At 30.8% G+C, this 115343-nt stretch carries 64 protein-coding genes, 3 tRNA genes, 3 rRNA genes and 1 pseudogene (1 of these 71 running past the window's edge); 42 read left to right on the forward strand and 29 right to left on the reverse strand.

Annotated features, from left to right (window positions below; translation table 11 throughout):
- The first annotated feature begins 307 nt into the window (after window positions 1-307).
- The 5 genes from rpmE (at window position 308) to ubiB (ending at window position 7267) form a co-directional block, all read left to right on the forward strand.
- Window positions 308-523 carry a 50S ribosomal protein L31 gene (rpmE, locus tag ERCIPSPA2889_RS02915; RefSeq protein WP_157989335.1) on the forward strand — a complete coding sequence of 72 codons (216 nt, stop codon included), beginning with the start codon at window positions 308-310 and terminating at the stop codon, window positions 521-523.
- 791 nt (window positions 524-1314) lie between these two features.
- Window positions 1315-2721: a DNA recombination protein RmuC gene (rmuC, locus tag ERCIPSPA2889_RS02920; protein WP_232037620.1), complete on the forward strand. Its 1407-nt coding sequence runs from the start codon at window positions 1315-1317 to the stop codon at window positions 2719-2721.
- 1534 nt (window positions 2722-4255) lie between these two features.
- On the forward strand, window positions 4256-5011 hold the full coding sequence (gene ubiE, locus ERCIPSPA2889_RS02925; protein WP_157989336.1) for a bifunctional demethylmenaquinone methyltransferase/2-methoxy-6-polyprenyl-1,4-benzoquinol methylase UbiE: 756 nt from the start codon (window positions 4256-4258) through the stop codon (window positions 5009-5011).
- A 16-nt stretch (window positions 5012-5027) separates the two neighbouring features.
- Window positions 5028-5639 carry a ubiquinone biosynthesis accessory factor UbiJ gene (locus ERCIPSPA2889_RS02930; RefSeq protein WP_157989337.1) on the forward strand — a complete coding sequence of 204 codons (612 nt, stop codon included), beginning with the start codon at window positions 5028-5030 and terminating at the stop codon, window positions 5637-5639.
- Window positions 5636-7267, forward strand: coding sequence for a ubiquinone biosynthesis regulatory protein kinase UbiB (gene ubiB, locus ERCIPSPA2889_RS02935; protein ID WP_157989338.1), 1632 nt, complete (start codon window positions 5636-5638; stop codon window positions 7265-7267). Before ERCIPSPA2889_RS02930 ends, ubiB begins: the two co-directional genes overlap by 4 nt.
- A 2036-nt stretch (window positions 7268-9303) precedes the next feature.
- Here the strand turns inward: ubiB and bioD are convergent.
- Both bioD and ERCIPSPA2889_RS02945 read right to left on the reverse strand, forming a co-directional pair.
- Entirely contained in the window at window positions 9304-9990 is a 687-nt protein-coding gene (bioD, locus tag ERCIPSPA2889_RS02940; protein WP_157989339.1) for a dethiobiotin synthase, read from the reverse strand.
- A 2201-nt stretch (window positions 9991-12191) separates the two neighbouring features.
- A complete protein-coding gene (locus ERCIPSPA2889_RS02945; RefSeq protein WP_157989340.1) occupies window positions 12192-14309 on the reverse strand; it encodes a hypothetical protein in 2118 nt (705 codons plus the stop codon).
- A 1500-nt stretch (window positions 14310-15809) separates the two neighbouring features.
- Here ERCIPSPA2889_RS02945 and metK point away from each other — a divergent pair.
- The 4 genes from metK to queE all read left to right on the forward strand — a co-directional run bounded on the left by metK (window position 15810) and on the right by queE (window position 20413).
- Window positions 15810-16982, forward strand: a complete 1173-nt coding sequence (gene metK / locus ERCIPSPA2889_RS02950) for a methionine adenosyltransferase (RefSeq protein WP_157989341.1) — start codon at window positions 15810-15812, stop codon at window positions 16980-16982.
- A gap of 362 nt (window positions 16983-17344) precedes the next feature.
- The gene (locus tag ERCIPSPA2889_RS02955) at window positions 17345-18865 is read left to right on the forward strand and encodes a leucyl aminopeptidase (protein WP_157989342.1); all 1521 of its coding nucleotides are present in this window, start codon (window positions 17345-17347) and stop codon (window positions 18863-18865) included.
- A gap of 183 nt (window positions 18866-19048) precedes the next feature.
- On the forward strand, window positions 19049-19507 hold the full coding sequence (locus tag ERCIPSPA2889_RS02960) for a DNA polymerase III subunit chi (protein ID WP_157989343.1): 459 nt from the start codon (window positions 19049-19051) through the stop codon (window positions 19505-19507).
- Between the two features lie 234 nt (window positions 19508-19741).
- Window positions 19742-20413, forward strand: coding sequence for a 7-carboxy-7-deazaguanine synthase QueE (queE, locus tag ERCIPSPA2889_RS02965; protein ID WP_157989344.1), 672 nt, complete (start codon window positions 19742-19744; stop codon window positions 20411-20413).
- A 453-nt stretch (window positions 20414-20866) separates the two neighbouring features.
- Here the strand turns inward: queE and queD are convergent, their stop codons facing one another.
- Window positions 20867-21226: a 6-carboxytetrahydropterin synthase QueD gene (queD, locus tag ERCIPSPA2889_RS02970; RefSeq protein ID WP_157989443.1), complete on the reverse strand. Its 360-nt coding sequence runs from the start codon at window positions 21224-21226 to the stop codon at window positions 20867-20869.
- Between the two features lie 625 nt (window positions 21227-21851).
- On the opposite strand from queD, the gene cysJ reads away from it, so the two are divergent.
- The 9 genes from cysJ to ispD all read left to right on the forward strand — a co-directional run bounded on the left by cysJ (window position 21852) and on the right by ispD (window position 33356).
- Entirely contained in the window at window positions 21852-23657 is a 1806-nt protein-coding gene (gene cysJ / locus ERCIPSPA2889_RS02975; protein ID WP_157989345.1) for an NADPH-dependent assimilatory sulfite reductase flavoprotein subunit, read from the forward strand.
- On the forward strand, window positions 23657-25372 hold the full coding sequence (gene cysI / locus ERCIPSPA2889_RS02980) for an assimilatory sulfite reductase (NADPH) hemoprotein subunit (RefSeq protein ID WP_157989346.1): 1716 nt from the start codon (window positions 23657-23659) through the stop codon (window positions 25370-25372). The genes cysJ and cysI overlap by 1 nt, the downstream gene beginning before the upstream one ends.
- 11 nt (window positions 25373-25383) lie before the next feature.
- Window positions 25384-26118 carry a phosphoadenosine phosphosulfate reductase gene (locus tag ERCIPSPA2889_RS02985; RefSeq protein ID WP_157989347.1) on the forward strand — a complete coding sequence of 245 codons (735 nt, stop codon included), beginning with the start codon at window positions 25384-25386 and terminating at the stop codon, window positions 26116-26118.
- Between the two features lie 1044 nt (window positions 26119-27162).
- Window positions 27163-28551 (forward strand): siroheme synthase CysG, encoded by a 1389-nt coding sequence (cysG, locus tag ERCIPSPA2889_RS02990; protein WP_157989444.1) that lies wholly within the window; start codon window positions 27163-27165, stop codon window positions 28549-28551.
- Window positions 28552-28588: 37 nt separating this feature from the next.
- Window positions 28589-29497, forward strand: coding sequence for a sulfate adenylyltransferase subunit CysD (gene cysD / locus ERCIPSPA2889_RS02995; protein ID WP_157989348.1), 909 nt, complete (start codon window positions 28589-28591; stop codon window positions 29495-29497).
- A 9-nt stretch (window positions 29498-29506) separates the two neighbouring features.
- The gene (cysN, locus tag ERCIPSPA2889_RS03000; RefSeq protein ID WP_157989349.1) at window positions 29507-30907 is read left to right on the forward strand and encodes a sulfate adenylyltransferase subunit CysN; all 1401 of its coding nucleotides are present in this window, start codon (window positions 29507-29509) and stop codon (window positions 30905-30907) included.
- Between the two features lie 31 nt (window positions 30908-30938).
- Window positions 30939-31544 (forward strand): adenylyl-sulfate kinase, encoded by a 606-nt coding sequence (cysC, locus tag ERCIPSPA2889_RS03005; protein WP_157989350.1) that lies wholly within the window; start codon window positions 30939-30941, stop codon window positions 31542-31544.
- 203 nt (window positions 31545-31747) lie between these two features.
- Window positions 31748-31969, forward strand: a complete 222-nt coding sequence (locus ERCIPSPA2889_RS03010) for a septum formation initiator family protein (protein ID WP_157989351.1) — start codon at window positions 31748-31750, stop codon at window positions 31967-31969.
- A gap of 196 nt (window positions 31970-32165) precedes the next feature.
- Window positions 32166-33356, forward strand: coding sequence for a 2-C-methyl-D-erythritol 4-phosphate cytidylyltransferase (gene ispD / locus ERCIPSPA2889_RS03400; protein WP_157989352.1), 1191 nt, complete (start codon window positions 32166-32168; stop codon window positions 33354-33356).
- Window positions 33357-34055: 699 nt separating this feature from the next.
- Here ispD and surA read toward each other — a convergent pair.
- Both surA and lptD read right to left on the reverse strand, forming a co-directional pair.
- Complete coding sequence (gene surA / locus ERCIPSPA2889_RS03020) at window positions 34056-35336, reverse strand: peptidylprolyl isomerase SurA (protein ID WP_157989353.1); 1281 nt, start codon at window positions 35334-35336, stop codon at window positions 34056-34058.
- Window positions 35337-35396: 60 nt separating this feature from the next.
- Window positions 35397-37739 (reverse strand): LPS assembly protein LptD, encoded by a 2343-nt coding sequence (gene lptD, locus ERCIPSPA2889_RS03025; protein ID WP_157989354.1) that lies wholly within the window; start codon window positions 37737-37739, stop codon window positions 35397-35399.
- 1591 nt (window positions 37740-39330) lie between these two features.
- On the opposite strand from lptD, the gene djlA reads away from it, so the two are divergent.
- A complete protein-coding gene (gene djlA / locus ERCIPSPA2889_RS03030) occupies window positions 39331-40158 on the forward strand; it encodes a co-chaperone DjlA (RefSeq protein WP_157989355.1) in 828 nt (275 codons plus the stop codon).
- A gap of 547 nt (window positions 40159-40705) precedes the next feature.
- On the opposite strand, the gene ERCIPSPA2889_RS03035 is transcribed toward djlA, so the two are convergent.
- Together ERCIPSPA2889_RS03035 and pykF are read right to left on the reverse strand one after the other, a co-directional pair.
- Window positions 40706-41455: a Nif3-like dinuclear metal center hexameric protein gene (locus ERCIPSPA2889_RS03035; protein ID WP_157989445.1), complete on the reverse strand. Its 750-nt coding sequence runs from the start codon at window positions 41453-41455 to the stop codon at window positions 40706-40708.
- An 849-nt stretch (window positions 41456-42304) separates the two neighbouring features.
- On the reverse strand, window positions 42305-43717 hold the full coding sequence (pykF, locus tag ERCIPSPA2889_RS03040; protein ID WP_157989356.1) for a pyruvate kinase PykF: 1413 nt from the start codon (window positions 43715-43717) through the stop codon (window positions 42305-42307).
- A gap of 2581 nt (window positions 43718-46298) precedes the next feature.
- Between pykF and rpe the strand changes: the two genes are divergently transcribed.
- Entirely contained in the window at window positions 46299-46985 is a 687-nt protein-coding gene (gene rpe, locus ERCIPSPA2889_RS03045) for a ribulose-phosphate 3-epimerase (protein ID WP_157989357.1), read from the forward strand.
- A 955-nt stretch (window positions 46986-47940) separates the two neighbouring features.
- On the opposite strand, the gene ERCIPSPA2889_RS03050 is transcribed toward rpe, so the two are convergent.
- The gene (locus ERCIPSPA2889_RS03050) at window positions 47941-48771 is read right to left on the reverse strand and encodes a Rossmann-fold NAD(P)-binding domain-containing protein (protein WP_157989358.1); all 831 of its coding nucleotides are present in this window, start codon (window positions 48769-48771) and stop codon (window positions 47941-47943) included.
- Window positions 48772-49884: 1113 nt separating this feature from the next.
- On the opposite strand from ERCIPSPA2889_RS03050, the gene pitA reads away from it, so the two are divergent.
- The 3 genes from pitA (at window position 49885) to cysQ (ending at window position 55615) form a co-directional block, all read left to right on the forward strand.
- Window positions 49885-51387, forward strand: coding sequence for an inorganic phosphate transporter PitA (gene pitA / locus ERCIPSPA2889_RS03055; protein ID WP_157989359.1), 1503 nt, complete (start codon window positions 49885-49887; stop codon window positions 51385-51387).
- A 1546-nt stretch (window positions 51388-52933) separates the two neighbouring features.
- Complete coding sequence (locus tag ERCIPSPA2889_RS03060; RefSeq protein WP_157989360.1) at window positions 52934-53356, forward strand: SoxR reducing system RseC family protein; 423 nt, start codon at window positions 52934-52936, stop codon at window positions 53354-53356.
- A 1512-nt stretch (window positions 53357-54868) separates the two neighbouring features.
- On the forward strand, window positions 54869-55615 hold the full coding sequence (gene cysQ / locus ERCIPSPA2889_RS03065) for a 3'(2'),5'-bisphosphate nucleotidase CysQ (RefSeq protein ID WP_157989361.1): 747 nt from the start codon (window positions 54869-54871) through the stop codon (window positions 55613-55615).
- 358 nt (window positions 55616-55973) lie between these two features.
- Here cysQ and purB read toward each other — a convergent pair whose 3' ends face one another.
- The 4 genes from purB to ERCIPSPA2889_RS03085 form a co-directional block, all read right to left on the reverse strand.
- The gene (gene purB / locus ERCIPSPA2889_RS03070; RefSeq protein ID WP_157989362.1) at window positions 55974-57341 is read right to left on the reverse strand and encodes an adenylosuccinate lyase; all 1368 of its coding nucleotides are present in this window, start codon (window positions 57339-57341) and stop codon (window positions 55974-55976) included.
- A 39-nt stretch (window positions 57342-57380) separates the two neighbouring features.
- Entirely contained in the window at window positions 57381-58019 is a 639-nt protein-coding gene (gene hflD / locus ERCIPSPA2889_RS03075; RefSeq protein WP_157989363.1) for a high frequency lysogenization protein HflD, read from the reverse strand.
- Between the two features lie 21 nt (window positions 58020-58040).
- A complete protein-coding gene (mnmA, locus tag ERCIPSPA2889_RS03080; protein WP_157989364.1) occupies window positions 58041-59153 on the reverse strand; it encodes a tRNA 2-thiouridine(34) synthase MnmA in 1113 nt (370 codons plus the stop codon).
- A 1833-nt stretch (window positions 59154-60986) separates the two neighbouring features.
- Entirely contained in the window at window positions 60987-61595 is a 609-nt protein-coding gene (locus ERCIPSPA2889_RS03085; protein WP_157989365.1) for a riboflavin synthase subunit alpha, read from the reverse strand.
- A 2796-nt stretch (window positions 61596-64391) separates the two neighbouring features.
- Between ERCIPSPA2889_RS03085 and gmk the strand changes: the two genes are divergently transcribed.
- The 3 genes and pseudogenes from gmk (at window position 64392) to ansP (ending at window position 67712) form a co-directional block, all read left to right on the forward strand.
- The gene (gene gmk / locus ERCIPSPA2889_RS03090) at window positions 64392-65015 is read left to right on the forward strand and encodes a guanylate kinase (RefSeq protein ID WP_157989446.1); all 624 of its coding nucleotides are present in this window, start codon (window positions 64392-64394) and stop codon (window positions 65013-65015) included.
- A gap of 95 nt (window positions 65016-65110) precedes the next feature.
- A pseudogene (gene rpoZ, locus ERCIPSPA2889_RS03095) lies at window positions 65111-65308 on the forward strand (DNA-directed RNA polymerase subunit omega); the annotation flags it as partial.
- Window positions 65309-66245: 937 nt separating this feature from the next.
- Window positions 66246-67712, forward strand: coding sequence for an L-asparagine permease (gene ansP / locus ERCIPSPA2889_RS03100; RefSeq protein ID WP_157989367.1), 1467 nt, complete (start codon window positions 66246-66248; stop codon window positions 67710-67712).
- 720 nt (window positions 67713-68432) lie between these two features.
- Here the strand turns inward: ansP and recD are convergent.
- Window positions 68433-70295, reverse strand: coding sequence for an exodeoxyribonuclease V subunit alpha (gene recD, locus ERCIPSPA2889_RS03105; RefSeq protein ID WP_157989368.1), 1863 nt, complete (start codon window positions 70293-70295; stop codon window positions 68433-68435).
- 2005 nt (window positions 70296-72300) lie between these two features.
- Here recD and kdsD point away from each other — a divergent pair.
- The 6 genes from kdsD (at window position 72301) to ptsN (ending at window position 78518) form a co-directional block, all read left to right on the forward strand.
- A complete protein-coding gene (gene kdsD, locus ERCIPSPA2889_RS03110) occupies window positions 72301-73293 on the forward strand; it encodes an arabinose-5-phosphate isomerase KdsD (protein ID WP_157989369.1) in 993 nt (330 codons plus the stop codon).
- A 781-nt stretch (window positions 73294-74074) separates the two neighbouring features.
- The gene (gene kdsC, locus ERCIPSPA2889_RS03115) at window positions 74075-74638 is read left to right on the forward strand and encodes a 3-deoxy-manno-octulosonate-8-phosphatase KdsC (RefSeq protein WP_157989370.1); all 564 of its coding nucleotides are present in this window, start codon (window positions 74075-74077) and stop codon (window positions 74636-74638) included.
- 11 nt (window positions 74639-74649) lie between these two features.
- Window positions 74650-75258, forward strand: a complete 609-nt coding sequence (lptC, locus tag ERCIPSPA2889_RS03120) for an LPS export ABC transporter periplasmic protein LptC (protein WP_157989371.1) — start codon at window positions 74650-74652, stop codon at window positions 75256-75258.
- Between the two features lies 1 nt (window position 75259).
- Complete coding sequence (gene lptA, locus ERCIPSPA2889_RS03125; RefSeq protein WP_414973876.1) at window positions 75260-75748, forward strand: lipopolysaccharide transport periplasmic protein LptA; 489 nt, start codon at window positions 75260-75262, stop codon at window positions 75746-75748.
- A gap of 1 nt (window position 75749) precedes the next feature.
- Window positions 75750-76478 carry an LPS export ABC transporter ATP-binding protein gene (gene lptB, locus ERCIPSPA2889_RS03130; protein WP_157989373.1) on the forward strand — a complete coding sequence of 243 codons (729 nt, stop codon included), beginning with the start codon at window positions 75750-75752 and terminating at the stop codon, window positions 76476-76478.
- Window positions 76479-78032: 1554 nt separating this feature from the next.
- Entirely contained in the window at window positions 78033-78518 is a 486-nt protein-coding gene (ptsN, locus tag ERCIPSPA2889_RS03135) for a PTS IIA-like nitrogen regulatory protein PtsN (protein ID WP_157989374.1), read from the forward strand.
- Between the two features lie 500 nt (window positions 78519-79018).
- Here the strand turns inward: ptsN and zapA are convergent, their stop codons facing one another.
- Entirely contained in the window at window positions 79019-79330 is a 312-nt protein-coding gene (gene zapA / locus ERCIPSPA2889_RS03140) for a cell division protein ZapA (RefSeq protein WP_157989375.1), read from the reverse strand.
- Between the two features lie 1232 nt (window positions 79331-80562).
- On the opposite strand from zapA, the gene pepP reads away from it, so the two are divergent.
- From pepP to ERCIPSPA2889_RS03155, 3 genes are read left to right on the forward strand one after another with little or no spacing between them, the layout of a single operon-like run.
- Window positions 80563-81879: a Xaa-Pro aminopeptidase gene (pepP, locus tag ERCIPSPA2889_RS03145; RefSeq protein WP_157989447.1), complete on the forward strand. Its 1317-nt coding sequence runs from the start codon at window positions 80563-80565 to the stop codon at window positions 81877-81879.
- On the forward strand, window positions 81876-83054 hold the full coding sequence (ubiH, locus tag ERCIPSPA2889_RS03150) for a 2-octaprenyl-6-methoxyphenyl hydroxylase (RefSeq protein WP_157989376.1): 1179 nt from the start codon (window positions 81876-81878) through the stop codon (window positions 83052-83054). Before pepP ends, ubiH begins: the two co-directional genes overlap by 4 nt.
- An 11-nt stretch (window positions 83055-83065) precedes the next feature.
- Window positions 83066-84283: an FAD-dependent monooxygenase gene (locus ERCIPSPA2889_RS03155; protein WP_157989377.1), complete on the forward strand. Its 1218-nt coding sequence runs from the start codon at window positions 83066-83068 to the stop codon at window positions 84281-84283.
- Window positions 84284-84375: 92 nt separating this feature from the next.
- On the opposite strand, the gene rrf is transcribed toward ERCIPSPA2889_RS03155, so the two are convergent.
- The 11 genes from rrf to ERCIPSPA2889_RS03210 all read right to left on the reverse strand — a co-directional run bounded on the left by rrf (window position 84376) and on the right by ERCIPSPA2889_RS03210 (window position 97455).
- A 5S ribosomal RNA gene (rrf, locus tag ERCIPSPA2889_RS03160) occupies window positions 84376-84491 on the reverse strand.
- A gap of 110 nt (window positions 84492-84601) precedes the next feature.
- Window positions 84602-87543: ribosomal RNA gene (locus ERCIPSPA2889_RS03165) — 23S ribosomal RNA — on the reverse strand.
- Between the two features lie 225 nt (window positions 87544-87768).
- Window positions 87769-87844, reverse strand: a tRNA-Ala gene (locus tag ERCIPSPA2889_RS03170).
- A 119-nt stretch (window positions 87845-87963) separates the two neighbouring features.
- A tRNA-Ile gene (locus tag ERCIPSPA2889_RS03175) sits at window positions 87964-88040 on the reverse strand.
- Window positions 88041-88116: 76 nt separating this feature from the next.
- Window positions 88117-89658 (reverse strand): 16S ribosomal RNA (locus ERCIPSPA2889_RS03180).
- Together the 16S, 23S and 5S rRNA genes with 2 tRNA genes alongside form the textbook arrangement of a ribosomal RNA operon.
- 552 nt (window positions 89659-90210) lie before the next feature.
- Window positions 90211-91857 carry a chaperonin GroEL gene (gene groL, locus ERCIPSPA2889_RS03185; protein WP_157989378.1) on the reverse strand — a complete coding sequence of 549 codons (1647 nt, stop codon included), beginning with the start codon at window positions 91855-91857 and terminating at the stop codon, window positions 90211-90213.
- A gap of 70 nt (window positions 91858-91927) precedes the next feature.
- Window positions 91928-92221 (reverse strand): co-chaperone GroES, encoded by a 294-nt coding sequence (locus ERCIPSPA2889_RS03190; protein ID WP_157989379.1) that lies wholly within the window; start codon window positions 92219-92221, stop codon window positions 91928-91930.
- Between the two features lie 313 nt (window positions 92222-92534).
- Window positions 92535-93074 (reverse strand): YggT family protein, encoded by a 540-nt coding sequence (locus ERCIPSPA2889_RS03195; RefSeq protein ID WP_157989380.1) that lies wholly within the window; start codon window positions 93072-93074, stop codon window positions 92535-92537.
- 54 nt (window positions 93075-93128) lie between these two features.
- Window positions 93129-93812: a YggS family pyridoxal phosphate-dependent enzyme gene (locus ERCIPSPA2889_RS03200; protein WP_157989381.1), complete on the reverse strand. Its 684-nt coding sequence runs from the start codon at window positions 93810-93812 to the stop codon at window positions 93129-93131.
- A gap of 311 nt (window positions 93813-94123) precedes the next feature.
- Window positions 94124-94918: a tRNA pseudouridine(38-40) synthase TruA gene (truA, locus tag ERCIPSPA2889_RS03205; protein WP_157989382.1), complete on the reverse strand. Its 795-nt coding sequence runs from the start codon at window positions 94916-94918 to the stop codon at window positions 94124-94126.
- 1253 nt (window positions 94919-96171) lie between these two features.
- Window positions 96172-97455 (reverse strand): citrate synthase, encoded by a 1284-nt coding sequence (locus ERCIPSPA2889_RS03210; protein WP_157989383.1) that lies wholly within the window; start codon window positions 97453-97455, stop codon window positions 96172-96174.
- A gap of 1119 nt (window positions 97456-98574) precedes the next feature.
- On the opposite strand from ERCIPSPA2889_RS03210, the gene sdhC reads away from it, so the two are divergent.
- From sdhC to priA, 7 genes are all read left to right on the forward strand, one after another.
- Complete coding sequence (gene sdhC / locus ERCIPSPA2889_RS03215) at window positions 98575-98952, forward strand: succinate dehydrogenase cytochrome b556 subunit (RefSeq protein ID WP_157989384.1); 378 nt, start codon at window positions 98575-98577, stop codon at window positions 98950-98952.
- Window positions 98946-99293 carry a succinate dehydrogenase, hydrophobic membrane anchor protein gene (gene sdhD / locus ERCIPSPA2889_RS03220; protein WP_157989385.1) on the forward strand — a complete coding sequence of 116 codons (348 nt, stop codon included), beginning with the start codon at window positions 98946-98948 and terminating at the stop codon, window positions 99291-99293. Before sdhC ends, sdhD begins: the two co-directional genes overlap by 7 nt.
- Entirely contained in the window at window positions 99293-101059 is a 1767-nt protein-coding gene (sdhA, locus tag ERCIPSPA2889_RS03225; protein ID WP_157989386.1) for a succinate dehydrogenase flavoprotein subunit, read from the forward strand. Before sdhD ends, sdhA begins: the two co-directional genes overlap by 1 nt.
- Before the next feature lie 26 nt (window positions 101060-101085).
- Window positions 101086-101802, forward strand: a complete 717-nt coding sequence (locus tag ERCIPSPA2889_RS03230) for a succinate dehydrogenase iron-sulfur subunit (protein WP_157989387.1) — start codon at window positions 101086-101088, stop codon at window positions 101800-101802.
- Window positions 101803-102062: 260 nt separating this feature from the next.
- On the forward strand, window positions 102063-104870 hold the full coding sequence (locus ERCIPSPA2889_RS03235) for a 2-oxoglutarate dehydrogenase E1 component (protein WP_157989388.1): 2808 nt from the start codon (window positions 102063-102065) through the stop codon (window positions 104868-104870).
- Window positions 104871-104892: 22 nt separating this feature from the next.
- Complete coding sequence (gene sucB / locus ERCIPSPA2889_RS03240) at window positions 104893-106110, forward strand: dihydrolipoyllysine-residue succinyltransferase (protein WP_157989389.1); 1218 nt, start codon at window positions 104893-104895, stop codon at window positions 106108-106110.
- 306 nt (window positions 106111-106416) lie between these two features.
- Complete coding sequence (gene priA, locus ERCIPSPA2889_RS03245; protein ID WP_157989390.1) at window positions 106417-108618, forward strand: replication restart helicase PriA; 2202 nt, start codon at window positions 106417-106419, stop codon at window positions 108616-108618.
- A 464-nt stretch (window positions 108619-109082) separates the two neighbouring features.
- Here the strand turns inward: priA and ffh are convergent, their stop codons facing one another.
- The 4 genes from ffh to rpsA form a co-directional block, all read right to left on the reverse strand.
- Entirely contained in the window at window positions 109083-110444 is a 1362-nt protein-coding gene (gene ffh / locus ERCIPSPA2889_RS03250) for a signal recognition particle protein (RefSeq protein ID WP_157989391.1), read from the reverse strand.
- A 1145-nt stretch (window positions 110445-111589) separates the two neighbouring features.
- Window positions 111590-111666 (reverse strand) — tRNA-Ile (locus ERCIPSPA2889_RS03255).
- 593 nt (window positions 111667-112259) lie between these two features.
- On the reverse strand, window positions 112260-113612 hold the full coding sequence (gene tilS / locus ERCIPSPA2889_RS03260; RefSeq protein WP_157989392.1) for a tRNA lysidine(34) synthetase TilS: 1353 nt from the start codon (window positions 113610-113612) through the stop codon (window positions 112260-112262).
- 1096 nt (window positions 113613-114708) lie between these two features.
- Window positions 114709-115343 carry the end of a 30S ribosomal protein S1 gene (gene rpsA, locus ERCIPSPA2889_RS03265; protein WP_157989393.1) on the reverse strand. 1039 nt of this gene lie beyond the right edge of the window, so only the last 635 of its 1674 coding nucleotides appear in the window; its start codon lies beyond the right edge, outside the window; its stop codon occupies window positions 114709-114711.

A 115343-nucleotide genomic window follows, 5' to 3' on the forward strand; every position in this document is an offset into this window, starting at 1 on the left:
TATACTATAATATTAATGTTATACTAAGTATTTAATAAATTTGGATTGTCAATCAACATATCGAGCATTTTAAATAATCTAAAATACCTAAATAATTCTTATATTGTATATTCTTTTTATTATATTAATAATATTCATCGTAAATTAATAAGAAATAATCTTATCTATGTTTAATTCTTTTCATCAGAGATGATCTCATCATTAATTATAATTACATGTTGTATCGTATGATGTACATATTTCAATTAACTACATAGTTAAGCATTATTATTTATCAATTTATCATAAACTCAGATAAGGTGTTCTAATGAAAAAAAATATTCACCCAAGCTATGCTCATATTACCGCTAAATGTTCTTGTGGTAATAAGATCCAAACTCGTTCTACTATCTGTCAAAATATGCTTCTAGACGTATGTAATCGATGTCATCCATTTTATACCGGTAAACAACGTGATGTGGCTAGCGGCGGACGCGTAGATCGCTTTAATAAGCGCTTCGGAATACCAAATAAAAATAAGTAACTTAATATAGCAATATATCTATATTAAAAAAGAACATACAAGATACTTAACACCTACTGCTTAATATTATTACATTATATCATTACATTTTTTATACTTAACTTAAAATTAACAAAAACATAAAAATCTATATTATATATTAGTAAATTCGCACTATTTAGTAGTATTAGTGCGATGCTGTTCTATCTAAGTTCTGATGGTTTTTTCTCGATATAATATACAATATATAATAATACGTTTTAAAAATTAAAATACTAAAAATCTACCGATAAGCACGTTAAAAATCTAAAATCTATCGCATCTAAAATAACATTATCTATAATAAGTTTTTCTTTTAGATTTAATTCATTTTTATCTACATTGATTAAAACATATCTACATAAAAACGCATCATTAGTTAATCTCCTCTAATTATAATATGGATTACAATTAATATGTATATTCTTGAATTTATAGGATAACAATACTGAGCATGTTACTATACAAATAATCTATTAACTCAGATAAAACTGTTTTCTTCATAGAAGAATCAAATAACTATTCTATTTTTTAAATTATTGCTTTCATCATGCTTATCACTGGATTTCCTCATATATTTTATCATGCTCTCATAACAATAAAATTATTTATCTATACTAATCCAGAACTATTCAGTTGCATTAGTAAGTATATTTTATAATAAAATTATATTAATATTCTTAATATAAGTCGATCTCTTCTTGCCTGTACACAAGGAAAATAAGGTGAACAATATAATAAAATATTGTATGATTTTTTTCTTTATACTGAGTATGCTAGCAAGTTTTTTTGCAATAATATTTTATTACCTGAATACAAAAACGAATAAACAATCTAAAAAACAAATTATTATACAAGCAGAGCAATTAGCTCAAAATAAAATTCAAGGATTACAAAAACAATTAGAAAGTTTATATTCTATCAATCAAGAACATGAAAAAACAAATCAAAAATTGAATACCGCTATAAGTATTGCTGAAGAACAACTACAAGACCGAGATTCTTGGCGTAGGAAAACTGAGCAATTAATACACGACAACCAAATACAAAGAAATATTAACAATACTCAAAAAATCGAATTACGTGAAATGACAATCCGCCTAGAAGAGGCAAGAATGTCTGCTATAAAACAACAACAGCTAGTAATTAATAATGAGGAGTATCTTAATACTAAATTTGAAAATCTAGCCAGCCGAATATTCGAAAATAGCGGACGTCGTATTGATGAAAACAATCGCCAAAGCCTACAAAGTTTAACAGCCCCCCTGCGTGAACAGCTTGAAAGATTTCATCATCAAGTTCAAGAAAGCTTAGAAAAAGAGGCCCGCGAGCGCTACACTCTTTCGCATGAGATCCGTAATCTGCAACAACTTAATGAGAAAATGGCTCAAGAAACCTCCAAGCTAACGCAAACATTAAAAGGTGATAATAAAACTCAAGGGAACTGGGGAGAAATAGTTCTCAATCGTGTTTTAGAAACTGCCGGTTTAAGAGAGGGGCATGAGTATCACACGCAAATACATGTTCCACTAGAAAATAATGGGTATATGCAACCAGATGTTATAATACGATTACCGCAAGGTAAGGATGTAATTATTGACTCAAAAATGACATTAGTAGCATATGAACGTTACTTTAATGCTGTTAATGATATACAGAGAGAAGCTGCTCTTAAAGAACATATTTCTGCTATTCGCGGACATTTGCGAGAATTAAATAAAAAAGATTACCACAAATTACCTAGCTTACGATCTTTAGATTACATTTTAATGTTTATTCCAATAGAACCAGCCTTTCTTCTTGCGCTAGATAAACAACCGGAACTGATTAATGAAGCTTTTAAGAAAAATATTATGTTGGTCAGCCCCACTACTCTGCTGGTGGCATTGCGTACTATTAATAATCTCTGGCATTTTGAAAATCAAACTCGTTATGCACAGCGCATCGCTTATCGCGCTACTCAATTATATGATAAAATGCGATTATTTATAGACGATATGACTCATATTGGGCTGAGCCTTAATAAAGCTGAACACAGCTATCAGCAAGCCATGAAGAAGCTATCAGAAGGACGGGGTAATTTAATAGCTCAAGCTGAAAGTTTTCGTAAAATGGGCATACAAATAACACGACCAATCAATCCGGAGCTAGCAAAAAAAGCTATACCCGAAGATTCTTAAGCAAGCAAGATTTTCAAGAACTGCTAGAACTGTAATTATAATTAATCGTTTATTCATGCATAACATAAATAATTGTTCTAATGCCTCCTTTTATATTGCATTTATCCTTATTAATATTAATTCATCACTAAAATATATTTTATATCTCAAGGATCTGATAAATAATATATTATTATGCAATAATATAATTATTATTATGCAATAATATAATTATATAAATGTTACTTTTTACAATAAAACATAAAAAATCTACAATAATTTTACCTAGATTAGTTACCTCAAGACACCTATTATAGATATATTACACTTTTAGAAACATTCCAGTCCAAAAGTTTTTCAGCAACAACTATAAAGAATTTTCTATAGAGTTCGCATGTCTTATAGACATACCTACTTATTCTTAGAATATTGCATTACATACATATTATATTCAATGATATTACTTCTAGTATTTTATCAAAATTCTTTCAGAAATATTAAACAAAATACTATATATTTTAACAGACTCATCTAGCTATCTAAATTTACCCTTTATACTGTTCTATAGTGAAAACAAATCTTAATGTTAATTTACGGAAATTATTTAATAATATAAAAAAATCACACTTATTGTATCTATCTCTATGATGTAATCTTTTATACTTCTCTAACATGGACAACATTATATAATATTAGATTATATTAAAAACAATAAATATATGAACTAATGCTAAGTATAGCATGCTGATAAAACATATTACTCAATAACTAGTAAATAATAGATTACTATCTATAGCACAACATATAGAAATATATTTCTATACACAAACATGCATCCTAGTAAAATATCCATCTAGTCATTCTAGTAATTGCATGTAGATATATTCTAAAATTACAAAAAACAATTAGGATACATAAAAACTCTTGTCATTATTCCAAGAAATCTATACGCATTATTTAACTCTATCACGAGCAACAAAAAAATATACAGTTTTAGATTCAACTACATCGTCACCATCTTTAGCACATTAAAAAAACATTATTCTGATATATCTAATGTGATCTATTCTAATTTAATATCTTATGTAAGAATCATTTCTTAACTGAAATAATTCCCCCTATTTTTCAATAAAGATACGTAGACTATTCTCACACCAAGCTCAAAAATTTAATTAATCGCATTAAAAATATAAATGCTATATTGCTAATACTATAAAAACTGTAATACTGGATAAAAATAGATATAATTAATATTAAAGTGATATGATGTAGAGAATGACGAAATATCCCTAAACATAAACTAGACAATTTTAGGCAATATATTCTATGATAAATATTGTATGCTTAAAAAAATTTTGAGCTCTAGAGGTAAATAACCAGAATAATATCACTTAATCTTCTAGAACGCTCATTACTAAACCTAATGTATAATTACTGCAATTACATGATATATTTTAATTAAATATTAGACAAACATAGATATAGTCAATTGATTACGTTTTCTGATTTATCTTTAGACATATAAAAGATTAAATAATTAAAGAAGGCTGAACACATGCTGAATAAATCAAAAAATACTACCCATTTTGGATATCAAACAGTTGATAAAGAAGAAAAAACTAATCTAGTTGGTAATGTTTTTCATTCTGTAGCATCCAAATATGATCTCATGAACGATATAATGTCATTAGGTATTCATAGAATTTGGAAGCGTTTGACTATTCAGTACAGCGGTGTCAAGCCTGGGCATTATGTATTAGACTTAGCAGGTGGTACTGGTGACCTGACAGCACATTTTTCAAATTTAGTAGGAAAGAATGGGTTAGTTATTTTAGCTGATATTAATAATTCAATGTTAGAAGAAGGCCGAAAAAAATTGCGGAACAAAGGAATTCTTAGAAACGTACGATATATACAAGCAAATGCAGAAAATTTACCATTTCCAGATAAAGCATTCGATTGTATAACTATTGCGTTTGGCTTACGTAATGTCACTGCAAGTAATCAAGCGCTTACTTCTATGTTTCGGGTTCTCAAAATAGGTGGACGTCTCATAATTTTAGAGTTCTCTAAACTAGAATCTGCCTTATTAAATAAAATTTATAACATTTACTCTTTTCAGGTCCTACCGTTCCTCGGAAAGCTCATAGCACAAGATTCACACAGTTATCGTTACTTGGCAGAATCCATTCATGTTCACCCTGATCAAGAAACTCTAAAAAGAATCATGATAGATGTTGGATTTCGTGAAACTAGCTATAAAAATCTTACAGGTGGTATTGTTGCATTACACCGAGGGTTTAAGTTTTAAAAAGATAAGGATAGATATGAGCTTTCTTACAATTATGACGATAATATTAGAAAAGATCATTAATTCCATTATTTATCGCGAACAGGCCCTTGAATCTACACAGAGACATCTTTGTGGTCATAGCTTATCACTGATAGTAAAAGAGATAAATTTATCAATGGTATTCATTTTTAGTAAAAATAAAGTAAAAATCTTTAATCGCTACAAGGGTACCGCAGACTGTACGCTGACTACTACCTTACCTACATTACTAAATCTATATAATTATCAAGAATTCATTACGCTACTGCATAGCGAAAAATTAGAAGTAACAGGTGATCTGCGGATTATAGAAATATTCTTAGAAACGCTAGCATTAGATAATATAGAGTTTGATCTAGGAGAGTATCTCTCCCCATGGACTGGAGATATCATTGCAGAGAGTGTTAGTCGACTTTTGTGTAATCATTATACGCTAATGCATTATGCGATAAAACGCAAACAAGAATGTTTATCACAGGCTATCATTGAAGAGTGGCGCTTATCACCAGGATCTATTGAAATATCCTGGTTGATTACAGAAATAGAAGAATATCGAAATACTTTAGATATATTCGACAATCGTATTCGCCTTTTGGAGATATCATGACCTTTGGTGAATTATGTCGCCTGTATCATATTATCCATATTTTTCTTAGTTATAATCTGAATGATCTCATTCCACAAACGCATTTATCAAAACCCATGAAACTATTTTGTAAATGCACATTTTGGATACCAAAAAAAAATACAAGAGAATCTTTAGGTCTTCGTTTACGTTCTGCTTTAGAAAGATTAGGCCCTGTATGGATAAAATTTGGTCAGATGCTATCTACCCGTCGTGATATCCTTCCAATACAAATTATTGATCAATTAGCAATGCTTCAGAATAATGTGACTCCCTTCGATGGGAAAGAAGCATTAAAATTAATTGAATCCTCATTAAATATGCTTATTTCAGATAAATTTGATAACTTTAATATCGTTCCATTAGCTACAGCATCAATTGCGCAAGTACATACTGCGATATTAAAAGAAAATGGACAGAAAGTAATTATCAAAGTTATTCGGCCGAATATATCATCAGTAATAAAAGCAGATTTACAATTGCTATATCGATTAGCTAAATGGTTACTATATTTTTTTCCTGACGCTAAACGCCTAAAACCTTTAGAAATCGTTTCAAACTACGAAAGTACATTACTCAACGAACTTAATCTATTACATGAAGCAGCCAATACGATTCAAATACGTCGTAATTTTGAGACCAGTCCCATATTATATGTACCAAAAATTTATCCACTGTATTGTAGTGAAAATGTTTTAGTAATGGAGCGTATTTATGGAATTCCTGTTTCTAACATTAGACTGTTAAAACGACATGGTGTTAATTTGCCGCTCTTAGCTGAAAGGGGTGTCACAATCTTCTTGAATCAAGTTTTTCGGGATAGTTTTTTTCATGCCGATATGCACCCTGGTAATATCTTTATTAGCTATGAACATCCCGAGAACCCGCAATATATAGGAATCGACTACGGGATCGTTAGTACGTTAAACAAATCAGATAAATACTATTTAGCAGAAAATTTTATTGCATTTTTTAATAGAGACTATCATAAAGTTGCAGAATTACATATAGATTCAGGATGGGTGCCACCTAATACTAACTTAATAGATTTTGAGTTCGCAATTCGTCGTGTCTGTGAACCTATTTTTCAAAAACCTTTGATAGATATTTCTTTTGGAAATATCTTAGTTCAACTTTTTCATACAGCTCGATGCTTTAATATGGAAATACAACCACAGTTAATATTGCTTCAGAAAACATTACTTTATGTCGAGGGGCTAGGTCGACAAATCGATCCGCATCTAGATCTCTGGAAAACAGCTAAACCTTTTCTTGAAGACTGGATTCAAAGTCAAATTGGTCTTTCTTCCGTTTTTCATGAATTAAAAAAATATACACCAATATGGGCTATACGTTTATCTGAATTACCAGATCTATTATATGAAACTCTTCTACAAAATAAAAAAATACAACTACAATATCATAAAGATAATTTAACAAAAAATTTAACAATATCGTCTTTAAATAAATATCCCAGTCATTATTGGCTAACTTTTAATCAAACTATATTGCTAAGTGGAACGGCTGTTCTCGTTTTTCGTCCAGAATGGGATTTTTTTGCTATTATTCTCATCTCTGCTAGTTTTCTAAAATGGTTTATTAACTATTAAGCTCGAGAAACACCTAGTATATTATTACTAATAACAAAATAAAAAAATAAAAGAACAAAAACTATTACTATATTGCATGCGCTATTAAAATATTTTATGCTAATTTTAATTTACATTAAATTCTATTATTCTATGCACTTACTATTTTATAGATATAAAATAAATATTACATAGCATAATAAATATATCTATAAACAGAGTTTATATAATTTATTCCTAAATATAACCACTATTACAGTTATAAAATCTAACGACACCAGTTGAATTTAATAAAAATTATTTTACTTTATCATATGCGCACTATCTAATATATTTTTATATTTTTTATACATAATTTTTATTATATTTAATAGAAGCATTCTATGCTATACCTAAGTTAAATTATACTCATTAAGATTCATTATCTTTAAGATGAGATCTATATCCTGAGTATTTTATGTATTTTAGATAGATAAACAATATTATATTAAGCACTATGTTCTAATATAATTCTTATTACTAAATATTAATCTTAAAAGTGATCTCAATGATTAATATATAAAACAAGATCACATCGTATACATGAAATCAGTAATGAACACTTAAAATATCACTTATAATTGATCATACATATTATAATAAAAAACTCTATAGAGTACCTAATAATTAAGTTATTATTAGGATAATATATAAAAAATTAATGATCTATTATAAAATAGAAATTAAAAATTACATATTCTGATTATAATCTTATTGTACAGTGATCTAAATATTTCAGAATCATATGAAGTCATCTCAAGATCTAATCTCAAAAAAAATAATAACAATATAAATTACATAAATAGTTCTGATCCAAAATGCTGTTAATGATTTATTATAATCTGAAGCATAAATGCAAAATAAATGTATTAAATCCAGTCATTATAATGACAGTATCATTACGCATTATTGAATTAAAACTAATATCGTATTGTTATATTTATCTCTATCTATCTATAAGAAGAATGATAAAAACTGTTGTTGCAAAATAGATTTAAAAACAAAATTTTTCTCTCAAAAAAAACATAAAAGTCATTCTAGTGTACCGAAACTTTATAATCATATTACTATAATCTTATAATATGTTACTTTATAGTATTGTATTAATGTAGTATTGTATTAATGAAAAAAATAAATAATATTTTTATATTTTTATATTATACTTTTATATACTAAGAATCTCCCCAATTTTTAAAAAAAATATAAAACTTAAATACCTTGTTAATAATTACTAATAAGTCTATTAATCAATAACACCTCCATTACATTATGACACTCTTCATAAATAAAAATTAATTATGTTTAATCAAAACATATCGAAATACCCTAAGTATCTAATATACCTATTATGTTATATAATAAATATATATGCACACACAGTCCTTAAGAGATATATTTATTAATATTTTGCCATTGTTTTGTTATGCTATTCTACAAAAAGCATATTCTTATTAGAATAAAGCGCCTCTCTTATAATTAAAATATCGGTAATTTTTAAAAATTATGCGATCTTTTAAAACTCACTATAAAAACATACTAAAATGATTTAACATCTCTTCTTTTATCTAATTGAGATGACCTGAATTTTTTTTGGCATTTTATATATGATAGACACAATCTAATATAAAAATATATAAAAATTCAACACAAACTTGAGATCTCATTAATACTTATTGATGATAATATAAACTTCTATACAAAAAACTTTAATAGAATAATAAATCTCTAAACTTAAAAAATAATTAAACGCATCTAAAAAAAATGAAAAAAATTTATATTTTATGTGATGGTTTTTTATAATTTTATTATTACATTATATCAAATAAATCATATAAAAATAATTTATTCTATTCATAGAAGGACTAAATAAAAAAATATTTCATAAACTATTATTCATATCCAATTAAAGATAATATTATTATATCATCCAGAAATAAAATAATTTTCAATATAATTTTATTATATAATCACCCCTTATTATATTGGCACTGTAAACAACATCACACTCATACTAATACTCAATAAGATTTTTCTAAAACAGACAGATTGAGATAGTTAAAAAGAGGCGCATCCATTGCATTCTTAGTCCACGGAATTACTCCTAGTAAAGGAATATTTAAACGTTTTTCTAGTACTATCAGATAATCCTGAAGATAATAACTATTTTTGATAGGATGGTTAGCAATCCACCCAAGAAAGTTTAGCCCCGTTTGACGAATAACATTGGCTGTAAGTAATGCGTGATTAATGCAACCTAATTTTAGTCCAACAACTAAAATTACTGGAAGGTCTTCCATAATAACCCAGTCAGAATAGCTATATTTTTCCCCCAATGGTGTTAACCAGCCACCTGCTCCTTCCACTACAACCCAGTTGGCGATCGATCCTAATGCTAGTAACCCTGCTGACAGCATACTAAAATCAATTTTTTTACCTTCTTTTTGACTAGCTAAATGTGGCGCAGTTGGAGATCTAAATGGATATGGATTTACTTGATCATAATTAATATGTACATTACTATTATTCATTAGTGCTAATGCATCGCGATTACGAAGTCCATCAGATGTGAGCGTGCACCCTGACGCCACTGGTTTATATCCTGCAGCAAGATAACCGGCACGGATAGCAGCCTGCAATAAAGCACATGTTACTATAGTTTTACCAATGTTAGTATCGGTACCAGTAATAAAAAAATATTGAGTCATGATCAATGTACCCCGAAAAATAAAGCTTTGAACTATTTAAAATAATTATCTTACTTGTAACTAGTTCTATAATTAAGCCCCTTAATCGGTTTTTGAAAACTATCTTTAAAAGTTTTTATTACTAGGTAAATAAAAGTAATTTAGAGACTGTATGTATCTAGTATGAAGTATTAAATAATATTTAATAAATATATTTTATTAATTTTACTTCATAGTAAATGCAATTTAATTGAAAAAATCTCAAAAAATTCATCAATAATGTTTAAAACAAAAAGATTATGTAATATTAATAAATCTTTATAGAAAAATCAATAATATTTCATACGATGTTAGTTAATAATTCACAAAAATTAATATAATTTAAAATATACAATATATTAATATAATTTGAACTAGATTCATTATTTTTTTTAGATATTAACAATGCACCGCTTGATTATCTTTAGCTATATTCATATGTTATATGCTATACTTATTTAATATATTAAAATAATTAATAATTATATATGTCTATTATTATATCGATCTAAATTATCTTTTATCTAAAATTAGATAAACACTTTAATGACTTGATTATTATCAATCTCACTACTTTATCAAGCACTTTCTGATTGCCTAAGATTATATATATATTATTTTATCTTTCAAAATTTTAAGAGAACCGAAATTACTAATATCAATGTAACAAAACATTAATGATATTTAAAGGCATCACAATAAAACCTTATTCTCTTCAGGTCAGAGCTAAAATCAGATCTCTCTCTTAAATTTTACTTAATAACTAAAAATACCTACAAAACCATTTAATTTTAATTTTTATGATCACATGATTGTAAAAAATAAATCCTGAACCTCTAGTAAAAATATAACTTATTCTTGAATTGATTTTATAAATACAAAATTAATATCTATACCATAATGAATATAATTTTATACCACTATAAATATATTGTTTATATTTACATTACCCTATAATAGTTATTCATAACATGTAAAAACATCTCTATAAACAGATGACCTCTGTAAATCATTAAACAAAATATCACTACAATATAAATAAATTTCATTCACCAATCCTAGGTGAATGAGAATATATTAATAACAATCGTAATTTAATTAAAAAATCTAAAAACTATAATAATTATTTTTAGAAAAAACTACATAATAAATAACCTCTAAAAATAAAAAATACCATATATCTTATGCTCTCTCCAAATTTACTCATATAAATAATCAATCATGATTCAATCATGCGCGTCTCTAAAATAATACATATTATATATTTAATCAAAAAAAATAAAACTCATCATTCGTACCGTAAAGAATGATGATGAGCATAATAAATGAAAAACTACTTACATAATACCGAATATCTCTTTAAGAATAACGATAAATATCAATACTATTTGACATATGCCATCCGCTGAAAAAAATCAAAAAGTTATTAGTTTTTACTAAAAAACTATATAAAATATGATATGCCTAGTAAAATACTAATAATATAAAATAACATTAATATATTATAGAGAAGATTATTATATAATCATAACATGGATAGACTATGATATGTAATCATTACATTATGATAAAGTAACTAATGAAAAAATTATATTTTAAAACATTGTTTTTAGCTTAACATCACATGTAAGCACTAAAAATGAACCAGTAAATAATATTTTATGAAAATAATTTAATAACTTCTATATTCTATCTACAACCTCTCATTAATTATTGTTAAATAGTAAAAAATAAATTAACATATATAAATTTTTCTATATCTACAACAGTCGTCTAGAAAATCTCCCACATGATCATTTACAAAAATAAAATTTTAAATGATAACAATAAAAAAACCATAGCATAAAAACAAAGGAAACACCTCATGTACAAACTAATAATAACCAAGCTACACCTAAAATAGCAAAAACTAGATAAACTATCACTTACTCATATATAAAGGGTGCTAATTAACTTGGATACAAATCATTTATCTACCTATATTCATGGGTTGGTATAATACAATGCTACGCAATACTTGAGTATCTTTTAAAGATCTATAAAAAATTTTTATTTGACTCCACTATCAATATATTAGTCATTTTAAATTGACAAAGGAATAATAAAAAAACCATACATACCTGATAATGATGTATATTCATTATGATATCTTATGAGTCTTCTTAATATATAGACAATAAATATCAAAATGTTCCGGTTAAACTACAAGAAAACTTCCAATTCTCATGCCCGGAAGTGCCCGGAATCATTGATTCAAATATAGATATAGAAATATTATTACTTAATGTATACACCATCCCGTTCTTTAAAGTAGTAGAGGTTTTTGGTGAACTATCACGAATACCAAGACGGCTAGTTTCATAAATACTGGAATTTGATATTAAATCATTCTCCTTAAGGATATGCTCTATTTTAATCCCAGAAAGCCATATCAAATGACGCACAATCGAAACTCGAATGTCAGCTCCAAGATCTCCACGTGCATTACTATGATTAATCCTATTATAGGACACAGGAAGAGTAATCATATCATCTTCTTGATATGCATTACGAGAAAAATGGTTATAACGTAAACCTGTATGCCAAAAAAATAAAACAGCTTGACTAATAATAGGGTTTCCACCTCCCCATTCTACAGATGAACTAAATCCATTTAGCGTACTATTACCTCGGCCATGTTCAGTGTGAGGTAATGCAAATCGTTCAATATCAACTTCATACTGACTAACAGATATAGCCGGACGGAAATAGATTTCTCCGAATCTTTTAGGCGCATGCCAGTCAGCATATAACCCAAATCCAAGATTGTTTCCATTCATTTTGTAGCTATCAGGAAAATAACGAGATAATGGATGTGTAATAACACCTCCCAGAGAAAATGTTTCTGTAACTCCATATCCTAAATTGACCACAGGTGTGACATTTTTCATCATAAACGTTGCAGGTTTAGTATAGATTAACCAACATAACCGGTTATCTCCAGCAACGCATCCTTTCTGTAAATTTGTTAAAGTATGCTCTTGTGATTTAATTAGTGTAAAAGTATCAGCAGAAACTTGGCTGATAGCAGAGCGGGTATTAATGGAATCAACCAAAAATGGTTTCATCATATGTATATTTTTATCTTCAATTAATTTTTTCGAACCAACAGAATTGATCGGCAAGGAAGGAGAAACCTCTCGCGGTACTCTAAATAAAAATGGATGCTTTACTCTATCATCTGTATCAGATTCCCCGAAAGCGATTTTTCCGTTAGGAGAAAAAGAAAAGATCTCAGAAGATCCAGAAAGATCATTTTTTAATGTACCTAAATCAATTTTATCTTGCCAATCTTTACCAGACCAAATAATTGCATGACACACAGAACTGTGTGCATTAACACTAGAATATCCACCTGCTATTAGACCATCAGGAGAAAGAGATAAGACTTTAGATTCCCCGGAGGCATTGCTACTTAGTGTACCTAAATTAACTTGTTTTACCCAATTATCACCTAACCACACAGTAGCTTGAGGAACTTGTTTTTCATTAATCCTAAACCCACCTGCTATTTTTCCATCAAAAGATAAAGCTAATACCTCAGATACAGAATTGTTAAACAGTTTATCAAAAACACTATCAGAAGATGATCTATCAACAATAGTCTTTTTTTCCCAATTATCACCAGACCAAATAATCGCATGCGAAGCATGTCTGTTGCGGCTCATATATCCCCCCGCTACTTTTCCATCACCCGATAATACTGACACCCCAGAGTATATAGGATATTCGGCATGTTCTATATCCATTCCAACATTAGTATAAGTCCCCCAATGATCACCAGACCAAATCGCGCCCGTAAGCAAATCTTTATCATTTGCACTCGAGTGGCCTCCTGCTATTTTTCCATCAGCAGACAAAGAAGATACTTCAGAGACTATAGCGTGATTCGATCTCTTACTATCTATATCAGTTGCTGTTTTCCAGTTATCCCCAGACCATATCACTGCATGGCGGGAATCTGTATTAACAGGAGTGGAATAACCTCCCGCTATTTTTCCATCAGCAGATAAAGCTAATATGCTTGCCATTCCTGTATTATCAGATTTTAATGTGCCTAATTTAGTTGGATGTAACCAAGATAAGCCAGACCAAACAGAAGCTTGCCTCTGGTATTCCTGAATAGAAGAATATCCTCCTGCGACTTCTCCATTAGAAGAGATGGCATATACTACATGAGACTCAGGATCAGCAGGAGATGCTAATTGTGTTTTTAATACATCATCGGAAGATTCCTCTTTGGGTAATATTGGTATATCCATGGCAAAAACTAAAGGAATTGCACTAAAAAAAAATAACAAATAGAAAATATAATGAGTGTACTTACAACATTTATTAATTATTGCATTAAAAAATTTCATAAAACATAATGCCCTTCGAGAAAGCCTGATAAAATCTATAATTACGTAAATTTATTAACTACATATAACTATTATTTAATAATTCTTATTTCATATTTGTATAAATAAGATGTATGAAGTTAACATATATATGCTATCTTTATTTATAATGTTTCACACTTGATCTCTAATTGTTCAGAATTAACCAACAGAATCTGTTATAATCTAGTGTCATAATAAATAAATAGTCATTAAAATTAATATAGATATATTGATTGAAATAGGTATTAAATAACCTTATATAACTAAAAAGCATATTTTAAATTTTTAATATAATAATTACTGTGATTGTATTTTTACTAGAAGAAAAAAACTTTTAGTAACTAATACCATTAAATTTGTATCTTATTTGTTAATTAAAAACTGATACAATTTTAAATACTATTTAGCAATGGTATAATATAAGTATATAGGTTTTATAATAACATCTATTCAAGAAATATTACCCCTATATTAGAAACATTAATTCCCTCTTATAAATAAAATTTAATAAATAAATTCATTGAATCTGATAATCACAAGTAATTGTTATCATAAAATATATCATCTCTATCACTAAAAGAACCACAATAACAATTGTGACTGATAAATAGTAATCTTGTAATGTTAATTTTAAAAAAATTTATAGAGGAGATATTAGAATAGTAAATATTCAAATGATTATCAAACACTTAAAAATACCTTCTAAATAGAATTTAGTTGAAGCGATCATTACACTTTACATTATGTTTATAATTTAATTATAAACATAATGTAAATAAATTATGATTATAATATTTATGATATTATAAATAATAGATAAGAATATTAAAAATAATTTTATTACCAGGGCTATATTGTAAACAATATAGCCCTGGTATGTTCATATGTCATATCCGATTATATAATCTAAACACTATATCATGCAGTTAGTGTCTATAATAAAAAATATCACATATATAATATAATATTATACATGTTTACTTATTTTAAAAACCAGATATTATAAATAATATAAGAATAGAATTTAGAATTTTAAGAACTATAAAAAATTAAATTTTAACATATCATTATAGTGTTTCTAATAAAATTAATAACTTTGAGGACACTCATTACCTCATAACAATCAAAGTCCATCACTCAACTAGTTATGTATGTCATATTCATTAAAGTAATACGATACAGATCATAAGATCCTTTACTGTTTAAAATTTTAAAATTACTACACCCAAAATTAAACTAATTATACTCAAACTCATTAATATCAATTTAAAGATGTTATATCCTAAATATATTGTTCATACATCTAAGATCTGTGTGTTTTAATATGTTATAATTTTTAGTGTAATTGCTACCACACTAGCTCTCAGGTATAGAAAAAACATGTCTACATATCTTTTTACGTCCGAATCAGTATCAGAAGGGCATCCTGATAAGATTGCTGATCAAATTTCTGACGCTGTGCTAGATGCCATCCTTGAACAGGATCCACAAGCCAAGGTAGCCTGTGAAACATATGTAAAAACAGGTATGGTTATGGTTGGCGGTGAAATCTCTACTACCGCCTGGGTAGATATTGAAGAAATTACCCGACAGAGCATTCGAGATATTGGCTATATTCATTCTGATATGGGGTTTGATGCAAATTCTTGTTCTGTACTAAACGCTATTGGTAAACAATCACCCGATATTAATCAGGGCATCAATCGCCCTAACCCAGTTGAACAGGGGGCTGGTGATCAAGGGTTAATGTTTGGATATGCAACCAATGAAACAGATGTTCTTATGCCAGCGCCAGTAACTTATGCACATCGACTGGTTCAGAGACAATCTCAAGTTAGAAAAAACGGAACGCTGCCCTGGCTTCGTCCAGATGCAAAAAGTCAGCTCACATTTCAGTACGAAGACGGAAAGATTATTGGCATTGATACGGTTGTGTTCTCCACTCAACATTCAGAAGAAATCTTACAAAAAGATATTCAAGAGGCAGTACTGGAAGAAATTATCAAGCCTATTCTGCCACAAAAATGGATACACAACACTATAAAGTACTATATTAACCCCACTGGTCGCTTTGTTATAGGCGGCCCAATGGCTGACTGCGGATTAACTGGTCGTAAGATTATAGTAGATACTTATGGCGGCATGGCTCGTCATGGTGGCGGAGCATTCTCTGGCAAGGACCCTTCAAAAGTTGATCGCTCTGCTGCATACGCAGCACGATATGTCGCAAAAAATATTATTGCTGCCGGACTTGCCGAAAAGTGTGAAATTCAGATTTCTTATGCTATAGGAATCTCTGAACCAACCTCAATTATGATAGAAACATTTGGTACCGAAAAAATAAAAACTCAAACGCTAATTCTATTAGTACGTAAAATCTTTGACTTAAGACCATACGGTATTATTCAGATGTTAAATTTGCTTCGCCCGATCTATCGTGAAACCGCTACTTATGGTCATTTTGGTCGTGAACAGTTTCCATGGGAAAAAACCGACAAAGCTATTCAGCTACGGGAAGAATCTGGGCTAAAGAGTCTTACTTCAATAGAATAAATTGTTAAATCTCTGTGCCTCTTAAAATTTATATAAATTTCAGAAATTATAAAACTCAAAAAACATATCTATATTTAATATAGTAATTAAACTAATCATTATACTGTATTATATAGAATGTATACAGAAGTGACAGCATTCTGAAATAAATAATAAAATTGATGGGTGATGAACATTCTATTAAAAAATACTAGAATACTGAAGCATCTTCAAATTATATAACAATTTAAGGGAACCATGCATACGTTATGATACAAACTCCTTCTGTGCATACATGCACCTGTAGCGCATATTTTTCGATATAAAAACCATTATCTATTATCACTATATAGATATTTATAAAAAAACAAACAGGAGAGCACATGAAATGTACTGTTCGACTTGGTAACTTAGATAAACACAAAAGTACCTGTATGGTAATAGGGATTTTTACATCTCGACGACTATCACCAATTGCTGAGAAACTAAATAAAATTAGTAACGGTTATATTCGTTCTGTACTAATGGATAGCTCAATGCAAGGTAAAATTGGACAAACCTTATTATTACATCATGTGCCAAAGCTTTTTTCTAAATGTATTTTACTAATTGGATGTGGTAAAAAAGGAGACATCAACCAAGAAAATTATAAAAAAATTATTTACAAAACTATTCAAGTGTTAAACAATGCAGGATTAACAAAAGCTATTGTTTTTCTTACTGAAACACCAATTCATATTAAAGGCTGTAACGTATACTGGAGAATACGTCATGCTATAGAAGTGACTCACGATGCAGTATATAGTTTTAATCAGCTAAAAAATAAAAAAAATTTACCAACATCCTCATTGCACAATGTCATCTTTAGTCTCTCTACAAATAGCGAACTTAGCATTGGAACGCATGCCATAACACACGGATTAGCTATTGCAAATAGCATTAAAATGGCAAAAGATATCAGTAATATGCCGCCAAATATTTGCAATGCTTCTTATCTTGCTACGCAAGCATGTCAACTAGCCAAAGAATGGAACCACAGAATAACTACTTATTCCATTGGAGAAAAAGAGATGATAGAGCTAGGCATGAATGCTTATCTCGCTGTTGGTCATGGATCGCGCAATGAATCTCTAATGTCAGTAATTAAATATTCAGGTGCTTTAGATCCAAAAACTCATCCTATCATCTTAATTGGAAAAGGTGTAACCTTCGATACTGGAGGTATTTCACTTAAACCAAGCGAAAATATGGATGAAATGAAATATGATATGTGTGGCGCAGCATCTGTATATGGTGCTATGCGTGTAGCTGTTGAGCTTAATTTACCACTTAACATCATTGGAATTATGGCTGGTTGTGAAAACATGCCAGGTAGCTATGCTTATCGCCCAGGAGACGTGGTAACTACTTTATCCGGACAAACAGTGGAAGTATTAAATACTGACGCCGAAGGTCGATTAATATTGTGTGATGTATTAACATACATTGAGCGTTTTCAGCCAGACACAGTGATTGATATAGCTACATTAACAGGTGCTTGTGTTGTTGCATTAGGACATCACATGAGCGGATTATTTTCCAACTATAATCCACTAGCAAACGAACTAAAAATTGCAGCAGAACAAGCTGGAGATCACATTTGGCGACTGCCAATCACAGAGCAATATCAACAACAACTAGACTCTAATGTTGCTGATATAGCTAATATTGGCAGGAAGCATGCCGGAGCTATCACCGCAGCTTGTTTTTTAGCACGTTTCGCTCATAAGTACCATTGGGCGCACCTAGATATAGCCGGCACTGCATGGCAATCTGGATGCAAAAAAGGAGCTACCGGTCGACCAGTAGCTTTACTATCTCAGTTTTTAATTAATCGCGCTAATCGTGTAACTAAATCCTCTTAGGACTACTCCCAAAATGAAGAAAAAATATACCTATGAGGCTATATGTAATCATACAATCAACATCTAGTATATTATGATACTGGAAAATTGCTTGTTTTTCTTATTTCATGTTTTGCTAACTTAACTGAAAGATTTAACTCATATCATGCCTAATAACTGTATTATTGGACGTTTTAAAAATATATGCTAATAAAACATGTAAGCTTCTATCTTCTGGCACGCAATCAACAATTATTTACCATCACCACCCAAGAAGAATTAATTTGTAAGTTAGTTTACAAAACATGGTATAATAAAAAAAAACGTGTATTAATCGCCTGTAAAAACAAAAAACAGGCGATTCGGTTAGATAATATTCTCTGGAAAAACGTACCTTATTCTTTTATACCTCATAACATAGCAAATGAAGGACCAAAACATGGCGCACCGGTAGAACTTATATGGGAAGATTCTTACTCTAGTAAAAAATATGATGTAGTAATTAATCTACTCACAAAATGTTCTGATTATATATTATCTTTTTATGAAATAATAGACTTTGTGCCCTTAGAAGAGTCATCTAAGATGTTAGCACGTGAGCGTTACAAGCAATATCATAAACAAGGCTTTAAATTAAATACTATACAACTATCTCATTCTTAAATTACATATAATTGGATAAAAAAAACTACAGATTTTTAATAAAAACAACTATAAACCATCAAATAGTATTTACTACTAAACCAACATGCAGAACATATTCTATATTTTTATGTAATCATTTTCATGAAATAAATAAAAAATTATTCCCATGTAACACTAGTCACATGTTACATACCTATATATTTTAATTATTTCAAAATTAAAACTATATTCATTATTATTATAGAGGAATAAATGCAATACCCAATTAATGCAATATTCCAAACCCTACAAGGAGAAGGTGTTTATGTGGGTGTTCCGTCAATTTTTATACGCCTACAAGGATGTCCGGTTGGCTGTCAATGGTGCGACACTAAATATACGTGGAATAAACTATCTCATAAGGAAATATCATGGGAATCGATTCCCTTAAAAATTTCAAATAACAACTCATGGGGGTTAGCTGATACCACAGAAATTCTAGATACTATAACCAACCTAGGCTGGACAGCAAAGCATGTCGTAATAACTGGCGGTGAACCATGTCTGTATGATCTACGACCACTCAGTATCGCCTTGCAAGCTACTGGATTAACTTGTCAAATAGAAACCAGCGGAACACATGCTATACTATGCTCGATGGAAACTTGGGTTACAGTCTCTCCAAAAATCAAAAAAAATAAAAACCATAGCCTATTGCATCAAGCTTTAAAAAGAGCCGATGAAATTAAACACCCTGTTGGTCGTCAACGTGATATTGATGCATTAGTTAACTGCATTAAAACAATTACAGATGAAAAAAAACGCATTATTTTGTTACAACCCATTAATCATATAACTAGCGCTATCCAGCTCTGTATTAAAACTTGTATTCAAAAAAATTGGCGTCTATCAATACAAACACACAAATATATCAACATCCCTTAATTAGGATGATCTCAAAATCAACCTAACTGTTTTTATATTATATATAATAATTTTTACAAAAACTAAGTAACAACCTAGATAGTCATTTATCATCTATAATGATATCCTATTTTTTATCTTTTTATATGCATTTTATATTGTAGTATTCGAGATATAACATGCTGCTTAATATTCTTATGCTATAGATACACATCTAATATTATTCTATGGTATCTAATGAAAATTAGGTCACAAAAATAAGCTAAGAACAAGCATTATTCGAAATTAGTAATAAATACATTATTAATTTCATCATATCATATTTACTAAAATATCAATAATCACAAATCTCAGTTTTATGATAAACACTATAAAAAGTAAGCTGGAAATCTTATATATAATATTATATAAATAATTACTAATCTTTACAGTAACTTGATTACCGTATCTTTTTCTTATATATTATATATAATATTATATACGATATATACATCCAGAATTACAAGTTTCTTGCACTACAACTGCACTAAGAAAAGGAAGCGCTGGTTTAATTTTTTGACAAATCCAGATAGATAGTACCTCACTGGTGGGATTTTCAAGGCCCGGTATTTGATTTAAATTAGCATGGTCCAGCTGAGTATAGAGTGGCTGAAATGCAAGCTGAATATCAGAAAAATCCATTACCCAACCAGTACGGGGATTAATTTCCGCAGTTACTTCTATACGAACCAAAAAAGAGTGCCCATGCAAATTACCGCACTTATGACCATTGGGTACATAAGGTAAATAATGTGCAGCTTCAAATTTGAAATCTTTAAACAATGTTATCATTATACCACCTAACTTTATAAATGTTTATTGATGACTAAAATATCTACCAGTTTATCTTAAAAATGCCTTAAAATGTTTTACACAAACCGTTTGCTTCACATGAGATAAAACATACTAATCTAAGGATTTATCACTATAACTAATAAATAATCTACAAAATATCTATCTCCACATTAACTAATGTACTACTGACTGCTTAATTTTACCATTATAGTTAAATATTCACATAGTTAGACTATATAAGTCTCTACCATACTTCATGCATATTCAAACTAATAAAATAAATTTTATATCTTGATACTAGTTTTTATCCTTCAAAAAATAACCTAAAGACATGATACAAGAATTCCTAATGAAAGAAGATACTAATTTCTCATAATCAGTGAGATATTCACTTGTAATATTAGTGCATTTATTTCAGAATAGACATTCTGATAAAGCGTTATTTTGCATAATATGCAAATAATTAACTTGCAACAAAATCATCTCTTTGTTGATAAAATAATACTTTAGATAATTATTTAATTAATTTTTTATGTGAAATTGAGAATAACCCCTCTTTTATCAGTTTTACGTGTTAACCATTACCTTCTCGATATCGATCTCTAACTCTGGGATTTTTGATATAATGACTACTAAAGTACCTGTAAAAAATATACTACCCATCGAAACAGAAAAGCTGTCTTATGTACAATCTGTTACAGATGATTGTACAGTCACTCAACTAGCCTGGCTATCTGGATATTTCTGGGGGAAGATGCACCAAAAAAAACACAATGACTCCAACACTACGTTAAAACCTACCCAGCCTCAATCTGTGACAATCATATCTGCTTCACAGACTGGAAATGCTCGTAATCTTGCTGAAAAATTACGTAGTGAGTGCCTAGCAGAAAAACTAAACGTAAAGCACATCCATGCTTGTGATTATAAGTTTAAACATATCAGCCGTGAAAAATTATTAGTTTTAATCACATGCACACAGGGAAATGGTGAACCACCCGAAGAAGCAATCGCATTATATCGATTTTTGATATCTAAAAAAGCGCCTACAATGAATTCTCTTGCGTTTTCAGTATTTGGGTTAGGAGATAGCTCCTATGAACTATTTAGCCAAGCGGGTAAAGATTTTGATAAAAGACTCGCTGAATTAGGCGCAGAGCGTCTTCTTGATCGCGTAGATGCTGATGTAGAATATTCTGAACAAGCTCAAACATGGCGCACGCAACTTATCCAGATATTAAAAAAACGGGTCCTTCTTACATCTGACCAAATAGATTATGAGATAAAAGATAACACTAATACAGTTAACTATATAACGTATACTAAACATAAGCCACTAAAAGCACGTTTGTTGGTTAATCAAAAAATTACCGGGCGAGAATCAACAAAGGACGTACGCCATATTGAAATAGACCTCATGCATTCTAATTTGCGCTATCAACCAGGCGATGCCCTGGGCGTATGGTTTGAAAATAACACCTTATTAGTACAAGAATTCCTAACACTCTTATCGCTTACAGGGGAAGAGCTGGTTTCAGTAAAAGGAGATAATCTTCCCATCGCAGAGGCACTAAAGAAACATTTTGAGCTGACCGTCAATACGCCAAAAATAGTTGAAAACTATGCTAAGTTTTCAAAAAGTGAGATCTTATTAAAACAGGTGAATAGCAAAGATACATCATTGCAACAATATGCGCAAAACACACCTATTGTTGATATGATTCGCTTTTCTAAAAAGCAGATAAGTGCCCAGGAACTGATTAGTATACTACGTCCGTGTACTCCACGATTATACTCCATATCATCTTCACAAAAAGAAAATGAAAATGAAGTACATATTACTGTTAGTGTCGTACGCTTTCGCATAGATGGACGTGATAGAGCCGGAGGGGCTTCTAGTTATTTAGCAGATCATTTAAGTATAGGCGATGAAGTACGTATTTTTATTGAAAAAAATGATAATTTTCGTTTACCAGAAAACCCACAAACCCCAATAATTATGATTGGAGCTGGAACAGGTATTGCACCATTTCGAGCCTTTATGCAGCAACGTGAATGTGAAGAGTCAACTGGTAAAAACTGGCTATTCTTTGGAAATCCATGCTTTACAGAAGATTTCTTGTATCAAATAGAATGGCAGAGATACGTCAAAGATGGCCTACTCACTCGAATAGATTTATCGTGGTCACGTGATCAAAGTCAAAAAATTTATATACAAGACAAAATCCTTTCTAATGGTGAAGAAGTATGGAATTGGATTAAAAACGGTGCACATCTTTATATATGTGGTTCTGCAAATTATATGGCAAAAGGTGTAGAAAAAGCATTAATAGAAATTATAACAAAATTTGGTTCCATGAATACAGTGGAGGCTAGTGACTTATTAAGTGATTTACGTATTCAGCGCCGCTATCAGAGAGATATCTACTAATGAGTAATAAAAAATATTGTGGACCGCTACTAATTGAAGGTAAGCTGGTTGATGCTGAACGCATGAAGGCAGAAAGTTGTTATTTACGCGGAAGCATTGCTGAAGATTTAAATAATAATCTCAGTGGTGGTTTTCATGGTGATAATTTTTTTCTAATTCGTTTTCATGGAATGTACCAACAAGATGATCGCGATCTTCGGGCTGAACGCGCAGAACAGAAGCTAGATGCAAAACATGCCATGATGTTACGTTGTCGCTTACCAGGTGGTGTTATTACCGCAGAACAATGGTTAGCTATAGATCAATTTGCTACAGCAAACACTTTATATGGCAGCATTCGTCTAACTAATCGCCAAACTTTTCAATTTCATGGTATTTTAAAAAAAAACCTAAAATTAGCACATACAATGCTTAATAGCATTGGTTTAGATTCACTAGGTACTGCCAATGATGTAAATCGTAATGTATTATGTAGCGCCAACCCGATGGAATCTATATTTCATCAGGAAGTCTATGAGTATGCAAAAAAAATATCTGAGCATCTGTTACCACGCACCAAAGCTTATGCTGAAATATGGCTGGACAAAAAAAAAGCCACTACTACTGATTCGGAACCTATTTTAGGTAAAACCTACTTACCTCGTAAATTTAAAACCACATTTGTAATTCCGCCGCATAATGAAGTTGATCTACACGCAAACGATATGAATTTTATTGCCATTATTGAAAAAGGAATATTAACTGGTTTTAACTTGTTAGTGGGCGGTGGTCTCTCGATAGATCACGCTGATAAGACTACTTATCCTAGAACTGCAACTGAATTTGGTTATGTATCTAAAAATAACCTCCTCAAAATAGCCGAAGCAGTCATTTCTGTTCAGCGTGATTGGGGAAATCGCACTAATCGTAAAAATGCTAAAACTAAGTATACCCTAGAGCGTGTTGGCCCACATGTTTTTAAAACTGAAGTCGAAAATCGTTCTGGTGTAACTCTTGAGCCGATACGTCATTATCACTTCACAACCCGTGGGGATCGTTTTGGGTGGGTGCATGGTGTGGATGATAAATGGAATTTAACCTTATTTATTGAAAATGGTCGACTTTTAGATTATCCCGGTCGCCCTTTAAAAACTGGTATGGCAGAAATCGCTAAAATTCATAAGGGTTTTTTTAGATTAACAGCAAATCAGAACTTAATAGTATCAGGAGTAACACAATTAGAAAAAGAAAACATTGAAAAAATAGCACGATTATATGGCCTAATGGGACATACGAGCCATCAACGGGAGCATTCAATGGCTTGTGTTTCCTTTCCAACATGTCCTCTAGCCATGGCCGAAGCAGAACGAATTTTACCAAAATTTGTCACACATGTAGAAAAAATTATGAAAAAATATAACGTAGAAGATGAGTATATCGTTCTGCGTATTACCGGATGTCCTAATGGATGCGCCCGTGCATTGCTAGCTGAAGTTGGATTAATAGGAAGATCACCTGGACGCTACAACATGTACCTAGGTGGCAATCGTATTGGCACGCGCATTCCTCGTATATATCAAAAAAATATTAGCATAGAAGATTCCTTAAAAATCCTTGATAAATTAATTTATAAGTGGTCTAATTTAAGAAAAATTAATGAAGGATTTGGTGATTTTATTGTTCGAACTGGCCTTATTAAGCCAATATTAGACCCAGCCAGAGATTTTTGGCAATAACGGAGAAATAAGTGGAAATACTTAACCTTATTGAGCTATGCCAGTTATCAAAAAAGGAACGTGCTATAGCACTCGAGAATATTAATCATGATTTAACTAAGCTTCCACCTGAAGAGCGTGTTCAGTGGGGGCTAGAACACCTACCAAGAGAGGCCATTTTAACATCTAGTTTTGGTATACAGTCAGTTGTGAGTTTACATCTCATAACACAACAAAAAACTGATATATCAGTAGTTCTTACTGATACTGGTTATCTTTTTTCAGAAACCTATCAGTTTATTGATCAGTTAACCGAGCAAATGCAATTAAAATTGCATGTCTTTCGTTGTTTGCAAAGTCCAGCTTGGCAAGAATCACGGTACGGTAAATTGTGGGAGCAAGGCATAGAAGGCATTGAAAAATACAATCAGATAAATAAAATAGAACCTCTAAAACGTGCAATTAAAGAATTAAACGCGAAAACTTGGTTTGCAGGTCTACGTCGCACTCAAGCAAGCACTCGTGTAAATCTACCAATCCTTACGATTCAACATGGTATTTTTAAGCTGCTTCCGATTATTGACTGGGATGATCAAAAAATTTTTAATTATATTAAAAAACACAATCTTAATTACCATCCTTTATGGAATCTTGGTTATGCATCCGTTGGAGATATTCATACTACAAAAAAACTGGAAACAGGAATGAAAGAAGAAGATACTCGATTTTTTGGTCTCAAAAGAGAGTGTGGTTTACATGAAGATTAACAATGTATTCGTGATAACTAAGGGCAATCTTAAATATAAGACTTTCATAATAATCTTTAGTGTATTATACTTATATTTAAAATAAGTATGTATACTCTATGATATTATTTTATATAATTTAATATTTTATTAGTTCATCATGTTACAATAAGTAATAGTTTAGTAAATAAAAAATTTACAAAAACATACAAAAAATTAATAAATATATAAAACTTTTGAATTTTTAGTACGCACTCAATATAAAAATATAGAAAGCCATATTAAATATTGAATTCTTAAAAGCATTTTTCCGGTATGCTTAGTAGTATTGATAAAGGTATATGTTATATTTTTAGCACAAATTCACTATTTATACTTGATAGTAGTATAGATATTCAATAACCTAAAATAAATTAAAATGTTAAAAATATAAATATTAAAAAATATTTTAGAGTTATCAAAAAAACATTAAGGTTATTAATATTTAATATATTAAATTTCATGCTTCATGGGATGTTGGTTACATATAAAGCACTAAATTAATATGAACTGCCTGTACTAAGAGTGATATTTCATTAGTACAAATAATTTTAAGTATAACACTCTTAATTATCTTTTCTATCAGTACTCGTAAGTACTGTCATGTAAAACACACATACCCAAGATAATGCTCAGAAAAAATTTCTATATTTTGATAGTTTCTAATCTATAACCACTCAAGTATCATGAAATAATCTTAAATAATATGAATAGATATTTTATTCAAATAAATATAATTTTTTTCATTATTTATAATAACTACAAAAATTTATCAATATAAGATATTTATCTTAGATAAATTTTTAAAATCACTGCTATGTCCGAAATGACCATTAAACGATGTAGTTATTATATTTAATATTTTATAGCACTAACTGTTCTATTAAAATCAAAAATTACAGTACTTATTTTTTACTACATTATGTTAAACTTATTTGATAACTACTTATTTCAAGTAGTAATTTTATTACGCTTCAGAATAGCACATATATTCCTGTATCAGCTTATGTTACTATGAAGGTTCATGTGGATTATTTACCTATTTTTGCTAACCTAAGACAAAAGTCAGTACTAGTAGTAGGCGGTGGTAAAACAGCAGCCCGAAAAATTCAACTACTAACTCAGGCTGGAGCTAATGTACGGGTTGTGTCTTGTAAATTATCCAAGACATTATTAGATATGATAGCAACGAATAATGTTCAATGGATAGCAAAAATTTATCATCCTAACCAACTTGCACAAGTTTTTCTAGTAATTGCTGCCACGGATGATTCTCAACTAAATAGTCGAATATATCAAGATGCTACTGATCGATATCTACTAGCTAATGTAGTTGATGAACTACCAAACTGTTCTTTTATTTTTCCTTCTATTATTGACCGATCCCCAGTGGTCATAGCTATTTCATCTGGTGGAACAGCTCCTGTGCTATCACGATTATTACGTGAAAAAATAGAATCTTTATTACCATCTCATATAGGAAAAATGGCAAAAATAGCAAATCAGTGGCGTAATAAAGTTAAAGCGCGTTTTTATATATTGTCAGACCGTCGTCATTTTTGGGATAAAGCTTTTAATGGTTTATTCTCTAGTCATATAGCCTCTGGAAATATAGATGAGGCAAAACGTGTCTTAGATCGCCAGTTAGGTGATATAAACGTATCACTAGGTGAAATCACTTTAGTAGGCGCAGGACCAGGTAGTAGTGGACTACTAACTTTGCGTGGATTACAGGCAATGCAACTAGCTGATGTATTATTATATGACTATTTAGTCAGTGATGAAATTTTAAACTTAGGTAGACGAGATGCTGAGCGTATATGCGTAGGGAAGCGTGCTAATGCTCATAGCATTTCGCAGAAAGATATTAACCATATGTTAATAAAATTAGCAAAACAAGGTAAAAGAGTTGTTCGTTTAAAAGGTGGCGACCCCTTCATCTTTGGTCGTGGTGGTGAAGAACTTCAAGCGGCAGCATTAGCTGGTATTCCATTTCAGGTAGTACCTGGCGTAACCGCAGCTATTGGCGTTACTGCATATGCTGGCATTCCATTGACGCATAGAGACTATGCGCAGAGCGTTTTATTTGTTACCGGACATTGCCGTGACAATGGGACAGTCATAGACTGGTCAACACTATCTAACTCGGATCAGACGTTAGTGATTTATATGGGCTCTATAACTGCAGATAAAATTTCTCACCAATTAATCAGACATGGTCGCGATCTAAAAACACCCGTGGCTGTTATTAGCCGAGGAACACATCAAGACCAGCAAGTTAAAACCGGAACATTAAAAAACCTATTCGAACTCACACGACATACCTCCGCTCCAACTTTATTAGTTATAGGTGCGGTGGTTAACCTGCATCAACAATTAGCATGGTATCAGAATTCCAAGAAAATACATGGATAACAGGTTTATATATTCTAACTTTTCTTAAGGACATATTATGGATTTAAAAAAACTAACTTATTTACGTCAACTAGAAGCGGAAAGTATTTATATTATCCGCGAAGTTGTAGCAGAGTTCGCTAATCCAGTAATGTTATATTCTATTGGCAAAGACTCATCAGTAATGTTACATTTAGCACGTAAAGCCTTCTATCCAGGTACCATATCATTTCCTCTGTTACATGTGGATACTGGATGGAAATTTCACGAAATGTATGAATTTCGTGATCATACTGTAAAAGAACTGGGTCTAGAACTATTAGTTTATCGCAATCCAATAGGGGAAGAAGTAGGTATTAATCCATTCAAGCATAGTAGTGCACAATATACAGATATTATGAAAACTGAAGGTCTTAAACAAGCCCTAGATAAATATGGCTTTGATGCAGCTTTTGGAGGAGCCCGCCGTGATGAAGAAAAGTCACGCGCTAAAGAGCGTATCTATTCCTTCCGTGATCGTTTTCATCGATGGGACCCTAAAAACCAACGCCCAGAGTTATGGAATAACTATAATGGAATCATTAATAAAGGTGAAAGTATTCGTGTATTTCCGCTCTCTAACTGGACTGAAATAGATATCTGGGAATATATTTTTCTTGAAGATATTAAAATTGTTCCGTTATATCTAGCAGATGTTCGCCCAGTTCTAAAACGTGACGGTATAATCATAGTGATTAATGATAATCGAATCAATTTAAAACCTGATGAAATTATTGAGCAACGCATGGTACGGTTTCGAACCCTCGGTTGCTGGCCGCTAACTGGAGCAATAGAATCAACAGCAAATACAGTACCTGCTATTATCTCAGAAATGCTTCTCAGTACAAGTAGTGAGCGCACAGGTCGCATGATAGATCACGACCAAACCAGCTCTATGGAACTAAAAAAACGACAAGGTTATTTCTAAGGAAATTTTATGACCACTTTGATTACAACAGATAACCTCGCTCAGAAAAATTCAGAAATATGGACATATAAAGAAAAAAACCAAAGCCTATTGCGATTTCTTACATGTGGTAGTGTAGATGACGGTAAAAGCACACTTATTGGTCGCTTGTTACATGACACAAAACACATTTATGACGATCAGTTACTATCGTTAAAAAATGATAGCAAACGTCATGGGTCTCAAGGAAATAAACTAGATCTAGCATTTTTAGTAGATGGATTACAGGCTGAGCGTGAACAAGGTATTACTATTGATGTTGCATATCGGTATTTTTCTACCAATCGTCGTAAATTTATCATCGCTGACACTCCGGGTCATGAACAATATACGCGCAATATGGCAACTGGCGCTTCTACTTGTGATCTAGCCATCCTACTTATTGATGCACAAAAAGGCATTTTACAACAAACCCGTCGACATAGTTTAATTGCTACACTTTTAGGTATTAAACACTTAATCGTGGCTATTAATAAAATGGATTTAGTACATTATAAAGAAGATATTTTTCAGGTAATTCAGAGAGATTTTCTTAATTTTTCAACTAAACTGCCTTCTATTGTTAATATTCACTGTATACCTATATCTGCTTTAGAGGGTGTAAATGTTACTGGAGCCACTGGTCAGATACATTGGTATAAAGGTTCAACTCTTTTAAAACTACTAGAAACTATTGAAGTCCATCGCGAAATCATAAAACAACCTGTACGCTTTCCAGTGCAATATATTAATCGTCCAAATTTCGATTTTCGTGGCTATTCTGGCACACTTTCTTCTGGAATTTTACAAGTAGGACAATTAATAAAAGCTATGCCAAGCGGGATAAAGTCCAATATATCTCGCATAGTAACATTTGATGGTAATCTAGACTATGCTATTGCGGGAGAAGCAATTACTGTAGTATTGCAAAACGAAATTGATATTAGCCGTGGAGATCTTCTAATAGACGCAGAGGATACATTAATACCAGTCCGATGTGCTAGTATAGATATAGTCTGGATGGCAGAAAAGCCACTGATTCCAGGCAGTATTTTTAATGTAAAAATCGCTAATAAATTAACCTCTATGCGTATTGATAAAATTTGTTACCAGATAAATATTAATAACTTTACGCAGCATGCCAGTAAAGATCTCCCGCTAAATGCAATAGGTCGTGTAGACATTATATTTGATGAAATTCTTTCAGTTGATACTTACGAAAAAAATCAAGTGACTGGCTCAATGATTATCATCGATCGTCTCAGTAACGCCACTGTAGGAGCTGGGATGATACGTCAAGTATCATCAGACCCTATCAATACTAACGGAATTAACCATGAGTCTTTTGAGATAGAGCTGAAGGCTCTTATACGTCGTCATTTCCCGCAGTAGCGTACATCTCATCTTACAACATAGGCGAAACATGATACAGGATCAGAAAAATATAATATGGCATAATCATCCAATTACTTGCCAATCTCGAGAAACATTACATGGTCATAAAGGTATAGTTTTATGGTTTACTGGCCTATCCGGATCAGGTAAATCCACCATAGCCGGATCAGTAGAAGAAAAACTTTACCAGCTAGGTGCAAGCAGTTATGTGCTTGATGGGGATAATTTAAGGCATGGTTTATGCAGAGACCTTGGTTTTGATAAACCTGATCGTTATGAAAATATCCGAAGAGTTGGTGAAGTGGCAAAACTCATGGTAGATGCTGGTTTAATTGTCCTGACTGCATTAATTTCCCCTTATCGCTCCGAACGTCAAATGGTGCGTGAAATGTTAACAAAGGAGAAATTTGTAGAGATTTTTATCGATACACCTTTCGCCATATGTGAGGCACGCGACCCAAAAGGTTTATATCAGAAAGCGCGTAGCGGAACAATACCCCACTTTACTGGTATTAATTCAGAGTATCAGATTCCAATCCAACCTGAAATACGACTAAACGGTGAACACAAAGTGTCACATTTATCTGACAAAGTATTAGAATTTTTACGTTCAAGAAATGTTCTTTCAATTTAAAAATAATGATGGGATATATATGGTCTCTTCACAAATGCAAAAAATAATCTTTTATGCATTTTGTAATAATTTAGGTCGATGTTACCTAAAGCATATAATAAAAAATTTAATATTATTACTTTTTACAATTTCGAAAGATAATAATTATTTCTAAAAATAGTGACAACCATGTAATATAGAAAAACGTTGAATAGAGAGGCATTTTGGGTAAATTAATATTATTATTACTAATTCTTTTAAGTTGGCTGCAATATTCTCTTTGGTTAGGAAAAAATGGAATCAATAGTTTTTATCGTATCAATAGCGATCTAAAACTACAAAAAGAATATAATTCTATTCTTAAAGAAAGAAATGAAAAACTTTTATCGAGAATTAATGATTTAAATAATTCTGACGAAATTCTTAAAGAGCCAAATACTCAATAAACACGAAATATACAACAAATAAAAATTTTATATGACCTTAGATTATATATATAGTACATACAATATTACTAAGATAACTCTAAGAAACTGAATCTAATCTACCAGAAAAGTTATTATTTATACTCTGATTAAGGGTTATCGCTATAAGCGTATCAAACAAGCAGATGATATTTTTATATATATATAATAAAACATCATGGAAAATAATACCTCATTGATAGATGTAGTCGCTATAGTACCTGCTGCAGGAATAGGTAGTCGTATGCAATCTAAGCGACCTAAGCAATACCTCACTGTTGCCGGAAAAACAATTCTAGAGCATACTTTAAATGTATTGTTACAAAATATAGAAATTAAAAAAATAATAGTTGCGTTACATCCAGAAGATGTATATTTTAATCAACTATCAGTGGCTCGTAATTTACGTATCACTACTGTTATCGGCGGAAAATGGCGTGCTACTTCAGTACTAGCAGCTCTCCAAGCGGCTCCACCTGTTCAATGGGTATTAGTACACGATGCTGCCCGACCTTGTTTACACTCAGAAGACTTACAACGCATTCTAAGTCTTACTTTAAATAGCAAAATTGGTGGTGTTTTAGCGCTTCCAGTACGTGATACCATTAAACAGGCTGTAAATGGAAGTAATCAGATTTATACTAGTAAACAACGTGAGTCTTTATGGCATGCATTAACACCGCAATTATTTCCATTAAAATTGCTATTAAATTGCTTAAGAAAAGCAATTGATTTAGGGAAGCATATTACTGATGAAGCATCAGCACTGGAATGCTGTGGCTATCAACCTGAATTAATTAAAGGACGTAGTGATAATTTAAAAGTTACATATCCAGAAGATTTAGCATTGGCTGAATATTATCTCTCTACGAACGTTAATCTATCAGGACATACTATGCGTATTGGTCATGGTTTTGATATGCATGCATTTGGCGGTATTAGACCACTCATGCTCTGTGGTGTTCTGATTCCTAATCATCAAGGACTTCTAGCTCACTCTGATGGTGATGTAGCGCTGCATGCACTTACTGATGCATTACTTGGCGCAGCAGCCCTAGGGGACCTGGGCACTCTTTTTTCCGAAAACAATCCTCTCTACAAAGGAATAGATAGTCGTTTTCTTTTACGTGAAGTGTTTATACGTATTACAGAAAAACATTATCAAATCGAAAATATTGACCTTACAATTATTGCGCAAATTCCAAAAATCATGCCTTATATAACACAAATGCGTATAAATATTTCCGAAGACTTATGCATACATAAAAATAGCGTAAACATCAAGGCTACAACTACAGAAAAGCTAGGCTGTATTGGGCGAAAAGAAGGCATTGCCTGTGAAGCTGTTTTATTGTTAAGAAGATCGTAAGCAATTTAAACAAGATTCTCTATTATAAATAATAATACCCTAGATTATATGTAGTATCTGTATACTAAAAGTTAAATATTATCCACAATCAATATCATTGATGTTTTTTAAAAAAAATTAACCAACAATTAAAAAGCTAGAAGCTACTCATTAGAAATAAAAATAAATTGTCATAATTATAGATTATGACAATTTATTTTTTTATAACTAACATTAATAATTCTAATCATGTTAAAGCTTGTAAATATCCAATTCTATACCACTTCTTTAAGATTTATAGACTAATTCGAATTTTATTCAATCACAAAAATCACATCTTTAGAACTATCTAATTATCATTAATTAATATAGACTGATTTTCCTCTATAACTAAATTTTAGATATTAAATCATTCTAATCAAATATTTTTTACTTTACATATTATATTGTAAAAATTATCATTTATAAATAATAATATCTAATAAATGCATTTATATAAAATAGAATTAATCTTAAATATAATCTATTATTATAATCTTCATTATTTAGATATAAAAGACTTAAGTAAAAACTTTTTTACTTAACACTATAAAAATACATAACAAACTCAACTGATTAGTCTAATCATAACACACACAATAAAAATAAATTAATTACCATCTTATAAAGATTATTTATCTTTTTTGTTAAAATTTTTCAGTCTAATTATATATTGAATTTTTAAGTGCTAATCTTAACATAGGCAGAATTTCTCTCATCTTGCATCCAATTTTTCATTTCTTGGTAAAACTTACGATTAAATAATAAACGATAAGCTTTTTCTTTTTGCATGTCATAACTTTTGTCTATTATGCGAATATCAAGAATACGCATTACATGCCACCCAAATATAGAATGAACTGGCTGACTAATCTGGCCAATTGTAAGATTCTTTAGCATGTCTCGATACTCTAGATCAAACTTTTCTACTGAGATCCAACCTAAATCATTAATATCACATGATGAACCAAACTCTTTCGCAAACTTTTTTCCAATTTTATTAAACGATCTTTTATTATTTACATGCATTGAAACGTACAATAACTTTTTTTTTGCTTCAGTATTGGACATCATTACTGATGGTTTAAGTAAAATATGATCGGCATATAACTCAGTCACTAATGCCTGATTATTATCACCACGGATATCATTAACTTTTAAAATATAACAACCTGTACCAGAGTTAATCGGACCAATAATATCACCTTTATGTGAAAGCACTAAAGATTGAGAAAATAGAGATGGCAGTTCTTGTATTCTTTTCCAACCCATATCTATTCTTTGAATAGGCTGTAAGGTATTAAATTTTAAGGTATATATTTTATTCAAATCTACACCATTAGTGATATTTTGAATTAACTGTTGAATAATTTTTTTTTGGTTACTTAGTTGTTCTTGTGTTGAATTTACAGGTAATGGCAAAAAAATACTAGTAAGATTAAAATTAACTCTAGAACGTTGTTGCAAAGATATCTGCGTAGCCAATGAGTCCACCTCCTGAGGCGGTATACTTAAACGACGTCGCACTTCGCTATTACTAAATGCTCCTATTATCATATCCTGGCGTACTTGTTCACGATAAGCAGCATAGTTTAATCCCTGCTGTTCCACATAATTATGTAACTGGGTTATATTTAGTCGGTTATTTTTAGCAATACTTAAAATCGCCTCTTCCAATTGCTCATTATTAACATAAATACCAGACTCTTCTGCTTTTTGTAGTAAAATCCTATCTATTATTAATTTTTCCAGAACCTGAGAATACAAAATATTTATATGAGGTAAGTTTTTACCAGATTTTTGTGCTTGTATTTTTACAGATCGTATTATACTACCCACATCACTATCTAATATTATATTATGATTTACAACAGCTGCAATTCTATCTAAAACTTTTGGTTCTGAAAAAACCATTTTAGGCATTAATAATACACCAAGAATTAATAATTTCCACTTCATCATATTTTATCCATTCTCACTTCTCCTACTTTTTGAGTTAGTGATATTTTATAAATCATAATATTATATGATTTTTTGATAAGGTAAAATACCTTGAGATAATATTTGGCTAGAATCTAATTCATGATCGGAATTCACACCACGTAGTTCAATATGAAATGAAATTTTATTATCATATTGACTCTGATTCTGTTCCCAGCCGTTAATTTTACGTTCATAACCTAAACGGACCGCATAACAACAGGAGGTATATTGCATACCTACTAATTGATCAGCTATTGATCCAGTTTTTAAATCATAGTAACAAGCTCCAACCAGAGACCATGTATTCATAATGGGCCAGGTAGCAATAGCACCTACTTGTGATATGCCTTTCTCATATCGATCCTGATTACTATAATGTGCCAGGATATTTTTCATATACTCTGCATTGGTATACCGATAACTACACTGTAAAACATGTCTAGAATCATAACGCCATTCTAGAATCGTGTTCCCCTGAGAGATATTATCTACATGCACATCATACTGCACTCCTCCGCGTATTACTAAATGATCAGTGATTTTCCAATAACTGTCACTTGCTAATACGACAGAACCTCTAGTGTGATTCCGAAGAAAATCTCGAGGACCATGTACTGCATTAAATGAATAAATTTGCCCTACAGAAAAATTAAAACGCTCTAACAAATTAGGATTAATAACATGCATAGTAAAACCAGTAGCTACTTGATTTGCAGAAGTGATTCGATCTAGTCCACTATGCGTACTCTCTCGAAACAGACCATAATAGTCTCTACGTAAAAGCGTAGAATCATAAGCTTGAATAGAACTCTGATCACAATATGGAATATAGAGATATTGCGCTCTAGGCTCTATCATTTGCCTGTAATCTGAAAACCAGTTCATCTTACGCTCAAATCGCATGCTTCCATCAATTTTTAATTGTGGTAAAATTCTGTTCACTGAATTTTGTAATTTGATCGTGTGTTGTTTTTTTAAATTATAATATTGAATATTATATTGTTCGTAATGTGTGGCAAACAATTTTGCTGAAGCATGTATTGCATTCCATTCATTTATACGAGACCACTTAATATCTGGTTCTAGATGAAAACGCATCGCGCTCGGCATATGTGAATCCGCGTTAACAAATCTTGAAATCTGAGTGTATAAATGTCCATAAAACGGATAAAAATAACGATAGTAATAATTCAAATCAAATTGTGGTTCCGCACTATAAGTATCCTGTTGATCTTTGACTGACAAACTTTGAAATTTTTTTACTGATACCAGCGCATCCCAATTATGTTCAGTATATCCAAAGCTAAGCTTTTGAGTCATATAATCATCACTGGTTGTGCCATAAATTGAATCTAAATCTGAAAAATAATACGGATCGCTCACTTTTGTATAGTCAGCTTTAAATCGCCAATTCTCTAAATATACACTGCTGTTCTGCCAGTGAAATAACCATCTATTAAAAGATCTACCAGCCTTGATATGTTCCATCTTATGAATAACATCATGATTTAAATAGTCAAATTCGATAGTACCACTACCACCTATAAGATAACGGAACTCGTTTTTCCACTGTATGCCTCTTCGACTAATATAATGCGCCATGAATGTAGTATCCATTCTTGGCGTAATCTTCCAATAATAAGGAAGAGAATATTGAAAACCCCCATTTTTATTATAATATGCACGAGGAGTTAAAAAACCAGAACGACTTTTCTTACCTACCGGTATTTGAAAATAAGGGCTATAAAAAATTGGTATAGATCCCAGTTTAAAGCGCGCACCCCAAACTTCAGCTAACTGTTCATCGTGATCATAAATAATCTTTGATCCCGCAATATGCCAACTATCTTGCCCTATTGGACAAGAGGTAAAAGTTCCATTTTTTAGAATTGTATAACGATGAGAATTTCGTAACTGTATTTGATCGGCCATACCCCTTCCTTGGTGACCAATCATTTGATAATTACCTGCCCAAATATTAGTATCTTTAGTATTTAGATTTGACCAAGCTCTCAAACCTTTCAGCATTATCTTATTATCATAATAGCATACCTTGCCTGATGCAATGACAGTATTTGTCGGGCTTTTTGTACCTTTAGATACAAAACGATTAACTTGAAGCCTCTCAGATGTAATATGTCTTCTTCCTTGCTGAATATCAACATGACCACTAAATATTACGTTATCTGGATAAGTGCCCTGAGCTGTATCTGAGTGAATGACTACAGGTAACTGGTCTATCCCTTTTTTCTGAATTAGCAAATGATCATCTTGATGACCCTTAAGAATTGGTTCTATTATTAGGTTATTGGCTAACGTTTTCTCACTAGCAAATACTAATCTAAGTAACGCAATCAACAATACAAATAGCCTTATATTCATGCACCGTGTTAAAATTCCCTAAAAACTAACATTCTTTCTCATATATAGATAATATTTTAATATTGTATTTATATAACTCAGATATCTATGATATTCTCTATATTATAATGAAATAAAATCAAAAATAACCTATATGTTTCAAAAAGTGAAAGTAATTTGAAAAATCAGACTCTACCATTATAGATTGTATCCTTAATATGTCACTTTTCAAAAATTAACTCTAATCATTAGAATATTTAAAGATACTTATTCAATCTAGTACCCATCTAAAGTATACTCTACGACCATATATATGTCTCACAATAAACGTCTGTTGTCAGTCTATCAGATAAAACAAAGAAATATGATCTATATTAGGTAAATCATTATACAAAAACTATATATACTTACATCAAAATATTATTCTGGAATGATACGTGTACTATTTTAGTCATAATAATATCCTCTATGATGAGAAATACGGATACGTTAATAAAGAATAAGATATTCTTACAGTTAATGATATATATCATTATATATGTTTATATGTTATTCTTTTTATTTCTGTTAGCAATATAAAATTATAATTTTATATTTTTCTAAAATTTTTAGATGTTTTTATAATATTTTTATGTATTTGTGAAAGAAAGTTATTGTTATATCTAATGTTAACTCTTTGGTAACTATTTCGAATCAAGGAACAAAAGTAGTGCATTCTTTTAGGTAAAACTGTTCTTTATTAACGCAAAAGAAAATATGTATAATATATTTTTTAAGAAATCAAAAATAAAACACTCAATTATACACATACTACTAGTAATGCTGTGTAATCAAAATGCACAGAAAAGTAATATACTTATATATACGTAGTTTATAATAAAACATTATTTTCATTTAAGAATACTGGTTTATTTAAGAATATAATACAATTGGTTTTTGATAGTAAAACCTCTCCATCTAATCATATGATAACTTAGTCATAATTTATTGAACCATGGTAGATAATAACAGGATAGTATCCTATAGCATATTATTAACTAACGAGAATCACATCACATGAAAACTTCCCAAAATATTTATATAATAATACAGGGTTTAACTTGTGCCTCTATAAGGTTATTGATGTAAGCAATAAAATTAATTTTTAGAAATAGCCAAACCTATAGATAAAAACAGTCTCTCATAAATCTATGATTATATCATGGCAAATATAAAATGCATCTACTACTAAAATTCACCAGAAAAAGCTTATGCGGTTTAATTAACTACAGAACATATCATGCTAATATCAATTTATACTAAATGGATAGTACACATTATAGATATAGATATACCTAAGTAAAACTTCAAAAATTTAAAGAGATTTAAGATTCCTATAATAGATTAAGAGATTAATGATACGAGTCACAACAGTTTTTTTAATATTCTTATTTAAAAAAATATTAAAAACTTTTTTGAGATGATGTCTCACAACATAGAAAAAATCCCACATATATTATATTTGTAAAATATATCACACCATGTTGATACATATTGATTCTCTTTTATATTAAAAAGTAGAAGTTAATATTTTCAAGAGATCTCAGAAATATGATGACCTAATGAGGAGTTTATGTACTATTGGGGAAGAGTGTTAGGAATGGCTTGGGGTATACTGTCCGGTTTAGGATTCTGGGGTATCTTAATAGGTCTTTTTATGGGATATATGTTTGATAGAGCTCGCTCATCTACTTATCAACACGATATGTCTGATCAAAAAATACGTCAATCTCTATTTTTTTTTACTACTTTTCAAGTCTTAGGGCATTTAACTAAATCAAAAGGACGAGTCACAAATGCAGACATTCAAATAGTATCCCAATTAATGGATCGAATGAAATTAGATGAAGTGAGTCGTACAGAAGCACAACATGCCTTCCGCCAGGGAAAAAGTGTAAACTACCCTATGCGAGATAAACTACGTGAATTACGTATCGCTTGTGTTCATCGTTTTGATCTACTACGCATGTTTCTTGAAATTCAGATGCAAGCAGCTTTTTCTGACGGGATTTTACACCCTAACGAACGAAAAATATTATATATTATTGCTGAAGAACTAGGAATATCACATACACAATTTGATCAGTTTTTACAGATGATGGAAAGCGGGCAACAGTTTGGAGGAACCTATCAAAATGACACATCCTCAAAAAAGACAAATCATTACAATCCAGAAACAACAGGACCTACACTAGAGGATGCCTGTACTATGATTGGAGTCTCAAGTAACGACGATGCCACCACAATAAAACGAGCTTACCGTAAAAGAATGAGTGAACATCATCCAGATAAATTAGTGGCAAAAGGCTTACCTCCAGAGATGATGCAAATGGCAAAACAAAAAACACAAGCACTACAAGCAGCTTATAACCTCATTAAGCGGAAGAAAGGTTTTAAATAATCTTTGACCTAGCTAAAAATAGAAAAAATTTTTCAGTAAAAAATATATATATTCATGTCAGTTCAAATTTTATAATACGTAAAACGTTTCGGTGAATATAAATATGTGCTTTGATATTAATAAATATCTAACTAGATAGTGATTAATATATATTATTGTATTATACAAATACCATACGATCTATAATATAATACTTGCATTGATTTATTTTTATTAAAAATCAATTATTTTCATGAAACATTTCACTATTTTTATAAATAATAAGTTGAAAAGTATGTTATTATAATTTATAAATGTTTTTTATAATATTATTACAATTTATCTTATATTTTTTTCTTGAGCACAGTTTTTTAATATTTGTGTTATTATGTAATTATATATAATAACAATTAAAAATACATATTTTACTACTTTATTCAGGAACTTAATCTATAAAATATAATAAAAAAAATTCTAATAAAAAAAATATTTTTTTCTAATATGAATCTATATAGTATTATTATACTAATAATTTTAAATTGATTATTTCTCTTTAACATAAAGAATATTAAGCAGGATTATCAATATCAATAAATATAACCTCAAGATTATATTGCATCGATAGCCAGTCACCTAGCGCTTGAATCCCACCACGTTCAGTAGCGTGATGTCCTGCAGCAAAAAAGTGTAAACCTTGCTCCCGCGCACTATGTACTGTGTATTCTGATATCTCACCAGTAATAAACGCATCAACCCCAAAATCAGCAGCTTTATCAATAAATCTCTGCCCACCTCCACTACACAAAGCTATACATTCAATTAATAATGGTGCGTTATTTGCATAACAGTGTAAAGGTTCTCGTTTTAGCGCCACAGAAAGACGATTTTTAAATCTATCTGCACTTACTGGATTCTGAGTGGTTCCCCATAGAACTAAAGGGTTCATTATATTCCCTTTTATTTCAATATCTAACAATTCTGCTAGTTTTACATTATTTCCAAATTTTGGATGCACATCTAGTGGCATATGCCAAGCAAAGAGATTAATATCATTCATCAGAAGTGCTCTTAATCTCTGTCGTTTCATGCCTTTTATAACAGCAGGTTCATTTTTCCAGAAATAACCATGATGTACTACAATCGCATCTGCATCTAATCGAATAGCTTCATTTAATAAATCATAACAAGCAGTAACGCCAGTGATCACTTTCTTAATTTGCTTACGTCCCTCTACCTGAAGACCGTTGATCACATTATCATTGAAAGTCTCAGTATGTAGAAGCTGGTTGACCTTTTTTTCTAATTCAGAATTAGACATCATAACAACTCATCCCGTTATTTTATATCTTGTCCATAATTAGCCTATATTTTTATACTAAATGTCTAGAAAAATCATTACATCGAATCAATAACACAAGATGCCTTTCTTGATAAAATGATCTGTAAATGAGTTAGAGATTATTATTATAATCCTCAAGGTATCTATACATTATTATATAATATGATACATAAAAAATATACCCTACTAGCATACTCCTGATACTTTAAACTGTATAATTTAAATAAACACGCTAATCTAAAAAAATAATATTAAATATTTAATATCATATAACCATCCTTAATATATATTTCTGATAACTATATCTAATAATATACTGCTATATTACGTATGATACATAGACATATCTAAATACTATTATCATATATTAAGCATACTCACAGTAAATAAATAAAAATACTCTTAGTATAACTAATGAATACTTATTAGTTAAGTTGTCCATGCAGCAAGTATAATGGCAAGATGTATCATGTCATGTTTAATATATACCACTCTAATAAGAGTCATTCAGTAGTTCTTTTAAGTCAGATAAATATCTGCTAGATGCTACTAAACCACTACAAAAAAAACCCTCGCACATCGCAGAAAATGCAAAAAGAATAGACTTTTATAGCTTGATAACTTTATTTTTCAAAAATAACTACAATACTTCACTAATCTTTAATTAGTAAAATTCTTTACTCACCCCAAAATTACTACTTAAGAATTATTGAATATTGCAATAACAAACTATATTTAATTTTTGATTAATCACACTTACTATGATTTAATTATAATAATATTAATTAATCTACTTATTATAAATAAACTAATTAAAAACTATTAATTTTATAATACATGCACTGATGATGTATTGGTGGTGCCACTAGGAACCAACGCACCAGACACCATTATTAATGTATCGCCTTTTTTAGCGTACCCACTAGCCGCAGCCGCTTCCTTACCTAATCTATAAAAATCATCTGTAGATGTGAATCTATCAACTAATAATGTTTCAATACCTTTACTTAATTGTAACTGCCTTGCTGTTTTTTCATTAGTTGTAAGAGCTAAAATAGTAGCACATGGACAATACTTACGTAAAGACTTAGCAGATTTTCCACCTTCGGTGGCTACAATAATTAACGGAGATGCAAGTTTTTCGGCAATCTCAACCGCACTACGACAAACTGCTTCAGTTATATGCATAGTACAACTATCGTTCTTGAAATCTGTCATCCCTCGCATAACGCGATCGGTTCTCTGACAGATGTTTGCCATGATATCGACTGATTCTATTGGATAGTTGCCTTTTGCGCTTTCACCGGATAACATAACCGCATCCGTGCCATCCAATATAGCATTAGCTACATCTCCAGCTTCTGCACGAGTTGGTCTTGGATTTTTTATCATCGAGTCAAGCATCTGAGTAGCAGTGATAATTACCTTGCGTTCGTAATTACACTTTTTAATCATCATCTTTTGTGCAAAAATTACTTCTTCAACCGGAATTTCTACACCGAGATCACCGCGTGCAACCATAATACCATCAGACACATTAAGAATTTTTTCAAAATTATATAAACCTTCTTGATTTTCAATTTTAGAGATAATTTGAATATGCTCACCACCGTGAGAATTTAGATGTTCTCGAATATTCATAACATCAGAGCACCGCCGAATAAAAGAAGCAGCAATAAAATCAACATCCTGCTTGCATCCAAAAATAAGATCTAATTTATCTTGCTCTGCTAGCGCTGGTAAATTAATTGAAACACCAGGCAAGTTAATACCTTTACAAGAGCCAAGCTTGCCGTTGTTTAGAACCCGACATGTGACCGTATTCCTTGTTACTGAAATCACCCGCATACCAATTAAACCATCATCTACTAAAACAGTGTTACCAATATTTAAGTCTGTAGAAAAACCCGGATAAGTTACCGCTACCCCATCAGAAGTCCCGATAACATTTGGATCAGTAGTAAAGTGAAATACTTGACCAGCGATTAAAGAAACATCCTTGCCATCTTTTAATCTCATAGTACGAATTTCTGGGCCTTTAGTATCAAGAAGAATAGCTGCCTGATACTTACTAATGTTCATAACATTACGCAACCTGGTAATACGTTGAGCATGCTCCCGATAATTACCATGAGAAAAGTTTAAACGCATAACGTTCATTCCAGCTTTTAGAAGTTTCAAAAGCATCTCTTCTGATTCAGTTTTTGGGCCGATCGTGCAAACAATTTTTGTTTTTTTCATAATGATTTTGATCATATCCTAGATAAATGAATGCATATATTAAAGACATCGATTACAAACACCTTAATAACCGTAAGACTAATATATAATAGCGTATTAAGATTATATATAATATACGCTATATTTATAATATAATAAAAATACTGCGCAAGTGATTCTCTCCAGCTATCTAATGTAGCTTATCAACTAAAGAGATAAACTCTATACCAGTTAAATTATAAATCTCATTTCTTAGAATAAAAAACACTTTTCTGTTCAAAAATAAAACACATACATATAGCTCTACTTGTTGATCTGTAAAACATCTTTAGTGTTTAAGTAAGCTTTAATATTTAACTAGGCTTTCTTCCAATGTAACCTTACGCTCCTAATAGTGAGTAAGTTGTAAAATATAGATATAACACACTTCTATCACATAGATTATAAAAATGCCTGCAACTTAAAACGTATTATAAAATGAGCTATACTAGTTTATTATCTTTTTTAAAAAGTATATTGATATGCATACACCAATATTATATTACATAATAATTTGTGGATAATAGGAAGGAATGTTAACAACTTATAAAACATGTAAAGGTTCCTAAAAAGTAAGAAGATTACAGTTTAAAAAACCTCAAATATTGTAAGCTCATGTATTATTCATGCCAAGGAAGATGTTTATCTATGTTAGTGAAAATATTATTTTAATAACTTATTAAAAATTAATATAGCAATAATTTGTATTTAATATACTCTCTATTTTTAGTAGCATACTAAAAGTATTAGTTTTTATTCTTTAAGGATAATGATAAATAGAATATTATTCATATATTTCTTTTATAAGATTATAATATGACAAACAATGTAATGTCTTTTTAGTCGGCCTTACTGGTTCAGGAAAAAGTATTATTGAACGTCATTTATCTCAATTATTATAAAGGAATTTTTTGATTTAGACTATAAAATTGAACGCGCACATGAAGTAAATATAAATTAGATGTTAAATATTGAGGGAGAGACTGAATTTTGTGCTCGCGAAGAAAAGATTATCACTAAACAAACTCATAAAAACAAGGCATTGTATTAGTAGCAGACAACGACTACATACAATCACAAACCATATGTATTTATCTTCTCTACTCGCAGCATAACAATATACTTTAAAATAGTCACCTTAAGGTAACTTAAGGAATACATTTTTTGTAACAAAAATATTGATTTCTTCTTAACTATAAATCATGCTAAAATAGCTACATAGGTACATAGGTACATAGGTATTATCTAATAAACAAAATCTGCTGTATAGAAAAATTTCTGACGTAACAATATATACTAACAAACAAAACCCTAGACTGATTGTACAGCAGATTGTTCAGATTATAGAAATAAATATATTAACCTAATTATTTCACGAAGTTGTTAATTTCATAAAAAATATATTTCACAAAAAAAGTATATAAATATTCCTATATATACTATACACAAAAAATCTTCGTCAACCATTAACACTTCATGTGATTAGATAAAAACATAACATTAAACTAAAAATTAATATCTTAAGCTCATAAATAATATAAAAAAATAAGTAATAAAAGCTAAATATTATAAGGTGTTCTGAATATTCTGACTAGTCATTTTTAGAAAATTATAAGTTAAATATCATCTTTACTAGATAATTATAAAATCTGTTGGCTATATCATTAAAAATCAGAAAAACATAAAATTTAAATACAAAATGCACGATAATATACTTAATACTACCCCGTAACGTCACTATTTATTTTAAATTTCTAAAAAAACTACCACCAAATAAATAAACAATAATAATCAACTGGTTTTTATAGAATATATATTCTATATCAAATAATTAATTGTTTTGATATATCTAATCTTTATTAGTATCATATGTTTTTTAATCTTGATTATGAAAGATTGAATATACAGACTTATTTTTATCATATTTTTCTGCATATGCATATTTTGAAAGACTAATTTGATAATTGAATTATTATACGTTTATAATAATTATAAGTATGCAATAATATATTGCACTATAATGATTCAACTTAAAACAAGTAAACTTACATTAATATATTACAAACAATTAAAATTCATATCAAGATCTCTACTACAAGACTAAAATTAATAAAATATAACCTTACATGCATGATATTGTTTGTATTATAATTTTATAATTTCATTCTTATGATATTCACAAATAAAATATAAAATCCATATCAACCCTGGATAAAATAATAATATTTGCATCCAAAGAACTAAAACCTACAGATCATAAAATTTTACATTATATATATAATATTTTTTGCTTTCACACAAAAGCAAGTTTTTATTAAATAATAATAAGACTATTCTCTCCTCATCAGTTAATAACCTATTATTATAATCTATCATTATTAGATAGATCATAAAGATACGTCTTACCAGTAAACACGAGATTCTAATAATTATTAATATTGATATTGATCATTACCATAAGATCTTCATATAATGCAATATTATCATAATATTATGATAATATTATGATAATATTATGATAATAATAAAAGGACTGTAGCAGCAAAATCAAGGAGACTTTTGCATGAAAAAATGTTTAATTGCTCCATCAATTCTTTCTGCAGATTGTGCTCGACTAGGAGAGGACATCTCAAAAGCACTAGATGCGGGGGGAGATTTAGTGCATTTTGATGTGATGGATAATCATTATGTTCCTAATCTCACCATGGGGCCGATGGTTGTTAAATCACTCCGTAATTATGGAATAACTGCACCCATTGATGTTCACTTAATGGTGGAACCTGTTGACTGTATCATCCCATATTTTGCAGAAGCAGGTGCCAATTATATTACCTTTCATCCAGAAGCATCTAAACATATTGATCGTACATTACAACTAATTAAAGCAAACGGTTGTTGTTCCGGTTTAGCATTAAACCCTGCTACACCTCTCAGTATTCTTGATTATGTTATGCACAAACTAGACACAATCGTGATTATGTCTGTTAACCCAGGCTTTAGTGGTCAATTATTTATTCCAAGCACTCTACATAAAATACATCAGGTTCGACAGCTTATTAATAAAAGTGGTTATGATATCTGCTTAGCAGTTGATGGAGGAATAACAATCAGTAATTTTTCTAAAATTGCCGCCGAAGGCGCCGATATGTTTGTGGTAGGTTCTGCTGTTTTTAATCAGATCGATTATAAAAAGGCTATTGATAGTATGCGATACATAATAGAAAATCCCATGCTTTCGTCATATTACTAACACCATACACTAACCATTAACTTTTGAAAGATCTTATACTCATCTAAAGATCGCTGATTAGCAATCTCAGTCTTTCTATATTTCTAATGGTATCTTATAATTTTTTTATTTTATAAAAAATAAACAATTTAGTCTATAAGAACAGAAATCATTGAGCTATACTATTTAAAAAAATATAAATTTTTTAAAATATTCTATAAAAATAAAAATAATATCAAATCACTTAGAACTATCTAATAATCTTATAGAGCTTAATAAGCTCAATGGAGATTTAGTAAATTATTAAATAAATTTCATAAGATCGTATACATTTTCATTAAAAAATATTTAGTTATCAATAAATTTTAACGAATTTAAGTTAAAAAATATAATTACTTATAGTGTAATTGATACCACGAAAGTATAATGCCTTTATTTAAATTTTTATAATAGGAAAATTCTTATTATTTTCAATCTTCATAAAGTGCATGTTCGTTAGTTTTATTTTATAATGTTGAAACTGCAATTCGAAAGACCTCTTTCTCCTTTTTTCCTTTCTAATAGAATTTTTAATCCTATCTAATCTTCTGTAATCCTTTACAAACAATGCTCAATCTACTGAAAATTATTCCATGTGAAAAATAAATTTACATGTAATATATTTATACTAGTTATACGTTCTATAATTAGTATTATACTATATAATACAATGCTATAATATTATATTATACACTATATCTATAATTTATTTCATGATATACAATACTGTTGCGTAAAGATTATTTATCTGTTTTCTTTATTATTATACTTTTCTATAAAATTTTTATTGTATTTCATGTTTATTCTGGAATCATATGTTGAAAACTCTCTGAATTATTTATATTTTATATTGAATGTCAATACATCTAATTATTACTTGAGATTTTATTGTATAAAGTGAATACTTATAGTAATATGTATTTTTTAATCATAATGATTATATCATATCCATTGGATCCGAATAATAATAAATAAACCCTAAATCTCGACAAATTTTACTACCATCAATTATCTTCCCGGGCTCTCTACTATCATTCAAATAAAAATTTGGCGGCGGTAAACCCAACTTTTTAGCCGCCTGAGAGTAAAACCTGTTACGCGCCGGATGCTGTGGAGCGCTCAAATTATACAAGCTCCCTCCAGAAGAATTACCTAATAATAGAATTATAGCTGTAATTACATCATCAAGATGAACTAAGTTAACACCATGATGTCCATTTTTTAACACATTTTTGCCAACTAAAAAAGAACCTGGATGACGTTTTGGACCTACTAGTCCAGCTAATCTTAAAATATCTACTGATACCATTTTTAAACAGGATAACCAGTTTTCCACCTCTAATAAAATACGTGCAGTAAAACTATGCGGTTTAACTGTTGTATTCTCATTAATGCTAAAAAAGCTCGCTTCATATACAGAAATTGAACTAGTAAAAATTATTCGAGTAATGGAAAAAGTTGAAGCAATATTTACTAAATTTTGTATAGCTAAAAGGTAGTCACTACTCTGCGTGTTATTAGTAAATTTTCGAGTTAAAGGCAATGTAATAACCATAGCGTCTACATTTAGTAGACTTTTTAAATCCTGCTTATGACAAATTAGTTTTGGTGTAAGTTTTAAAAAATAACTATCAATTCCACACATTCGAACGGCTTCTACTCCATTCTTAGTAGTCTTGCTGCCACTAACCTGCCAACTTTTCGCTCTCAAAGACAGACCTAATGGAAAGCCTAACCACCCTAACCCAATAATCACAACACGTTTCATCTATTAGCTCCATGCTAACTAATATACTTATTGGTCGTAGAAGGTCTACGATAAACATAAATTGCATCCAAAACAAGGTTTTTAACACATAGGCCATAAAATTTTTATATTACTTATCTCTAAAGTAATGAAAAATTTTTATTTATTATTTTGTTATCTATACATGTTTTTTTCTATTAGAGAATCCTAGGATGATGCGAGAATATTTAAATGATATTAAAAATATATATAAATGATCTATACTTAATAAGAAAATTGTCATATTTCTTTAAAGTAACTTCTTTAAAAAAAATTCATTCCACTCAATTAAACAACAAAGTTAATTGATAAGGACTATTATCTCTAATAATAGTAGATATAAAGAATCATTTGATATATCACCCTTAATTCCGTTCTATTCTGGCTGTAAGTGCCCTCTTGAGATAGCTATTATTATAATCTTCAACTACCCAAAAACCTAAAAATATTTATTAATATAAAATAAATTTTTTAAATACAATATATAGATATATAGAATTATTCTATAGTGCGTTTTATTTACCAAAGCGTTACGGATCATTCTAAAATAGTTCTCTCTATTCTGTGAAATTGTTTGAGAATAAAAAAATAAACTAGATTAAATAAAATTATATATGTAAGATATATAAAAATATTATAAAAACTTGAAATCTCAAAACTTTATTATTTTTATAATTTCTAAACACGTAAACATATAAACATAATATAGTTCTTAATATATTAAATAATATTGTATAAAATAAAATTAATTCTTTTATCAATATAATTATAATTTTTAATAGTCAACACGACTCTAAAAAAATCGTAGATGAATTTTTACTATTAAATACAAAATTAATATTATATAGTGTTATATATTTTATATTAACGAAGGACGTGGATCAAATTAGAACTTTTAACTTTCTCTTTAACTTTGGCTAAATAAAATAGAAAATTTTACATAACTAGTGAAGATTTTATAACTTTTAATTGCAATCCATTTGATACTGATATACAAGATACTAATAATCTATGTTTTTTACTTTTAGGCATTATATATCACAAAGAATACTTCTAGATTTTTCCCTAATATGTTAATTAAATGGCAAAACTCTGATGCTACATTTATTTTCTAGTCTTGATTGTTATACTACATGTTTTTTAATACTAGCGTTATTTTTTGTTTTATTTTATGAAACTATCAATGGTTTTCACGATACAGCTAATGCCATAGCCACCGTTATCTATACTCGCGCATTACGATCACAATTAGCCGTAGTGATGTCTGGAGTATTTAATTTCGTAGGTGTGTTATTAGGCGGTTTAAGTGTAGCTTATGCGATTGTCCATCTACTACCAGCTGATCTACTACAAAATGTTAGATCCGCGCATGGATTAATTATGCTTAGCTCTATGTTGATTGCCTCTATTATCTGGAACTTAGGTACTTGGTATTATGGGTTACCAGCTTCTAGTTCACACACGCTTATTGGAGGTATTATTGGCGTTAGTGTTACTAATGCCTATCTAACAGGGCATTCACTCTTAGAAGCATTAAATATTCCAAAAATGCTCAATATTCTAACATCATTGATCATTTCACCAATTTTAGGTTTTATACTGGCTGGCAGTCTGATTATTATTCTACGTAGATATTGGGGTGGAAATAAAAAAAGAAAACGCATTCACATGACACCCAATGAGAGAGAAAAGTTCGATGGCAAAAAAAAACCACCATTTTGGACTAGAATTGCCTTAATTCTCTCAGCAATAGGCGTTAGTTACTCACATGGCGCTAATGATGGTCAAAAAGGTATTGGTCTCATTATGTTAATTTTAATTGGTATTGCACCTGCTGGTTTTGCAATCAATATGAATGCTAACGATTATGACATCTTTCGCACTCGTGATGCCGTGATTCACCTCCAACAATATTATCAAAAACTTACTCCTGATTGCTCACAAAAAATAATCCGAGTGTTACCTACTATACCTAATATAAAAGCTCCAAACCACTATATAGATTCAATTAAACATTCTATTTTATCAGATACATTACTATCATGCAAAGAAGCACGCAAGTTATTAAATAATCTGGTGAGTTATGATACACTTAGCGTAGAAGAAAAAATACAGTTAAGAAGCTTATTGATATCTATTACTAATACTATAGATCAGATCTCTTGCTTATCAAGTACGACAAATTCAGATATTCTGTTTTTAAAAAAATTAAAAATAGATTTACTTAATACCGTCGAATATGCCCCATTATGGATTATAATAGCAATTGCCTGTGCGTTATCTTTAGGCACTATGGCAGGCTGGCGTCGTATAGCAACAACTATTGGTGAAAGAGTCGGAAAACAGGGGATGACATATGCTCAAGGCATGTCAGCACAGATTACAGCGGCAGTATCTATTGGGGTAGCTAGTTATACGGGAATCCCAGTATCAACCACACACATCCTTTCTTCATCTGTAGCAGGTACTATGCTAGCAAGTGGAAATGGTATTCAAGGTCGTACAGTTAAAAATATTCTAATAGCTTGGATACTTACACTTCCTGTCTCAATTATATTATCTAGTATCCTATTTTTTATAGCAACCAAATTTATCTGAAAAATACAATACATTTATAAATTAGTCTAATTATGACTTTTATTAAAGAAATTTATTAGTATATAATGATATGGACAATCTCAATATAGATAAATAGCCGCTAATTAAATATTATTTTATAAATAAAAAAATTTTTTTATTTCGGTAATTATTTTTATATTAAGCATTATAGTGTTATATTTTTTATTTTATTACATTATCTCATTAATAATATGATTCTTAATCATATTACTAGAACACTGTAAAGAATTTTAAATTTCTTAAATTCTATTGCGACTTTAGTAATCGTACTACAGAAATCCAAACATCTTTCTGTTAAATATCTAAATCTTAATAAAGCTATATACTAAAAATATAAATATATATATCTTATCAAGGTCTGGTAATACATATAGAATAGCTATAAAAAGAAACATATTCTATCATGTCATTACTGTGTAATGATCTTTGATATAAGAATATTTCAACATAAATACTATATACATAAAAAGACTAATAATAGAATCGATTTCTATTTTTTTAAGTTATTTGTTAGTTTATAGAAAATTATAACTCAATGAAAATATATATTATATGTTTTCTAAACCATAACTTATAATATCAATTATTATTGACACGACCAATAATCCATGCAAGAAAAATAGGAAATTATATGATAACTATATTAAAATTAGAAAAACACCTGATAGTTTAAAACTAAAAATATTGTAATCACAAATTATAATATATATCACGATAAAAAGTTAATGAAGTATTACCATTCTTAATCTATTCTATAATAAAATATTATAATGTAAGTGATATCTTACATTAAAAAATGAAAGCAACTGTGTTATAGATACTATATTCACTGTTAACACTTACCAATTTTAGAGATCTTGGTTAGATTCAGTATATTAGATTCAGTATATATTTTATTTTAAAATAAATAAAAAAATAACAACTTAATACTCTATGAACTGCTAAACTTTCCATGAAATTATTATAGGATTAAGATAAAATTACAATATCATCAAAGTTATAAATATTTTTATAATATTCTGAATAGATTTTATGAAAAACCACCAGAAACATTAAGACAAAAAAACTTAAAATAAACTACCTTATAGTGGCTCTTTATATTCACTAATTAACCTTAGAGAGATTTTATAACAACCATTCTATACATTTATGGATATCATTAATCTAAAACTAAAATATAAAATCATCTATAATATTGTTATATTTATCTAAACCATTACATAATGTAATTAGCTTCAGGTCTGATATTTTTTTAAAAGTATATTATTAATATACTTACTATCATATATAAAAAATTTATATATAATTCTATGTATCTCATAGTTTATGTTTATGCCTATTCAATATAAAATTATCTTAGTCTGTTCACTTATAACGCGCATAATATAAACAATATTGTTAACTATTGTTAATAGTAAATTAATACAATAATTAAGTATATCAAATATTGAAGTACCGCACTAGATTCATCTTTTTCCTCTAAGCCCATAAATATCCATGAGATGATATCACTAGGAAACCTATCGTGATCAAAACATTAGCAACCGTAGCATCATGTCAGAATAATATCCTGACGCTACATATTCAAAAAAATATAATGTGCAAAAACTGCTCTCTTTATTTAAACTTATTAGAACCTATCTTAAGATCTAATAATACGGGGAATATATATAAAATTAAAATTTTTGATACACAAGAGTTTCTTCAAAACCAACAAGTTGAGCTATCTATAAATAAAAATATAATTCTTATTATAGCATTCTTTATATACATAACACCATTACTTGGATTATTTACTACAGGTGGAATCTTTCAGATGATTTTCTGCAACGACAAAGTGACAGTACCAGCTGCATTATTAGGTGGTATAATAAGTATGTTAATCATTAAAAAAATTTCAAAAATACTCACACGATTAGAATTATTTCAACTAAAAATTCTTAAATAAAACATTAATGTCTATAATGTAATTATTTTTATATACAGTTCTATTATACTATCATTATGAATAATGTTACTACTAACAGTCTTTACTATTTTAGAACAAGTAGATATTGTACTTTTATGTAGTAATGAAATAAAATTTACTGGTTATATCTTGTGTAATTATAAAATTTAAATTAAAAAATATATCGATTAAAAAATATCATAAAAATTAGTCATAAATTTTTCACATATAAAATGTAATATGTAATATAATAAAATTATATTATATTTATATGATCTTTATCATGTGCTGATTAAAAATACACTCTAATCTAGGAAAATTATCTTAAATACCATAATATATAGATATGTTAAAAAATATCTATTAAAAAATTTTTCTATATATTTTTCTGTACTCCAAGGCATTATCAGAGCACGCCAGTAAAGTAAAAAAATTTAATGCTTTCTAGCTACTCTAAGTCCTATATATATTACAATATTTATGTTCTCTGCTTTAAATAAATATCATATTAATATTGAACAATAATAAAATATTTACGCTGCAGTATGTAAATAAAATTGCCTTCAGTCATAATTATAATGACAGGATGCGTGTACTATATCATCTTTAATACTATTAAATAATCGATTGCTTCAGAATGCATAATTGATTCTTATTGATTAAATAAGAAAAAAATAAGATAGTATTGATTACTAGTTAAAGGTTTGATGAATTTTATATATGTCAATATATCAAAATACCAAAAATTTTTGAATAAATCGTATTCACCTTTAATTTATATGGATATCTATAATTATAGCTAACTACCCTATACTATAACTCTTACCATAATAAAAAATTAAATGATATGTATAGTATTAATAATCTATCCACAAAATTAAGAAAAAATTACCTTTCTATCGCTTACATAATCAAACTATATGAGTTTTACATAAAATTTTATGATATTATTAATATTATTTTGTTTTAAAAAAATTAATAATAATGAGTATATCTTTCCATAACTCTAAATCAAAGATTTATATTCAATCAAAGCATGACATTATTACAAGTTATAACGTATTTTTAGAAAACTATTCCTAGCATAATCAATAAAATTATATGTAAAATGCAATAATCAAATTGTCATTACACGATCTATGGTACAAATAAACAACAGCTTAACAGTATTTTTTTAAAAAAATTTATTAATTTTATCATAATGTAAATATATTTAAGATGCATTAGTATTGCAGTGCATATCAAAATTAAAATAATTAACTTATACTTAAGATTATCATATATCATATAGATGGCATTAGAATAATCAGTTAAGAAATTCTTATCTGTATAGAGCTATCCTTAGATTAAAAATCACCTCCGTAAGATTGCTGTTATTACATTTATATTGCTATATTCATATTAATTAATATTATTATACATATTCTGATATTTTAACTATCCGAGCTAAAAGCTCATAAATACTATTTTATCTATAAAACTACTTAAACAAAAAAAACTTATGGAGTTTCAATGTTAAAAGAAGTGTGTCATCTAGCCCGTGAGGCTGGAAATGCTATTATGCAAGTATACAATGGAGAGGCCCCTTTTAATATTAGACAAAAAGAAAACCATTCCCCAATAACAACTGCGGATGTTAAGGCACATCACATCATCACCTCAGGACTTAAAAAGATAACCCCTGCAATACCAATTTTATCAGAAGAAGAAGTGATATGCTGGGAAATTAGAAAAAACTGGCAAAAATACTGGTTAGTTGATCCATTAGACGGCACAAAAGAATTTATTAAACGTAACGGTGAGTTTACAGTCAATATTGCCCTAATAAATAAAGGAGAACCGATCCTTGGTGTGGTATATGCGCCAGTATTTGCTATACTTTATTCCGCAACAGAAGGTACAGCTTGGAAAGAGAATCAAACAAACCGAACACAAATTCAAGTCAAACCCCTAAAACCCCCGGTGGTAGTAGTTAGTCGTTCACACTCAAAAGATGATAAAATGTCTAATTACCTTAATACTCTAGGTGATCATCATATAGTAAAAATTGGGTCTTCATTAAAATTTTGTATGGTTGCAGAAGGAAAGGCGCAATTTTATTTACGATCAGGGCCTACAAATATTTGGGATACAGGTGCAGGACACGCAATAGCTGTAGCTGCTGGTGCTGAAATCAATGATTGGCAAGGCGGAGCTATTAACTATCTCCCAAAAACCTCATTCCTTAACCCAGGATTTCTTGTATCTTCTTCGAAGTAAAACTGAGATTCTATTTTTTAAAATTAACTATGAGAACATTTTTAGAAAACAAATAAAGTTACTGAATCTCTTTAAACAAAATAAAATTAAGTGTAGAAAAGTTACCCTATCTTTTAAACAGTATCGTCAGTAAATCATCTTAAAACTTTACTTACTTTAAGCAATAGATTATATTCCATGTAAAATTTTAGCACCTTTAATCTAAATATTATAGCTAACTTATATTAATTTTATATAAATTATCTTTTACACCTAAAACTCGTACATCCATATATTAAATATATTTTTACACTTTTTATTTTTATCATGAAGAGTTTAATATAATTATTTATCATGTCCAACTTTCTAAAATAGAACGCTATAAATTATCAACTAATTGTATAGCATATCCCAAATAATTTGATGGTGTAATTTTCTGAAGGCGTTCTTTAGCCTGCTTTGGTAGCGCTAGATTATCAATAAATATCTTAATATCTTCAGAAGACACCAACTTTCCACGACTAAACTCCTTCAATATTTCATAAGAGTCTACAATACCATATCTACGCATTATTACCTGAATTGGCTCTGCTAAGATTTCCCAGTGATCATTTAGTTCATTAAGCAGCGAAGTATGATTTATTTCTAGTTTGACAATCCCACTAAAAATAGCTTGATAAGCAGTTATGGAGTATCCTAAGCACACGCCTAAATTACGAAGAACAGTTGAATCGGTTAGGTCACGCTGCCAACGAGAAATTGGTAATTTATTTGCAAGGTGCTGCATGATAATGTTGGCTAATCCAAGATTACCTTCAGAATTTTCAAAGTTTATTGGATTAACCTTATGCGGCATGGTAGATGAACCAATTTCTCCAGAAACTGTTTTTTGTTTAAAATGATTTAATGCAATATAACCCCATAAATCACGATTAAAATCGATTAAAATCGTATTAAATCGCATCATGCAATGCAGCATCTCTGCAATAAAATCATGCGGCTCAATCTGTGTCGTATATGGATTCCATGTAACACCTAATGAAATGACAAACTCCTGACTGAATTGATGCCAGTCCACTTCTGGATAAGCGATCTTGTGTGCATTATAATTACCAACAGCGCCATTTATTTTACCTAGAATCTTTAAATTATTAAACTGTTCCAATTGCCGTTGCAATCTGTACGCTATATTACCCATTTCTTTACCTAATGTCGTAGGTGTCGCTGGCTGTCCATGAGTACGCGAAAGAAGAGGAACATCTCGATATTTCTTAGCAAGGCCCCTGATTACAGTAATCATATGCTGCCAATATGGAATAATAATTTTTTGACGCGAATGCTCTAACATAAGCGCGTACGATAAATTATTGATATCCTCTGAAGTACAAGCAAAATGAATAAATCGGGATGCAGCATGCAGAGTCGGCACAGTAGACATCTTTTCTTTCAAAAAATACTCTACTGACTTAACATCATGATGCGTAGTTTTTTCGATAGTCTTGATACATAATGCATCCTTTTCACTGAAATTTATAACAAGCGAATCAAGAAACTTATTATCAATCTCAGAAAATTTAGGGATCTCTTGAATCTCGGAGCAAGTAGATAGCTTTTGTAACCAACGTATTTCAACTTGAAGACGAAACTTTAATAAGCCATATTCGCTAAAAACAGACCGCAGTAATATAAGTTTTTCGCCATATCGACCATCTATAGGTGATATAGCAGTTAACGAGGACAATTCCATTATAACTTCTCTAGGGTTAAGGTGATAACATTTTTATACTTAATTACTTGAAAGACCTTTTAATATCAGCTGAGCTTCATTCATTAAACGGTTACGAAAAAAAATCAGTTGCCAACGAGATCCGCCAACCTGTTTCCATAATACTGCGGAACGAATACCAGATAATAGCATCGCGCGCACTTTATTCTGTATGTGAATATTTTTTAGTATCTCCGCAGAACCACTAACTTGAATGCGTGCGCCAAGTGGACTAATAATATCTATATAAATTTCTGCAATTAAGCTTAAAAACTTCTCAGATTCCATAGCATAGTAATCTAATTGTCTATTTAGGTCTCCGATACGATTAGTTAAATCTCCTAAAGCCAACTGATTTTTATTAAGTTTACGCTCCAATCCTATTAAACTCATAGTGTAATGGGTAACTTCCACGACTAAACCTTGAGAACTTCTGCTGTTTAAAAGACCAAGAAGCGTCTCTAAACCACATTTGATATTAGACTTTTGATTTCCAAATACAGATAGTATGGAAGGTGGCTGAAGATTTAATAAACTACTTAAAGAGATCTTAAAAATATCTACAGGGCACTTTCCATAGTGAGACAATTGTTGCACTAAATATGCTGATTGACAAATACCTGCTAATGCCAAAATGATATCATGATAATTCTTTGCCACAGAGACCCCTTTCTTGTACAGTTAGGTATGAGACATCGGTATACGCTGATCAATAATACCACCGCCAAGACACATATCATCAAGATAAAAAACTCCGGACTGCCCTGGTGTCACTGCTGCTACTGGATAGTTAAACACTACTTTAACAGAATGTCCACTCAATGGAATTAGTGTGCAAGGTATATCTTTCTGCCGATAACGTGTTTTTACGGTACAACTTATAGGATCTACTGGAATATGACGATCTATCCAGTGTAGCTGATTGGCTATAAAGCCTCTTGAAAGTAACCGAACATTATTTGAGCCTTGCGCAACAACAAGCATATTGTTAGAAATATCTTTATCAACCACATACCAAGGAAGATCATTGCTATCTTTTCGGCCACCAATACCTAAACCTTTACGTTGACCTATAGTATAGTAACATGCACCTTGATGCCAGCCTACTGTTTCACCATGTACAGATAGAGTCAATCCAGGCTTTTCAGGCAGAAAACCGGACAAAAATTTCATAAAATTATACTTTCCAATAAAACAAATGCCAGTAGAGTCTTTTTTATTGGCAGTAACAAGTCCTAACTGTGTAGCAATGTCCCGCACAAAAGGTTTAGATAACACTCCGAGAGGAAATAAACTCTGTGAAATCTGTTGACGCCCGAGAGTATAAAGAAAATAACTTTGATCCTTATTAAGATCCAAGCCACGCAATAAACAGGTTTTTGTATAATCTTCTTGACGACGCACATAATGACCAGTAGCAATATAATCTGCCCCTAACTCTTCTATAGAAAATTCTAAAAAAACTTTAAACTTAATCTCTTTATTGCAAAGAATGTCTGGATTTGGAGTACGACCTCTTTTGTATTCTTCTAAACAATATGAAAAAACATTATCCCAATATTCTGCCGAAAAATTAATAGTATGTAGAACAATACCAAGTTGATCGCACACAATTTCTGCATCAGATAAATCTTTTGCTACACTACAGTGATCTGTAGAGCCCTCTGTCTCTTCCCAGTTACACATAAATAAACCTTCAACATGGTAGCCTTCCTTTTTAAGTAAAAAAGCCGCCACAGAAGAATCTACTCCACCAGACATTCCAATAATGACTTTTTTTTTACTATTTGACATGACTATTACCTAATGAAAGTATTTTGTTAGAAAAGTTGCACAATGCTAATTGCATAGAAATCACTTTAATACCTATCATTGTTCGTTTTTCATAAAGATAGAATCTTACAAAAAAATATTTGTTCAGATAAAATCTCATAATAAGAACGTATCATAATGTATAATTGTATCCTCTCACTCTGAGGAATATCTGGAAGATATCTGTGAAATACTATATATATTTTATATATAAAAATCACTAATATTATTTGAAGTTCTCTATTTGATCAATATATAATAATTCTACTACTTAGTACAAAGTATATAAAATTCCCAAAAGTGCATATTTAAAAGCTTTTCTATACGAACGATATTATATTATTTTGTCATAAAAAACACATATACTAATGAATCTAATTATCATCGAATGTACAAAATTTAGGACCTAAATCCTATTATACTCTAAACTCAAGTTAGTATTGCATCACTGAGTATCTATTCTACTAACTTAATAAGTCTCTCGCTAAGTTAACAATTTGTTATAATTCCATATTAATATCTATTATACCACAAAGCTGCTTAATAGAAAAACTATAGATATGCACATATAATTTTTAAGTTTTAGAAAAAAATATACAGACTGACTCATAATTGATAAATACTCTAACAACAAGGTGTGAACCTACATGATAAAAATCAATCTAGATAATCACTCACGCAGTCTGGTATTTATCTTATTTAAGCGAACTCTGATTAACAAATTATAGTGATACTAACACTTACTAATATTTGTCAAATAATTATGAACTATACTTATCTCACTGCTTGCTGATAATTAACTAAAGTCTGAACCTAGAATACTATTTCCTATGATTACTAGATAAAATTTTATAAATAACTTGTAGATAAAATTATTAATGTAGTATATTATATATATAATTTAAAAAAGGATTTTTTTAATAAGTTTTTTATTATAAAATTTAATAATTTTTTCTGTGATTATTAGTATAAATTGTTAATTTTGAATATAATTATTTCTTATTCTACAATAATAAAAATTTATTAATAGATTTAGAATTTAAAAAATTTTTATTCAAATTGATAATGGTGTTTATTGTAAAACAATTAATATGTTATTTTCAAAATAGAAAAAAATTATTTATAATATAAAATCAATAAAAATATTTTGTCAAATAACTATATATTTATATTAATTTTTTTATAATGTATTCTATATTTATATTTAATCATTTTGTTTAAAAATAAAAATATCATTTATATGATATAAATTTTATTTTACATATTTCAATGAGTTGTTTATATAAAATATAAAATTTAGATTAATTTTTTTTATTTTTTATAGCTAGATTTATTGAAATCATAAATTTATGCTTAATAAGCAAATATTATAATATATATATATTTATCTGTTAAGTATTTTAGATTTATTTTCAAATATATTGGCACATATATAATTTAATTATATTCATAATTGTAGTAATTATTACTAATATAAAATATGCTCTTAATCTTTTTTGTTCTCCCAAGGAGCTTCTATTTATTTTTAGATTTTTCTGAAATCATTTTATAATCATCTATAAATGAAAAAAATTCATAAATGTCATTATTAAATAATAATTTTTCAAAAATAACCTTTTATAATTTAATTTTTAGCAAAAATATATCGTATTTTTTTATTATATATGTAATAAATTTTTATTTTTATACTAGATTATTAAAATAATCTAGTATACATGATTCACTAAGTAAAATTCTCATTATCTATAAATGGATGTCATTTAAAAATATTCATGGACCATTTATACTAAAACTAAACTATTAGAAAAACCACCTCTAACGTGTCATTAATACTCTCTCTATTGTATCTACAATAACCTGAGTATTAAGATCAAATTCAATATTTACCTTACAACCAATATTTTTTTGACCCAATGTGGTACGCAATAAGGTCTCTGGAACAAGATGTACACAAAATTCTTTTTGTGTAACCTCCCCAACAGTTAAACTAATACCATCAATAGTGATAAATCCTTTATAAAAAATATACTTTTTTTTCTCAAAAAAATCTATAGTCAGCCACATTGTATAATTGCTTTTTTTATTATAGATTCGCGTAATTATTGCAGTCGACATAATGTGACCAGATACAAAATGACCTCCAATTTCATCGCTAAATTTAGCCGCGCGCTCTATGTTAACTGTATCCCCTACATTAAGCACACCTAAATTCGTCTTCAATAGAGTTTCTGTCACTAAATCAAAACTAACATGATCACCTGTTATCTTTGTAACTGTCAAACAGCAACCATTGTTTGCAACTGAATAACCTATCTGAAGCCCTTCTAAAAAAGGACTTGGCATTTTAAAAATATAAGTCCGTATATTTTTTTCTTCTTGAATACAATACAACTCCGCTATGCCTTGCACAATGCCGGTGAACATAACAAACCTCAAAAATAATTAATTTTTATTAGTACGCTTATTTTCACTTTAAAAATTTAACTTTAATACAGAAAATATTCTGTATTTTTAAGGCGAATAGCCTCAGAAATTTTGACCACACTAAATGTCTCTGCGGTATATCTAAATTAATATCAACCCTGATTCTGCACTGAAATTATAGTTCATTGAATATTTTATCAATGATCTATTTTAAAAGCATATTATGCTCAAACAGAATAGACATACAACCCTATTCAAAATCTTATAACTTTGCTATCTCTTACTAAAAAGTAATATGCATCCTGGTGTATACTTGATACATTTTTTAAGTCTTACGATCTGCATGAAAGATATCGAATATCCACCTCTATATTAAATCTTCACAACTATACGAACTAGTATTTTATATGATGTCGCGTTACGATCTATGACCTTATAGGACGATTTTGTTATTATAAAATAATAGAGGAATAAAAAATACTATTATAGATAAAATGTCTTACTTGCAAAAAAATATAATAATATTATATACTATATATGCGAAGTGAATCATTAATATTACACTAATCATCATAAATATCTCTTATAGAATTTATAAAATTAATGAAGGCTTTTGAATATAATTACTACATTTTAAGAAATAATTTCATCTAAAGTCTAAAATATTACGAGATAATACTAGGTAACTAAATAAGACTAAATGATAATGAACACTAAGGTTATCATCAAAAAATAATGAGCTCATAAAATATGTTTTTTTAATCTTTAAATTATAATAAAAGAATATTTCTGTTGAGAAATAATTCTTTATAGAACCGACAAACATTACATATCATATAAATTTTAATTTTATATAACAGTATTAAAAATATTCGTTTTATATCTAATCACATCAAAACACTTTAATTAGTTTTGTAACTTATAAGTGATATATCGAGTTAATATATCCAATTAAGTAATATTTAAACAAATATACATCTAATAAGACTAACTGCTGGCGCTCCTCCTAAAATTTCTATTTAACATTTCAAGACTTTCTAACAAAATAAACTACGTAAATGTTTTATAAAGCATATGTTTTACAAAAAAAAATCTACTATAATATAGTAAGTATCATATACAGAATTGGTCATAATATAGAACTAAAATATTAACGATATATTCATTATTTTTATATAAATTTCTGTTTTTATATGTATAATTAGATTAATTAATCATTCTGAGGCTAAGTACTAAAAAATATTTTGTTTCCATAAGATTACCAAAAACTATTAACTAGACATAAAAATAAACGATGATTGGTTTCGGTGTGTGCTAAAATTTTTTGCTATTGAATATTCAATTAATTTATAAAATTTTCTATAATTTTAGTACAATTCATAATATTCAACAATTAAGATCAAAACTAAAACTTTTCTTGTAAAGATCTTAGTATTCATCAAAAAATGCATAGTGTATAATACAAATTACTATGAATATTTTATAAATTCTTAATTATAATTCACTGTCTCATAATCATTTCATAATAATTATGAACTACTTATATATTATATACTCATTATAAAATCATTCTCCAATAAACTTATAAATTGTTTTAATCTTTACTATACTACAGATGACATAAAACACAGATGATCTAATGTTAAGAACTATATTAAAATTTGCTAATTAGTATAATCTTTTTAATCACTGCGTCTCTCTAGCAGAATTTTATGCTTATAATTGTATCAATTTTTACTTTTATTTAAATTTATTAAAATAAATTTACTAATACTCTGCTTACCATTATTAAAAAAAATATTACTACTAAATTATATGTATAAAGAACCAATTCTCTAATGAGACTATGCAATCACATTAATAATAATAATATAAATCAACTAATTATGGTATAATTTATATTAAAAATAATCGTAAAAATTATCATATATAATTATAGAATACATTAACTTTATTTTATATTGCACGAAATAATCTCATTAAAATATCTTAGATTACAATAACTATTTAGTATAACATACTAGTAAGAAATATCTAATATTCAAATAAATTTCATTTGTATATATGAAATATCTGTATTAAAATCATAAAAAGATGAAAATCAAAATATATATGCTTACACAACAACTCATATAGTAGTAACATCCAATAATATATTCATACTTAAGTTTATAAGTGCAAACTATAAAACCTATAAAACATTAAAGATAGAAAATGATATTAAGATCATATTAATATAGATAGAACATAAACATCTAATCATTTTTATCTTAGGAAATTTACTACAAAATTATAGACTGCAGTGAAGCCTTTATTTCTAGTCCTATGTCTTATAATAAAAAAACAAGGTAACTTACTAACTACTAGACGAACCTCTAATAAACTTGTTATATCTTCCTAAGATCGTGTCTTTATACGCAAATAATAATAAAGAGCTATATGTAAATGAAAACTCAAAAAAATTTATTTATTTATTATATCAATACTTGTATTGCAATACAGAACAAGCCTAATATTTAAAATAGTTTGATAATAATATCTTCTATATATAGAAAAAATGTTAGACACAACTCCACATTAAGAATACAAAATTCCAGAGAAAAGATATTATAAATCATATAATAATAAAATTCATGTTATCATTAAAGATATGTATAAAAAATTGGTTATATGTTAAGACATAGATAAAGAATAATATTCTGAAATTTTATCTATATCTAACCTAAAGTAATTAATATTCGAGTAAATGCGCAGATTATTATATATTAAAAGATATATGCATTTTAAAGAAAAATGATAACTCCAGGAATACTATTCATTGTTTCCGCCCCTAGTGGAGCAGGCAAATCTAGCCTGATTAAGGCGCTGTGTAAGACACAGGCACTATGTAATATACAAATATCTGTTTCACATACTACACGTAAAAAGCGACCTGGAGAAAGCCATGGTGAGCATTATTATTTCGTTAATTCTAAACAGTTCCATAACATGATTCATCAAAAAGAATTTCTAGAATACGCTAAAGTATTTGGAAATTATTATGGTACTTCACGTCAAGCCATTATCAACAGATTACAACAAGGTATTAATATATTTCTTGACATAGATTGGCAAGGTGCTAAAAAAATTCGACGCATTATGCCAACCTCACGTAGTATTTTTATTTTACCACCATCAAAAGATGAGCTAAAACGTCGTTTGTATAAACGTGACCAAGATAGTACAACTGTGATCAAGCAACGTATGTCTCAAGTGATCGCTGAAATAAAACATTATACAGAATACCACTACCTAATAATTAATGAAAATTTTGATCGCGCACTTATAGATTTGCAAGCTATTATACATTCTGAACGTTTAAGCGTTCAACACCAAGAAATACATCATTCTTCGTTAATTCGTAAATTATTGGAGAGATAACAAAACATACGCACACCTAGTTACTATATAAACTTAATAGCAAAATCTAATCATTTATAGATTTTTTATATTACTATTAGAGGAGTTAGACATTCATGGCACGAGTAACTGTTCAAAACGCAGTAAAAAATATTGGAAATCGCTTTGATCTAGTGCTAATAGCGGCACGGCGGGCACGTCAAATCCAAATAAGTGGTAAAAATCCTTTAGTTCCTATAAAAAATGATAAATCTACTGTTATTGCTCTTCGGGAAATTGAGAATGGCTTGATCACTAATCAAACTCTTGATATTTTTTGATCGTTTAAAACTGGAAAAATTAAGACGATACTGAGTTAAAAAAAGATAAAAACTCTCACAAAAGATCTGTAATAGCCAAATTTAAAAAAATATTACAATGAAGCCTGATCTAAGATATACTCTACATACTATATATTAATTCACCATATCTATATGTTAGTAACATTATATATAAGGAGACACAAGCAATAACAATTATTATCACTCATGTACTATCTTGGTAATAGAAAAATTAAGTGATAAAAATAATGTTTTACCTTTAATTTTTTACTCTAAATGACTATACCATGATCACTGATAGAATATAATAATCACTCTTCTTAAACTTCACTTGATACAAAAAGTTCTACTTTATAATAGTATTGTGTACTATACATGGAGTTAGCATCAACATTAAGTATATTAACTGTTAAGGAATGCAAGCCTTACTAAAGATAAATAATATATTATGTAATAATATTAATGCATAATAGTTATATTGTACTTTTATGCGTTATTTATATTCTCCAATTCTATCCGCAACTGAAATACAGTGTAAGACTTGGTTTTTGGCACATTATAGCATCCTCTATAGTATTATATTAGAATGCTATTCTGGTGAACAATAAAGAAATAAACAACACAACAAAGTGTGCTGACTAATTGATGATAAAAGTACATCGTATCAAAAATAATTTAATATTTTGCGTTTATTCATACGAATAGATTACAGTCATTCCCTAAATTTTTTATTAATAATAATAGAGATGTAGACTAAACACCAGTATATCAAATAAAGGAATAATTCATGAATATCAACATCAAAAAAAAACAAGACGTTTGATCTTTTGATCTAATAAACAATATCAGAAATTTATTCTGATGATATCAAGCACAAACATGCCTGGAGCGGTAACTAAAATATTCGTTTACAGAAGAATCAGGATTACATATGAACGCAGATAAAACAGCAGGCGCAGAAAAACGTGCTTCAAAAAGACGTTGGTTAAATGCCCAAGATTCTGGTTACCATAAAGCCATGGACAATCGCCATGTGCAGATGATTGCCATTGGCGGTGCAATTGGAACAGGTCTGTTTCTCGGCGCTGGCGCACGCCTTCAGACTGCCGGACCGGCATTAGCTTTAGTTTATTTAGTATGTGGTATTTTTTCATTTTTTATTTTACGTGCCTTAGGTGAACTAGTTTTACATCGGCCCTCTAGTGGCAGCTTTGTCTCTTATGCTCGTGAATTCTTAGGAGAAAAAGCCTCATATGTTACTGGGTGGATGTATTTTATAAATTGGGCAATGACTGGTATTGTTGATATTACAGCCGTAGCATTATATATGCACTATTGGAATGCTTGTGGCGATATACCACAATGGATATTTGCCCTCGGTGCTTTAGCTATCGTTGGTAGCATGAATATGGTTGGAGTTAAATGGTTTGCGGAAATGGAATTTTGGTTTGCTATGGTTAAAGTTTTAGCAATTGTAGTCTTTTTAATTGTAGGTGTTGTATTTTTAGGAAGCGGTGAGCCTTTAGCTGGACATGCTACTGGTTTTTATCTAATTACTGATAATGGTGGGTTTTTCCCAAATGGTCTGTTACCAGCCCTTGTGCTAGTACAAGGTGTTGTATTTGCATTTGCATCAATTGAACTAGTAGGTACTGCTGCAGGAGAATGCAAAGATCCTAAAAATATACTACCGAAAGCTATTAATAGAGTGATCTGGCGTATCGGTTTATTTTATGTTGGGTCAGTAGTATTACTAGTACTACTATTACCTTGGAATGCTTATCAAGCAGGACAGAGCCCATTTGTCACTTTCTTTTCAAAATTAGGTGTACCATATGCTGGTAGTATTATGAATATAGTCGTACTAAGCGCAGCATTATCCAGTTTGAATTCAGGACTGTATGCTACCGGTCGCATTCTTCGATCCATGTCTATGGGTGGATCAGCCCCTCAATGCATGTCTAAAATGAGTAAACATCAAGTTCCTTATGTTGGCATAATAATGACCGTAAGTGTATATATAATTGGAGTATATTTAAACTATATTGTACCGTCTAGCGTATTTGAGATTGTGCTCAATATAGCAACACTTGGTATTATTTCATCTTGGGCTTTTATAGTAATATGTCAAATGCGCCTCCGAAAAGCTATTAAAGAAGGAAAGGTTGAAGATATTAGCTTTAAGATGCCAGGCGCTCCTTTTACATCATGGTTAACACTACTATTTTTAGTAAGCGTTCTAATTTTAATGGCATTTGATTACCCAAACGGCACTTATACTATCGCATCAATTCCATTGCTTGGCATAGTACTAACACTAGGCTGGTTTCGTGTACGTAAACGAGTTAATGCCTTAACAGAAGAAGAGAAAAATTCAGTAAAAATTATCAGATCTTAATATTAATATATTGATCATTAAATGAATCTAGATTACATTAAAAACAAAAAAATAATCGAGGTCTATTTATCATTTTATTGTCATCCGTTCTCTATAAAAAAACAAAATAACTGATCTTGAAGTTAACAGCTATATGCATAACTCACGCATCAAGCTAAACATGATATCATAAATAAATATGTACTAAGTTTATTCAATACTTGTACTTGCATCCCCCTTGAGGGGCTGCAAACACTGACTTACTTTTAAAGTAATTTAATAGCATATCGGTAATATTATCCCGATCAGATATAATAAATATATTTATGCACTTAATAACACTGTTTAATTACTAATGAAAAGCACAAAATATATTCCGGTTTCCCTAGAATCTCATCAAAAATATAAATGAGGATCTTATCACCACCTTTATATAAAATATACAATCTTTGTTATTTTTTAGTTATAAGTGAGATAGCTTCTTAGAATATTAGTATGATTTTACAATAATTTTATTACACTAACTTTATGTTAATTATATTTTTATTATTAATATTCAAAACTGGTTCATATGATGACTGTCTAATTATTTCTATATATATTATATAATAATCAAACACACTATCATATGCCATTTTTTTATGTAATGTAACTATACATATACGCTTTCTGTAAACTAATCACAAAAACCTTTATTTTTCCCAACAGTAAATGCTAATAATCTTTATTTTCTTTTATAATTTAAGGATTTATTATATTTTCAGAGTTGATAAAAATTCTATCTCTTAGGCCACTTTGACGTGATACACAAGCTCTCACTGCGCTTTCAAAAATCAATTTCTCAGAATAAATAGTAAGCTTTTTTTTTGCACGAGTAATTGCCGTATATACTAATTGACGCGTTAACACTGGTATTATCTGATTCGGCAAAATAACTATAGTATGATCAAATTCTGAACCCTGAGATTTGTGTATTGTCATAGCAAAAGCTGTATCATGCAGTGGTAAAAAACAGGTCTGCACCGCAGTAATGCTACCATCAGATAATAAGAACCATACTTTCATTTGGTGATCATTATCTTCCATTACTATACCAACCTCACCATTAAACAATTTCATATCTTGGTCATTACTCATAATCATTACTGGGCGTCCAATATACCATTTTTGCATCACAGGAAAACCCTTACTAATTAACCCAACCTGATGCAACATATTTTCAATACGCTTATTTAACTCTATTACACCAAACAACCCATTATGCACTGCACATAAAACCTGAAAGCATCTAAAAGCAGTTAATACTTGATTAGGTTTCGCACCAGAATGAAGCAAAGATAAGTAAGAACTATATCCTTCCGAGCAATTTTCTACTAACTTCTGATAGTCTGCTTGACATCTAATTGCAATACGACATACATCACTAAATGTACCATTTAATATCTTCTCGGTACAATGAACCTGTCCATTATTTACTGCTAATGCTAACTGACCGATACCAGATGATCGTTTAAATCGATAACTTTTAGTAAGTACACAAATCATATCACCTATTAAATTAGCTCGATTAGCTATCTGCTTAATCAGCTTACAACCAGTTAAACGAAAAAGTTGTTCAGCTCGCGAAGAGCTATAATAATTGTCTGCACGATAACAAAGATCACTAAATACAGATCCAGCTTCTATAGAAGTTAATTGATCTCGATCTCCAAGAAACAGAACTCGTGTGTGATAAGGTAATGCAGTAATTAAAAAAGACATCATAGATAAATCAATCATCGATGCTTCATCAACCACTAACACATCAACTTGAAGAGGATTATCTGCACAAAATCTGATATGCTGACTACTTGGGTGAACATCTAATAGCCTATGAAGTGTAACGGCTTCTCGCGGAAAACTCCTTAAAATACGATCACTTACCTTTAGCCTCTTTAAGGAATGACCAAGAGCCTCGCTTAACTTTAAAGCGGATTTACCAGTGACTGAAACCACCTTTATATATTGTGGTGTTGCTGATAATTCAATAACACTAGCTAAAAACTTAGCTACCGTGGTGGTTTTACCAGTGCCAGGCCCACCAGATATAATTGCTATTTGTCGTGTAAGCGCTACCGCTACAGAAATTTTTTGAAAATTATACACATTCCGACCAAAATAACGATCTAAAATCTTACGTGTCTTCTGTTCATCTATATAAAATGAAGAGTTTTTACGTTGTATAAATTTAGCTACAATAACTTCATTATACCACATCCGATATAAGTAAAGACGCTCTCTATCTAAAACTAGTGGTGCAACTAACTTCCCGTCACTCACTGCTGAGTGTGCTAATAAGGTATCCTTAATATTTTCTGGCGCTCCAACCGATATCCATATCATCTGAGCTAAATCCTGATGCATACCAGAAAAAAAAACTTCAGAACGTAATTGATCAAGTAATAAACATACATGCCCTTCTCTAGTGTTACGGCTCACTAATGCTGCACAAAACATAAGTAAAGATGCTTCCTCTCCTCCTGAGACAACTCGAGCAAAATGCAAATCAAGAGGGTGCAGCAATCCTCTTTGCTGTGCTATATATAATAGCTCTGACAATATCATGTGTTGTTTCCTGAATGTCAGATTTAAATATCAATTTCATGAAATTAATGAAAAATATAATATACTGCTCTCTAAAATACAGAAACGATAAACCTTATGCAAATCTTAGCTAGGCTTTCTATATCTATTTAATAAAAGTCTTACAAAATATAAATTTTTACCGCCCTCACTTAAAAATCATAACATTAAAAACTATAAATTAGTTATCCATAAAAATCTTCCAACTATTACAAAATCACTCCAATTAAAAAAAATCAACAAACTATCGATCCCTTTATTATATCGCCTTACAATTTTTTAGAATTATAAAATAATACGAAAGACATCCAGCGTATAGTGGATTATAAAAACGATAGCAATATTTTTTATTAGTTAGATTGGAGCGCCACTGTAAGTTCATAATATAAAATGACCAACTGATTACACAAAGCATGTATGCATGCTACTACTACAAAATAACCGATGATATACATTCAGGTCAATTTCAATACATCCTATATGCTATGGTTAAATAAAATAACCAATACTATTAATTTAATATTACTTAAATGTCATTTTTTCGCATTCAAGAAAAAAGAATAAAAATTAAAATACACGGCATACACCGTTTTTTCTAAAAAATAAAATATTATAATATATTATATTGTATATTATCTATAATCAAAATAGATGATATCTTATGCATTGGCACTTGACATATAATTAATTTTACAAAAACTAATAAAATCTAATGATTATTATCATATTGCAGTATAATTTTAGATATTATTTACAATAATCTATTTTGATGTTTTAAAAATAAATTTTGTAAAATGTTAATGCGCTCTACATGTATTAAAAATAAAAAAAATATATCATATGCATCTAATATTGATAAAAATTATTAATATTAAGGTCAAATTATTTTTGCTCAATGTCAAAAATAAATACATGTTTACGTAAAAAATTAAAAAATTTTTTTATACACTTACGTGATGTAATAATTATAAATTATATTAAATAATCACCATCAAAACTACTCAATAAAAACACGAAGTATATGTATCTATTTTTTAGATATTACTTCTTATAAAAACGAAAAAAATCAAACTACAATGATCAACTAAGTGTTTATCATTGAGCGATATTAATATTTTCTTAAGATATTTATATCTTTATAACTTAGTATTAGTAATCGAATATCCACTCACTTTTATGTATATCTAATAGTATAGATAAACAACAGAACCAATGATTTTTATAATGATTTTTTATACTACAATAACTTATACTCACTTTTACTCTTCAAAAAAACCTATTTTTTTAGAAAAAACAGATATTCTTTGAGTTCAGCAAAAACGAAAAATTAATTAACGAGAGAATATATAACCATTAAAAATATACTATAATTATTAAAAAAATATCTTTTAACTCCTTTTAATAATTATCCCAATAAAAAGCGCATGCTATCCACTTAATCTATTAATAACGCAATATATAATTATCTTCTTTTTATAATATACGCGATTCTTCTCTACATAATAATATGTTATATTATATATATAATAAGAATACAATATAACTATAGACTTAATTATATCTTGCTCAATATTTTCTCGTAATATTTAGTTTTATTAAAATAAAAATCTTTAATTCAATCATTCTCAACTACTTTTATATAGTAAATACAATGATATTCTATTTATTAAATTAGCAGTACAGTAAAACCCTTATTGATTTAGTTAGTTTTATATATAAAAGACTAGTTTAGATGATAAGAATATTCTAAACTAATTTGTACTATACAAATAATTTAGATATCTATAATATCAAAAGACTTTATCTGTCATGATGATCATCTAGAATAAATTATACTAAAGATCTATTACATGCCACATGAGATGTAGTTTAAAATTAAATCATACTATACAATGATACATATTGGGAGTACACAGTATATATATTATATTTTTAATAATACAAATCTACCTAATCCATAATTTTTTAGCACAAGGATCTGAAATATATGACGCCTCTGGTCACTGAAAATCCTTGTCATTTTCAAAAAACTGGTAGGACAGTATTGCAAATTGTACGTGAAGGACTACAACAATTAGATCAGTATATCAATGAAGATTTCACTCATGCTTGTAAAATCATTTATCATTGCCGCGGAAAAGTAGTGGTTATGGGAATTGGAAAATCAGGTCATATTGGTAAAAAAATTGCCTCAACCTTTGCTAGTACTGGAACGCCTTCTTTTTTTGTGCATCCCGCTGAAGCTAATCATGGTGATCTAGGAATGGTTGGTGCTAATGATATAGTAATTGCTATTTCTAATTCTGGGGAAGCATTAGAGATTTTAACATTAATCCCTGTCTTAAAGCGTCGTCATATCATATTAATCTGCATCACTAGCAGACCTGAAAGCACAATGGCATGCGCTGCAAAAATTCATATATGCGTTAAGGTACCAAAAGAAGCGTGCCCTTTAGGTCTCGCACCAACAAGTAGCACTACTGCTACACTTGTCATGGGCGATGCATTGGCAATCGCATTATTAAATGCTAGAGGTTTCACACAAGAGGATTTTGCTCTTTCCCATCCTGGCGGGGCACTAGGTCATAAGGTATTACTTCGTGTTGAAGATATTATGCATACTGGTAATGATATTCCTTGCATCCAACCAGATGCATCTCTAAGTCAAGCATTATTACATATGACATCTAAAAAAATGGGAGTTATAGTTATTTGTAGCATAGAAGGACTTATTAAAGGTATTTTTACTGATGGCGATTTGCGGCGTATATTAAATTTAAATATAAATATTGATGTGCAAAATATGAGAATAGATAGTGTCATGACTCAATTTGGCATACGTGCACGACCTGGAACATTAGTCGTTGATGCCGTGAACATGATGAAAAGTAAGAATATTACCTGTATCATGATTTCTATAAACGATCAATTATTAGGTCTAGTGCATATTCATGATATTTTACGTGCTAGTATAACTTAAAAAAGTTATGCTTAATAAAAACAACAACTTAAAAAAATAATACTATACTATAAGTAAACGAACTTATAAAGTAATACTTAGATACAATCAACTTAACAATCTGAATGCATTAGTATTATGATCTTTTTATTATCAAAAAAAATTTTCTTATAATTATGCTGCATCTTATTTATAAGATATATCATATACAATTATATCAAAAATTATTGTAACAGGTGTCAGCATAAACTAACTCAACCTGAATCTAACAAATAGACAGCAAAGAATTTTAATATCTCTAATACATTGTATCAAAATCAGACTACTTAGTATGTTTTTATCCTTAGATAAAACAGGATAATACAAAAAATATTAATATATTCAGATACCATTTTTTTGAAAAACAACCTTAAAATATAAAATTATTAGTTTAACTTAAAGATGTCAAAATTCACAGGTAAAATCAAAAATTAATAACACATAAAAGAAATTCTGCATAATGCAAATATTATAGTTTATGTAAATAGACAATTTACACTTTTATAATATAGCCATTCAACCTCTTAATTAAGTAATTTTCTTTTTCCTTTTATTGATTTCAGAATACATTTATTATAGTGGTCACATAAAGACCATATCATACATAAATAAGATCACAGTAAAAAACTTAGAACTAATTTAAAACTTTATTGTATTATTAAATATTTTATAATATCACGTTATCTATAATATTTAGATTACTTATATACGGTCCTACTCTCTAACTAATCATAGATAACACTAACAAAAGTGGAACATTATTATGAATAATAAGAAAACTGCTATTTCAACTTGCTATGGACCGGTGAGTCACAAAGTAATGAAAAAAGCAAAACAAATAGAATTATTAATTTGTGATGTAGACGGTGTCATGTCAAATGGAATGATTTACCAAGGAAATAATGGTGAAGAATTTAAAACTTTTCATGTGCGTGATGGATATGGTATTCATTGCTTATTAACCTCTCAAATTGAAGTGGCAGTTATTACAGGGCGCCAATCAAAATTGCTCAGAGATCGTTGCAGTGCTTTAGGTATAAAATATCTATATGAAGATCAATCTGATAAAATTCAACCGTTCCATCTAATTTTAAAGACACTAAAACTAAATGTACATCAAGTAGCATATATTGGCGATGATCTAGCAGACTGGTCAGTTATGGCGCAAGTAGGTTTAAGCATTACAGTATCTGACGCTCACCCAATCTTACTTGCTAAAGCCGACTATATCACACGGATTGCTGGAGGACATGGGGCCGTACGAGAAATTTGTGATTTAATCCTCATATCAAAAGATAAAATGACCATAGATTGTGTCTCTAAATAGTAATGAGTATAATGAAAAATTGGGTAATAGTATCAATAGCTTTTATAATTATCCTGTTAATCTTTGGAATACTTACAAATCATAATAATATAGAAGACATCTTTAGTGTTAGTGATCATGCTAACGAACCAATTCATATAAGTACTAACTTACATGTACTGTTATATAATAATAACGGTTTTATATCTTACCATATAATGGCCGATAAAGCTCAATATTACTCTGATCATAAAATTAGCTGGTTCATTTGTCCTATAGTCGAAATATATGACGATAAAAAATTTCCAACCTGGAAAATGCGCGCCAATCAAGCTAAACTTACTCATGATAATATATTGTATTTATATGGAAACATTATAGTAAATAGCCTTTCTAATATAACAGAGATAAAAGAAATTAAAGCAAATAATGCAACAGTAAACTTAGTAACGCACGATATTATTGCTAAGGATAGCGTCACACTTTATGGTCATAACTTTCAATCTACTAGTACCAGAATACATGGTAATTTACACAATAAAACAGCAGAATTAATCGGGCAAGTAAAAACTTCTTATGAAATTAAAAACAAAAACTACAATCATAAAAGTATGCATAAGCAGTCTTTTTCTCATTTATAGTATGCCTTCAATTGCACTACTTAAAGATTTTAATCAACCTGTTTATATAAATTCAGAAAAACAGATGGTCAACTTACAAAGCAATATCGCAATAGCGTCTGGTAATGTCTGTGTAACGCAAGGCACTATTAAAATCTTGGCCACTAAAGTTATCATGATGCGTCCAAACGGAGATAATAAAAAAATGATTGTTGATGCTTATGGCGATCTCACAACATTCTATCAAATACAAGATAATCACGCACCAGTTCAGGGGTCTGCAAAAAAAATTCATTATGACTTAGAAAATGATCAAGTGGAGTTAATTGGTAATGCTTGTTTTATGCAACTACATAGTAAAATACAATGTGATCATCTTATTTACTTAATGAAAGAACAAAAAATACAGGCTATTAGCAATAATAATCAGCGAATTACTACAACTCTGATGCCTTCAGAATTACAGAATAACTATAAACCTTCAGTACCATTAAAGAGCAAAAATTACTAACATGTCAACCTTATTCATAGATAATTTAATCAAAACCTACCAAGGTCGTATTATAGTAAAAGGTGTCAGCTTACATGTAAGATCTGGTGAAATTATTGGTTTACTTGGGCCTAATGGTGCAGGAAAAACAACAACATTCTATATGGTGGCAGGAATCATAGCTCGCGACTCAGGACACATTATTCTTGATCAAGAGGATATTAGTTTACTTCCACTACACGAGCGAGCACGACGTGGCATTGGATACCTTCCACAAGAAAGTTCTATTTTTAGACGTCTAAGCGTTTATGATAATTTAATGTCCATACTCGAGATACGTCATGATCTTACTAAAAAACAACGTAAAAATCGTGCTAATGAACTATTAGATGAATTTCATATCGGAAATCATTTACGTAATAAAATGGGACACACATTATCTGGTGGTGAACGACGACGTGTCGAAATCGCGCGTGCGCTAGCGGCAAATCCAAAATTTATTCTCTTAGATGAACCTTTTGCTGGTATCGATCCAATCTCAGTAACAGATATTAAAAATATTATACAGCATCTTCGAAATAATGGTTTAGGCGTATTGATTACTGACCATAATGTTCGTGAAACATTAACAGTATGCGAGCGTGCATATATTGTTAATCAAGGACATTTAATTTCTCATGGTATGCCGAAAAGTATCCTGGCAGATAAGCAAGTACAACGTGTCTATCTAGGTTCAGAGTTTAGATTATAAACAAATATTTTTAGTACTATACATAACGATACTGTCAATCTTTAGAAAATCCAGAAAGTTTTACTTAAACTGATGATGACAGTAAAAATGACTTGCTATCTCTTCCATATATTATCAAACAATTTTTAAAAAAATATGTTTTTATATTAACAAAGATTATTTATATAAAAATAAAATTTTTATCTTGTTATAATTCGTATCATATTAAGATATATCGAATATTTAGATATTAAAAAAATTATTATATTAAAAGAGAACAAAATGTATATTATAAAAATAAATATTTAAATTTAACATCATCATGTTTTTATCATTTAAATAAAAGAAACAAAAATAAAAATTTTAAAAAACATTACGACCTAAAACATAAAAGCTCTTATATTATAAATATTTTTTAGGGTGTATTATATTAATATATTATCAATCATCTTTGCATAAGAAAATCTTAATTGTTATATGTATAAAAATTTTTACTCTAAAAATTCAACTGTATGTTGAATAATAAATATTTAATAATTATACTATATTAGTACTTATATCAAAACTAAAACTTCACTTAAATATTTTTTAGTAATATACTTTACATGCCCTGTATATATTACTTAGATGTATCACATATATTAATATCATACTGATTTAAATATATATTTATATTTATTTTATATTTCAACCTATAGAACATATTTTTAAGTCTGCTAAAAACTATAACACTAAGTATATGTATTTTTATTAGATAGAAAGCATTCTTTAAGATACATACATATAATGGTTTTTTGATCTTATATTTATATAATAAAAATGGGTTTTTGACCATAAATAATGGAAATTTGTATTAGAAGAGTTTCTCTTGTATTAAATTATTTTTATACAGCTATTTTTATTTTTTCATAAATAAGTAAAAGTAAACTGCAATGTTCACTGCTAATTAATGTATCACTATCAATATTGTTTTTTAAATATCTTTTTATATCAGTCCATATATATTAAAAAATATTTTTTATTTATAATATTATTAATGCCTCCCATAACAGAAATTTCTATATGATAAATTGGAAATATTTTTTAGATATAAAATAAAAATAATACAAGTTAATAGTTAATATTTACGTTGACTATAAGTAAACTAAAAATAAAATAAACATTATTTTATAATAAAATATAGTTTTTGTAATTATATTACATAACAGACCTAGGATATAAAAAATGTATAATAATTATACAATTTACATAAAAATCTTTCAAGCATTTATATTTAAAATATTTTATAATATTCCAATGGAATAGACTCAGAGAATACAAGTATCCATTACTATCAAGATAGTACAATATTTACTAAAAACTTACGAAAAATATATTATTAATTAACCATCAAGTTTCTTAAACTCAGCCATCATTAAGTCATTTGAAATTCTAATATCATAATTTTTAAGAAAGTTGCTAAACAAAAAGAGATCATTATTGCATGTATTGTGCACTTTAATAAAATATTTTTATTTTTTTAGTAAAAAATACAGCGCTACTCGTCTCTATAACAATACATAAGTAAGTCAAACTATGATAAATAATAATTCTCAACTAGAACTGAGCACATTACTGAACATAGCATGCACACGTCATGCTGTATATTGCAATAACAAACAAGGGGCCTTAGAAATTATTAGTGATATTGCAGCTAAGCAGCTCAGTCTTCCACAAAAAATTATTTTAGATGCAATAGAAGCACGTGAAAAAATGGGAAGCACTGGCATTGGAAATGGTATTGCTATCCCGCATGGCACATTAAAGGAAGACATTTTACATACTATCGGTGTTTTTTTACGCCTTGAAAACCCTATCGTTTTTGATGCTATTGATAATCAACCGGTTGATCTTTTATTTGCGTTATTAGTGCCAACAGATCAATATAAAACTTACTTATATGCACTATCTTTAGTAGCAAAGCGATTAATGAATCAATCTATTTTACGCCGTCTTCGATCCGCAAGTAGTGATGAAGATCTATATAGTATATTTACTAAAGTACATAATCAAATCGAATGATCATTACATTATAATTAATAGTTTCTCTAAAAATAATCCTTGCTAACAAGCTCAAATATATTTCATGTATTTTTAATTAATAAAAATGCCAACCTTGCAAGGTTTTAAGTTATCTATTAAGTAAATTAGACTGAACCTTTTATTATTGAGAAGATCCCGTCGCGCCCCTTAAAACTAAAAATAGATAAAACTTCTTGCTATATTCAATATGATTTTCTTATTTACAATTAAAAAGTAACTATTAGTTGATAAACTTTGCAATATATTCAACATGCATTGAAATCATTACGTATACTACACGCTATAAAATTTTTATTAATTATCATCTATAAAACAAATATTAGATCATCTTTATATTACATATATTACATATCGAGCATAAAAATAAATTTATATTAAGCTGTAAAAGATATTCCCTTTACTTTTTCTAGAAGAAAAATATATTAAATTGTTTAAAGATAAAGTTTATATAAGTTCTATTTTATATCGCTAATATTGATCTAATTAGATAACGCTTTTTTAGCATTATGCAGTGTTTTTTCTAAAGTTATATGTAATATTTTTATACGTCGCGCCATATGTTCTTCATCATTATTTTTTTTAAGCTTTTCCTGAGCTAATGTATAACAAAGATTTAATGCAGTGCTAAAAATTAATTGATTAGTATTAGTGATCTTGGTGCGATTTTTTAAATCAGTTAACTGTTTTGTCAACTCTTCTACAGCTATACTCAACGCCTCTTTCTGCTCTAAAGGGCAATTAACTCGTAATGCGTTTCCAAGAATATACAAATCTACCGCTTCCTCAGGCATCTGATTATCCTAATTAATTTCTATATTTAAACCTAACGGAAATAGTTTACATTGTTTTATAAAACAACAATGAACTAAACTAACAATAATACATTATTAATCTTATAGGTAATTTTTATATTACTCAATATAACTATATTTATAATAATATAAAATTATAAATGTTTTATATATCTTCTGTTTTATGATATAAAATATGCTTTATAAGCTTTTAATCTTAGCTATTGAATTAAAAATAACCATTCTAATTATCCTATATATAAAAATAAAACTGTTATTATTAGAAAAAACAACATCAACAATTAAACAAAATTTAAATATTATCAATAATTATATTATAATATAATATTAAAATATGATATTTTCTATGGCTTATATCTTATCGAATTATTTAGGATAAAATGTCAGAAATCTTTAATAAAATAATAAATAAACATAATGTTTTATATTACACATTAAGGTTTATATACAATCATGCATATTATACTGCTCTACTTTGATAAAAATACCTATAATATTATATATTAATTCCTTATAAATTATCATACCAAGAATGACCGCATGATCAAAGATTTATGTCTTACTATCTATCTATTAAGTTTTTAAATATAATATTTAATCTTATATGCTTCTTCCAGTTTCTGGAAGACCCTAATTTTAACATTATATTTTATAATTAAATATCTTTCTATGACAAAAACAGACAATAAATCTGTTAATTATTCTAATAGGCGTATTTTTATCCTATATTCCAATTAAGATGATGTATAATAGATACATCTGACCCATAATAATAAACAAAACTATTTAATATAGTCTCAATATAATTTATATAGAAGATATTGACTAGTTCCCTTCTACCTAACTACAGTTTTAAACTAAAGGTAATTACATGCTTAGAATAAGTCATATTTATAATATTTTTTTTAAAAAATCAATTTTTCTATTAAAATGGTTATACAATATTTGCATTTGCTATCTCGAGGTTCTAATATTAGTTTAATAACTGTTCATGTTACTACTTTATATTATGTACATCATTTTAGTTTTTGATTAAAACTAAAATGTGATCTATAGTTAATTATAAGTGTGTTAATCTATAATGAAAAACTGACTATTTTGTATTTTAACTTCATCATTGAACAATCGCGTTCAATTAGAATACGATATATAACTTTACTAATATTATCTTCTGTTAATAAACCTCTTTCAATATGTCTTTAGAATCCAGCATAACTAAAAAAGAATTTTTATATCGTCGTCAGGCACTATTATCTAAAATGGCACCGTCTAGTGGAGCATTATTTTTTGCTGCACCAGTAATTATGAGAAATAAGGATAACGCGTACCCTTATCGACAAAATAGTGACTTTTGGTATTTTACTGGCCTTAATGAACCAGAAGCCGCTTTATTATTAATAAAAATCACAACTTATCAAGATTATAGTGTCCTCTTTAATCGCAGACCAACCTTACAGACCAAGACTTGGCTGGGGCCTTGCTTAGGCCAAGACGCTGCACCTTCTCAATTAGCAGTCGATTATTCTTTTCCATGGGATACTATTAGCAATAATATATGCTACTTTTTAAATGGTTTAAGAATTATCTACCATGCACAGGGACAGGATAAAGTTTCGGATACCATTGTTTCGAGTATATTACATAAACTGCAAAACGGTTTATTACAGCATTGTTCTTCACCTAGTATAGTAGCTGATTGGCGCCCATGGGTGCACGAGCTTCGTCTAATTAAATCTAAAGCAGAACAGGGTCTATTACGAGAAGCAGGACATATTAGCGCCTTAGGTCATCAACGCGCTATTGCCTGCTTGGTTCCAGATATGTATGAGTATCAGCTAGAAGGTGAAATGCAATATGAATTTAATAAAAACGGCGCGCGGTTTACGTCATATAATACAATTATTGGCTCCGGGACAAACGCCTGTATTTTGCATTATAATAATAATACAAAAAAAATTAAATCTGGAGAGTTGGTGCTCATGGATGCTGGTTGTGAATTACAAGGCTACGCGGGAGATATAACCAGAACTATTCCAGTAAATGGAATATTTAGTGTTCCTCAGCGCGCTATTTATAGTATTGTATTAGATGCTATAAATTTAGGACTAGCACTATATACGCCTGGTACTACTATTTTTCAAGTTACCAAAAAAGTAACATACATGATCACAAAACGTCTTATGCAACTAAATATTCTACATGGTAATTTGGAGACTTTGATTGAGGAAAATGCTGTTCATCAGTTTTTTATGCATAAACTGAGTCATTGGCTAGGTTTAGATGTACATGATGTAGGTAGTTATGGTCAAAACTATGATCGTGTATTAGAACCTGGTATGGTTCTTACGGTTGAACCAGGTATCTATATTGCTCCTGATGCGAGCGTACCTAAGGAATATCTCGGTATTGGTATTCGTATTGAAGATACTATTCTTATTACAAAAGATGGTAATGAAAATCTAACTATTCTTGCGGAAAAAAATATCACAAAAATCGAAACTTTAATGATGAATAAAAAAAAATCATGAGCATTATTATCGCTGGAGGAGGAATAATTGGAATCACATTAGCGCTAGCTATTTCTCATGAAACTCAAGGCAAACAATTAGTAGATCTAATAGAAACATCAGACCTTGATATGCGTTTTTCTTCAGATGATCCCGGACATAGCATCGCGCTATCTGCGGAGACTTGCAAAAAATTATCCGCTCTTAATATTTGGTCATATCTTGAACCAATTGCTACAAAAATTACTAATATTCATATTAGTGATCGTGGTCTACCTAGTTCTATTGTTTTAAACGCAACAGACTACAATGTTTCTTCATTAGGATATGTTATAGAACTAAAGAGTGCACTAAAAAGATTGTTAATTCGCCTTAAAGCTGCACCTGGTATTTCCCTATATTGTCCAAACAAGATTTCCTATGTCGAACGTACAAAAGATTTTGTACATGTTATCCTAGATGATAATAGAAAACTTTACGGTACTCTATTAGTGGCTGCTGATGGAGCATCGTCTGATATTGCTAAAATTTGCGGAATTAAAAAATATTACATTCAGTATCCACAAATAGCAATTGTAGCTACTATTTCTACACAATTAGCACATAACGGATGGGCTTTTGAACGATTCACTACTGATGGACCGCTTGCTATGCTGCCAATAAGAAATGGACGCAGTGCACTTGTCTGGTGTCAATCCATATCAAATGCACAAGCAATGTATCATACAAGTGATCAAGAATTTCTTATTCAACTACAAAAAATATTTGGTTGGCGTCTAGGGTATCTTGTAAATACTGGAGAAAGGAAAATTTATCCATTAAAATTACAAATTGCCGGTCAAAATGTATCTCATCGCCTAATTTTAATTGGCGATGCTGCGCAAACCTTACATCCTGTTGCTGGACAAGGTTTTAACCTTGGTATCCGTGATATTATGTCATTAATAGATACCCTAAAAATTGCCTGGAAAAATGAAAGAGATGAAGGGGACAGCAGATCCTTGCAATACTATCAGAAATTGCGAAAACTAGATGTACAAAAAACTATTGCGATTACTGATGGGCTAATTAATATATTTTCTAACCGGACAACGGTACTAGTAATTGGACGTATGGTTGGAATGGCAATAATAGATCATATACCACAGCTACGAAATATAATTGCTCAATGGACTTTAGGTCGGTTAAAAAATTAAGAGAAGAAATTATGGATCATTATGATATAGTTATTTTTGGAGCTGGAATTATTGGATTATCAGTAGCCTGTGGTTTACAAGGTCTAGGCCTTCAAGTACTGATCATCAAATCAGATTTAATACAGACCTGTTTAGATACAGAGATTATATCTCCCACTACAAAACATTTTTCAGTGCTAAATCCAGCCAGTCAACTCTTATTTCAACACTTTGGCATATGGAGTAATATATTAAATATCAATACTAGTACGTTCTATCGTATGGACATCTGGGAACGAGATAGTTCTGGATATATCACCTTTGGTGAAGCTTTAAAAAAAAATCCTTCACATCCGTTAGGATATGTCATTGAAAACCAAAAGGTACATAATCTACTATGGCAACATGTAAGAAACCTAAATAATGTGACAATTCTCATCTCAGAAAAAGTAACAGGGGTTTCTTTTAAGAATGAAAAGGCGCTACTTTCTTTTAAAGAAAATATTATAATTTCCACTAGTCTTATAATCGCAGCAGACGGAGCATATTCATCGCTTCACCAATATGTTAACATCCCTTTATTATCTTGGAATTACAAACATCATATACTTATTGCTAATGTTCACACAGAGATACCTCATGAAGAAACAGCTTATCAGGTATTCCATACCAATAGTATTCTTGCTTTTCTTCCTCTTAGAGATCCTCATTTAGGCGCTATTATATGGTCTCTTTCACCAAAAAAGGCTGAATATTTAGCAGGTACATCCAAAATACTATTCAATGAAAAACTATCAGTGAATTTTGATGTTAAACTTGGGGTATGCCATGCAGAAGGTGCACGTCAGGTTCTACCATTACAAGGATGTTACGCACATAAATTAATTTTTAACCGATTAGTTTTAGTCGGTCACTCTGCACATACTATGCACCCTTTATTAGACCAAAGTTTAAATCTCGGCCTGATGGATGCAGCTGAACTTATTGGTGAGATTCGTCATCTACACCGTCAAGGAAAAGATATTGGTCAATATCAGAACTTGCGTCGTTATGAGAGACGACGAAAACATAATACATTTCAGACATTACTTAGCACAGAAGTTTACTATAGAACATTTATGGGTGACAATTTAGGAAAAAAAATTTTACATGATAATTTACTCACAATGGTTAATAAACTTCCAGGTATTAAGTCTTATCTATTGAAAAATACCCAAGGCATGATAAATATACCAAACTGGCTGCGTTAATCATTTGTATTGTTATCTTATTGAGATACTTCTTTAAAATAAAAAACCATCAAGTTTTTAAAAACTTGATGGTTTTTTATTTTAAATTTGATGCCTAGCAGTTCCCTACTCTCACATGGGGAGACCCCACACTACCATCGGCACTACGGCGTTTCACTTCTGAGTTCGGCATGGGATCAGGTGGGGCCACCGCGTTATGGCCGCTAGACAAGATTCTTATACTTTTTATATAGTTCGTTTTTTAGAAATAAACTATTTACGACAAGCTGAATTTATTACATTGTATCTTTCGGTATTTAAAAACGCTTCTGGTGTTGTAAGGTTAAGCCTCACGGGTCATTAGTATCGGTTAGCTCAACATATTACTATGCTTACACACCCGACCTATCAACGTCGTAGTCTTCAACGTCCCTTTAGGACTCTTTAAGAGTCTGGGAAAACTCATCTTGAGGCAAGTTTCGCACTTATATGCTTTCAGCGCTTATCTTTTCCGTACTTAGCTACCGGACAATGCCATTGGCATGACAACCCGAACACCAGAGGTACGTTCACCCCGGTCCTCTCGTACTAGGGGCAACCCCTCTCAATTTTCCAACGCCCACGGCAGATAGGGACCGAACTGTCTCACGACGTTCTAAACCCAGCTCGCGTACCACTTTAAACGGCGAACAACCGTACCCTTGGGACCTGCTTCAGCCCCGGGATGTGATGAGCCGACATCGAGGTGCCAAACACCGCCGTCGATATGAACTCTTGGGCGGTATCAGCCTGTTATCCCCGGAGTACCTTTTATTCGTTGAGCGATGGCCCTTCCATACAGAACCACCGGATCATTATGACCTGCTTTCGCACCTGCTCGAATCGTCACTCTCACAGTTAAGCCAGCTTATGCCATTGCACTAACCTCACGATATCCGACCGTGATTAGCTGACCTTAGTGCTCCTCCGTTACTCTTTAGGAGGAGACCGCCCCAGTCAAACTACCCACCAGACACTGTCCCCACACCGGTTAACGGTGCTAGGTTAGAATAATAAAACTTAAAGGGTGGTATTTCAAGATTGGCTCCGCGATAACTAGCGTTTTCGTTTCATAGCCTCCCACCTATCCTACACATTAACAATCAGTATTCAGTGTCAAGCTATAGTAAAGGTTCACGGGGTCTTTCCGTCTTGCCGCGGGTACACTGCATCTTCACAGCGATTTCAATTTCACTGAGTCCCGGGTGGAGACAGCCTAGCCATCATTACGCCATTCGTGCAGGTCGGAACTTACCCGACAAGGAATTTCGCTACCTTAGGACCGTTATAGTTACGGCCGCCGTTTACCGGGGCTTCGATCAAGAGCTTCTCTTTACAGATAACCCCATCAATTAACCTTCCGGCACCGGGCAGGCGTCACACCGTATACGTCCACTTTCGTGTTTGCACAGTGCTGTGTTTTTAATAAACAGTTGCAGCTAGCTGGTTTCTTCGACTGACTTTAGCTCCACGAGCATGTCGCTTTACCTTAACGTCAGCGTGCCTTCTCCCGAAGTTACGGCACCATTTTGCCTAGTTCCTTCACCCGGGTTCTCTCAAGCGCCTAGGTATGCTCTACCTGACCACCTGTGTCGGTTTGGAGTACGATCAACTATGACCTGATGCTTAGAGGCTTTTCCTGGAAGCATGGCATTTGTTACTTCAACGCCTTAGCGCTTCGTCATTACACCTCAACCTATATGAGTGAAAGGATTTGTCTAACACTCAGCTTACATGCTTAAACCAGGACAACCAACGCCTGGCTAACATAGCCTTCTCCGTCCCCCCTTTGCAGTCATAGTTGGTACAGGAATATTAACCTGTTGTCCATCGATTACGCCTTTCGACCTCACCTTAGGTGTCGACTAACCCTGCCTCGATTAACGTTGGACAGGAACCCTTAGTCTTTCGGCGAGCGGGCATTTCACCCGCTTTATCGTTACTCATGTCAGCATTCGCACTTCTGATATCTCCAACATACTTCACAATATGCCTTCAACGATTTACAGAACGCTCCCCTACCCATCGAACGCATCACTGAAAGTATATTATAATAAATAAATTTTCAGTGATGCGTTCGATGCCGCAGCTTCGGTGCATAGTTTAAGCCCCGTTACATCTTCCGCGCAAGCCGACTCGACCAGTGAGCTTTTACGCTTTCTTTAAATGATGGCTGCTTCTAAGCCAACATCCTGGCTGTCTGAGCCTTCTCACATCGTTTCCCACTTAACTATGACTTTGGGACCTTAGCTGGCGGTCTGGGTTGTTTCCCTCTTCACGACGGACGTTAGCACCCGCCGTGTGTCTCCTGTAATTACATTCTTCGGTATTCGTAGTTTGCATTGACTTGGCAAGCCGGTATGGCCCCCTAACCAAAACAGAGCTCTACCCCCGAAGATGAGATTACAAGGCGCTACCTAAATAGCTTTCGGGGAGAACCAGCTATCTCCCGGTTTGATTGGCCTTTCACCCCTAACCATAGGTCATCCGCTAATTTTTCAACATTAGTCGGTTCGGTCCTCCAGTTAGTGTTACCTAACCTTCAACCTGCCCGTGGCTAGATCACCGGGTTTCGGGTCTGTATCCTGCAACTCTCGCCCATTTAAGACTCGGTTTCCCTGCGGCTCCCCTATTCGGTTAACCTTGCTACAAAATACAAGTCGCTGACCCATTATACAAAAGGTACGCAGTCACATAAACATGCTTCTACTGCTTGTACGTACACGGTTTCAGGTTCTTTTCACTCCCCTCATCGGGGTTCTTTTCGCCTTTCCCTCACGGTACTGGTTCACTATCGGTCAGTCAGTAGTATTTAGCCTTAGAGGATGGTCCCCCCATATTCAAACAGGATATCACGTGTCCCGCCCTACTCTTCGAACTCACAATTATCGTATTTTTGCGTACGGGACTATCACCCTTTATTGTGTAACTTTCCAGTTACTTCTGCTAATTCGATCACTGATGATGGTTCTGGGCTATTTCCCGATTCGCTCGCCGCTACTTAGGGAATCTCAATTGATTTCTTTTCCTCGAGGTACTTAGATGTTTCAGTTCCCCCGGTTCGCCTCATGTCACTATGAATTTATAACATGATGATACAATAAATTGTATCAGGTTTCCCCATTCGGGTATCGTCGGCTATAGCGGTTCATATCACCTTCCCGACGCTTTTCGCAGATTAGCACGCCCTTCATCGCCTCTGACTGCCTAGGCATCCACCGTGTACGCTTTGTTACTTAACCTTACAACCCACAAGCGTCTTAACTCATTACCATTTTAAATAAATAAATAATTTTTCAGCTTATTTCAAATTTTTAAAGAGCAACTAAAATAAAATTATGTTAATAAATATTTTATATATTATATAAACTATAAATATAATTTATATACTAAACTATTTCAGTATTAGTATAGTATATAATATCGTTTTTTACAACTTATATTTTATATATTATAATTAAACCACATGGTGGAGTTAAGCGGGATCGAACCGCTGACCCCCTGCGTGCAAAGCAGGCGCTCTCCCAGCTGAGCTATAACCCCATAAAAATAAATAAAATATTTTATTATATTACATCCTACCGATTATGCTCAGGCAATTTTCGATTTAATCACGAACCATAAACTGTTTAGTGTAATCTAACAGTAAAATTTATAAAATTTGGTAGGCCTGAGTGGACTTGAACCACCGACCTCACCCTTATCAGGGGTGCGCTCTAACCGCCTGAGCTACAAGCCTACAAAGATTTTGCTTGTTTATTATTCCATTCATCAAAAAATCTGTGTGGACACTTTTCAAGATGCTATCATTAAGTTAAGGAGGTGATCCAACCGCAGGTTCCCCTACGGTTACCTTGTTACGACTTCACCCCAGTCATGAACCACAAAGTGGTAAGCGCCCTCTCGAAAGTTAAGCTACCTACTTCTTTTGCAATCCACTCCCATGGTGTGACGGGCGGTGTGTACAAGGCCCGGGAACGTATTCACCGTGGCATTCTAATCCACGATTACTAGCGATTCCGACTTCACGGAGTCGAGTTGCAGACTCCGATCCGGACTACGATGTATTTTATGAGGTCCGCTTGCTCTCGCGAGGTAGCTTCTCTTTGTATACACCATTGTAGCACGTGTGTAGCCCTAACCATAAGGGCCATGATGACTTGACGTCATCCCCACCTTCCTCCAGTTTATCACCGGCAGTCTCCTTTGAGTTCCCGACCGAATCGATGGCAAAAAAGGATAAGGGTTGCGCTCGTTGCGGGACTTAACCCAACATTTCACAACACGAGCTGACGACAGCCATGCAGCACCTGTCTCACGGTTCCCTAAGGCACTTTCATATTTCTATAAAATTCCATGGATGTCAAGGTTAGGTAAGGTTTTTCGCGTTGCATCGAATTAAACCACATGCTCCACCGCTTGTGCGGGCCCCCGTCAATTCATTTGAGTTTTAACCTTGCGGCCGTACTCCCCAGGCGGTCGACTTAACGCGTTAGCTACGGAAGCCACTCCACTCGGGAGCAACCTCCAAGTCGACATTGTTTACGGCATGGACTACCAGGGTATCTAATCCTGTTTGCTCCCCACGCTTTCGCACCTGAGCGTCAGTTTTCGTCCAGGGGGACGCCTTCGCCATCGGTATTCCTCCAGATCTCTACGCATTTCACCGCTACACCTAGAATTCTACCCCCCTCTACGAAACTCTAGTCTACCAGTTTCGAATGCAGTTCCCAGGTTAAGCCCGGGGATTTCACATCCGACTTGACAGTCCGCCTGCGTGCCCTTTACGCCCAGTAATTCCGATTAACGCTCGCACCCTCCGTATTACCGCGGCTGCTGGCACGGAGTTAGCCGGTGCTTCTTTTGCGGGTAACGTCAATAATTAAAGTTATTAACTCTATTTATTTCTTTCCCGCTGAAAGTACTTTACAACCCGAAGGCCTTCTTCATACACGCGGCATGGCTGCATCAGGCTTTCGCCCATTGTGCAATATTCCCCACTGCTGCCTCCCGCAGGAGTCTGGACCGTGTCTCAGTTCCAGTGTGGCTGGTCATCCTCTCAGACCAGCTAGAGATCGTTGCCTAGGTGAGCCATTACCTCACCTATAAGCTAATCCCATCTGGGCACATCTGATGGCGTGAGGTCGAATGATCCCCCACTTTGGTCAGAAGACATTATGCGGTATTAGCCACCGTTTCCAATGGTTATCCCCCTCCATCAGGCAGTTTCCCAGATATTACTCACCCGTTCGCCACTCGTCGCCAAAGAAGCAAGCTTCTTTTCGCTACCGTTCGACTTGCATGTGTTAGGCCTGCCGCCAGCGTTCAATCTGAGCCATGATCAAACTCTTCAATTAAATTCAGTTTGAATTACTAAAGAATAAACTCCAGTAATACTTAAGTTTGAACAATATATTAAGAATATATCAAACACTATAAAAATATAATAAAAAGCATATTATAAATATATCAAAATAAATATATCTAATATACTAACTAAAATATAATTATATGGTAAATACTAAAAATATTAATATAAAGAATTAATTAATCATACTCATTTAATACTAAATACTATATATTAGTAGTTCGCTCTTAAGACTTTATATATCTTAACACCTTGCGGTGCTGATAAACATCCTTTGAGTGCCCACACAGATTTTCTGATAAATTGTTAAAGAACAACAGAAAATTGTTATACTTTAAAACATTCTCTGTCAATGAATATAATATACACCTTTATTTTTTCAAGTCAACTTCTTTTTATAAAATTTTACCTTTTTAAAAAAAATAAAAAATCTGTTACAATATTTATTAGAGTATTCCCAATACATAAAAACAAACTTCTTTTACATGATATTATTAACGCCCCCTACATTTTAGTAGGGGGCGTAGTCAATCAAACGACATTACATCATGCCGCCCATACCACCGCCCATACCACTATTAGCAGCTGCACCCACATCAGGTGTGTCGCCTTTAGGTAAATCTGTTACCATACATTCAGTAGTAATCATCAATCCAGCAACAGAAGATGCGTACTGCAACGCAGATCGAGTCACTTTAGTTGGATCAAGAATACCAAATCCGATCATATCCCCATACTCTTCAGTTTGAGCATTATAACCGTAATTACCTTCGCCTAATTTTACAGTATTAGTCACGACAGAAGCCTCTGCGCCCGCATTAGAAACAATCTGACGCATTGGAGATTCCATCGCACGTAAAGCTACTTTAATTCCTACGTTTTGATCTTCATTTTGACCACGCAAGTTTGAAAGTAATGCAGCCACTCTAACTAAAGCTACACCGCCACCAGCCACCACACCTTCATCAACAGCAGCACGAGTAGCATTTAAAGCATCCTCAACACGTGCTTTTTTCTCTTTCATTTCAACTTCAGTTGCTGCGCCTACTTTGACCACAGCCACACCACCTGCTAATTTTGCTACACGCTCTTGTAGTTTTTCACGATCATAATCTGAAGTTGCTTCTTCTATCTGTTGACGAATTTGAGTTACACGACCAGAGATAGCTGATTCTTTACCTCTTCCATCAATAATTGTTGTGGTGTCTTTGCTAACAACAACACGTTTCGCTTGACCCATATCTTCTAAGACTGCTTTTTCTAATTCCATTCCGAGCTCTTCTGAAATAACAGTACCACCAGTCAATACTGCTATATCTTGTAACATTGCTTTACGACGATCTCCAAATCCCGGCGCTTTCACCGCAGCAACTTTAACAATACCACGCATGGTATTCACGACTAAAGTTGCTAACGCTTCACCTTCAACATCTTCTGCAATAATTAATAATGACTTTCCAGCTTTAGCTACAGATTCCAATGTTGGTAAAAGTTCACGAATATTAGAAAGTTTTTTATCTACAAGTAGAATAAAAGGAGATTCTAACTCTACAGAACCAGTATCTGGCTTATTAATAAAGTAAGGAGACAAATAACCACGATCAAACTGCATACCTTCGACAACAGCTAATTCATCTTGAAGGCTGGTACCTTCTTCAACGCTAATAACACCTTCTTTTCCTACTTTTTCCATTGCTTTTGCAATAAGTTCACCAACAGTTTCATCAGCATTTGCTGAGATAGTACCTACCTGTGCAATACCTTTATAGTCATTGCACGGAACTGATAGTTTTTTTAACTCTTCTACTGCAGCAATAACGGCTTTATCAATACCGCGTTTTAAATCCATTGGATTCATACTTGCGGCTACTGCTTTAAGACCCTCATTTACAATAGACTGAGCTAATACAGTTGCAGTAGTTGTTCCATCACCAGCAGCTTCATTGGCCTTAGATGCTACTTCCTTCACCATCTGAGCGCCCATATTTTCGAACTTATCTTCCAGTTCTATCTCACGAGCTACAGATACACCGTCTTTAGTAATATTAGGCGCACCAAAAGACTTATCAAGGATAACATTACGACCTTTTGGTCCTAAAGTTACTTTTACTGCATCAGCTAATATATTAACTCCACGCAACATTTTGACGCGCGCATCATTGCCAAACTTTACATCTTTAGCTGCCATTTGATATTTTCCTTATTACTTATTATATTAATATTCATTAAATATGTATAGATATAATGTAATTAATTATTTATGCCTCGACAACTGCTAGAATATCACTTTCTGAAAGAATTAAAACTTCTTCATTATCAATTTTTTCGGTCTTAACACCATAACCCTCATTAAAGATAACTACATCACTTACTTTCACATCCATAGGTCTCACTTCGCCATTCTCTAGAACTCGACCATTACCAACTGCCATTACTTCACCACGAGTTGATTTTCCTGCCGCAGTACCAGTTAATACAATACCACCAGATGACTTAGATTCAGCTGCTGCACGCTTAACTATTACACGATCATGTAAGGGGCGAATTTTCATTGTTAGCTCTCCTTTGAGTAACCTTGCTACCTTGTTAGTTTCAGATAAAAGCCAACTATACAATAAACAGTAAGCGACCTCTAATTAATATAGATGTGGTTAAATCAAGCGTCTTTCAAGGGGTAAGTGATATTTTTTTTAATTTAGGTCATCACAACCATTTAACATAAATACATAAAACATGACCTGAACTGCATGCTTACCCTCTGACCTGAATAAATACAATACATTCACTATACATAATCATGAAGCTAGGATGATACAAAAAACCAACACTATTTTTAGAAAAAAATATACAACTTTACTTAGATTTTTAGAAATTAATCCAGCCGGGAATATATTCTGCACCAAGAAAATTTAACATATAAAGTATCATCATAACTACCATCATAGAAAAATCAACACCACTGACAGGTGAAATAAAACGACGAATCGGTATCATTAATGGCTCTGTCAACTGTATCAATACATAATCAATCGCATTGTTCCCATAATTAACCCAACCAGTCAATGATCGTGACATCATCACCCAAAACACCAGAGTTCCACAAGCTTTTAATAATATCACTAACCCAAAATAAAAGAAAATAGGCTCTAAACGAAATAACTGTAATGTTATTGGCGCCGATATTGTACTTATAATATATGCTATAAATAAAGCTATTATATCCCATAATCCACTATATTTAAAAATACGGCGAAATGGATCAAGTATAGGCCTGGTGATTTTTATTGTTAACTGTGACAATGGATTATAACAATCGCAGTTTACCCACTGTAACCAGATATGCAATAACAAAACTTTAACATACGTTGTCATTATAATGGTTATTAAAAAAATTAATGCTAGCATGAGGCTCCTGAAGTTAAATATTTGTTAATATATTTTATACAAAACTAACTTAATTTATTCTTTTATTCGGCTACCAAAAATTGCAGTACCGATACGTATCATAGTGCTACCTGCTATAATTGCAGCTTCCATATCGTAACTCATACCTAAAGATAAAGTATCAACGCTAGCATATGTATTTCGTAACTCTTGAAATGCCTCTGACATCTTCTGATAGATTGTCAATTGACGATGATAAGTTTCTTTTAGTGCTGGAATTGCCATTAAACCTCGTAGTTTTAAATATGGTAATTGAGATACATATTCCGCTAATACTGACAGCTCTTCTAAAGATACACCGGATTTAGTTTGCTCATTATTAATATTGATCTGAATCAATATATTTAACGGCTTTTGAAAACTGGTGCGTTGATAATTCAGTCGATTAGCACAATGTATAGAATCGACGCTCTGGCACCAGTCAAAATATTTAGCCACTAAACGACTTTTGTTAGATTGAACTGAACCAATAAAATGCCACGTCAAATCTGAATTGTCTAAAAATTGAATTTTTTCTACTCCTTCTTGTATGTAATTTTCACCAAAACAATCTTGACCAACCGCTATTGCTTGCTTAATATCAGAAGTAGTTTTAGTTTTACTCACTGCTAATACAATCACTTCTTTCGGATCACGCTGACATCTTTCTGTCGCTAATAAGATTCTCTGACGAATATTTTTTATATTGTTTTTAATCATGACATGCACAACCAAAAAAGAAAGAAACATTGAATATTTATTATTTTACTAACATAAAATAAGATTAAATAAAATTAAATACATACAAGATACATATAAAATACATACAAGCTATATATATAAAGAAACAAGTTAGATCACATAATAGTTCCTGTTTGTGCTTTTATTTTATTTTTTATTAGAAACAAAAAATCTATAAAATATTATTTAATACTACGTTAATAATTAATAATAAATTATACACACTCTTAAATTATATCTTATTTAATACAAAAATAATTCATTTATAAGTATTTATGATAAAAAATGAATTAAAAAAAGGATTCTCTTGAAGATTGAGGAATTTTATAATGAAGAGGATAACGAACTAACATTAAATACAACCCTTGAGCATATGCAGTCCTGGCAGCTAATTGACGATTTTTGTGCAATAAAATATCACCAATCCAATTCTCAGACTGATGACCACGCCCAACCTCTATTAAACTACCGACGATATTTCTCACCATATGATGGACAAATGAGTTGGCTTGAATATCAATTAGCACATATAAACCATGCCTTGTTACAGTCAAATCCATCACATATCTTTTCGGGCTCTTTGATTGGCACTGACTAGAACGAAACGATGTAAAATCATTTTCTCCTAATAAACATCGTGCCGAACGCTGCATTTTATCAGTGTCTAAAAAATCACTAAAATATGTCATACCACCAGAAAAAATCGCGGGACGATGATATGGATGGTTATAAATTATATAACGATAACTACGCGAAACAGCGCTAAAGCGCGCATGAAACGCATATGGCATCACTTTGACCCAACGCACAACGATATCCGCTGGTAAATGAGAATTAACACCTTTTATCCAAGCTATATCTTTACGTTCAGATATAGTCTCAAAATGAATCACTTGCCCAATAGCATGAACTCCGGAATCTGTACGTCCTGCACAAACTACATCAATAACATGATTGGCAACTTTTGCTATTGCTCCTTCTAACTCTTCTTGTATGCTATTCGCTTCACGCTGTCGCTGCCACCCACAATAATGAGTACCATCATACTCAATACCGAATGCTAATTTTATGATAGAATGGAGCATAATTTCCTATAATACCTATAATAAATAATAGGCACTTGTACTATTCAATAATTTTTAATATTAATATATTTACAAAATGTAATCTTATTTTATGCATAATACAAAACCTCTAATAAGCTTTCAAATTGACCTAATTTTTCAATTTAATATAAAAAATAATAACTTTAGCTACTATGACGTATTACCTTATTACATCATAATAGCTAAATGAATAAAGTTCATTACAATTCAGTTAATATATTTATTCTTTCAATAATCAATCAATTGTTTTCGTATTTACAAGATCAACGTTGTTCTAAAAATTATACTAAAAAACTAAAAACATTCATCCTGAGCTAAAATAATTTTCTTAGGATCTCATCAAAGTGTATATGTCATTAATAATTAATATATACAAAATTTTAGCACTTTAAAAGACCTCTATCTACAATCTTTTATAACTTCCAAAACATTAGAAGATATTACAAAAATACATTTTAAACATATTAAATATATTATAAATAAAATTTACTAATATCAATAATTTTCTGAATTATAAAAAATACCATATGAACAATCAATAATTTCTTGCATGAAGTAATATCCAATACATTCCAAATTCTTACATAAAACAGAATCAAAGCATGAACTTAATCTAAATATTTATTGTATTAAATATATTTATATACATATATTCCGTTTATATACACATTTTTCTTCAAAATACACTTTAATATCACAAACCTAATATTAAATATCATCATAATATACTAATACTATATGTCTCTTACCAATTAGTACGGTGTGTATTTTAGATACCATACTGTTATGCGTAAAATAAAAAATACAATACGCTAGCGTAGAATTTTACTCTAGATTTCATTAAGTTATCAATATTTAAGTCATCAATATTATATTTCTCAAATTAAACAATATGTAACCTTATCCTTGATCAAATACATTATAAAATTCAATCTTTATTCATTTTAATACTCTCAATTCTATTATAAAAACTGACACTAGTAATATCTAATATCTACAAATAAGATTATAATAAGATTTTATTTTTAGAGCGACCTTTCACAGACCAATTCATCTAAGTTTTTATCTCAGGAAGCGGAATAAATATTTAGTACATAATAATACGTAAACAGTCACTAATTTATCAGTTTTCTGATGCAATTTTTTCACTCTTAGCTCATTTTTGATCGTTAAAATAGATAATTTACTCAATTTATAACAACTGAATACATATAAACACGCCAAGTAATTGCTTACTTATTAATTTTTGAAACAAATTCACGTTGCTTATAGCCGGTATAAAGTTGACGAGGACGCGCAATTTTAATCCCATTATCATGCATTTCCTTCCAGTGTGCAATCCAACCAACAGTTCGCGCTATCGCAAAAATTACTGTAAACATAGAAGAGGGAATGCCGATTGCCTTTAGAATAATCCCCGAATAAAAATCAACGTTAGGATACAGTTTTCGCTCAATAAAATAAGGATCATTAAGAGCAATATGCTCTAGTTCCATGGCTACTTGCATTAAATCCTTTTTAAGACTTAATTCTTTTAGAATTTCATGACACGTTTCTCGCATAACAAGAGCTCTTGGATCATAGTTTTTATATACCCTATGCCCAAAACCCATTAAACGAAAAGCATCATTTTTATCCTTGGCTCGGCGTAAAAACTCAGGAATATGATCAACACTACCAATCTCTTCTAGCATAAGCAAACAAGCTTCATTTGCTCCGCCATGAGCTGGGCCCCATAGTGAAGCTATCCCTGCTGCAATACAAGCAAACGGATTGACGCCAGAGGAACCAACAGTTCGTACAGTAGAAGTCGACGCATTTTGTTCATGATCAGCATGTAAAATCAAGATCCGGTCCATAGCTCTTTCAACAATTGGATTGACTTCATATTCCTCATAAGGCGTAGAAAACATCATTCGTAAAATATTCCCTGCATATGAAAAGCCGTTGCGGGGAGAAACAAAAGGCTGACCAATAGAATATTTGTAACACATTGCAGCCATAGTTGGCATTTTTGCTAATAAACGAATAGCCGCCACTTCACGATGCCATTCAATATTTACATCCATAGCATCATGATAAAATGCCGCTAAAGCTCCAGTAACACCACACATTAATGCCATGGGATGAGAATCACGACCAAAGCCACGGAATAAATGATGCATCTGTTCATGCAACATAGTATGTCGATTTATAGAAACATTAAAATCTTGGAATTGTTCTATGCTAGGCACTTCACCATATAAAAGTATATAACAAAGCTCTAAATAATTTGAGTGTAATGCTAATTGATCAATCGGAAAACCCCGATGTAACAGAATACCTTGATCACCATCAATATAGGTAATTTTGGACTCACAAGATGCAGTAGAGGTAAACCCGGGATCAAAGGTAAAATATCCTCGAGAACCAAGACTTCGAATGTCAATTTCTTCATATCCTAAAGTTCCTGTCAGAACATCCAACTCAATAGGTGGTTTTTCATCAATGATAATCGTTGCTGTTTTTTTAACCATGTAGTATCTCCTCCTAATTAGCTAATCCTAATAATTCATAAGCGTGCACTTTATTAAGAGAACATCGCCCACTTTTAGTTATCCCTTAAATGGAATCAACCAATAACCAATCTTTAATTATGGTTTATATAATTTTATGTCTGTAAAAAACGCTTAACTGTATCTATAATACGATCACTATATCTACTTATATTGGTATATATTTGTGATATTTTAATATATATTAATGATTGAAATTAACAGAATAAATTTGCATCATTATGCCAGAGCATTATCCTATTTTCGATCAGCGTCTTTACTAAAAATTATAATATTTTAAATAAACCCCCTGATTTTCAGGATGAACTTGTGATATTTTATTCTGTATTCTATCAAAACTAACGATCATTCAATTTTACTATACAATCAAATCAATAAAGTAATATTTATCTCTCCTTAAAGCCTAAAAATTCTATTAAAAAATATTACTTATTACTCTTATGTATATTACTATGAAATAAAATTTTAATTATATAACTTTATATTATTCTCGATGGTTCATCTAAACATTACGAAAATTATTAATGACACAGAATCAACATATCAATAGCAAACATATTGGTATAATAATCTCTATAATATATAATCTATAATCTATAATATTATTTATAAAACACTAACTATAATTACTTTAGCATGCAATCTGAAATCTCTTAAAATATATAAATGTTATTATAGATCTTTCTTTGTTATCTGAAAATTTAAAATCTATATTTATAACAACAGTGATATTATAGTAGATCGTTTATAACATAACGAATGCATGAAAGTTACTAGTAACTAGTTAATAACTATATTGATATTAATTATATTTGTATTCATCTTATGTTAGATTTATACTATTTAGCTAAATTGAACACTCTACTAATAAAGCACTATACCAAGATTAGACATTTAAGAAATTTAACGGTACCGGAGCAACCTGTTCAATGAGGAATGATATTTAACATCAACGTATTAAACTAACACTATGATAACAATTGCAAGCTCAGTTTTCTTAGTGTCATATAATTACACATGAATGTTATGGGTTCTTCATTCGGGTCCGGAAAATAAATACGACAGAGCTGATGGAATGCCGTGAAAAAAACAAGACCGGTTAATTTAGATCTTTCTACAATACATTTCCCTTTAACTGCAATCGCCTCTATCCTGCATCGTATATCCGGAGTGATCGTATTTTTATCGACCGGACTGCTTTTATGGTTACTGGGTTTATCCTTAGCGTCACCTGAAGGTTTCTTGCAGGCATCTAAAGTAATGGATAATTTTATTTTTAAATTTATTCTTTGGGGCATTCTGAGCGCGCTAGCGTACCATACTTTTAGCGGCATTCGTCATATGATGATGGATTGTGATTTGCTTGGTGTTACTTTAAGAGCAGGAAAATTATCTGCACAAATCTCACTTTTAATTAGTATGCTATTTTCTATTTTATCCGGAGTTTTTATATGGTGAGCAATGCTACTGCATTAGGACGTCATGGTTTGCATGACTGGTTGCTTTTGCGCGCTACTTCTATCATTATAACCTTCTACATAGCATACATCCTAGCTATGCTGCTAATGATAGAAAAAATAACATATAATACCTGGCAAGCTTTATTTCAATTATCATTTACTAAAGTGTTCACTTGTCTAACGCTGTTGTCCATATTAGTACATGGTTGGATTGGAATGTGGCAAGTCTTAACGGACTATATTAAGATATTAGCTATACGCATACTTCTACAGCTAGCAGTAGTTATAATATTGTTTGTATATGCTATTTATGGCACCATTATTGTCTGGAGTGCATAATGAAATTATCAATAATAGAATTTGATGCTATTGTTATCGGTGCAGGTGGCGCAGGTATGCGAGCAGCTTTACAAATCACACAAGAAAACATGTCTTGCGCCTTACTATCAAAAGTATTTCCAACGCGCTCTCATACAGTATCTGCGCAAGGAGGTATTACAGTAGCGTTAGGGAATGTGCATGCAGATAACTGGATGTGGCATATGTATGATACTGTAAAAGGATCTGATTATATTGGTGATCAGGATGCAATTGAATATATGTGTGAAACAGGCCCAAAAACTATTCTAGAATTAGAGCACATGGGGTTACCATTTTCTCGATTAGATAACGGTCGAATTTATCAGCGCCCATTTGGCGGGCAATCAATAAACTTTGGTGACAAGCAAGCATCGCGTACCGCTGCCTCAGCAGACCGTACTGGACATGCACTACTTCACACGCTTTACCAACAGAACTTAAAAAATAAAACCACTATTTTCTCAGAATGGTATGCGATCGATCTAGTAAAAAACGCCCATGGACACATAGTAGGATGTACTGCGCTAAACATTGAAAACAGTGAAGTAGTATATTTTAAAACACGCGCGACAGTATTAGCTACTGGCGGAGCAGGGCGAGTTTATCACTCAACAACTAATGCATATATTAATACTGGTGATGGTATTGGGATGGCGCTACGTGCAGGTGTCCCCGTACAAGACATGGAGATGTGGCAATTTCACCCAACAGGTATTGCTGGTGTTGGTATTTTAGTCACCGAAGCGTGCCGAGGTGAAGGAGGATATTTAATCAATAAACATGGTGAGCGCTTTATGGAGCGTCATGCGCCAAACGCAAAAGACTTAGCTAGTCGAGACGTAGTAGCACGTTCAATTATGATTGAAATTCGTGAAAATCGTGGTTTCACTGGACCTTCTGGGCCATATGTTAAACTCAAGCTAAATCACCTTGCAAAACACATATTAGAGTCGCGTCTTCCTGGTATTATGGAAATATCACGAACTTTTGCTCACATTGATCCAGCTCTCGATCCTATCCCAGTAATTCCAACTTGTCATTACATGATGGGTGGAATCCCAACGAAAATTACAGGACAGGCGTTAACCGTGAACGAACTAGGCAAAGATACTATCATTCCCGGGCTGTTTGCAGTAGGAGAAGTAGCGTGTGTATCAGTACACGGAGCTAATAGACTAGGAGGAAACTCTTTACTTGACCTAGTAGTCTTTGGCAAAGCAGTTGGTTTGCATATGAAAAATGCAATACAAGAGCAGGGTATATTATTAGAGGCTAACAACGAAGAGGTGAAGGATTCTTTAACACGACTAAATCGCTGGCGTAATAACTTAACCGGAGAGAATCCAATCGCAATACGAAAAGCCCTACAGTGCTGTATGCAGAAAAATTTTTCTGTTTTTCGAGAAGCCATAGACATGGAAAGGGGTATATCTGAATTACAGGTTCTCCGAGATCGACTGCAACATGCTCGCTTAGATGATACATCTAGTCATTTTAATACTCAGCTCATAGAATGCCTAGAGTTAGATAACTTAATGGAAACAGCTTATGTTACTGCCTTATCAGCTCACTATAGAACTGAGAGTCGAGGCGCGCATAGTCGCTTGGATTACCCTAAACGTGATGATAAAAACTGGCTTTGTCATACTCTATATTTACCACAATATCAACGTATGACACGTCGTAACGTAAATATGCAACCAAAATTACGCCAAGCCTTTTCACCTCAAGAGCGTATCTACTAATCTTAGTATTAGGAATCCACCGAAACATGAAACTTGAATTTTCTATTTATCGTTACAACCCAGATCTAGATAATCATCCATACATGAAGGATTACTTTATAGAATTAGAAGATAACCGAGATATAATGTTGTTAGATGCGTTAATGCTTATAAAAGAACTTGACCCAACATTAGCATTTAGACGTTCCTGTCGTGAAGGAGTATGTGGATCCGATGCTTTAAACATCAATGGTAAAAACGGTCTAGCATGTATTACTCCAGTGTCTTTATTAATGAATAAAAAAAAGAAAATTACTCTTCGACCATTACCATTATTACCAATTATCCGTGATTTAATAGTAGACATGAGTCAATTCTATCAACAATATGAAAAAATTAAACCATATTTATTAAATACAAAGACAAACATACCTATGAGCGAGCGCCTTCAGAAACCAGCAGACCGTAAAAAATTAGATGGTCTTTATGAATGTATACTCTGTGCATGCTGCTCTACTGCCTGTCCGTCCTTTTGGTGGAATCCAGATAAATTTATCGGCCCTGCAGGTTTACTCGCTGCCTATAGATTTCTTGCTGATAGTCGTGATACTGAGACAGATCAACGCCTTGACAATCTTAGTGATGCTTTTAGCGTATTTCGCTGTCATAGCATTATGAATTGCGTCAGTGTGTGCCCAAAAGGGCTAAATCCAACTAGTGCTATTGGATCCATTAAGACTATGCTTCTGCATAAAGGAGCTTAATATACATACACTTACATTCTTATTATTTTTAAATGATCATAGACCATATAAATACTGCTTACCAGTGCATGCCTAATTCTGTATAATTAAAAAAAACCCTTTTAGTAAACAGCATCAATCATTTATATATTTTTATCATCAAGAAGTTATAAATATAAAAACTAACAAACGAAACAAAATTAATTAAGATAACAGACAATCAACTAAATAGCATAAAAAAGAACTGTTTACATTAATCAAATTATTCTGAAGGAATAAAGATGCAGAATATCAGCATGAAACTCTGGCTAGACTCCTCTTGGATGGGTGGAACCAACCAATCTTATGTAGAGTCTCTCTATTCAGATTTTTTAAATAATTCAAATTCTGTTGAGATGGACTGGAGGACTCTTTTTTCGAATGTTTCTGATTTTAGAGAGCCGCTTGAGTCATGTGCAAAAACTAGTAAAAACAATCTTCACTTCTTAGAAAAAACCTCTGAATATCTTTCTTCTGCTAAAGAAAGTCCTAAAAAAAATGTTGAACCAATTTGTCTTTTGAATCTCATTAATGCCTTTCGTTGTTTCGGTTATCAACAAGCAAATCTTGATCCGCTACAACTACAAAAACATAAAAAAATTGAAGAATTAGATCTCGCCTATCATGGCTTCAAAGATTCTGACTTTCACAATAGTTTTAATATTAGCTCATTGAGTCTTAATGAAAAGACAATGAAACTAATTGATATATATGCCCTACTAAAAAAAATATACTGTGGCTCTATTGGGGCGGAGTTCATGCATATCACTAATAAAAATGAAAAACAGTGGATACAAAAAAGACTAGAATTAGTAAACAGAAACACTGTGTTCTCTATTAAAGAAAAAATAAATTTTTTAAAAACACTCACTGCCGCAGAAGGTCTAGAACGTTATATTGGCTCTAAATTTCCAGGCGCTAAGCGTTTTTCTCTAGAAGGAGGGGATGCGCTACTATTAGTAATTAATGAAATTATATATTATTCTCGCAAAAGAGATACACATCAAGTAATTTTAGGTATGGCTCATCGTGGTCGGCTTAATGTGCTTGTTAATGTGTTAGGTAAAAGCCCACAAGATCTCTTTAATGAATTTTCTGGAAAAGTCTCAGGCAGCACAGGAAGCGGAGATGTAAAATATCATATGGGTTTTACTTCCAGTATTCAAACTACAGACGGCATCATTCATGCAGTGCTACAATGTAATCCTTCACATTTAGAAATTATTAATCCAGTAGTAATGGGTTCAGCACGGGCACGAATAGATACTATATATCACAAAGATAGCAATCAAGTATTACCAATTACTATTCACGGTGATGCAGCAATTATTGGACAAGGAGTAGTACAGGAAACTTTAAATATGTCTAAAGTCCGCGGTTATCAAGTAGGCGGAACAGTACGAATAGTGATTAATAATCAAGTTGGTTTTACGACATCCAATCTACAAGATGCCCGCTCAAGTCAGTATTGTACCGATATTGGGAAAATGGTCATGGCACCTATTTTTCATGTTATGGCGGACGATCCAGAATCGGTAGCCTTTGTCACGCGCCTATCATTAGACTTTCGTCGTACTTTTCAACGTGATGTCTTTATCGATCTCGTTTGTTACCGCCGTCATGGACACAATGAAGCCGACGAACCTAGTGTGACACAGCCCTTAATGTATCAAAGAATTAAAAAACACCCAACTGTACGAGAAATATACGCCCGTCACCTAGAATTTACACAGGTTATTGATAAAAATGACGCAATAAAAATGGTAAATGCATACCGCAGTAAATTAGATATCGGCGAATGTATAACTCCTACTTGTCATCCTAAGAACCCTAATATCTTTACTGGAGCATCATCGACACACTCTAATGTAAATCTTACATATCAGAAACATCTTAACCTGAACCACTTACAAAAATTAGCCACAAATATTAGCATAGTACCATCTACGGTAACCATGCAAGCACGTGTTAAGAAAATCTATACAGATCGCTTTCAAATGGCAATCGGAAACAAACCATTTGACTGGGGTGCAGCAGAAAACCTTGCATATGCTACAATTTTAGAACAAGGAATTTCATGTCGTCTCTCTGGTGAAGATGTAGGGCGCGGTACTTTTTTTCACCGTCACGCTATTATTCATGATCAATCCAATGGATCAATATACATCCCTTTAAAACACATAAATAAAAATCAAGGATCCTTTAATGTATGGGATTCTGTACTATCAGAAGAAGCCGTGCTAGCATTTGAATATGGCTATGCAATGGCATCACCAAAAACTTTAACTATATGGGAAGCACAATTCGGTGATTTTGCTAATGCTGCTCAAATAGTAATTGACCAATTTATTAGTAGTGGTGAACAAAAATGGGGATACCAATGTGGATTGGTACTATTTTTACCTCATGGCTATGAGGGGCAAGGTCCAGAACACTCATCTGCCCGTCTAGAGCGATACCTGCAACTTTCTGCCGAAAACAACATGCAAGTATGCGTTCTTTCAACACCTTCACAATTATACCACATACTGCGACAACAGGCACAAAATGAGCTTAAGTGTCCTCTGGTAATTATGTCACCTAAATCATTGCTACGCCATCCACAAGCGGTCTCATCTTTAAATGATTTAGTTACTGGCACCTTTCAACCAGTCATCGATGAAATGGATAAAATTTCTTATCAATCAGTACAGCGTGTAATATTTTGCACCGGTAAAGTTTACTATGACTTGCTAAATAAGCGTCGACAAAATAATCAAAATTATATTGCTATTGTTCGTATCGAAAAATTATATCCTTTTCCTTATAAAGAACTAGAAAAGGTTTTTCAACAGTATAGTACAGTACATGATTTTGTCTGGTGCCAAGAAGAACCACAAAACCAAGGTGCTTGGTATATTATCCAGCATCCACTTCGAGAGATTTTAACACCAAAGTCATCATTATGCTATTCTGGTCGTCCAGCTTCGGCATCACCAGCAGTTGGTTGTACATTGATGCACCATCAGCAGCAGCAAGAGTTAGTAAATGACGCGCTAACTATTAAGTAATACATTCAAAAAAGGATAAATAATGAATAACATTCATATTATAGTTCCTGAACTACCAGAATCTGTGGTTGACGGAACGATCATTGCATGGCATAAAAAAATTGGTGATATGCTTAGACGAGATGAAATAATAGTGGATATTGAGACTGATAAAGTAGTCTTAGAAATTCCAGCATCTACTGATGGAATTTTAGAAACAATTTTAGTAAAAGAGGGTGAAACAGTAACGTCTGGTCAAATTTTAGGTTCTTTAGGATGTTCTGATAATAACACCATACCAGCTATCTCTTCTACCCAAACAAAAAAAAACATATCACTTGAAAAGGAAACAGTACTTCAAAAAGTTGTAAATTTACAAACCATTGGTCCAGCCATGCGTCGTTTTATGTCTGAAAATAACCTAGAAGCGAGAACAATAAAAGAAAAGGATCACGATGACAATCTTACACAAAAAAATATAACACAAGATCTTTTTCAAACTACAAAAACACAAGATCAATCAACAATAAATCAAGAATCACCTGTATCTTCCTTAGCACCGCGTAATGAAACACGCATACCTATGAGTCGTCTACGAGTAAAAATAGCAGAACGATTATTGAGGGTAAAAAACACTACTGCAATGTTAACTACATTTAACGAAGTTAACATGCAATCTGTTATATCTATTCGAAATAAACATGGTGCGCTCTTCGAAAAACGCCATGGTGTTCGTTTAGGTTTCATGTCCTTTTATGTTAAAGCAGTAGTAGAAGCATTAAAACGCTACCCAGAAGTCAATGCATGTATTGATGGATTAGATATTGTGTATCATAACTATTTTGATATTAGTATTGCGATCTCTACACCCCGGGGTTTAATCACTCCTGTATTAAAAAATGCCAATACACTTAGTATGTCTGATATCGAAAAAAAAATTAAAGAACTTTCAATAAAAGGTCGCACTAATAAGCTCACCATAGAAGACTTAACTGGTGGTACTTTTACTATCACTAACGGTGGAGTATTTGGTTCTCTAATGTCTACACCGCTCATCAATCCACCACAAAGCGCTATATTAGGCGTACATGTTATTAAAGATCGCCCTTCAGCGCTTAATGGCACAGTGGCTCTATTGCCTATGATGTACCTTGCGCTTTCCTATGATCACCGACTAATTGATGGGCGCGAATCAGTGGGGTGTCTCGCAACAATTAAAGACCTCTTAGAAGATCCATGTCTTTTACTCGTTAATGTTTAAAAACAATATTTATTCACCTTTCTGGAAAATAAATATATATTATATAATATAAGATACTTAATCATATAAATGATATCACTTAAATAATTTTTAGTTAATGCTACCCACATGACACTAATCATGCAACACCCAAATATCTCTGAGTATATATCTAAAAATATCAAAACTAACTATCCATTGGTGTTTATTATTTATTCGCGGTCATCCAATGAAAAAAATTATTACTTAATATAAATTAAACTTAAATTTATATTAAGTAATAAAAATTTTAATTCATTTAGTGGCCGTTAAATATTCGGATTAAACATGTCTATTGCACACGTAGCATTACCACTTACTCAAGTGAATTACTTAATATATCGTATCCCTCCACATATAAATAACATAGTTATTGGTGGACGCGTACGTGTACCTTTTTGTAACTATATGATGATTGGCATTGTAATAAAAATTTTTCACAAATATGATGATCTATGCGGCCAGTTACCCACTATAGAAACAGGGTTAGATGTATGTTCGTTATACGATCCCGCTTTATGGCGCACATTACATTGGGCTGCAAATTACTATCATTTTTCATTAGGTAAAATCTTACTAAATGCCATCCCCATATTATTGCGTCGAGGACATAAAGTAGAAGATACTCTAACTAATCAAAATAACGTTAATGATTTAGAATCATATTCAAAACAATCAAGCAATTTATTATTTTATAATAAAAAAAAAACAATCACTACCTTTTTTCACATAAAAGACTTTCAAAAAGAAACGAATCTTAAAAATGTTATAAAAACTAAATTAAAATATCCAGACACCAAACAGTTACGCAACTTCGCGCCATATGTAAAAGAACAAAAGAACTCTCTCTATAACTATTCTACAATCAGATTAATAGAACCATTAAATTCGGAACAAGCTACCGCTGTGTCTGCCATTCGAAACACAGATCATCAATTTGCTACCTGGATTCTTACTGGTATGGCTGGATCTGGAAAAACTGCGGTATATCTAAATTTTATAGGAGAAATTCTTAAAAAAGGTCAACAAGCTCTAATATTAGTACCAGAAATCCACTTAATATCTCAAACCATATCTCTTGTCCAAAAAAAGCTACATGCTCCTACTGCAACTCTGCATTCTCAATTACATCATAAAATACATCTTAATACATGGAGACAAGCCCGTGATGGTAAAATAGCTATTATGGTTGGAACCCGTTCTGTATTATTTTCACCATTAAGGAAACTTGGTGTAATCATTCTAAATAGTGAACATGACAGTTCTTACACACAAACCAACGGTTTTCGATATAATGCACGAGACCTGGCAATATTACGTGCAAAACAAGAAAAAATACCCATTATTATGATTTCTTCAACCCCCTCATTAGAAACATTGCATAATGTTCAATTAAGTAAATATCGTCAAATCAATCTTAGTCAATCTCATCAGAAAATGACAACAGTTACCCCTATATTAATAGATCTAACAAATACAAAACTTAATAATGGCCTATCTATAACTTTACTTCAAAAAATAAACCAACATCTAACCCTCAACAATCAAGTATTATTATTTCTTAATCGTCGAGGATTTTCTTCTTCTATATTGTGTCAAGAATGTGGCTGGAAAAGTAAATGTTTGCGATGTAACCGAAACTACACCTTTCATAAAATAGAAAAAAAACTATTCTGTCATCATTGTGACGGTCAACGAGATATACCCAAACAGTGCTTACAATGTGGATCTACACATATTGTGTCAATTGGGATGGGAACAGAAAGACTGGAACAAAACCTAAAGACTCTCTTTCCATTAACCCCATTAACACGTATCGACCGTGATACCACTCGAGTATATAGCGCATTAGAAGTAAAATTAGCTAAAATAAAACATGGCGGTGCACATATTTTAGTGGGTACGCAAATGCTATCTAAAATTCATAATTTTCCATACGTTACGTTATTTTCACTAATTAATGTAGATCAAGTGCTGTTTTCTACAAACTTTCGAGCAGCAGAGCGTTTTGCTCAATTATATACACAAGTTTCTGAACGTGCGCTATCTAATAATAAGCAAGTAGAAATAATATTACAAACTCATCATCCTAAACATCCATTATTACAAACTTTATTGTATAACGGATATTATGAATTTGCTAAAAAAGAACTCCAAGAACGTAAAAACGCATTTCTACCGCCGTGTTTTAGTTGCTCTCTATTCTGCGCAGCAGACTATAACAAACAAAAAGCTCGTCATTTTCTAAAACAAATTTTAAATTTACTTCAATCAAATCCACTATATGATCCACTAATGTGTCATATATTAGGTCCGATACCTTCATTCCAGGCTAAACATAGAGGTCGATATCGATGGAGTATACTTATACGACATCCTTCTCACTCTGCGCTTCATCGTCTAGTAAAAAATATCCTCCCGCGAATTGAGGATTTACCTCAAGCACATAATATCATATGGACATTTGACATGAACCCCAGTGAAAATTAAAGAAGATAATATTATTGAAGATTAATGGTATATTCTCAAAATTAAACATAAGCTTAAGCTTATAATACGCACATCTAAGAAAAATAATTTTTTAAAATACATTATATTATAAAATATAATGCATAACATTAAAAAAAACTAGAAGATACAGTTTTATCATGAATAATTTATTATTCACTTATTTACTATAATCTAAATACTAATTTTAGTAATATTTATTAGCTTGTCTGTAAAAAATTATATATAATATATTATTATATATAATCATTATTACTAATTAGTATGAACTAAAAATTATATTAATACATCAATATAATTATCTTAATATATGTAAAGATCATTATAATTGCGTGATATCAAATGATATTCAGTGCATCTCTTAAAAATATCATCATATAATCTCAGCATCATAAACTATTAAAAATTAATTAGATTCTATCAAAAATAGATCATGAACTATTCTGTTACCTAGTAAAGGCCCCAGGTGATATGAGGTCTTTCATATTACGCATCATGTTTTTCATACCACCTTTTTGTATTTTTTTCATCATAGCCTGCATCTCATTAAATTGTTTTAAAAACTGATTGACATCCTTCACCAAAGTGCCTGAACCTAAAGCAATTCTTCTTTTACGTGAACCTTTAATGATTTCAGGATGTATGCGCTCTAACTCTGTCATAGATTCTATGATTACTTCCATACGTTTTAATGAAATATCATTCATTTGAGATTTAACATTTTCTGGTAATCCTCCAATACCTGGCAATTTTTCAATCAAGCCGTTAACGCCTCCTATATTACGTAACTGCTGTAAATGATCTAAAAAATCATTTAAATTGAAATTATTACCTTTTTTCAAAGAAGAGGCTATTTTTTTAGCTTTTTCGCGATCTACCTTATTTTCAATAGCTTCAATCAACGATAATATATCACCCATGCCTAATATACGTGAAGCAATACGATCGGGATGAAAAGGCTCTAAAGCCTCATTTTTTTCTCCTATCCCTATAAACTTAATAGGTTGACCTGTAATATAGGACATAGATAGCGCCGCTCCTCCACGGGTATCACTATCTACTTTTGTCAACACTATACCTGTTAATGGAAGTACGGTATTAAATGATTTTGCAATATTAACTGCATCTTGACCAGTCATTGCATCAGAAACCAATAGAGTTTCTATAGGTTGTATGGCAAGATGGATTTGTTTAATTTCTTGCATCATAACATCATCAGTATGCAAACGACCCGCCGTGTCTACCAAAAGTACATCATAGAATTTTATCTTAGCTTGCTGTAAAGCATCTTTAGCTATATTAATTACTTTCTTATTAGGTTCTGATGAATAAAAATCAATACCCGCTTGCTCAGCTAAAATTTTTAACTGCTGGATTGCTGCTGGCCGATAAATATCCACAGAAGTTGCTAATATCTTTTTACTATACTTCTCACGTAAAAATTTACCAAGTTTTCCGACACTAGTTGTCTTACCAGCTCCTTGCTGACCTACCATTAATATAACTACTGGTGGCACTACTTGTAAATTAAGAGTACAATTTTTTTCTCCCATGATTAAGACTAACTCATTTTTCACAATCTTCAAAAACTCTTGCTCTGGAGTTAAATTATTATTCACTGCATGATTTAATGCATTCGATTTAATTCGTGCCAAGAGTTCATTCACTACTATTAAAGATACATCTGCTTCTAATAATGATATACGTATTTTTTGTAAAATATCTTTAATATTATCTACAGTTAGCCTACCACGACCGGTGATATTACGAAAAACATTAGAAATACTAGCACTTAAGTTATCAAACATAATCTTTTCTCGTAAAGGAAGTTCAGTAAAGATCTTTTACTAATTACTAATAAGTATCACATACCATATAATAACATCTGAATATAAAAATATTAATTTTAGACTAATCTATCTAGCATTGGAACGAAATTATAAAAAATTCATTTTAGTATCTCGCCATTTTACCACTTTCTGTTATCAACTTATTGAACTACATCTAGCTTATTCAGTAAAATCAACAATATTCAATATCATCTTTTAATCTCTTCAAGAATCTAATATACTCATACATATTTAATACTATTAGAATCCTAGATGTAGGATATAAAAATATTTTTAATATAATTATATTGATTATCATCTAAAAAATTTTTTAATTAAAAGATTTTTTAAAATTCTATATCTTGGGGTCAATCCAAAATAATGAAACGATTAAATCACAATTTAATATTTTAATTTTTTAAAAAACTATAAGTTGTTTATTGAATATTATTAATAATTCTATAAAATATTATAGAATAAACTCTATATTCAAACCACCTGATATATGATATCGTCTCTTTTACTTCTTCAACTAATACAAGTATAATCTTGATTATATCTATGATAGATAGATATCCAATTGCTTAATAATATATATCCTAATTATATCTTTATATAATTAGGATATATATTATTAAGCTAAACAAAAATAAGCTCAAAATATCTATTAGGATTATAATCTATAACAAACTCTAGGAAAATTCAGCACACATAATTATTAATGTTTTTACCGCAAAAGATCACTAAACTCAATTATCACTAGGAAATAAATATAAAATTTCGGTTGACTAAAAGAGTACCACATCAAAAAAGATGACATTTATAATATATTATCAATAAAGTTTAAAATATCATCTAAATAATACTAACACTGGAAGGTAAGAAAAAAACAATCACTTAGTGTGCGTATTTCTTTAAAAAAACAAAATCTACCTCTAACGCATATCATTATGCGTATAATTTAACAAGGATGCTAATAGAGTATTAACCTATACAAGAAAACTTAATAATACTAAATTTATAGATAGCTTAATACTGTATCTATTACATATAAGGATAAATAAATAAATGACTAAATAAATTACTATACAAATAAAATATTTACAATTAACAGTATTTTAAAATGGTGGCCCCTGCTGGACTTGAACCAGCGACCAAGCGATTATGAGTCGCCTGCTCTGACCGCCTGAGCTAAGGGGCCCAAATATAAAACTTGTAATCTAATAACAAGCTATATATTGTCTCTTTTAATTATTATTTTACTAATTTCATCTAATTAAAGCTAAATAATATTTTAAAATAATTATAAAATTTATTAAGGAAACCCTATATACTTTATAATATAACATTTTAATATAATATTTATTATATGAGAATATAAAAATAATGTTCATGATTAATTTTAATATACCATATATCTAAAATAAACTACAAGACATCTTATTTTTTTATAGTCAACTATCCTTAAAATATTTTATCATATATAATACTTTATAATTAGATAAAAAATATTATTTTAAATAATTATCAATGAATACAGTATTTACTTTAAAAAAATTAAAAATACTGCGCATCAATCTCTTTACTTTAACGAACGCTAATCTATCTATTGTTTATAAAAACTAGTATAAAATTAGACACTTTAAAATATTTATACAAGAGCTACACATAAATTATAATAACTGATCACACCATTAAAAATAGTTATTGATACGCTAAAGAATAGTGCTCATTTTATTAAAAATAAAAAATCATTTTTGCCTTTAAAACTCCATTATATATAAATAATTTTAATTATTGTTTATAAGTTTTACAACTATTACCGCTTAAAGGCATAACTTTATTATGATCCCAAAAAATATTCCACGTTTTGCTATCTGGTAATGGAACCCCATCAACAGTAACAAATACATTCAGAGCTGTCACTAAGCAATCATTATAAAAAATTAATGGAATACGTTGACGTCTCCAGGGTGGAATGCCATATTCTTGCCATAATTTTTTTAATGAACGCTGACCAGAGCGACCATGAACATAAAACTTACCTTTAGCCTGAAAGCGTATACTTACTTTTGTATTAAATGGAGGGCAACGCAAAGTTACACCCTTTGAAGACTGTCGTATTTCACCTAATCCATCAGGTAATAATAACGTCAGCCAAGGAAAAAACCACAGTAATTGACAGTTTCCTAATGGTTTTGTAATAGGCAACCAATAAAGACGATCACGAAAACGTCGCACTTCATACTTCCAAATCTGTAATTTGGGATTAGCATCTACACGACTACATGCAACCTCTGTCCATATTTTTTTTAGTACATGAGAGGATGGTAGGGATCCATTTTGATGCAAAATCCAACGCCGAAAAATTGCAGAGCGCCGAGCGATACTCATAACTTTTAGTGGTAAAAAATATAAAGCGTTAGATCTATCCATTAATTTATAGAGTAATTCTTCGAGCATTTCATCCAACACACTATCCTGCTCCGCACAAAGACGTGCGCTACGAGAAATCGTGCGTGAAAAAAAAGGCCAACGTTTATTCAATAACGGCATGATTTTTAATCGTAAAAAATTACGATCATAGCGTAGATCTTTATTGCTATCATCTGTAATCCAAGATAAATGGTAATGGTTGGCCCATGCTTCTAATTCAGATCGAGTACACATTAATAATGGTCGTATATGACGATAATCCCCGTGAATCTTCACTTGTGCCATAGCCGACAGGCCAGATGGCCCACTTCCACGCTTTAAGGCTAATAAAACTGTTTCACTTTGATCATCCTGATGCTGTGCAGTTAACAAAGCTTCTTCTTTTGTCATTATTTTGTATAATGCTTGATAACGAGCTTTCCGAGCTGCAGCTTCTAAACCTACTCGTTTCTGACAATGAACGTGCACTCTCTCAAAAAAATAAGAAACCTTCCATAATTCACACTGTTTCGAACAATGTGCGGCCCATAAATCAGCAGAGTCATTCAATCCATGATGGATATGAACAGCCCGAAATTTAAAATCAAAACGTTGCGCTCTGAGCATAACTAGTTGATGCAAAAGAACACTTGAATCTAAACCTCCACTATAGGCTAGAACTACAGCATTCTCATCTCTCAGTAAATATTTAAGGTAATTAATATCAAACATTATAGACTTTCCTGGTATAAAAATCTGAATTAAAAAATACTAACTCTATGTTTGATATGTGATAAAATCACTGATTAGCGCTTAATGCTATTAATAAATGCAATAAATATATTTTAAGTATATTTTTATATATAAAGAGTATTAAATTTTAAGTCTAGCAATATGTTATTATTACCCACAAAATTATCGATATTTAGTATATTATTAGATTTTAAAAAAAACATTATCGGCATCATATAAATAATGCATATCAAAAAGAAAGAATCTAACCTCAATAAATATAAAAATAACTATCAATTTATTACAATAAAATTATTATCTTAGTAATCAAAATAAAAAACAAATATAATTCAAAAAAAATATTAAAAATAAATAATAATATTTATTATAAGATAATAAAGAATCTAATATTTCTATAAAAAACTCTATATATAAAGTAGAAAAACTAAAGTATAAAATTTTCTTTAAAAAAATACAGAATATACATTTTTTCTAGATCTTATGAAAATTACTTAGTGGTAAATGAGAATTTATTTAAAAAATATCAAATATCTTAACAAAATAAATCTCATGTTATTATATTATAACATGAGATCTATATTATTTACAATAAATATTGCATATATTATAATAAAAATTTTTACTTAAATTAAAAAAAAATCTATGAAGACTTTATAAATATTTTTACTTAATACTTCAAGGGTTATAAAATATTTAATTTAAATAATAATACTAGTTGATATTTTTCTAAATATTAATATCGTTTCCATGCTATATAAAAATAAAAAAAAATATAAAAATCAATACCAGAACTAAACTTTTCCTACCCTAAAATAAAAGAATATTTATCTTTGAGCTAATCTTTAATTTATATCTATAATACAGAATTAGGAAAATATAATAAAACTTTTTTATCTATAACATGTTTTAACGTTTTACTAAATTTTTACAATCTTTAAAAATATACAAATGGTTAATTATTGAGCTCCCTAAATTAACTTTTTATAGTAAAAAATCCTATAAGCGTGCTCTTATTAATATATCGAAAAAGATAATTAACTAATAGCAATAGTTAATATCCTGATTCTTATTATAATTACTCACTTTTTGCAGCTTTAAAAGCTTCCGCCATAGCACTAGTAAAAGATTCATCTTCTGTCTTATATGGCATAGGCGCTACAACTTCTCTTGTGTGAGTTTGATCTTTAGAACGATAAGACAATAACAAGAGTCGATTTTTGCGATCAACACTAGTAAATTTAGCAGAAATACAATCCCCAACTTTGAGAATAGAAGAAGCATCCTCTGTATTATTCTCTCCTTCTTCGGTAAAGGCTAAATAACCATCTACTCCATCATTTAATTTTACCATTAAACCTTTAGAATCGATTGACGCCACATTACCATAAACAGTGGCACCTTTTTTATTAGCAGACAAATAAACACTGAATGGATCTTCCGTTAGCTGCTTAACACCTAGAGAGATTCTCTCTCTATCTGCGTCAACTTGTAAAACAACTGTAGAAATCTCATCACCTTTCTTATAATTACGTACTATATCTTCTTCTGAGGTACTCCAAGATATGTCAGAAAGATGAACAAGACCATCAATACCACCTTCTAAGCCAATAAAAATACCAAAGTCTGTAATAGATTTTATTTTACCTTCCACTCTATCATTTTTATTATAGGTTTCTGCAAACTTCTGCCAGGGATTGGCTTTACATTGCT

The sequence above is a fragment of the Candidatus Erwinia haradaeae genome (genome assembly GCF_900698985.1).
Lineage (GTDB): Bacteria > Pseudomonadota > Gammaproteobacteria > Enterobacterales > Enterobacteriaceae > Erwinia_E > Erwinia_E haradaeae_B.

What these genes read in the sequence shown, in the direction of transcription:
- ERCIPSPA2889_RS03200 (WP_157989381.1), bottom strand. Translation starts at nt 93,812, where the DNA reads ATGATTAAAAACAATATAAAAAATATTCGTCAGAGAATCTTATTAGCG.
- zapA (WP_157989375.1), bottom strand. Translation starts at nt 79,330, where the DNA reads ATGCCTGAGGAAGCGGTAGATTTGTATATTCTTGGAAACGCATTACGA.
- ispD (WP_157989352.1), top strand. Translation starts at nt 32,166, where the DNA reads ATGGAAAATAATACCTCATTGATAGATGTAGTCGCTATAGTACCTGCT.
- ERCIPSPA2889_RS03155 (WP_157989377.1), top strand. Translation starts at nt 83,066, where the DNA reads ATGGATCATTATGATATAGTTATTTTTGGAGCTGGAATTATTGGATTA.
- ERCIPSPA2889_RS02960 (WP_157989343.1), top strand. Translation starts at nt 19,049, where the DNA reads ATGCTAATAAAACATGTAAGCTTCTATCTTCTGGCACGCAATCAACAA.
- lptC (WP_157989371.1), top strand. Translation starts at nt 74,650, where the DNA reads ATGAAAAATTGGGTAATAGTATCAATAGCTTTTATAATTATCCTGTTA.
- truA (WP_157989382.1), bottom strand. Translation starts at nt 94,918, where the DNA reads ATGCTCCATTCTATCATAAAATTAGCATTCGGTATTGAGTATGATGGT.
- queE (WP_157989344.1), top strand. Translation starts at nt 19,742, where the DNA reads ATGCAATACCCAATTAATGCAATATTCCAAACCCTACAAGGAGAAGGT.
- ubiE (WP_157989336.1), top strand. Translation starts at nt 4,256, where the DNA reads ATGCTGAATAAATCAAAAAATACTACCCATTTTGGATATCAAACAGTT.
- ERCIPSPA2889_RS02930 (WP_157989337.1), top strand. Translation starts at nt 5,028, where the DNA reads ATGAGCTTTCTTACAATTATGACGATAATATTAGAAAAGATCATTAAT.
- ERCIPSPA2889_RS03085 (WP_157989365.1), bottom strand. Translation starts at nt 61,595, where the DNA reads ATGTTCACCGGCATTGTGCAAGGCATAGCGGAGTTGTATTGTATTCAA.
- lptB (WP_157989373.1), top strand. Translation starts at nt 75,750, where the DNA reads ATGTCAACCTTATTCATAGATAATTTAATCAAAACCTACCAAGGTCGT.
- surA (WP_157989353.1), bottom strand. Translation starts at nt 35,336, where the DNA reads ATGATGAAGTGGAAATTATTAATTCTTGGTGTATTATTAATGCCTAAA.
- lptA (WP_414973876.1), top strand. Translation starts at nt 75,260, where the DNA reads ATGCCTTCAATTGCACTACTTAAAGATTTTAATCAACCTGTTTATATA.
- cysN (WP_157989349.1), top strand. Translation starts at nt 29,507, where the DNA reads ATGACCACTTTGATTACAACAGATAACCTCGCTCAGAAAAATTCAGAA.
- ERCIPSPA2889_RS02955 (WP_157989342.1), top strand. Translation starts at nt 17,345, where the DNA reads ATGAAATGTACTGTTCGACTTGGTAACTTAGATAAACACAAAAGTACC.
- rpmE (WP_157989335.1), top strand. Translation starts at nt 308, where the DNA reads ATGAAAAAAAATATTCACCCAAGCTATGCTCATATTACCGCTAAATGT.
- priA (WP_157989390.1), top strand. Translation starts at nt 106,417, where the DNA reads ATGTCTATTGCACACGTAGCATTACCACTTACTCAAGTGAATTACTTA.
- ansP (WP_157989367.1), top strand. Translation starts at nt 66,246, where the DNA reads ATGAACGCAGATAAAACAGCAGGCGCAGAAAAACGTGCTTCAAAAAGA.
- cysQ (WP_157989361.1), top strand. Translation starts at nt 54,869, where the DNA reads ATGTTAAAAGAAGTGTGTCATCTAGCCCGTGAGGCTGGAAATGCTATT.
- bioD (WP_157989339.1), bottom strand. Translation starts at nt 9,990, where the DNA reads ATGACTCAATATTTTTTTATTACTGGTACCGATACTAACATTGGTAAA.
- rpe (WP_157989357.1), top strand. Translation starts at nt 46,299, where the DNA reads ATGAAAAAATGTTTAATTGCTCCATCAATTCTTTCTGCAGATTGTGCT.
- ERCIPSPA2889_RS03035 (WP_157989445.1), bottom strand. Translation starts at nt 41,455, where the DNA reads ATGTCTAATTCTGAATTAGAAAAAAAGGTCAACCAGCTTCTACATACT.
- cysJ (WP_157989345.1), top strand. Translation starts at nt 21,852, where the DNA reads ATGACTACTAAAGTACCTGTAAAAAATATACTACCCATCGAAACAGAA.
- sucB (WP_157989389.1), top strand. Translation starts at nt 104,893, where the DNA reads ATGAATAACATTCATATTATAGTTCCTGAACTACCAGAATCTGTGGTT.
- ERCIPSPA2889_RS03210 (WP_157989383.1), bottom strand. Translation starts at nt 97,455, where the DNA reads ATGGTTAAAAAAACAGCAACGATTATCATTGATGAAAAACCACCTATT.
- sdhA (WP_157989386.1), top strand. Translation starts at nt 99,293, where the DNA reads ATGAAATTATCAATAATAGAATTTGATGCTATTGTTATCGGTGCAGGT.
- ERCIPSPA2889_RS03050 (WP_157989358.1), bottom strand. Translation starts at nt 48,771, where the DNA reads ATGAAACGTGTTGTGATTATTGGGTTAGGGTGGTTAGGCTTTCCATTA.
- ERCIPSPA2889_RS03235 (WP_157989388.1), top strand. Translation starts at nt 102,063, where the DNA reads ATGCAGAATATCAGCATGAAACTCTGGCTAGACTCCTCTTGGATGGGT.
- ffh (WP_157989391.1), bottom strand. Translation starts at nt 110,444, where the DNA reads ATGTTTGATAACTTAAGTGCTAGTATTTCTAATGTTTTTCGTAATATC.
- metK (WP_157989341.1), top strand. Translation starts at nt 15,810, where the DNA reads ATGTCTACATATCTTTTTACGTCCGAATCAGTATCAGAAGGGCATCCT.
- kdsD (WP_157989369.1), top strand. Translation starts at nt 72,301, where the DNA reads ATGACGCCTCTGGTCACTGAAAATCCTTGTCATTTTCAAAAAACTGGT.
- cysI (WP_157989346.1), top strand. Translation starts at nt 23,657, where the DNA reads ATGAGTAATAAAAAATATTGTGGACCGCTACTAATTGAAGGTAAGCTG.
- purB (WP_157989362.1), bottom strand. Translation starts at nt 57,341, where the DNA reads ATGGAATTGTCCTCGTTAACTGCTATATCACCTATAGATGGTCGATAT.
- recD (WP_157989368.1), bottom strand. Translation starts at nt 70,295, where the DNA reads ATGATATTGTCAGAGCTATTATATATAGCACAGCAAAGAGGATTGCTG.
- tilS (WP_157989392.1), bottom strand. Translation starts at nt 113,612, where the DNA reads ATGTTTGATATTAATTACCTTAAATATTTACTGAGAGATGAGAATGCT.
- ubiH (WP_157989376.1), top strand. Translation starts at nt 81,876, where the DNA reads ATGAGCATTATTATCGCTGGAGGAGGAATAATTGGAATCACATTAGCG.
- ERCIPSPA2889_RS03230 (WP_157989387.1), top strand. Translation starts at nt 101,086, where the DNA reads ATGAAACTTGAATTTTCTATTTATCGTTACAACCCAGATCTAGATAAT.
- djlA (WP_157989355.1), top strand. Translation starts at nt 39,331, where the DNA reads ATGTACTATTGGGGAAGAGTGTTAGGAATGGCTTGGGGTATACTGTCC.
- ERCIPSPA2889_RS02945 (WP_157989340.1), bottom strand. Translation starts at nt 14,309, where the DNA reads ATGGATATACCAATATTACCCAAAGAGGAATCTTCCGATGATGTATTA.
- mnmA (WP_157989364.1), bottom strand. Translation starts at nt 59,153, where the DNA reads ATGTCAAATAGTAAAAAAAAAGTCATTATTGGAATGTCTGGTGGAGTA.
- sdhD (WP_157989385.1), top strand. Translation starts at nt 98,946, where the DNA reads ATGGTGAGCAATGCTACTGCATTAGGACGTCATGGTTTGCATGACTGG.
- cysC (WP_157989350.1), top strand. Translation starts at nt 30,939, where the DNA reads ATGATACAGGATCAGAAAAATATAATATGGCATAATCATCCAATTACT.
- rmuC (WP_232037620.1), top strand. Translation starts at nt 1,315, where the DNA reads ATGCTAGCAAGTTTTTTTGCAATAATATTTTATTACCTGAATACAAAA.
- ubiB (WP_157989338.1), top strand. Translation starts at nt 5,636, where the DNA reads ATGACCTTTGGTGAATTATGTCGCCTGTATCATATTATCCATATTTTT.
- pitA (WP_157989359.1), top strand. Translation starts at nt 49,885, where the DNA reads ATGCTACATTTATTTTCTAGTCTTGATTGTTATACTACATGTTTTTTA.
- groL (WP_157989378.1), bottom strand. Translation starts at nt 91,857, where the DNA reads ATGGCAGCTAAAGATGTAAAGTTTGGCAATGATGCGCGCGTCAAAATG.
- ptsN (WP_157989374.1), top strand. Translation starts at nt 78,033, where the DNA reads ATGATAAATAATAATTCTCAACTAGAACTGAGCACATTACTGAACATA.
- pykF (WP_157989356.1), bottom strand. Translation starts at nt 43,717, where the DNA reads ATGAAAAAAACAAAAATTGTTTGCACGATCGGCCCAAAAACTGAATCA.
- cysD (WP_157989348.1), top strand. Translation starts at nt 28,589, where the DNA reads ATGGATTTAAAAAAACTAACTTATTTACGTCAACTAGAAGCGGAAAGT.
- kdsC (WP_157989370.1), top strand. Translation starts at nt 74,075, where the DNA reads ATGAATAATAAGAAAACTGCTATTTCAACTTGCTATGGACCGGTGAGT.
- lptD (WP_157989354.1), bottom strand. Translation starts at nt 37,739, where the DNA reads ATGAATATAAGGCTATTTGTATTGTTGATTGCGTTACTTAGATTAGTA.
- ERCIPSPA2889_RS03190 (WP_157989379.1), bottom strand. Translation starts at nt 92,221, where the DNA reads ATGAAAATTCGCCCCTTACATGATCGTGTAATAGTTAAGCGTGCAGCA.
- ERCIPSPA2889_RS03195 (WP_157989380.1), bottom strand. Translation starts at nt 93,074, where the DNA reads ATGCTAGCATTAATTTTTTTAATAACCATTATAATGACAACGTATGTT.